A 113,752-nucleotide genomic window follows, 5' to 3' on the forward strand; every position below is an offset into this window, starting at 1 on the left:
GGGGGGGGCCCGCGCGGCCCCCCCCCCGCGGCCGCCGGCCCGCCGCGAGGTCGCGGGCCCCGTCAGCGCGCCGGGCGGAAGGCGGCCAGCGACGGCAGCGCGCGGCCGTCGTGGTCGAACATCGTGAGGTTGTCGTTGGGGTTGCCGGCGCCCGGCTCCCAGCCGACCCCGGGCAACCACGCCGGCTCCCACGCGAAGAACCCCAGGCAGCGGCGGTCCGGCACCGCCAGGAGCACCTCGCGCAGCGCCTCGAAGTAGGCGGCCTGCCCCTGCGGGGTGGGCGGGAAGCGGTCGGCGTCGGGCAGTTGCCCGATCCGGGCGATGAGGTTCTCCAGGTCGTCGCCGTTCTCCAGCGTCCACGGGTAGGCGGTCTCCACGAGCACGAGGTCCTTGCCGTAGCGCGTGGCGAGGTCGTCGAGGTTCGCCTGCAGGTCGTCCAGGGAACCGTGCCAGAACGGGTAGTACGACAGGCCGATGACGTCGAGGTCGACGCCCTCGGCGAGGACGTGGTCGTAGAACCAGCGCGAGCCGCCGTCGTCGCCGCCGCGGTCCACGTGGACCATGACGGGCACGTCCTCACGGCGCCGGTGCACGTCGCGCACCCCGGCGATCCCGGCCTTCAGCAGGGTGGTGAACCCGGCCCAGTCGTCCGGCTGCCCGGGGCGGTACACCTGCCCCAGCGGCCACAGCATCCCGGCGGTCACCTCGTTGCCCACCTGCACCATGTCGACGCGGCCGCCGCCGGCCGCGATCGCCCGCAGGGTCTCGCAGGTGTGCGCCCGCACCGTGCGCGCCAGGGTCGCCAGGTCCTGCCCGGCCCACGCGGCGGGTGTCCTCTGGTGCGCGGGATCGGCCCAGAAGTCCGAGTAGTGGAAGTCGATCAGGACCCGCATGCCCGCGCGCTTCGCGCGCCGCGCCAGCTCCACGGTCGAGGCGACGTCGCTGTACCCGGCGGGCGGGTCCACCCACACGCGCAGCCGCACCCAGTTCGCGCCGTGCGCGCGCAGCAGGTGCTCGACGGGCCGGGGCCGACCACCGCGGTCGCGGTAGCGGGCGCCGGCCGCCTCGCTCTGCAGCAGGAACGACAGGTCGGCTCCGCGCACGGCGAGGCCGGGGCCGCCGCCCGACGCGGCGGCGGACGGGGCGGTGGCCAGGGCCGCGCCGGCGGCCGGGCCCACCGCCAGCGCGGCCAGCAGGCTGCGCCGGCGCAGGGAGGACGAGGTGGTGGTCATGGCGCTCCTTCGCGTCACGAGGGGAAGGTGCGGGCGGGCGGCGCCCGCCCGCTCGTCAGCCCGCGGGGGCGGGCTCGGTCCAGGTGGCGGCGTCCTCGACGCGCACCGCGTCGAGGGCCCACAACTGCTTCTCCGCCCCGGCCAGGCGAGCGGCGGCGTCGGCGGGCAGGTGCACGGGAGCGCCCACGGCCAGCGGCAGGAGGTGCAGGGTGACCTCGCTGGTCGCCCGCACGCCCGCGTCGCGCAGCGACACGCTCCAGCGCGAGCCGTCCCAGAACCGGTCGGTGACGGTGCGCCCGTCCACCCGCAGCTCGGCGACGTCCCCGGCCCAGTCCACGTGCAGCAGGGGGTCGCGCCCGTGCTCGGCCACCCAGGCGGGCAGCGCGAGCCGCAGCACCGCGGCGTGCTCCTCGAAGTCCTCGGGGGAGGGAGCGGACGCGCGGCCGGCGAACTCGCCGTGCAGCACCGGCACGCCCGGCGAGGGCTCGCGCACGGCGGCCGCCGGCACCTCCTGGGAGCGGGCCGGCGGGCCGGCGCGCTCCAGCGGCACCGGGCGGAACGCGCGGGCGGCGGCGTCGTACGAGCGCACGTCGGGGGCGTCACCGGTCTCCCGGCAGGTGACGGCGCCGTCGGCGCCCCACGCCAGGGGGGCCGCGGACAGCAGCAGCCGGCGCTGCGCGCCCGCGGTGCCGGGTTCCACGACCCAGGCGTCGCGCGCGGTGGCCGCGGGCAGCACGAGCAGGTCCAGCGCGCCGCCGGGTGCCCGCAGCCGCAGCGGTTCCCCGCCGGGCGTCACGTCGTGCAGGAGCAGGCCCTCGTGCCCCCGGGCGGGCAGCGCGGTGCCGTCGGCCCGTTCCAGCACGCTCCCGGCGCTCACCGCCACCTCGCAGGGGACGCCCTCCTCGGCGGTCAGCACCAGCACCGGGTGCGGCGCCCCCGGCAGGACGGTCAGGGCCGAGGCGGTGGCCCACTCCACGCGGGCGCCGCCCAGCTCCAGGCGGAACGGCCAGCGCGCCAGCGTGCCCGCGGGCACCTCGACCCCCCGGGAGGGCAGCACCAGGTCGGGCCCGCCGCCCACCCGCACGCGGAACCGGGCGCCCGGGTGGGCGGCCAGCGGAACGTGCGGCTGGTGCCAGGAGACGAACAGGAACCCCTCGCCCCGGTCGGCGTCGGCGCGCACCGCCCAGCGCAGCGTCGCGGTGTCCTGCACCCCGGCGGGGCGCACCTGCGGAAGCGAGGACGGCATCGCCGCCAGGCGCTCGCCGAACGCGGCGAGGAACGCGTGCTGGCGGCGCAGCTCGCCGTGGCTGGGGGCCAGGGTCCCGGACTCGCCGACGGGGGCGTGGAAGTCGTACCCCAGGCGCGGCACGTCGTTGGGGTAGCCGGTGGCGTGGGACTCCTGGGTGCCCCCGCCGTCGACGCAGGCCACGCCGCCCGGGGTCGTGCCGACGGGGTTCGTGCCGCCGGCGTACATGTAGTAGCCCTGCCAGGCGGAACCGTTGCCGATCTTGCAGTGGGCGACGGCGGCCACGTCCAGGGCCGCCGGGCGCGGGCGGCGGTGGTACGCGGTGGCCATCCCGCCGCCCAGCTCGCACGTGGCCGGCGGGAACAGCACCGACGGGCTGCGCGGAACCGCCGCGCTCGCCCCGCCCGTGCCGGTGCGCTCGCGCACGTCGGCGCCGATGCCGGGGTCGTCCCACACGTGGGAGAAGAAGAAGTGCTCGCGGAACGTGGGGTCCCACGGTGCGCCGGCGTCCACCCAGAACCCGTCGCCGTACCCGCCGTACAGCGGCAGCACCTCGCCCTCGGGCAGTCGCGCGCCGCCCCAGGCCGTCGCGGTCCACAGCGGGGCGCTCACCCCGGCCCGGCGGGCCAGCCGCTTCAGCGTCACCAGGTGCTGCGGCTGGTCGTACAGCTCGTTCTCCAGCTGGACCGCCAGCACCGGGCCGCCCTCGGCGCGCGCGCGCCCGCCCAGCGCCCGCCCGATCCGGCCGAACCACTCGCGCACCAGTTCCAGGTAGCCGGGGTCGTCGGTGCGGTGCGCCACGTCGGCGGACTGCACCCAGTCGGGGAACCCTCCGTTGCGGGTCTCGCCGTGCACCCACGGGCCGATGCGCAGCACCACGTCCAGGCCGGTGCGCTCGCACTCGTCCACGAACGCCGCCAGGTCGAGGTTCCCCGCGAACGAGGCGCGGCCGCGCTCGGGTTCGTGGTGCAGCCAGACCACGTAGGTCGACACGACGGTGACGCCGCCGGCGCGCACCGCGCGCAGGCGCTCGCCCCAGCGCTCGCGGGGCAGGCGGCTGTAGTGCACCTCCCCGGAGACGGGCACGAAGGGCCGCCCGTCGCGCTCCAGCCAGCGGTTCGTCAGCGCCAGGCCCGGGCGCCGGTCCTCCTCGTTCGCCATCCGCGGTCGTCGCAGGGGGGTGGCCCAGGGGGAGTGGTCCAGGACGAGCGGGGCGGGCTCGCCGGTGGGGGGTGCAGGCGTGGGCACGGGGGTCCTTCCGGGGCGTCGTCGCCGGCCGTGGCGGGTGCACCGCCTGGCAGTGGGCTGTGATCGGTCACAGGCTCCGCTTCGCACGGTAGGCGCAGTAAGTCACGGATGTCGAGGGACTTGACAGAACTGCTCGCGGTGCCGACTGTAACCGGTCACAGGCCGGTGCTCGTCGTCCGGCCCCAGCTCGCCGCGAAGACGCGGCGAGGTCGATCGAGGAGGATCCGTGCGTTCGAAGCCGATGTCCCGCGCCAGCCGCCAGTCCGCCCCCGTCGCCCCGGCCGGCGCCCGCCGAGGACCCGGCCGGCGCCGCACCCTGACCGCCGTGGCCGCGGCGGCGCTGCTCGTGACCGCCGGCTGCAGCGGCGGCAGCGGCACGGGGTCCGGCGGCGGTCCTGTGGAGCTCACGTTCTGGACGTGGGCCCCGAACATGGAGCAGGTCGTCCAGACCTGGAACGACACCCACCCCGACGTCCAGGTGACCGTCAACAAGCAGGACGGCGGCGACGCGGCCGTCGTCAAGCTGCTCACCGCGATCAAGGCGGGCGACGGTGCCCCGGACCTCATGCAGGCCGAGTACCAGAAGATCCCCACCCTGGTCTCCTCCGACGCCCTGGCCGACATCTCCGGCGAGCTGGGCGACGACGTCGCCGGGACCTTCCCCGACTCGGTGTGGAACAGCGTGACCCTCGGCTCGGACGCCGTGTACGCCGTTCCGCAGGACTCCGGGCCGATGCTGTTCTTCTACCGCGCCGACCTCTTCGAGCAGCACGGCATCGCGGTCCCCACCACCTGGGCCGAGTACGCCGACGCCGCCCGGAAGATCCACGCCGCCGACCCCTCGGTGTTCCTCGGCACCTTCTCCGCCAACGACCCCGGCTGGTTCGCCGGGCTGTCCCAGCAGGCCGGCGCCTCCTGGTGGGGCGTCGAGGGCGACGCGTGGGACGTGGACATCGACTCCGAGCCCACCCGGCAGGTCGCCTCCTACTGGGGCGGCCTCGTGCAGGAGGGCGTCATCGCCAACACCCCCATGTACACCCCCGAGTGGAACGCCGCCCTCAACGAGGGCACCCAGGCCGGCTGGGTCGGGGCCGTCTGGTCCCCGGCCGTGCTGGAGGGCAACGCCGCCGACACCGCCGGGAAGTGGGCCGCCGCACCGCTGCCGCAGTGGGACCCCACGGACCCCGCCGGCGGCAACTGGGGCGGCTCGGCCACCGCCGTCACCACCCAGTCGGAGCACCCGGCCGAGGCGGCCGAGTTCGCGCAGTGGCTGAACACCGACCCCGAGGCCGTCCAGGCCCTGGCCGACGTGGCGGGCGTCTACCCCGCTGCGACGGAGGCCGCCTCCCAGGCGCTGACCGACCCGCCGGCGTTCCTGGCGAACCAGCCCGACTACTACGACGTCGTCGCCGAGGTCGCCGAGACGAGCAACGACTTCACCTACGGGCCCAACGTCAACGTCGCCTACAGCGCCTACACCGACGCCTTCGGCCCTGCCGCCGAGCAGCGCTCCGCCGAAGCCTTCACCGCCGCCCTGCAGGCCATGCAGACCACCACGGTGGAGGACCTGGAGAACACCGGGTTCACCGTCGCGGACTGACCGACCGCGGTGCGGCGCGGTGTTCCCCCCGCGTCGCACCGCCCGTCCCCGAGAACCCGATCCAGGAGTCCCGACATGGCCGTCCAGACCGCCCCCGCTCCCGTGCGCCGGCCCCGCCGGTCGCTGGCGCCGTACGGTTTCCTCGCCCCCGCCGTGCTGTTCTTCACCGCGTTCCTCGCCGCGCCCATCGTCTACGCGTCCTACCTGAGCTTCCGCAAGGCCCAGGTGAAGGGCCTCGGGCTGGGTTCCGCCGGCCGCACCGAGGAGTGGGCCGGGCTGAGCAACTACGCCCGGGCGCTGAGCGACCCGGAGTTCCTCGCCAGCGTCGGCCGCGTCGCCCTCTACGGGCTGGTGCTCGTGCCCGTCATGATGGCGCTGGCCCTGACCCTGGCGCTGCTGCTGGACTCCGGCCGCACCCGCGTCGGCGGTTTCGCGCGCACCTCGATCTTCCTGCCGTACGCGGTGCCCGCGGTGGTGGCCTCCCTGCTGTGGGGGTTCCTGTACCTGCCGCGCGTCAGCCCCCTGGTCGACGTGCTGGAGCTGGTCGGCCTGCCTGCGCCGGACCTGCTGTCCTCGCGGCTGGTCATCGTCGCCGTGGCGAACATCGCCCTGTGGGGCGGCGTCGGCTTCAACATGATCGTCCTGTACACGGCGCTGCGCTCGGTGCCGCAGGAGATCTACGAGGCCGCCCGCATCGACGGCGCGAGCGACCTGCAGATCGCGCTGCGCATCAAGGTGCCGATCGTGGTCCCCTCCCTGGTGATGACCGTGATCTTCTCGATGATCGCCACGCTGCAGGTGTTCGCCGAGCCGACCACGCTGAGCCCGCTGAGCAACTCCATCTCCTCGACGTGGACGCCGCTGATGAAGGTGTACCGCGACGCGTTCGTCCGCAACGACGTCTACTCCGCCGCGGCCACCTCCGTGGTCATCGCCCTCGTGATGCTCGTGCTGTCCTTCGGGTTCCTCAAGCTCGTCGGGAACCGCGCCTTCGACCAGGAGAAGTGACCCCGCCATGCCCCCCACCTCCGCCTCCCTCACCCCGCCGGCCCCGGTGCGCGCGGCGGGTCCCCGGAGCGCTGCCTCCCGACGGGGCGGCCGCGGCCGCACGGCGGTCACCCGGCCCAGCGCCGCCGTGAGCGTGCCGCTGCTCCTGGGGGCCGCGTACTGCCTGCTGCCGGTGCTGTGGGTGCTGATCGCCTCCTCCAAGAGCGCCGCGGAGCTCTTCTCCACGTTCACCCTGGCGCCCAGCACGCACCTGCTGGACAACGTGGCCGACCTCGCCGCCTACCGCGACGGGCTGTTCTGGCGGTGGATGCTCAACACCGCCCTGTACGCGGGGGTGGGCGCGGCGGCGTCCACGCTGGTCTCGGCGATGGCGGGCTTCGCGCTGGCGAAGTACTCCTTCCCCGGCAAGCGGACCGTCTTCAACGTGCTGTTGGCCGGCGTGCTGGTGCCCGGTGTCGTGCTCGCCGTGCCGCAGTACCTGCTGCTGGCGAAGGTCGACCTGACGAACACCTACTGGTCGGTGCTGCTGCCCAGCGTCATCAGCCCCTACGGCATCTACCTGGCGCGCATCTTCGCCGCCGCAGCCGTGCCCGACGACGTCGTCGAGGCCGCCCGGGTCGACGGCGCGGGCGACGCGCGCCTCTTCGCCACCATCGCCCTGCCCATGATGCGCACCGGGCTCGTCACCGTCTTCCTGTTCCAGTTCGTGGCCATCTGGAACAACTTCATGCTTCCCTACATCATGCTCGGCAACGACAGGCTCTTCCCCGTCACCGTGGGACTCAACGGACTGCTGAACCAGGGGGCCTCCCAGCCCGCGATGTACACCTCCGTGGTGACCGGTTCCCTGCTCTCCATCGTGCCGCTGGTGGCGCTCTTCCTGTGCCTGCAGCGCTACTGGCAGGTCGACCTGTCCAGCGGTGCGGTCAAGGGGTGAGCGTGCCCGAGCCCACCACCGGTGCGCGTGCCGCGCGCACCCCCGCCGCCCGCAAGCGGCCCACGATCCGCGACGTCGCCCGCGAGGCGGGGGTGTCCTACGCCACCGTCTCCAGGGTGCTCAACGGCCACGAGTGGGTCAGCCCCGAGTCGGCGCGCGCCGTGCGCGAGGCCGTGGCCCGCACCGGCTACACGGCCAACCCGCACGCGCGCTCCCTCGTGACCGGCCGCTCCGGCTCCATCGCCTTCCTGCTCACCGAGCCGCAGCACCTGCTGTTCGAGGACCCCGTCTTCTCCGTCCTGCTGCGCGGGGTGGCGCAGGCGCTGTCCGAGCGGAGCCTGACGCCCGTGCTGCTCATCGCCGGCACCGCCGACGAGCGCAGCCGCGTGCTCGCCTACCTGCAGGGCGGGCACGTCGACGGCGTACTGCTCGTCTCCTCGCACGCGGGGGACCCGCTGCCCGGTCAGCTCGCGGCCACGGAGGTCCCCGTCGTGGCCTGCGGGCGGGTGCTGGGCATGGAGGGGCGCATCAGCTCCGTCTCCGCCGACGACCGCGGCGGGGCGCGCGCGGCCGTGGAGCACCTGCTCGCCACCGGCCGGCGCCGGGTGGCCACCATCACCGGGCCGCTCGACACCCCCGGCGGCATCGACCGCCTCGAGGGCTACCGCGACGTGCTGCGGGCCGCCGGCGAGGAGCCGGCGCCGTCCCTGGTGCGGCACGGCGACTGGAGCCGGGAGAGCGGCGCCGCCGCGATGCGCTCGCTGCTGGACGTGGAACCGGAGCTGGACGCCGTCTTCGTCGCCTCCGACCTGATGGCCTCCGGGGCGCTGGCGGCGCTGCGCGCGGCGGGGCGCACCGTCCCCGGCGACGTGGCCGTCGTCGGCTTCGACGACACGGGCCTGGCGGCGACCCTCGAGCCGCCGCTGACCAGCGTGCGCCAGCCGCTGGACCGCATCGGGCGGGAGGTGGTGCGCCTGGTGGTGGACGGCATCGAGGGGGGCGAACCGCTGGCCGCCACCGTGCCCACCTCCCTGGTGCTGCGCGAGAGCGCGCCCTGAGGCGGCCGCCCACCCGGGTGCGGGAGCGGTGCCCCCCGGGGCCCCGTGTTCAGCCGCCGGGCAGCCCGACGGTGAACCACACCGTCTTGCCGTCCCCGTGCTGCTCGACGCCCCAGGCGCCGGAGAGCAGGTCCACCAGGGCCACACCCCGTCCGCCGGTGGCCTCCGGGCCGACCCTGCGCCGCACCGGCGGGGTGCTGTCGGCGTCGGTGACGGCCACCCGCACCTCGCCGGGCGTGCGCTGCAGGTCCAGCCGCACGGGCGCGCGGCCGTGCAGGACGGCGTTGGCCGTCAGCTCCGCCGTCAGCAGCTCCACGACCGTCAGCACCGCGATCGGCACCCGCACGGACGTGCACCGCTGCACGACCCAGTGCCGTGCCAGCGGCACCGAGGACAGGTGGTGCTCCAGGTCCAGGTGCCAGCGCTCACCGGCGTCCGCGCGCTCCTCGGCGCCGGGGGGCTCGCCGAGGGGCCCGGTGCTCTCGCGGGGTCGTCGCTGGGTGCTCTCGTGCGTGCCGTCGTCCATGGTCCCGCGCGTCGTCTCCCCGCTCCCCGTCGCGGTCTCCGTCGTGCCCGGACCCGCCCGTGCTGGGCACAGCTTCGCACCCGCCGCCGCGGCACGCCCAGCGGCCCCGGGGCGCGGGGTCCACCGCGCGCCCCGGGGCCACCGGGGGTCCGGGGCCGCTCAGAGCTCGAAGACCACGCGTGCGGGCACGCGGCCGGCGAGGACGTCGGCGATGGACTCGTTGACGCTCTCCAGCGGGCGGGGCACGGCCACCACCCGCGTGCGCCCGGCGGCGTGCAGGGCGAACACGTCCGCCAGGTCGTTGCGGGTGCCCACGATGGAGCCGATGACGGACTTGCCCCGCAGGACCGTGTCGAAGATCGGCAGGGTGATGGTGCCGTCGGCGGGCAGCGCCACGCACACCAGCCGGCCACCGGGGCGCAGCGCCCGGTACGCCTGGTCGAAGGAGGCCGGGGAGGCCGCCAGGGCGATGCTCACGTCGGCACCGCCCAGGGCCTGGACCGCCTCGGCGGCGTCCACCTCGCGGGCGTTGACGAGGTGGTCGGCGCCCAGCTCCTTCGCCAGCTGCAGCTTGTCCTCCTGCACGTCGACCGCCACGGTGAAGCCGCCGGCGATGCGCGCGTACTGCAGCGCCAGGTGCCCCAGCCCGCCGATGCCGAACACGGCGACGGTCTCGGCCGGCGCCACGCGGGCGACCTTCACGGCCTTGTAGGTGGTGACGCCCGCGCACGTCAGCGGTGCGGCCTCCAGCGGGGTGATGCCCTCCGGGACCGGGGTGGCGAACGCCGCCGGCAGGACCGCGTGCTCGGCGAACGCGCCGTCGACGGAGTACCCGGAGTTGCGCTGCTGCGCGCACAGCGTCTCCCAGCCGCTCACGCAGTGCCGGCAGCTGCCGCACGCCGAGCCCAGCCACGCGATCGCGACCCGCTCGCCCACGCGGCGGGAGGTCACCCCCTCCCCGAGCGCCTCGACGATGCCGATGCCCTCGTGCCCGGGCACGAACGGCGGGTTCGGCTTCACCGGCCAGTCGCCGTGCGCGGCGTGGATGTCGGTGTGGCACAGGCCGCTGGCCTCGATGCGCACCAGGACGTCACCCGGCCCCGGGGTGGGGACGGGGACCTCGCGCACCTGCAGCGGGGCGTTGAAGTCGGTGACGACGGCAGCTCTCACGGTGTCCTCCCGGACGTGGAACCGGGACGACCGACCGCCCCGGGAACACCTCCAGCGTCGTGCGGGACGCGCGGCACCGGCAGGGCCGCAGGTCCCGCCCGGCCGGGACCTCGACCGGGACCTCGACCGGGACCTTCGGCCTTGCCCGCCGGCTCCGCGAGGCGCACCGTCGAGACATGAGCCACCTCACCGCACTGCCCGCGGTCGAGTGCCGGGCGCTCCTGGGGGAGCGGGGCACCGGCCGGGCCGCCTACGCCGAGCACGGCGTGCCCGCCGTGGCGACGCTGAACTACGCCGTCGTCGGCGAGCACCTGTACTTCCGCACCCGTGCCGGCACCGTGCTGGCGCGGGCCGTGGACGACGCGGTCGTCGCCTTCAACGTCGACCACGTCGACGCCGACCGCCGCGGCGGGTGGAGCGTGACCGCCACCGGCCGCTGCCGGCGCGTCGGGCACCCCGAGCCGGCGAGCCTGGCGGGGCGGCTGGACACCTGGGCGCCGGGGCTGCGCGAGGAGCTGTTCCGCCTGGACCTCGCCCGCCTCACCGGTCGCCGCCTGGGCCCGCCGCCGGAGCGGGACCGCGTCGTGGACCTCACGCAGGACGTCACGGGGGGCCGTGCGCAGGACCGCGCGCACGACGCCGCGCGGGGGGTGGCCCGGTGAGCGCCGGAGCGCCGGCGCCCGGCGTGGAGGTCCTCGACGAGCGCACCTGCTGGGAACTGCTGCGCGGGGCCCCCTGCGGCCGCTTCGTCGTGGTGGACGCGGACGGGCGCCCGGACGTGTTCCCCGTCAACCACGCCGTCGACCACGGCAGCGTCCTGTTCCGCACGGCCGACGGCGGCAAGCTGGCCGCGGTCGCGTCCGGCTCGCCCGTCGCCTTCGAGGTCGACGGCGTCAGCGGCGACCTGGCGTGGAGCGTCGTGCTGCGCGGGGTGGCGCACCAGGTCACCCGCATGGCCGAGCTGCTGGACACCGCCTCGGTGCACCTGACCCCGTGGCAGGCCGGCGGCAAGGGCCGCTTCGTGCGGGTGCGCGGCGACCTGAGCGGGCGCCGCTTCCCCGTCACCGGGGCGGGGTGGTGGGCGGTGGGTGCCGGGGCACCCGCCGCTCGCGCCTGACGACGGGTCCCGCGGCGGCCACGCTGGGTAGGGTGCGGGGGACCGCCCCCGACGCCGAGGTGCCGCCGTGCCGAAGAAGAAGAAGTCCGCCCGCCGCACCACCGGGACCCGGCCCGCCCCCGGCCCCGCACCCCTGCGGGCCGGGGGCCGCGCCCTGGGCGACCTGCAGGTGGCGTACCGCACCTTCCTGGAGACCGAGGAGGACGAGGCGGTCCTGGCGCCCGGTGACCTCGAGGCGCGCCTCATGGAGTCGCTGGGCTGGCTGCTGCTCGACTCCGGCGAGCCGATCGCCCAGTCCTCCGCCACGTGGTTCTCGCCCGCGCAGCTGCGGGAGCTGTTCACCGAGGTCGTCCCCGCCGTCGCCGAGCACAACGGCCTGGACCCGCAGGAGCTCGTCGACGAGGTCCGCGTGGCGTGGACGACGTACCTGATGTTCCTGGGCGAGTCCGGCGCCTGGCGCGGGGACCCCGAGGAGCTCGCGGACTGCCTGGACGTCGCCTCCGGCGGCATCGCGGGCGCCGCCTCGGACCAGCACAGCGTGCTGGACGCCCTGGAGGCGGCGGCCCTGGCCGTGCCGGCCGAGGAGGAGCTGCGCGACCTGGAGGCCGTGCCCGTGGTCGCCGGTGCCCTGCGCGCCCTGGACGCCCTGCGCGCCGGGGTCCCGGTGGGGGAGGAGCCCGTCGTGGACGGCCCCGTCATCGACGCGCTGCGCGCGCAGGTCGGCGAGGTGCTGGACCCGGTGGCGCTGTGGCTGGACTGGAGCGCCGCCGGCGTCGTGGAGGTCGTCGACGGGCGCACCCACGTGCCCGGGCCCGTGGACGCGCTGCACGACGTGGAGGCCCGCCGCGACGTCGCCGCCGGCGCCCTGGCCTCCGCCGTCACCACCGTGCTCGCCTCCTCCTCCACCCCCGCCGCCGTCGTGGGCGGGCTCAGCGTCGTCACCTCCTCCGTGCTCGGGCCCATGACGACGCAGCAGCTGCAGGCCGTGCTGGACTCCACCGGCGACGGCGAGGAGCTGTCCGCGGCGCTGCAGACGGTGCGCGCCCTGGTCGACCTCGGCGTGCTGTCCGCGGTGGAGCCGTGGACGGCGCGGCCCGGGGTGGCCGGCGCGGTCTCCGAGGTGGTCTCCACGTTCTTCGCGCAGGACCGGGACGAGGAGGACGGGGTGGGCGTGCCGGTGCACGCCTGAACCCGCTCGTGCCCACCGGGCGGGGCCGCGCTCAAGCCGGGCGGCCGTCGTGCCGAACACCGGCGAGTGATGCAGGAGGCGAGCGTGGGTGTCCGCGACGTGCTGCTCGGCGCCGGGGTGCGCAGCGTGTTCCAGCCGATCGTCGACCTGGACACCGGTGACGTCGTCGCCTACGAGGCGCTGGCCCGCGGCCCCGTCGGCCCGCTGGAGCGCCCCGACCACCTGTTCGCCGCCGCGCGCGCCGAGGGCCTGCTCGCCGAGCTCGACGAGGCGTGCCGCGCCGCGGCCTTCCGCGGCGCCGTCGACTCCGGCCTGCTGGCCCCGCTGACGCTGTTCGTCAACGTCGAGCCGGAGGTGCTCGACAGCGCGCCCCTGGACGACCTGCTCGCGCTGGCCGAGCGCGCCCCCGGTGAGCTGCGCGTCGTCGTGGAGATCACCGAGCGCGCCCTGGCGGCCCGCCCGGCGGAGCTGCTGCGCACCGTCGCACGGGTGCGCGAGCTCGGCTGGGGCGTCGCCCTGGACGACGTCGGCGCGGACGCGATGTCGCTGGCGTTCATGCCGCTGCTGCAGCCGGACGTGGTCAAGCTCGACCTGCGCCTGGTGCAGGAGCGCCCCGGGGCCGCCGTCGCCGAGATCATGCACGCGGTCAACGCGTACGCCCAGAGCAGCGGCGCGACCGTGCTGGCCGAGGGCATCGAGGACGAGCGGCACCTGGTGATGGCGCGCGCGCTGGGCGCCCACCTGGGCCAGGGCTGGCTGTTCGGGCGCCCCGGCCCCGCTCCCGTGCCCGCGCTGCCCACCGCTGAGCTGCGGCTGCCCGCCCCGCCGGCCGTCGGGCGGTTCGCCGAGTCGTCGCCGTTCGCGCTGCTGCCGCCCGGCACACCGCTGCGGCGCTCGCCGAAGTCGCTGCTCATCGAGCTGTCCAAGCAGCTCGAGCGCGAGGCGCTGCGCATCGGCTCCACGTGCGTGGTCGCCGCCACGTTCCAGGAGGCGCGGCACTTCACCCCCGCCACCACGGGCCGCTACCGCGACCTGGTCGAGCGCACCGGTTTCGTGTGCGCGCTGGGGGAGGGGCTGAGCTCCGAACCGCTGCCGGGGCTGCGCGGCGCGAGCCTGGCCCCGCACGACCCGGTGCGCGGGGAGTGGGACGTCGTGGTGCTCGGCCCGCACTTCGGCGTGGCGCTGCTGGCGCGCGACCTGGGCGACGGCGGCCCGGACGCCGGGCGCACCTTCGAGTACGCCCTGACCTACGACCGGGCGACGGTCGTGGCCGCCGCCCACTCGCTGCTGTCCCGGGTCGCGCCACGGATCGCGACCGCCGTGCCCGCCGTGCCCGTCGCCGCGGCGGCGACCACCGTCGCGGCCGCCGGGACGACCACGGCCACCGGCCCGGGCGTGGCCGCCGCCGCCGGGGCGGCCGCCCTCGCCGCGGGCGTCGCCGGGCCCGGCGCGGACGCGTCCGTCGCCGAGCGCGTCCTGCAGCGCGTGCTGGGCACCACCTCCCACGGCGTGACGATCGCCGACGTCAGCCGCCCCGACGAGCCGCTGGTGTACGTCAACGCCGCCTTCGAGGCGTTGTCCGGGCTGCGGGCCGAGCAGGTGCTGGGCCGCAACTGCCGCCTGCTGCAGGGGCCGGACACCGACCCGGTGGCGCTGGCGGCCCTGCGGGCCGCGGTCGCCGCGGGCGAGGAGTGGCGCGGGGTGCTGCTGAACCACCGCGGTCCCGAGCGCACCCCGTGGTGGAACGAGATCCAGCTGGCACCGGTGCGCGACGCCGACGGGCGCGTGGTGCGCTACGTGGGCCTGCAGAACGACGTCACGGAACGCGTGGAGGCCCGCCGCGCGCTGGAGGCCGAGCAGGACCGCACCCGGGCCCAGCTGCGGCGCATCGAGGACCTGGCCCGCACCGACGCCCTGACGGGCCTGCCGAACCGCCGCCACCTGGCCGGCCGGGTCGCCGCGGCGCTGGGGGCCGGGGACGCGGTGGCGCTGCTGTTCTGCGACCTCGACGGCTTCAAGGCCGTCAACGACCGCTTCGGCCACGGTGCGGGCGACGAGCTGCTGGTCCAGGTGGCCGGCCGGTTGCGCCACGGGCTGCCGCCGGGGGGCCTGGCGGCGCGCCTGGGGGGCGACGAGTTCATCGTCGCGCTGACCGCACCGCGCGGGCGGGAGCTGCTCCCCGACGCCCTGGGGGTCGCCGACCGGCTCTCGCACGCGGTGGCCGACCCGGTCGCCCTGGCGGGGGTCGAGGTCTCGATCTCCCTCAGCGTCGGTGTGGCCGTCGCGGCCGAGGGGGACGGGGTCGAGGACCTGCTGCGCCGCGCCGACGAGGCGATGTACGAGCGCAAGAGGGCCCACCGCGCACACGCTCACCCCGTCCCGCTGACCTGACGCCCCGCCACACGACTCCGCGTCCACGGTCGATCACGCCAGGTCACCACGCGGCCGGTTCGGAGCAGCGATCCGCTGAGGTGGTCGTCCTGCGCGGCGGCGATGGGGGACACTCCTGCGGGGGTCCCGGGCGCCCGAGCGCCGCGGGAGCACAGCACCGGCAGGGGGAGGAACACGCATGGGCAGCCACGTCGTCGTCGCGGGTGGGGGGATCGTCGGCCTGTCGACGGCCTGGGCGCTGAGCTCGCGCGGGCACCGCGTCACGGTCCTGGAGAAGGAGGACCGCCTCGCCGAGCACCAGACGGGCAACAACTCCGGCGTCATCCACTCGGGCCTGTACTACGCGCCCGGCAGCCTGAAGGCCACGCTCGGCACCGCCGGCGCGCGGTCGATGCGCGAGTTCGCCGAGGAGCACGGCGTCGCCGTCGACATCTGCGGCAAGCTCGTCGTGGCCACCACCCCCAAGCAGGTCCCGGCGCTGCGCCGCCTGCTGGAGCGCGGCCTCGCCAACGGGGTCCCCGTGCGGTTGATCTCCCCGGAGGAGGCCCGCGAGTTCGAGCCGCACGTCACCTGCGTGGCGGCGCTGCGCGTGGAGAGCACCGGCATCGTCGACTACCGCGGCGTGTGCGACACCCTGGCGCAGCTGGTGGAGAAGGACGGCGGCGAGATCCGCACCGGCTCCGAGATCGTCGGGGTCTCCTCCACGTTCCGCTCGGTCACCGTGCAGACCACCACCGGCGAGGTCACCGGCGACGTGTTCGTCAACTGCGGCGGCCTGCAGTCCGACCGCATCGCCCGCCTGGCCGGTCTGGAGCCGGAGGTGCGCATCGTGCCGTTCCGCGGGGAGTACTTCGAGCTCACCCCGCAGCAGTCGCACCTGGTCAAGGGCCTGATCTACCCGGTGCCGGACGCCACGCTGCCGTTCCTCGGCGTGCACCTGACCAAGATGATCGGTGGCGGCGTGCACGCCGGCCCCAACGCGGTGCTCGCCCTCAAGCGCGAGGGCTACACCTGGCGCGACGTCTCCGCCGGCGACCTGCTCGACACGTTCCGCTGGCCCGGCACCTGGAAGCTGGGGCAGAAGTACTGGCGGACGGGCATCGACGAGGTGCTGCGCTCCGCCTCGCGCAAGCGCTTCCTGGCCAGCCTGCGCGAGCTCGTGCCCGCGCTGGCCGACGACGCCCTCGTGCCCACCCACGCCGGGGTGCGCGCGCAGGCGCTGCACCGCAGCGGCGCGCTGGTGGACGACTTCTACTTCGAGCGCGGCATCCGCCAGGTGCACGTCCTCAACGCGCCCTCGCCGGCGGCGACCGCCTCGCTGGAGATCGGCCGGCGCATCGCTGACGAGATCGACTCCGAGGTCTGACGGGCACCTCCCGCAGCACCCGCTCGCCCGGTTCCGCACCCGCGGGGCCGGGCGCAGGTGGCGATGAACGCCGTCCTGACCGCTGAGGCCAGCGCCGCCGACCACCCGGACCACGAGTACATCGCTCGCCGCCACCGCAAGCTGCGCTCCGGCATCGAGCGCGCCCTGCAGGACCTGGCCGAGCGCGGGCTGCTGCGCGCCCCCTCGGTCGCCGTCGGCGTGCAGGCCAGCCGCCTGCTCGCCTTCGAGCACGACGGGAACGATCTCGAGGGTGCGTCCGAGCACGTGCCCGGCCGGGAGTGAGCGCACCGCCCCGGAACCCGGCCGCGCCCCCTCGTGCGGGGCGGGGCCTCAGAGAGCGGCGGCCACCGGCAGCGGCGAGCCCTGGACGGGCAGGGGCTCGGCGAGGTAGCGGTTGATGGAGTTCCTCGTCTGCTCGACGAGGTCGATCTCGTCGAACCCCTGCAACCACAGCAGTTGCAGGCCCTCGGCGAAGGCGGTCGATTCGAGCGCTGCCTGGTGCGGGTCCGTGCCCGGCCGCAGGAGGCCCTTGGCGCGAGCCTGCTCGAAGGCGCGCGAGGTGCCGTCGACGATCATGCGGAAGCGGCGCTCGAAGTACTCGTGCGCCGGGTGGGAGCGGTTGGTCGCCTCGGCGGCGAGGATGGCGTAGAGCTGCACGACACCGCGTTCGCGCTGGTTCCTCCTGGCGATCTCGACGAGCGCGCTGAGGAAGTCGATGTCCGTGCGCGCCCCGATCGTCTCGAGCGCGAACAGGTCGCGGCGCTCGAGGACGGCCTGCAGGAGTGCGAGCTTGCCGTCGAAGTGGTGCAGCAGCCCGGGCTGCGTCATGCCGACCTCGCGGGCGATCTCGCTGACCGAGGTGGCGACGTAACCGCGCTGGGAGAAGACCTTGAACGCGGCGTCCAGGATCGCCTCCCGCCGCTGCGCGGACTTCCTGTACTCGCCCCGCTGCGCTGCCATGGCGGCGAGGTTACCAGGCGTGATCCGGATACCTTATGCGCCTGAGGATTCCGTGTTGGTGTCCCCCGCACGTCACAGCTGACGCGTACCCAGGAGGACGGCGACGATGCTCCGGACCACCAAGCTCGCCGTTCTGGCGGCCGCTGCCGCGCTTTCGCTCACCGCGTGCTCGTCCTCTCCGGAGGACGCGGGCGGCTCGGGCGGCGGCGCCTCCGACGAGCTGCGCTACGGCGCGGTCGTCGACGTCGCCACCTGGAGCGCCGCCGACGCCTTCTGCGGCAACACGGCGCTCTACTGCTCCGCCGTCTACGACACCCTGCTGCGCACCGCGGCGGACGGCACCGTCGAACCCGGTCTCGCCGAGGCGTGGGAGCACGACGAGCCCCGGACCCACCTCACGCTCGACCTGCGCGACGGTGTGACCTTCACCGACGGCACCGAGCTCACGGCGGAGGTGGCGGCCCAGAACCTCGAGCGCTTCCGCAACGGCGCCTCGGAGAAGCGCGCGCCGCTCGGCCGCCGACCGTAGTCTCGCGGGGGTGACGAGCCGGAAACCCGCCGGCCGCTCCTTCGAGAGCTGGGTCGAGCGGCAGGTGCGCGAGGCCGCCGAGCGCGGTGAGTTCGACGGCCTGCGCGGTTCCGGTCAGCCGCTGCGGAACCTCGACCGCCCGTTCTCCGCGGAGGAGTGGGCCGCCGACAAGGCGCGCCGCGAGGGCTTCGACGTCTCGGCGATGCTGCCGCCGGCGCTCGCGCTGCGCCGCGAGCGGGAGGTCCTGCTGCGGGACCTGGGCGAGCTGCGCTCGGCCGCGGAGGTCGACGCCGTCGTCGCCGACTTCAACGACCGGGTGCGCGAGCTCTACCGGCGCCCCGCCGACGGCCCGCTGGTGGTCGTCGCGCTGCTGGACGCCGCCGAGGTGCGCGAGCGGTGGGGACGCGCACGGCCCGCTCCCGCCCCGGTGCAGGAGGCACCGGGACCGGTGGTGCGCCGCCGGTGGTGGCGCCGTGCGCGGTGACCACCACGGCGCACCGCCCAGGCGCTGAAAACCGCTGCGGTTCGCCCCGGGGGTGCCGCTACGGTCCCCGGCGTGCACACGGACTTCGACCCCGGCGTCCCGGCGACCGGTCGCATGCGCCTGCGCGACGGGCGGGTCCTCGCCCACGCCGTGCACGGCGACCCGGGCGGTCGTCCCGTCCTGCTGGTGCCCGGTGCCGCGTCCGGCCGCCTCGTCACCCCGGGCGACGCGCCGCTGCGCCGTCTCGGCGTCCGGCTGGTCACCGTGGATCGTCCCGGCCTCGGGGCGTCCGACCCGTGCCCGTCGGCGACGTTCGCGAGCGTCGCCGAGGACCTGCGCGAACTCGTCGCCCGCCTCGGTCCCGGGCCCGTGCCCTGCCTGGCGCACTCCCAGGGCGCCCCCTTCGGGCTGGCCGCCGCTGCGGCGGGGGTGGTCGACCGCCTGGTCCTCGTCTCCCCGGCCGACGAGGTCGCCCGCCCGGCGTTCCGAGCGGCGCTGCCGCCGGGCTTCGCCGCCCTGGTCGAGCTGGCCGGCCGCGACCTCGCGCGGGCGCGCGACACCTTCGCCGGGTTCACCGCGGCCTCGATGTTCGAGCTGGTCCTCGGCGGCGTCGCCCCCGCCGACGCCGCCACCTACGGCCGGGAGAGCTTCCGCGCCTGGTTCCGGCGCGTCCTCGACGACGGCTTCCGGCAGGGGGCGGACGCGTACGCGCGCGACACCCTGCTGGCCGTGCGCCGGTGGGACCTGCCCCTCGAGGCGATCGACGTCCCCGTGGAGGTGTGGCACGGCGATCTGGACGCCACCCACTCGCCCGACCTGGGCGCCACCCTGGCCGCACGGGTCCCCGGCGCCCGTCACCGCGTCGTCGCCGGTGCCGGCGGGTCCCTGCTCTGGTCGCACGCCGAGGACGTGCTGCGGGCCGCGCTGGGTGGACCGGTCGCCCCAGCCGATGCCGCCGAGGACACTGGGGCCACGCCCGAGCCCGTGGAGGCACCGTGACCCCGGCCCTGTCCGCCGTCGTCCTCAACGACCACGCGCCCGCGGAGTTCACCGCCGCCGTGCGGGAGGTGGAGGCCGCCGGGCTGCGCACCGCCTGGACCTACGACCACCTGTCCTGGCGGGACATGCGCGAGGGGCCCTGGTTCAACGCCGTGCCGCTGCTGGCCGCCGCGGGCGCCGCCACGAGCACCGTGCGGCTGGGCACCCTCGTGGCGTCCCCGAACTTCCGCCACCCGGTCACGTTCGCCTCCGAGGTGATGACGCTGGACCACGTGTGCGGCGGGCGCTTCGAGCTGGGCGTGGGGGCCGGCACGTCCGCCCACGACGCCGCCGTGCTCGGTGCCCCGCCGCTGACGCCGGGGCAGCGGCAGCGGCGGTTCGAGGAGTGGGCGACGCTGCTGACCCGGTTGCTGGCGCAGCGGGTCACCGACGCGAGCGGCGAGCACTACACCGCGCACGACGCCCGCACGGTCCCCGGGCCCGCGCAGCCGGGCGGGGTGCCGCTCACCGTCGCCGCCGCCGGGCCGCGCGGGATGGCGTTCGCCGCCCGCACCGCGAGCGCGTGGGTCACCTACGGGAACCCGTCCGCCGCCGGGCCCGACGCCGTCACCGCCGGGTACGTCGAGGCCGCCGAGCGGTTCGAGCGGACCCGCCGCGCCATCGCCCCCGAGCGCGCGCTGCGCCGCCTGGCCCTGGTGGGCCGGGACGAGACGGGCGTGCTCGAGCGGTACGGCGAGTTCACCGAGCGCCTGGCCGCGGCCGGTTTCGACGAGGTCGTCGTGCACTGGCCGCGCCCGGACGGCCGCGGGGTCCCGGCTGACGCACTGCCGGGGGTGCTGCGCGCCCACGGCCTGAACGGGTGAGGGGCCGGGCGCGCGGGGGACGCCCGCGCGGGTGAGGATGCCGGGCGGGGACGCCCGGTCGGGACCCGTGCCGCAGACGAGGAGGAGCGCGTGCCGCGCGAAGGAGAGCCGCTGGAGCGGATGGGGTTCCTCACCATCGGCTCGTTCGACCCCGCCGACCCCGGTCCGGGCCACCACGGCACCCTGGAGGTGATCGAGCTGGGGGAGCGGCTGGGCTTCGACAGCGCGTGGGTGCGCCACCGCCACCTGCAGCACGGCATCTCCTCCCCGGTGGCGGTGCTGGCCGCCGCGTCCCAGCGCACCCGGCGCATCCGGCTGGGAACCGCGGTGACGCCGCTGGGGTGGGAGAACCCGCTGCGCCTGGCGGAGGACCTGGCGACCGTGGACGTCCTGTCCGGTGGCCGGCTGGAGCCCGGCGTCAGCGTGGGACCGCCGATCCACCTGGAGCACGTGCGCGACGCGCTGTACCCGGGCACCGCGGACGCCGAGGACTTCGGCCACGAGCGGGCGCTGCGGCTGCAGCGCCTGCTGCGCGGCGAGGGCGCCAGCTCCTTCCACGGCACCGAGGGCACCGAGACGTACTCCGAGCGGGTGCAGCCGCACTCGCCGGGGCTGGCGCAGCGCCTCTGGTACGGGGCCTCGAGCCTGGCCTCGGCGCGCTGGGCGGGTCGGAACGGGCTGAACCTGCTGACCTCCAGCGTCGTGAAGGCCGAGGGGGACGGGCCGTGGGACTTCGGGGAGCTGCAGCGCACCCAGCTGCGGGAGTTCCGCGCCGCGCACCCGGCCGGCGCGGCGGCCCGCGCCTCGCAGGGCCTGGTGGTGATCCCCACCGACGGTGCGAGCCGCGCGCAGCGGGAGCGCTACGCCGCCTACGTGGCCGCGCGCACCCCGCGCACCCGGGAACCGCAGGGGCCGGCCCGGTTGCTGTTCGCCCCGGACCTGCTGGGCGGCAGCGAGGAGATCGCCGCCGCGCTGCGCGCGCACCCGGGGTACCGGGAGGTGCGCGAAGTGGTGTTCGCCCTGCCGTTCGGCTTCGCCCACGAGGACTACGTGCAGATCCTCACCGACACCGCGACCCGGCTCGGGCCGGCGCTGGGGTGGCGCCGGAACACCCCCGGCTGAGCAGCGGGAGACCCCCGGCCGGGCGGCCGGGGGTCTCCTGGTGGGTGCCTCGTGAGCGGTACCCGTTCAGCCCTTCAGGCCGGTCCCGGCGACGCCCTCGACGATGCGGCGCTGGAAGAGCAGGAACAGGATCACCAGCGGCAGGGCGCCCAGGATGGACGACGCCTGGATGTCGGAGTACCGCTGGCCGAACGAGCCCTGCACCGTCGCCAGGCCGACCGGGATGGTCATCAGCTCCGGGTTGGAGACCACGAACAGCGGCAGCAGCAGGTTGTTCCAGACGTTGACGAACGCCAGGATCGCCATTGCGGAGATGACCGGCTTGGACAGCGGCATGATGATGGAGCGGTAGATGCGCCAGAAGCCCGCGCCGTCGATGCGAGCGGACTCCTCCAGCTCCTTGGGCAGGCCGTCGAAGAACTGCTTGAAGACGAACACCGCGATGACGTACGGGATCTGCGGGAGGATGACCGCCCAGTAGGTGTTGAGCAGCGAGGCCGCGTCGAGCATCTGGAAGATCGGCACCACCAGCACCTGGTTCGGGATCATGATGCCGGCCAGCATGAGGACGAAGACCAGTCCCCGCCCGCGGAACTGCAGCCTGGACAGGGCGTACCCGCTCATCGACGCGAACACGACGGTCAGCGCGGTGGTGACCGCGGCGGTGAAGAAGCTGGCCAGGTACCAGTCCCAGATGGCGCCGCCGCGCAGGATGTTGGCGTAGGGCTCGAGGGTCAGGCCGCCGTGGCGGAGGATCTCCTCGGCGCCGACCGCGGACACGCTGTTCGGGGTCAGCGACGTCTTGATCGCCCACAGGCTGGGGATCAGCCACAGGACCGCGAAGACGCCCAGGACGACGCCGCAGACGATGTTGAAGGCGCGGCTGCTGTTCTTCGACGAGTCCGTCACCCGCCGCGGCGGCGGAGCCGCGGCCGAGATCCCGGGGGTGCGGCGCGGCGTGCTGCTCGTTCCGGTGGTCGCCATGTCAGGCCCTCCTCTCCTGCGCGCGGTCGATGAGCTGCCGCAGCACTGCGATGATCACGATGACGATGAACAGCAGCACCGAGGCGGCCGAGGCGGCCCCCACCCGGAAGTCGGTGAACGCCGACGTGGTGATCAGGCCCAGGGCGACCTCCGTGGCGATTCCGGGGCCGCCGCCGGTCATGAGGTAGACCTGGTCGAAGATCTTCAGGCTGGCGATGATCTGCAGCAGGACGACCAGGGTCGTCGTGCGGCTGAGCATGGGGATGGTGATCCACCGGATCTGCTGCCACGGCGTGGCGCCGTCCAGGGCGGCCGCCTCGTACAGCTCCCGCGGGATGTCCTGCAGGCCGGCGAGGTAGAGGATGAAGTTGAACCCGATCGTCCACCACACGGTGGTGACGGCGATGCCGACCATGGCGATGCTCGGCGTGCCCAGCACGGGCGAGGGGGCGTCCACGCCGAACCACCCCTGGACCACCGCCAGCAGGCCGCTGGCCGGGGTGTAGATGAAGTTCCAGATCAGCGCGATGGCGGCGGACGGCAGGATGAACGGGACGAAGAAGGCCAGGCGGAAGAGCGCCTGCCCCCTGCGCACCCGGTTGGCGAGGATGGCGAACAGGAAGGCGAGGATGACCAGCGGCGGCGTCGTGTAGATCGTGAACTGCAGGGTGTGCCACATCGCCGACCAGAACTCCGGCCGGGTCAGCATCTCCTGGTAGTTCCCGAAGCCGGCGAAGGAGCCGAACCCCTCCTGGACGATGCTGGTGTTGAAGAAGCTGGCGACGACCATGTAGACGGTCGGCCAGATGAGGAACAGCACGTAGAACAGGGCGAAGGGGGCGATGAACAGCCAGGCGGGCTTGGTGTCGCCCGCGCGCATCCGGTCCTTCCTCAGCGACTGCGAGGCGGCCACTCCGGGTTGCGTGATGGTCGGTGCACTCACGAGCGGCTCTCCTGTCGGCGCGAGCGGGTCTGCGGTGCGGGGCTCATGACAGCGGGTCCGCCGTCCTGGCGTAGGTGCCCAGCTGCGAGCGCATGCTGGCGATGGCCTGCTCGGGGCTGGCGATGCCCTGCATGACCAGGCCGATCTGGGCCCCGACGATGTTCTCGAAGTTCGACCCTGAGCCGGAGTACCACGCCGGGGCGTCGTAGACGGCGTAGTCGGCGGCTTCCGCGTAGTCGGACTGCGGCTCCATCGCGGCGTACTCGGGGCTGCGCAGCGCGGGCAGGTAGGCCGGGACGTGCCCGCCCTCCGCCCAGGCCAGGCTCTGGTCGAGCATGGACTTCACGAAGCCCATCGCCCGCTCGAGCTGGTCCGGGGTGCGCTCCATCGTGGGCAGGACGAATGCGTGGGAGTCGGCCTGGCAGGCCGGCTGGTCGAACAGGGTGGGGACGGGGACCATCCCGAACTCCAGCCCTTCGACGCTCTGCGCGGTGGTGATCTCCCACTCGCCCTGCAGGTAGAACGCCGACTGCCCGGTGAACATGAGCGTCTGCGAGCCGGCGTAGTCCGTCGCCTGCGGCATCAGGCCGCTGCCGGTCAGGCCCTGCAGGTACGCCAGCGTGTCCGCGACGAGCGCCTCGTCGAACGTGAGTTCCGTCCCGCCGTCGGAGAGGAAGGGGGTGCTGCCGTTGCGCTGGGAGTACAGCGTCTGGAAGAAGCGCCAGGGCGTCGCCGTCTCGCTGACCGTCGCGACGCTCGCGCCGTAGGCCCCGGTGACCTCCTTCGCCGCCGTCAGGGCGGCCTCCCACTGCTCGGTGCCCTGGATGGGCACCAGTTGGTCGTCCGCGTCGAGCAGGCCCGCGTCGCGGCAGACCGTCTTGTTGTAGAAGAGGACGAACGGGTGGGTGTCCAGCGGGATCGCGTAGGCCTTGCCGTCCAGGACGGTGGACTCCCACACCTTGGGCGTGAAGTCGGTCGACGAGAGCCCCACCGAGGCCAGCATCTCATCGGTGATCTCGGTGAGCAGCCCGGCGCGCGCGAGGTTCGTCGCCCGCGTCGCGTGGGACACGGCCACGTCCGGGGGCTTGTCGCCGAGCGTGGCCAGGGAGACCTTCGTGTAGTACGGGTTGCCCCAGGCGAACGTCGCCGCCTGCAGCGCGTCCGAGCCGCCGTGCTGCTGCGCGTACTGCTCCAGCATGAGCTGCAGCCGGGCGCCGTCGCCGCCGCCGAAGAGGTTCCAGAAGGTCACGGTGCCGGGTGCGAGCTGGGTGCCTGCGACACCTGCCGCGAAGGGCGTCCCGCACCCGGAGGCCGTCGCGGCCAGCCCGAGGCCGCCGGCGGCGAGACCGCCGTGCAGGAGGGAGCGCCGGGTCATCGCCCGGCGCCGTGGTGCAGGTGGAGAACTGGTCACGCCGTCCGTCCCTCGACCGGGCGGGGACTCCGATGTCCCCGCTGGTGCTGCCGGACGCTAGCACCGACCTGCAACGATGTCAGGGCTCCGGGGGGTGTTGCCCGAACCGTGACGGCGGCGGCATGCTGCCCGTGATCCAGCCCTCGACGAGGAGGCACCCGTGCCCCAGGCACCCGGCCCGACCGACCACCCCCGGGACGTCCCCCGGCCCGAGCACCCGCGGCCCTCCGTGCGCCGCCCGGACTGGCTCTGCCTGAACGGCCGCTGGGAGTTCGAGGTGGACGCCGGCGACTCCGGTCTGGAGCGCGGCCTGCTGGAGCGGCCGCTCACCGGCACGATCACCGTGCCGTTCGCCCCGGAGTCGGAACTGTCGGGGGTGCGGGTCACGGACTTCCTGCCGGCCGTCTGGTACCGCCGCGAGGTCGAGCTGCCGGCGCAGTGGGCGGGGCGGCGCACGCTGCTGCACTTCGGTGCCGTCGACCACGACGCGACCGTGTGGGTGGACGGCGAGGAACTGGCCCGCCACCGCGGCGGGTTCACCCCCTTCACGGTCGACCTCGGGCACCGCAGCGGCCGGGTGAGCGTCGTGGTCCGCGCCCGCGACAGCCGGTGGGGCCCGCAGGCGCGCGGCAAGCAGTCCACCCGCTACGACGCCTACGAGTGCTTCTACACCCGCACCACCGGCATCTGGCAGACGGTGTGGCTCGAACCGGTGCCCGACGTCTCCCTCGCGCGGCCGCGGATCACCCCGGACGTCGCCGGCTGCGCGCTCCACCTGGAGCAGCCGCTGCGCCGATCCGGCACCGGCAGCGCCGGGGACCGCGCCGGCTGGACGCTGCGCGCCACCGTCTCCGATGCGGACGGCGAGGTGCTCACCGCCACCGTGCGCGCCGACCTGGACCTGTCCCCGCGCCTGGTGCTGGCCCTGCCCGAGGACCGGGTCCGGCTGTGGGAACCGCGGGACCCGCACCTGTACGACGTGCGCATCGCGCTGCTGGACGCGGGCGGCGCCGAGGTCGACGCGGTGGACACCTACGCGGGCCTGCGCTCGGTGTCCATCGACGGCGAGGCGGTGCTGCTCAACGGCCGTCCGGTGTTCCAGCGCCTGGTGCTGGACCAGGGCTACTGGCCCGACGGGCTGATGACCGCACCCAGCGACGAGGCGCTGGTGCGCGACATCGAGCTGTCGCTGGCCGCCGGCTTCAACGGCGCCCGGCTGCACCAGAAGGTCTTCGAGGAGCGGTTCCTCTTCCACGCCGACCGCCTCGGGTACCTGTGCTGGGGGGAGTTCGGCGACTGGGGTGCCGCCGAGCGCGGCACCGAGCTGGACCGCGAGTTCCAGCGGCCCACCGCGTCCTTCGTCACGCAGTGGCTCGAGGCCCTCGAGCGCGACCACTCGCACCCCTCGCTCATCGGCTGGTGCGGGCTGAACGAGACCTACCAGCGCCTCACCGACAGGATCACCGTGCTGGACGACGTCACCCGGGCGATGTTCCTCGCGGCGAAGGCGATGGACACCTCCCGCCCCGTCCTGGACGCCTCCGGGTACTCGCACCGGGTCGCCGAGTCCGACGTGTGGGACAGCCACGACTACACCCAGGACCCCGCGGAGTTCGCCCGGGAGGTCGGCGGCCTGGCGCAGGGCGCCCCGCACACCAACCGCGGCCCCGACGGCCAGGAGTGGTCGCTGCCCTACGGCGGTCAGCCGTGGTTCTGCAGCGAGTTCGGCGGCATCTGGTGGCGCCCGGACGCCGAGGCCAGCGACTCCTCCGTGGACCGCGGTGCGGAGTCGTCCTGGGGCTACGGGCAGGCGCCGCGCAGCGAGGAGGAGTTCCACGAGCGCTTCGCCGGGCTGACCGGCGTCCTCCTGGGCGACCCGCTGATGTTCGGCTACTGCTACACGCAGCTCACCGACGTCTTCCAGGAGCAGAACGGCGTCTACTCCTTCGACCGCTCGCAGAAGCTGGACGTCGACCGGGTCCGTGCCGCGCAGCAGCGCCCCGCCGCGATCGAGGAGGCGTGGCGGGCGCGAGCGCAGCGGGAGGGGCGCGCGTAGGGTCGCGGGCATGGAGCACCGTCGACTCGGACGGTCGGGGCTGCGCGTCTCGACGATCACCATGGGCACGATGACGTTCGGTGGGCAGGGCGCCTTCGCGAACGTCGGGAACACCGACGTGGCGCAGGCCCGCCGCCAGGTGGACATCGCGCTCGAGGCGGGGGTGAACCTCTTCGACACCGCGGACATCTACTCCGACGGCGTCAGCGAGGAGATCCTCGGCGAGGTGCTGCAGGGCCGGCGCGACGACGTCCTCGTCGCCACCAAGGCCCGCATGGTCACCGGCCCGGGCCCCAACGACGGCGGCGCCTCCCGCCACCACCTGGTGCGCTCGGTGGAGCGCAGCCTGCGCCGGCTGCGCACCGAGCACGTCGACCTGTTCCAGATCCACGAGTGGGACGGTCAGACACCGCTGGAGGAGACGCTGGAGGCGCTGGACACCCTGGTGCGCAGCGGCAAGGTGCGCTACGTCGGTGCCTCCAACCACTCCGGCTGGCAGCTGATGAAGGCCCTGGCCGTCGCCGACGCCCGCGGGTACCAGCGCTACGTGTCCCAGCAGATCCACTACACGCTGCAGGCCCGCGACGCCGAGGACGAGCTCGTCCCGCTGACGCTGGACCAGGACCTCGGCATCCTCGTGTGGAGCCCGCTGGCCGGCGGGCTGCTGTCGGGCAAGTACCGCCGCGACCGCTCGGCGCCGGAGGGCTCGCGGCACCTGACCGAGTGGAGCGAGCCGCCCGTGCACGACGAGGGCAAGCTGTACGACGTCGTGGAGGTCCTCGTCGAGGTCGGCGAGGCGCACGGCGTCTCCGCCGCGCAGGTGGCGCTGGCCTGGCTGCTGGGCCGGCCCGGTGTGACCTCCCTGGTGATCGGCGCGCGCACCGAGGAGCAGTTGCGCGACGACCTGGCCGCGGCCGACCTGGTGCTCGCCGACGACGAGCGCCGCCGCCTGGACGAGGTCAGCGCGGTGCCGCTGCGCTACCCGCACTGGCACCAGGCGGCCACCGCGAAGGACCGGCTGTCCGCGGCGGACCTGTCGCTGCTGGGGCCGCACCTCGGCTGAGGGGCCGCGGACCACCGCGCCCGTCACTGTGCGCGACGTCTAGGATGCGGACAGGCGCGTGGCCCAGACCTCGCCGTGCGCCGGCCCGGCGCGGACGTGTGCCCGGGAGACGTCGTACGGAGGTCCCCATGCAGGACAGCGCGCTGCCGCGCGAGCACCGCACCGAGCCCGCGGCCCCGCCCCGGGCCGAACTCGCGCCGGAGCGCCCCGGGGAGCACGCCGAGGTCGAGCAGCTGCGCACCGAGGTCGAGCAGCTGCGCGTCGCCCTGACCCGCCGGCCCGTCATCGACATGGCCAAGGGGGCGGTCATGGCGGTGGCCCGCTGCGACGAGGACACCGCCTTCCAGCAGCTGTCACGGGTCTCGCAGGCGCACAACGTCAAGCTGTTCGACCTGGCCACCGCGCTCCTGCAGGACCTGCCCGCCAGCGCCACCGGCGTCCCGCCCCGCGAACCGCGGCCCACCCCCACCACGGTGCGGGACCCGCGCGAGCTCGTCGCCCGGCTCTGGACGCGCGTGTAGGTCCGCCCCGGGCGCGGCCGGCGCCGCGACGACCGTGGTGTTCCGGCCCGCGTGCTTGCCGCGGTACAGCGCCTCGTCGGCGCGCGCCAGCACCTCGGCCGCCGACGCGCCCGGCACCCACTGGGCCACTCCCACGGTCGCGCTCTGCCCGCGCGGCACCACCGCGCGGATCCGGTCGGCCACCTGCACCGCCTCCGCGGCGGTGCACCCGGGCAGGGCCAGCACGAACTCCTCCCCGCCCCAGCGGGCCAGCGTGTCCACCTCCCGCAGGCAGGAACCCGCCAGGTCGGCGAACTCGCGCAGCAGCGCGTCGCCCTCCAGGTGGCCGAACGTGTCGTTGTAGCGCTTGAAGTGGTCCAGGTCGATGAGCGCGAACGTCAGCGGGACCGCCGTGCGCTGGGCCCGGGCGATCTCCCGCGGCGCCGTCTCGTCCCAGCGGCGGCGGTTCGCCAGACCGGTCAGGGCGTCGCGTTCCGCGGCCCGTGCCAGCCGCGCCAGCAGGTCCGCGCGCTCCACCGCGTGGGCCGCCTCCCCGGCGAACGTGCGCAGCAGGGCGGCCAGCCCCGCCGGCAGCACCGCCACGCGCCGGTGCCACACCACGCTGAGCACGCCGATCGGCTCGTCGTCGCGCAGCAGCACCGGCTGCCACACCGCCGAGGCCGCGCGCGCCGAGCGCGCCAGCCCCTGGTCGGTGCCCGGGTCCGCGGCGACGTCGGGCGCGAAGACCTGCTCGCCGTCCAGGAAGGCCGTCGCGGTCAGGCCGGTGCGGGCGGTGACGTCCACGCGGGTGGTCGGCGCGATGGCCGCCCCCGCCGTCGCGGTGGGCACCAGGACGCCGGGCCCGTCCGGCTGCAGCAGGTACACGGCGTCCGCGCCCGCCAGGTCGCGCACCGCCTCGCACACCGCCTCGCGCGGGTCCTCGGCCGTGGCCACCGCGCGCGAGGCCCGCGCCAGGGCCTCGACCTGCTCGGCGTGCTCGGCCAGCTGCGCGTGCGCCTCGGCCAGCGCCGCCTCGCGGGCGCGGGCGGCCGTCACGTCGTGCATCGCCAGCACCGCGCCCAGCAGGTTGCCGGTCGCGGTGCTCATCGTGCGGGCCGTGCACAGCACCGTGCGGGCGGGGCGCCCGAACGGCACCACCACCACCTCGGCGTCCACGACCTCCTCCCCGCGCAGCGCGCGCTGCAGGGGGGAGTCCTCCGCGGTGAGCAGGGTGCGCCCGTCCGCCTGGTAGAGGCCGTAGTGGGCCGGCTGGTCCTCGGGGTCCAGGTCGTCCCGGACCGGCTGCCCGAGCCAGTCGATGGCCGTGTCGTTGCCCAGCTGCAGCCGGCCGTCGGGGTCGGCGACGAGGATGCCCACGTCCACCGTGGCCAGCACCGCCTCGGTCAGCTCCCGGCGCTGCTCGACCTCCGCCATGACCAGCTCCGCCAGCGTGCGCTGCTCCTCGGCGTCCAGCGCGTCGCGGGACGTCCCGGCGCCGGTCCGCCGCTCCAGCGCCGGCACCAGCAGCAGCGCCACGTCCTCCAGGCGGGCCAGGGTCGCCGTGTCCGGGTGCGCGCCGTGCAGGCACAGGGCACCCAGCGGCGCCCCCCACGTCCCCACCACCGGCACGCGCGCGCACGTGCAGGACGCACCGGGCTCCAGCGCGCACGGCTCGTCCCCGGTCAGCAGCTCGACGTCCCGGCGGGGCAGCCCCGCCACGGCGGCCACCAGGCGGACGGCCGCCACGACCTCGGGGTCCAGCGCCGGGTCCAGCGCCGGGTCCAGCGCCGGGTCCAGGCCCGGGGCGTGCTCGGGGAGGTGCCCGGAGGCAGGTGCGAGCGCGCTGTCCGTGCTGGTGCTCACGTCACCCTCCGTCTCCGCTGCCCATCGGCGTCCTGGCTCCATCGGCGCTCGCGGGCGGGGGGTTGAGCGCTCCCGCGCGATCGGGCCCCGCGGTGCTCGCGGGCCCTCAGCCCAGGTCCACCGTCAGCGCCAGGTGGTCCGACAGCGGCAGGCGCCGGGCCCCGGCGCCGCGCACGCGCAGCGGACGGGCGCCGTCACCACCCACCAGCACGTGGTCCAGCTGGCGCTGCGGGTCGTGCGCGGGGAAGGTGTCGGCCCGCACCAGCGAGCGCATCCCGGTGCTGCGCCGCACCGCCTCCGCCTCCAGGTTGAGGTCCCCCATGAGCACCACCGGGGCGGGGCAGCGGCGCAGCGTGCGCACCAGGCGCCGCAGCTGCCAGGTGTTCCAGCCGGGGATGAACGACAGGTGGGTGCCGGCCACCGTCAGGCAGCGCCCCGTCGCGGGGTCCTCCACGACGGCGACGACCGCCACCCGCGGTTCGTCGCGCACCAGCTCCGGGCGGCGCCGGCCGGGGAAGACCACCGGCACCGTGCACGGCACCGACGGCAGCCGCACCACCTCCCACGAGCGCACCGGCAGCCGCGACAGCAGGGCGATGCCGTAGGCGGCCTCGTCGGGCTGCTCCGCCCCGGTGGCCGCCATCCACGTCGCCCCGGGTGTTCCCGACAGCGCCGCGACGAACCGGTGCTCGCCGGCGCCCAGCGCCCCGGCGGCCACCGCCGTCAGGTCCGCGCGCGCCGAGCGCTCCTGCGAGCGGTCCACCTCCTGCAGGGCCACCACGTCCGCGTCGAGGGAGGCGATCGCGTCCGCGTAGCGGGCGACGTCCACCCGGTCGTCCTCGAGGGATCTGCCGTGCAGGATGTTGAAGGTCGCCACTCGCACCCCTCCAGGGTGCGCCACGAGGGCAGGGGAGGCACGGTGGAGAACGCGGGCAGCCACGGCGTCGGGGACGGGGAGGTGGACGCGGGCGTCAACGCGACCGCCACGACGATCGAGCAGCGGCGCACCGCGCTGGTGCGGGTCGCCGCGGAGCTCAAGCGCGCCGGGGTCCCGTTCGCCCTGGCCGGCGGGTACGCGGCGTGGGTGCACGGTGCTCCCGAACCCGTCCACGACGTCGACTTCGACCTGCGCGCCGGCGACGCCGAGCGCGTGCGCGAGCACTTCCGCGGCGCCGGGTTCGAGGTGCTCAGCCCGCCGGAGGACTGGCTGTTCAAGGTCCTCAGCGACGGGGTGGAGGTCGACCTGCTGCACCGCGGCGGCGGCGTGCCGGTCGACGACGACCTGTTCTCGCGCGCCGGCCGGCACGAGGTGCTGTCGGTGGAGATGCCCGTGATCGGCGCGACCGACGTCGTGGTGCACAAGCTGTGCGCGTTCGACGAGCACACCTGCGACTTCGCGCCGGGCCTGCGGGTGGTGCGCAGCATCCGCGAGGCCGTCGACTGGGACGAGGTGCGCGAGCGGGTGCGCGGGCGCCCCTTCGCACAGGCGTTCGTGCACCTGCTCGAACTGCTGGAGGTCGTGCCGGCCGGTTCCTGAGCCCTGCGCGCGGACCCCTCCCGGCTGCGGTTGCCGACCGGGGGTGTCGGTGCTCGACTGTGGCCCGCGGGTGCAGCAGATCGCCTGGCCACCGAGCACGAACAGATGCGGAGGGTTCCGTGACCGCTCTAGTTCCCGACGTCGACGTTGCCGCGGCAGCGTCGATCGAGACCACCACCTGGGCCGTCGAGGACCTGGTCGTGGAGCACCTGGACCTGGCGCGGGGGCTGGCCTCGCGCTACCGCAACCGCGGCGAGTCCTGGGACGACCTCGTGCAGGTCGCGTTCCTGGGCCTGGTCAAGGCCGCCCGGGGTTACCACCCCGGCGCCGGCGCCTCGTTCGCCGCGTACGCGACCCCGACGATCACCGGTGAGATCCGCCGGCACTTCCGCGACCACGGCTGGGACGTCCGCCCGCCGCGGCGCCTGCAGGAACTGCGGTCCCGGTTGCGCTCGGTGGAACGGGAGATGGAGCAGGAGAACGCGGCCGGGGCCGACGAGGAGGCCCTGGCCCACCGGCTGGGGACCTCCGTGCACGAGGTCCGCGAGGCCCGGTGCGCGGCGGCGGCCTACTCCGCGGTGTCCCTGGACGCACGGCTGGGCGCCGACGACGACACGACCGTCGGCGACACCCTGGTGGCCTCCGGCGACGCGGTCTCCGTGGTGGACGACCTCGCCTCCCTCGGCCCGGCGCTGGCGGAACTGCCCGACCGGGACCGCCGCATCCTGGCGCTGCGGTTCTTCGCCGACGCCACCCAGTCCCAGATCGCCGCGGAACTGGGCATCAGCCAGATGCAGGTCTCCCGGCTGCTCTCCGCGGTGCTGCGGCGGTTGCGCGAGGCGCTGACCGCCGAGCCGTCCGCCGGGCGCACCGACGAGGCCCGGGTGAGCCCCGCGCCGGTGCCGGTCCGTCCCGCGGCGGTGCGTCACGTCCCCACCCGCGAACCCGGTGCCACCGTCGAGCGGCTGCGCAGGGCCGGCGAGGCCGTTCCGGCGTGCTCGCGCATCCCGGCCAGCAGTTCGGCGAGCACGTCCGCCGCCGCGTGACGCGGCTGCCAGCCCAGTTCCGTGCGGGCGCGGTTCGTGTCCATCAGCGGCACCGACAGCGCCAGGTCGAACCAGCCGGGCTGCACGGGGTGGATCCGCGCGTGGTAGCTGGCGACCACGGCTGCGCGGGCCACCCCGTGCGGCACGGCGACGAGGTGGCGGGCCCCCAGGGCGCGGGCGATGTCGCGCCCGCCGAGCACGGGTTCGTCGGCGAGGTTGAAGGCGCCGCCGGCGCGCTGCTCCAGGATCCGCACGAGGCCGTCGGCGAGGTCGTCGGCGTGGATCAGCTGCAGGCGCAACCCCTTCGGCAGGGGCAGCACCGGTAGGGGCACCCGGCCCAGCGCGCGCGCCGGAACGAGGGCACCGGCGAAGTAGCGGGCGATCTCGCTGGCGGAGTCGCGCTGGAACACCAGGGCCGGGCGCACGCGCGTGACGGTGAGGTCCGGCGCGTCGGGTTCCACGACGTCCAGGTGGGCCTCGACGGCGACCTTCTCCCGCGAGTACTGGTGGGTCGGCACCCCGGTCACCGGCCAGCGCTCGTCGACGCGGTGGTCGTCGGCGGGGCGGGGGGAGTAGGCCCCGATGGAGGACAGGTGCACCAGGTGGGGGACGCCCTCCTCGCGCACGGCCCGCACCACGGCGCGGCTGCCGCCGAGGTCCACGCGGGACAGTTCCGCGGGCTCGCGGGCGGGCTGGATGAGCCAGGCGGCGTGCACGACGGCGTCCGCCCCGCGCACCGCCTCGCGCAGTTCCCCGTAGCGGGCCGGGTCGGCGACGTCCAGGGACGTCCAGCGCGCGATCCCGTACGGGTGGGTGCCCGCCGGGGGCAGCCGCCGCGCGATCCCGACCACGTCGTGCCCGGCCCCCTCGGCGTTGCGCTCGGCGAGGCGCCGCAGCAGGGCGGTGCCGACGCTGCCGCTGGCTCCGGTGATGACGATGCGCACGTCAGTGCTCCTCCCCGGGCGCCGCGGCGACCCGTGTTCCTGTCGCCGTGGCGACCCGTGTGACGACGAACCCGCTGGCCGGGCGCGAGGGCACCGGCCGGGCGGGCATCCGCAGGTCCTGCGGCGGGACGAGCAGTTCCAGCCCGCAGAGCACCTCGACGGCCTGCGCCAGCAGCCGCACGGTGGCGCTCTCGCCGGGGCAGCGGTGGCCGGTGCGCGCGTCACCGCCGCCCTGCGGGACGAAACCCTGCGAGGCCGGGCACAGACCGGCGCCCTCGAAGCGGGTGGGGTCGAACTCCTCGGGGGACGGCCAGGCGTGCGGGTCCCGGTGGGTGCCGACCACGTCCAGGACGATCCGGTCGCCGGCGCGCAGGCGGTGCCCGGCGACCTCGGCGTCGCGGCGCAGCCGGGTGGCCAGCGCGGGCACGAACGGGTACCGCCGGCGCACCTCGTGGGCGACGGCCACCGCGGTGTCCGAGGCGTCCGGCCCGCCGGTGCGGGCGGCGGCCACGGCGTGCCGCCAGCGCGGCTCCCCGTGCAGCGCCACCGCCGCCTGCGCCACCAGCCAGGCCACGGCGACCGTGGGGCGCAGGACGTTGAGCAGCTCCACCGCCGCGGTCCGCTCGTCCAGCGGCCGCCCGTGCGGGTCGCGGTGCGCGGCGACCAGCGCCAGCGCGCTGCCGGCCGGTGCCGGGCGGCGCCCCGCGCGCGCGTCCCGCACGGCCTGCGCGGCCCACCGCTCGCAGCGGCGCCGCGCCCGCGCGGCGCGCAGGAACCGGGGGCCGGCCGAGCCGAACCCGTCGACGATCGCGGCCAGGTCCGCGGCGCGGGCGGTGTCCGTCGCCTCGCCCGCACCCGCGCCGGACCAGCGCAGCACCGCGCGGCCCAGGACGGCGACGGCCTCGTCGAAGACGACGACGCGGTCCCGGCCCGGCCAGCGGTGCACCACCCGGTCCCACTCCTGCGCAGCGGCGGCCACGAGCCCGTCGACGCGCTCGGGGGTCAGCGCGGTGGTGAACAGGTCCTTGCGCACCCGGTGCTCGGCGTCGTCCAGGCCGTGCACGGCTCCGCGGCCGAACAGCACGTCGCTCAGCGCGCCCGGCACCGCGCCGCGCCGGGCGACCAGGGAGCTGTCGTAGAAGGTGCGCACGCCCTGCGCGCCGCGCACCACCACCGCCGGGCGGCCCAGCAGGCGCGAGCGCACCGCAGCGCCGGCGGGTGCCCCGGGGGCGGGACGCAGCGGGGGCAGCCCGTCGAAGCCCCGCAGCAGCAGCGTCAGCAGCAGGTCGGGGGTGCGAGTGCGGGTCCCGCCGCGGGCGCCGGGGACCGCGCCGGGCACCGCGGGCGTGGCGGCGCCGCCCGTGCCGCCCCGGGGTGGGGCCGTGGTGGTGCTCATGCCGCCCTGGTACCCACCCCGCTGCGGTCCATGCGCCGCTCGTGCCGGGACGAGGCCCTCACCCGGTGGCGCCCACCCCCGGCAGGCCCTGCTCGGGGGCACCCTCCACCACGTCCCGGGCCACGTCGTGCAGCCGCCGGCGCTGCGAGCGCGCCGCCGCGCGCAGCTGCGCGAACGCCTCCTCGGGGGAGACGCGGTGCCGCTCGGCCAGCACGCCCTTGGCCTGCTCCAGCACCACCCGGCTGTCCAGCGCCCGCTGCAGCTGCTCCTGCACCCGCTGGCCCGCCGCCACCCGTTCGAGCTGGGTGATGCCCACCGCGCCCAGCGACGCCATGACCCGCACCACGGCCAGCTCCCCCGGGTCCAGCGGCCCCTCGCGGCCCTGGAACAACCCCAGCGCCCCGATCGTGCGCCCCGCCACGACCAGCGGCTGCGCGTGCACCGCCACCACTCCCCGGCGCTCGGCGACCGGCGCCAGCTCCGGCCAGCGGTGCCGCAGCTGCGCGGCGTCGGGGCACTGCACGACGGCGCCGGTGCGGTGGGCGTCGACGCAGGGACCCTGACGGGCCTCGAGCTGGAACAGCTCCAGGGCTTCGGCGCCGTCGCTGGTGGAGGCCAGCAGCTGCAGGTGCCCGTGCGCGTCCTGCACGAGCAGCCCCACCTCGCCGGCGGCCAGCAGGTCGCGGCAGTGGCGCACCAGCCCGTCGGCCAGTTCCAGCGGCTCGTCGTGGGCCGCGAGCAGCCCGGCCACGTCGTCCACCGCCGCCACGACCGCTCCCGCGCGCACCGGCACCGAGGGCCTCCCGTCGTCGTGTCGTCCGTCCCGAGGTCCCGCACCGCGGGAACCGCACCAGCGCCCGAGCCTGCCACCGGGCCCGGCGGGGCGCGAGGTCCCGAGGTGCCGAGCGCCGCCGGCAGCGGTAGGCAGGGGGCATGAGCCTGATCGGCACCCTCTTCGACGCGCCGTCCCGGCTGACCGCCCTGGACCCGCTGGCCGCGCGCGCCGGCGCCGTCGCCGACCGCCTGCTGCCCTCGGGGCGGGTGCGCGGCTGGCTGCACGGGCGCCCCTTCGGCCACCCGGCGCACCCGGCGATGGCGCAGCTGCCGGTCGGCACGTCGGTGTCGGCGCTGCTGCTGGACGTGGCCGCCGCGGTGCTGCCCGGGGGGAAGGCGCTGCACGCTCCGGCGCGGGGCCTGAGCGCCGTGGCGCTGGCGTCGGCGGTGCCGACGGCCGTGGCCGGCTGGGCCGACTACACGGGCCTGCACGTGGACCAGCAGCGCACCGCGCTCGTGCACGCCACGGGCAACGCCGTGGCGGTGGCCTGCTGGGGCGCCTCGCTGGTGGCGGGCCGGCGCGCTGCGCTGCTGCGCAGCGCCGGGACCCTGGCCGCCGGTGCGGCCGGTGCCCTGGGCGGGCACCTGGCGTACCGGTGGGCCGCCGGGCCGAACCACGCCGAGCACCTGCCGCACCTGGCCGGTGACGGCTCGCCCGTGGACATCGGTGCGCTGGAGGACCTGCCGGACGGGCGGCTGACCCGGCGCTCGGTCGGGGACGCCCCGGTGTGCGTGCTGCGCCGCGGCTCGTCGGTGCGCGCCCTGACGGACACGTGCACGCACCTGGGCGCGGGTCTGCACGGCGGCGAGGTGCGCGAGGGCGCGGACGGGCCCGAGGTCGTCTGCCCCTGGCACGGCAGCGCGTTCCGCTTCGACGACGGCCGCGTGGTCGGCGGGCCGGCCACCGCCCCGCAGCCCACGGTGGACGTGCGGGTCGTCGACGGGCGCGTGCTGGCCCGGGTGGACGCCCCGCCGCGGTCCTGACGCGGTTCCGGTGCGGCGGGGCGCGGGAGGGGCTCAGCCCAGGAAGATCGCCGGGTCCGGGCCGCTGCGGCGCAACCGCACGCGACCCGGTCGCAGCGCACCCTCGAGGGAGCGCACCAGTTGCGCGTTGCGCGCCAGGTCCTCGTCGGGGGCGTGCCGGGCGAGGAGCGCCAGGCGCTGGCCGTAGGCCTCGCGCAGGGCGCCGAGGGGACCGGGGTCCCGCACGTCGACGACGCGGGGGTCGCCCGCTGCGTCGAGGGCGGGAACCCGGCGGGCGGGGTTCGTGCTGAGGGTTTCCACGGGAACTCCGATGTCCGCCGGTCGAGCGGCCGTGGTGGACCGCACCGGGCCCGGGCCGGGCCCGAACTCCGATGGCACCACGGGCGCCGCCGCGCGGCAACCGCGCGCGTGGCGCGGCCGGGGCTGCCGGGGGTGTCGCGGGCAGCGGTGACGGGCGAGGCGTGAAGGGTTACGGTCGAGGGGAAGAACGGCGAGCGCCGTTCGGGGAGAGCGGTGACGTGACGACGGACGGCGTGGCCGGTGCGGTGCGTTCCCGCGGCCGGGTGGCGGGCGGGGCGCTGGCCCGGGTTCGCAACGCCACCGCGCGCCAGCACGAGGAGCTGGACGGCGGCCTGGACGTGCTGAACCGGCCCTGGGGAGCGGACGTGCACCGGCGCTGGCTGGAACTGACCCTCGGCCTGCTCGAACCCCTGGAGCGGGGACTGGCCCGCTGGGCGGTGGCCGACCCCGGCGTGCTGGACGTCGCCGAACGGGCCCGCGCGGGCATGGTCCGCGACGACCTGCGCGTGCTGGGCGCGCTGCCGGGGGAGATCGCCGCCGTCCCGTCGTGCCCGGGCGTGCCGGTGGTCGCGAGCCGGGCCCAGGCGCTGGGCGTCTGCTACGTGCTGGACGGCTCCACCCTGGGGGGCAAGCTGATCCGGGCATCCCTGGTGGCCTCCGGCGTCCCGGAGGAGGCCTGCACCTCCCTGGTCGGGCGGCCGGGGGCAGGCCGGCGCTGGCGCGGCACCGCGGCCGCGGTCGAGGCGCTCGGGCGGCCGGGCGACCCGGAGGTGGAGGCGATGGCCGCCACCGCCGTGGACACCTTCGCGGCCTACCGGCGCTGGCTGGCGCCGCTGGCGCACCGAGCCGCGTGAACCGCCGCCCCGCCGGCCGGGCGGCCGAACCCCTCGAGCACCCCCTCGCGGAACCCCTCGCCGGTCCCGCCGCCGATCCCGAGGTGGACCCGTACGTGCCCGCCTACGGCCGGGTCGACCTGACGAACTGCGACACCGAGCCCATCCACGTGCCCGGTGCGGTGCAGCCGCACGGGTTCCTGCTGGCGGTGGACCGCGGCACGCACGAGGTCGTCGTGGCCTCGGCCAGCACCTCGGCGCTGCTGGGGCGCGAGGCCACCGGGCTGCTGGGGCTCCCCCTGCGTGACGTGCTGGGCCCCCGCCTGGCCGGCGAGGTGCTGGCGCTGAACGCCGCCGACCAGGTCAGCGAGCCCCTGCACACCACGGCGGACCTCGCCTCCGGGCCGGGCGCCGAGGTCGACGTGGTGCTGCACGTGTCGGGGGAGCGGCTGGTCGTCGAGGTCGAGCCGGTGGGGTCCTCCCCGGGTTTCTCGCCGGTGTCGTACCGCTCGACGCGGGCGGCGGTCGGGCGCCTGACCGAGGCGCCCTCGGTCGAGGAGCTCGTGCAGCAGCTGGCCCACGAGGTGCGCACCCTGACCGGCTTCGACCGCGTGATGGTGTACCGCTTCGACACGCGGTGGAACGGCGAGGTCGTCGCCGAGGACCGCCGCGACGACCTGAACCCCTTCCGGGGGCTGCACTACCCGGCGTCCGACATCCCCGTGCAGGCGCGCCGGCTGTACGAGGTGAACTGGACGCGCCTGATCGCGGACGTCGACTACGTCCCGGCGCGCCTGCACCCGGTGCTCGACCCCGGCACGGGTGCGCCGCTGGACCTGTCGCACTCGGTGCTGCGCAGCGTCTCGCCGATCCACGTCGAGTACCTGAGGAACATGGGCGTCGGCGCCTCCATGTCGGTCTCGCTCGTGCTGGACGGGCGGTTGTGGGGGCTCATCGCGTGCCACCACTACTCCGGCCCGCACCGGCCCAGCTACGACGCGCGCTCGGCGGCGGAGTTCCTGGGGCAGACCGCCTCGCAGCTCATCGCCAGCCGGGAACGCTCCGACGAGCGCGAGGACGCCCTGCACGCGCAGGACCTCCTGGCCGCCCTCGTCACCGGCACCACCGGTTCCGGCGGGGACCCGTTCGCGAACCTCCTGGCCGACCGGCGGCTGCTGGACCTGCTCGGCGCGAGCGGTGCGGCGCTGGCCGACGGGGGACGGCTGGTGACCCTGGGGACGGTCCCCGACCCGGCGGTCCTGCGGCGGATCTCCGCGCTGCTGGCCCGCGGTGACGGCGCCCCCACCTTCACCGACCACCTCGCCTCCCTGGACCCGGAGCTGTCCGCCGTCGAGCGGGTGGCCTCGGGGGCGCTGCGCGTGGGGCTGGGCGCGGACCGCTGGCTGCTGTGGGTGCGCCCGGAGCAGCAGGAGGTCGTCGACTGGGGCGGCGACCCGCGCAACAAGGAGATCGCGGCGGCGGAGGGCCCCGGTGTCCGGTTGAGCCCTCGCAAGTCGTTCGAGAAGTGGCGCGAGGTGGTGCGCGGGCGCAGCGTGGCGTGGGAGCGCTGGCAGGCGATCGCCGCGGACCGGCTGCGCAGCCAGCTCACCAGCCTGGTGCTGGGCCGGGTCCGCGACCAGATCGCGGTGGCCGAGTCCCTGCAGCGCGCGGTCGTGCTGGAGCAGCCGCCGCACCTGCCGGGCCTGGACGTGCTGGCCCGCTACCGCCCGGCCAGCGGCAGCCAGCTCGGCGGCGACTGGTGGGACGCGCTGGAGCTGCCGGGCGGGCGGGTGGCCGTGGTGGTGGGGGACCTCTCCGGCCACGGCGTGCACGCGGCCGCGGCGATGGCGCAGCTGCGCACCGCCTCGCGGGCGTACCTGCTGGAGGGGCACGGGCCCGCCGCCGCGCTGGACCGCCTCGACGCCCTGGCGGGCTCGGTGATCAGCGAGCACATGGCCACGGCCGTCATCGCGGTGCTGGACCCCGCCACCGGCACCGGCCACCTGGCCAGCGCCGGTCACCCCCCGCCGCTGCTGCTGCACCGCGGCGGCGCCTCGCTGCTGCCGGTGACGCCGCGCCCGCTGCTGGGGGTGGCCACCGGCCGGGCCGAGGACGCCGCCGTGCGCATCCCGGACGGCGGGGTGCTGGTGCTGTACAGCGACGGCCTGGTGGAGCGCCGCGGAGCTTCGCTGGACGACACCATCGAGCAGTTGCGCGGCGCCGCGGAGCGCTCGGCGGACGCGCCGCTGGCGGAGCTGGCCGACTCCCTCATGACGGTCGTGCCGGGTGCGGAGGGCGACGACACGACCCTGCTGCTGGTGCGCTGCACGCCGGCCACCAGGTAGCGGCGCGCACCGGGAGGCGGGGGTCAGGCGGTCAGCCGCCGGGCCAGGTCCTCGACGCGGGCCGCGATGTCGTCGCGGACCAGGCGCATCCGCTCAGCGCCCTCGATGCCCCGGGTGGAGGGCTCGTCGGTCTCCCACACCTCGACGGGCGTGCCGCCGAGCGGTTCGACGCGGGCCTCGCCGCCGAGGACGACGACGAGGTCGGCGTCGCGGACCATCTCGTCGGTCAGCTGCCTCGGCTGCTCGCCGGAGATGTCGACGCCGACCTCGCGCAGGCTCTCCACCGACTGCGCGTTCAGGGCGGTGCCGGCGCTGGTGCCGGCGGAGTCGACCCGGACGGCGTCGCCGGCGGTTTCACGCATCAGGCCGGCGGCCATCTGGGACTTGCCGCCGTTCTTGACGCAGACGAACAGGACTCGGGGGGTGCTCACGGTTCCGGGGCTCCTCGGGAGGGTCAGCTGACGGGCTTCGCGGAGGTGGACAGGACGGCGGCCAGGGCGTCGAGCGCCTCGGGGACCACGGCGAAGTAGGCCCACACCCCGCGCTTGTCGCGGGTGAGCAGGCCGGCTTCGACGAGGACCTTCAGGTGGTGCGAGACGGTGGGCTGGCTGAGCCCCAGCGGCTCGATCAGGTCGCACACGCACGCCTCGCCGCCCTCGTGCGCCGCCACCAGGGAGAGCAGCCGCAGGCGCGCGGGGTCGGCGATCGCCTTGAGGGTGCGGGCCAGCGCCGCGGCGGTCTCGGCGCTGAGCGGCTCGCGGGTCAGCGGCGCGCAGCACGCGGCGCTCTCCGACGCGCCGGCCGGCGGGACGAGGGGCGGGGTCGTGGTGGGCACGGCCCCAGTGTGGCACCGGACATTCATCGATGTCGATATTGACAGCCGCAGGTCCCCCTGTCAGGGTCGGTCATCGACAGACGTCGATGGAAGGACCTGCCTGATGAGCGACCTGGTCGCCGAGAACCCCCGTGGTGGCACCGAGACCCCGGTGCTGGCGCGCCTGTCGGTGCTGGACCGCTTCCTGCCCGTGTGGATCATCGCGGCCATGGCGCTCGGGCTCGCCCTGGGGCGCGTCGTGCCCGGCCTGGCCGACGCGCTGAGCGCGGTGGAGGTCGGCTCGGTGAGCCTGCCCATCGCGATCGGGCTGCTGCTGATGATGTACCCGGTGCTGGCGAAGGTCCGGTACAGCGAGACCGGGCGCATCGCCGCCGACCGCAGGCTCATGGTGGCCTCGCTGGTGCTGAACTGGCTGGTGGGCCCGGCGCTGATGTTCGCCCTGGCCTGGCTGCTGCTGCCGGACCAGCCCGAGCACCGCACCGGCCTCGTGATCGTCGGGCTGGCCCGGTGCATCGCGATGGTCCTGATCTGGAACGACCTGTCCTGCGGGGACCGCGAGGCCGCCGCCGTGCTGGTGGCGATCAACTCGGTGTTCCAGATCCTCGCCTTCGCCGCCCTCGGCTGGTTCTACCTGCAGGTGCTGCCGGGCTGGATGGGCCTGCCCACCACCAGCGCGGAGTTCTCCGTCGGCGCCATCGTCGTCTCGGTGCTCGTGTTCCTCGGCATCCCCCTGGTGGCGGGTTTCCTCACCCGCACCCTGGGGGAGCGGGCCAGGGGCCGCGCCTGGTACGAGGAGCGCTTCCTGCCGAGGATCGGGCCGATCGCCCTGTACGGGCTGCTGTTCACCATCGTCATGCTCTTCGCGCTGCAGGGCGAGGCCATCACCTCCCAGCCCGGCGACGTCGCGCGCATCGCGCTGCCGCTGCTGGCCTACTTCGTGCTGATGTTCACCGGCTCCTTCGTGCTCGGCAGGGCGATCGGGCTGAGCTACGCGAAGACCTCCACGCTGTCCTTCACCGCCACCGGCAACAACTTCGAGCTGGCCATCGCCGTGGCCATCGGCACCTTCGGCGTCACCTCCGGGCAGGCGCTGGCCGGTGTCGTCGGCCCGCTCATCGAGGTTCCGGTCCTCGTCGCCTTCGTCTACGTGGCGTTGTGGGCCGGGCGCCGCTTCTTCCCCGGCGACCCCACCGTCCCCGCCCGCTGAGGAGGCGCGTCCCGTGACGAACCCCACGACCGCTCAACCGCCCGTCGTCGTCATCGGCGCCGGCCCCGTCGGCCTGGCCGCCGCCGCGCACCTGCTCGAGCGCGGCCTCGAACCCCTGGTGCTCGAAGCCGGCGGGCAGATCGGCGCCGCGATCCGCCAGTGGCGGCACGTCCGGCTGTTCTCGCCCTGGCGCCACGACGTCGACGCCGCCGCGGCCCGGCTGCTGGAACCCACCGGCTGGCAGCACCCGAACCCGACCGGTCTGCCCACCGGTGCCGATCTCGTCGAGCAGTACCTGGAACCCCTGGCTGCCACCGGGCAGCTCGCGCCGCGCATCCGCACCGGCTCCCGCGTCCTCGCCGTCAGCCGCGCGGGGCTGGACAAGACCCGCAGCGCCGGCCGTGACGAGCGCCCGTTCCTGGTGCGGGTGCGCAGCACCGACGAGCAGGGTCGCACGAGCATCGTCGACCACCACGCCCGCGCCGTGATCGACGCCTCCGGCACGTGGGAGCAGCGCAACCCCCTGGGCGTCTCCGGGCTGCCCGCGCTCGGTGAGGACGAGGCGGCGCCGTTCCTGGCCGGTCCGCTGCCGGACGTGCTGGGCGCCGAGCGCGACCGCTTCGCCGGCCGCCGCGTGCTCGTCGTCGGCGCGGGGCACTCCGCGACCAACAGCCTGCTGCACCTCGTCGCCCTCGCCCAGGACGAACCCTCGACCCGGATCCTCTGGGCGGTGCGCGGCGCCTCGGTGCAGCGCACCTTCGGCGGCGGGGACCTGGACGGGCTGCCCGCCCGCGGGGCCCTCGGCGCCCGGCTGCGCGAGGCCGTGGAGTCCGGGCGCATCGAGCTGCACACCGAGGTCACCATCAGCGCCCTGGAACCCCGCGGTGACGAGGTCGTCGTGGTGGCGAAGACCCCGGCCGGGGAACAGCGCCTGGCCGTCGACGTCATCGCCGCGGCCACCGGCTTCCGTCCCGAGCTGGGGGTGCTGCGCGAGCTGCGCCTGGACCTGGACCCCGGTGTGGAGGCCCCGGCCCGCCTCGCGCCGATGATCGACCCGGAGTTCCACTCCTGCGGCACCGTGCCCCCGCACGGCGCCGACGTCCTGGCCCACCCCGAGACCGGGTTCTTCATCGCCGGGGTAAAGAGCTACGGGCGCGCACCGACGTTCCTGCTGGCCACCGGCTACGAGCAGGTGCGCTCCATCGCCGCGCACCTCGCGGGCGACGCCGAAGCGGCCGCGGACGTGCAGCTGGACCTGCCCGAGACGGGTGTCTGCTCGACCTCCACCCCGGCGGTCGCCGCTGACGGGAGCGTGGAGGTCGACGAGGGTTCGGGTGGCTCGTGCTGCAGCAGCACCGGTTCCCCGGTGTCCACGCCTCAGCCGGTCGGCATCGGCCCCGGCGCAGGGCTCGGCTTCTCGACCGGCTTCCTGCACGGCCGCTCCGGCGAGGCGGTCCAGTCCCCGGGTGCCTGCTGAGGCGCCCGGCCCGCCACCCGCCGAGCAGGTCGACCCCGTCGCCGTGCAGGCGACGGCCGAGGTCGGCATCGACACCACCGGCGAACAGCCGAGGATCTTCACGCCCGAGGCGGTGCAAGCCTCCGACGCCGTCATCACCACGGGGTGCGCAGACACCTGCCCGCTCCACCCGGGCAAGCGCTACGGGGACTGGGAGCCGACCGACCCCGCCGGGCAGGGCATCGAGGTCGTGCGCCAGGTGCGCGACGTGATCCGCGTCCGCGTCGAGGCGCTGCTGCACGTCGTCGATCACATCCTGCAGCCCGGTGCGACCGGCGGGTGGCCCGGCCGGTGCGGCACCGTCGCCGGGCCTGCCGTCCGGTGCGAGAGCCGCACGCGTTCGGCGAGCTCACCGACCTGCAGCCAGCCCTCCTGCCCGCTGTGCCGGGTGCCTGCTCGACGCTGCGGGGTCGTCGAAGCTGGCTCGCCGGTGCGGTCACCGGTGGAGACGTCGCCGGGATCTGCAGCGCTCACCCGCCCAGCCTAGGAGCGGGGGGTCTTGCGCCTGCCAGCGCCGGGACGGAGGCGGGCCGTCAGAGCTGTTGCGCGCGGCAGGGGGAACTGCACCCAGGCGGCGTCCTTGGCCCGCAGCGCGGGTGCCTCCACCAGCAGCCAGGAGGCGGTGGCGGCCGCGGCGGCGATCAGCAGGCCCAGCGCGGTGAAGGCGGGCACGCCGAGCACGCCGGCGCCGGCCAGGGACAGCAGCAGGTAGACGGGCCAGTGGTAGACGTAGAGCCCGTAGGAGAGGTCCCAGCGCAGGCGCGGGCGCAGCGGCAGGCGCACCACCGCCCACAGCAGCAGGTAGGCGAAGGCGGGCCCGGCCAGGGCGCGGTGATCGGGCAGCAGGTGCAGCCCGGCGGCGACCAGCACCAGGCTCGCGCCCGCCAGGGCAGTGCTGACGGGCACGCGCTCGGCGAAGAGGAACGCGGCCGAGCCGAGCAGGAAGACGAAGAGCAGGCGCAGCACCAGCGGTGAGCCGACGTCCACCCCGGCCGCGCCGGCGATCGTCGCCGCCCACAGCAGCGCGCACAGGGCGGCGAGCACCCAGCGCCGGCGGTGCAGGAGGCCGAGCACGCCCAGGGCGGCCACGGCGCCGTAGCACAGCGCCTCATAGAACAGGCTCCACAACGACCCGTCCAGGGACGGATCGCCCGCGTCGGCCGGGTTGCCCACGCCGTCGACGCCGAGCTGGTTGATGCGCAGCAGCGCGTTGGAGGTGACGTAGCTGAGCGCGGTGTCCTCCCCGGTGAGCACCGAGGTCGCCGGGCGCCCGGACAGGAGCGCGGCCAGCGGTGCCACCACGCCGGCGACGAGGAGCAGGCACACCCAGAACCCGGGCATGATCCGCAAGAAGCGGTGCCAGGCGTAGCGCCGCAGCGAGCCCAGGCGCAGGTAGCTGCGGGCCACGAGGAAGCCGCTGAGGACGAAGAAGCCGTCCACGGCCAGGTCCCCCAGGTACGCCGAGCCCCACACCGGTTGCCACCCGAAGCCGAGCAGGGTGGCGTGGGTGAGGGCCACGACGACGGCCAGGGCCAGGCGCAGAACGTCCAGGGCGTTGCCGCGCGGGTCGAAGGCCTCGGCCAGCGAGGGCCGTGGCCGCACCGCACCGCGGCGTGGACGCGGCGATCGGCCCACCTGCGCCTGCGCCCCCGCGGCAGGTGGCGCGCCGACGGCACCGCAAGCCTCGTGGGAATCCTCGTGAGCGCTGGTCACATCTCCCCCTGCGGTGCCCTGTCGAGCCTGCTCGTCCCCCGCGCAGGACAGTACCCTCACGCAACGGCAGTGTTGGTCGGCGAGGGTGCGCCGTCATCCGCCAGGCAGGGGCGGGTCGACCCCGTGGGCGCAACCTCGACGTCACGTCGGGGTTGCGCGTGCTGGTCCGGTTCGGCCGTCGAGGTGCCCGCGTGGCGCTCCGGTCCGCAGCGGACCTCCCCGAGGACGAACCAGCGCAGCGCCGCGTCCTGGTGCGGACGAGGAGGCAACACCCAGGCGGGCGCCCGGCGATGATCTCCGCGGCCACCGGTGCGGTGGCGCTGGTCATCGCCCCCCTGGTGCGCGAGCACGGGCTGGACCACCTCATCGCCGCCGTGATCCTGGCCGGCGTCTTCCAGGTGGTCCTCGGGCTGCTCGGGGTGGCGCGCCTGATGCGGTTCATCCCGCGCAGCGTCGTGGTCGGCTTCGTCAACGCCCTGGCCATCCTCATCTTCACCGCCCAGCTGCCGCACCTGCGCGACGTGCCGTGGGTCGTCTACGCGATGGTGGCCGTCGGCATCGCCGTCATGGTGTTCCTGCCGAGGCTGTTCTTCCCGAACGTGCCGATGACGTGCACGACGCTGCGGACCATCGCCCCCTGCACCTTCGCCGTGGCGCTGGTCGGGCTGATGGAATTGTGATGTCTCAGGACATCGGTGACAGTTCTGCATCAGGACATCGGTGACAGTCGCAGAGCTGAGTCGGCGTCGACCGCCCGCGACAGCGCGCACACCGCGGGATGACCGTGCGTGCGGCCCGTCCTGCGACCAGCACCTCCGACACGTCGCGAAGCGGGCGCACAGGGTGGGTGAGTGCGGACGGTCACCACCTGGCTGCCAAGCTGAGGGTGTTGATCACCCAGCGTTGAGAGGTGCGAGCGTGCCGGTAGGGGCTGTCATCTCGGCCGTGTGGGGCTTGGCGGTGCTCGCAGTGCTGCTGGTGGTCATGGCCAGGGCTGTCCACTCCGGCGGGCTGGAGCGCAACTCCCTGATGGGCGTGCGCACCAGGGCGACCACGCACTGCGACGAGTGCTGGCGGGTCGGGCACCGAGCCGCGCAGCCGGGGCTGCGCCGGGCCGGCTGGGTCGCGGCGGTGGCTGCGGTGGTGGGCGTGGTGCTGGCCGTGGTGGGCTCTGGACGCTCGTGGGGTGAGGTGGTGACCCTGACGGCCTTCGGTGCCGGCTACGCCGGGGTGGTGGCGGTGCTGCTGCACGTCACGGTCGTGGCTGGTCGAGCCGCGCGTGCGGTGCACCCGCGCCGTTGACGACTTGCTCTTCGATGAGAGCGCGATGTCTGCGGGATGACCGTGAAGTCGTGCGCCGCCATCCGTGTCATGAGCGAGCACTGCTTCAAGGTGCTCGCGGGCGCGGCGGGAAAGTCGCTGTCCGCTCGACGCGGCAGCTCCTAGGGTGGCCGCGTGGCCGTCATCCTGAGCGTCAACGTCGGCCAGCGGCGGCCCATCGCGGCGAAGTCGGGGACCAGCGGCATCGACAAGCGGCCGGTAGCCGGCTCGGTAGCGGTACGGGCGCCCGGCCCCAAGGGGGAAGGCGGTAGCGGCCTGGCAGGTGATCACATCAGCGACACCGCCAACCACGGTGGCGACCACCAGGCCGTTTACGCCTACGCTCGCGAGGACTTGGACCTGTGGGAGGACGAACTGGGCCGTCCGCTGCCCAACGGCACCTTCGGGGAGAACCTCACCACCTCGGGGCTGGCCGTCAACGACGCGGTCATCGGCGAACGTTGGTCCATCGGTGAGGTGGTCCTACAGGTCTCCTGCCCACGGATCCCGTGTGTGACGTTCGCGGTGTGGTTGGGAGAGCAGCGGTGGTTGCCGCGCTTCACCCGAGCACGTGTTCCCGGGGCCTACCTGAGGGTGCTGGCGCCGGGAACGCTCAGCGCCGGTACGCGGATCGAGGTCTTGGACGTGCCAGCGCACGGGGTGAGCGTGGCCACGGCGTTCGCCGCGTTCACCACGCAGCCGGATCTGCTGCCGCTGCTGAGCAACGTCCCGCAACTGCCGCCGGAGGATGCCGAAGCGGTCGCTCGCCGCCTCGGTCAGCGCTGAGAGGCGCCAGGTGAGCAGTCATCGAGCCAGGCGCCAGCAGGGTGTCGAGGTCGCGCCTCTACCAACCGGGCACCGCTCGGGTGACGACCACGACGCGGGATGACCGTGCGGTCGGTGAAGAGGTCGCGAAGCAGCCGGCTCTGCTCCTCGCGCGGTGAGCCGATCGGGCACGGTAGGGGGTGCACGTCATCGCCGGGCCGGAATCCGCGTCGTGGGAGTGATCAACGCCGTCGGCCCGATGGCCGTAGCCCTGGTCGTCGTAGTGCTGCCCCTGCTGGTGGCGGCCGCTCGACGGTCCTGGAACCGCTGGGCCGTGGGGCTGTACCTGCTCAGCTTGGTGCTGCTGGCGGTGTGGACGGCGAAGAGCGTGGTCATCGCTGACAGCAGCTTCGACGAGCCTCCGGCGTGGCCGGCGCTGCCGTGGATGCTGGCGACGCTTCTGACCGCAGGAGCCACGACCGCGAGTCTGCTGTCCCTCCGAGCACGCTCCAGAACACGCTTGCCAGCGGGATGACCGTGAGGTCGGAGAGCTGATGCTCAGTGGGCTACTCGCCCTCGGTCCTCGATGGCCTGTGAGGGTCGCTCTCGCTGGTGGTGGTCTGCATCGGCGGGGAGGGCATCGATCGAGAGTCGCTGGGCGTCCAGCCGTAGATCTTCGAGTTCACCGCTCCGGCCTGCATGAGGGGGTCGGCGACCTTGGTCTTGATGTCCTGGTGCTTGCTGGCCGAGCTCTTCCGCTCGAGCGCGATCTGCAGCAGCCGGATCAGGATGGCGAGGCCGAGGACTACCCAGATGCCCACGCCGGCGTATCTGGCCAGGACGTCGGCGATGCCGTCACCGCCACCAGCACGGCCCATGGCGGTGGGCGCAGCCTGTGTGAGGTGCAGGGTCACGGCTTCTCCTCCGACCGTCGTTGGCTGGTGGTGCTCCTTCACCGTGGCACGGGCGGGCCGCTGGTGGCGAGAGGGGGCCTGCCGTGCGTGCCGGGCTGCGGTGGGGGCTCGCAGCGGCGCGTACTCGGCTGGGGTGCCTCGCTGGGGTGCATCTGCCGGCTCGTTGTCGGGTGCTCCGTGCGGGGTGCCGCAGTCACGGCCCACCAGGTCTTGGAAGTGCCGTGGGCGGGTGCCCGGACCACCTGCGCGACCGCTCGCAGATCGTCAGGACCGCGTGCTGTCTGCGGGATGACCGCGCGCATCGCCCAGCCGCTTGCATCGCCGAGCAACTCGGCCTCAGTGCGGTTGCCTCACTCCGCTCAACGGGGCAGCCGCGCTCGGATCGCCGGGCTGACGTCCACGTCGTGCGGCAGCGCAGCCAGCCCGCCCGCCTCGATGTGCACCCCGTGCGACTGGGCGATGTCCGCCAGGTAGGCCCAGTGCAGTGCCGCTTCTTCCTCGGGGGTGCGGCCCTCGGGTGGTTCGTCGGGGCCGACCACCACGCGCGCGGTCTCCACCATGCCCTGCATGGACTCGTACGCCCAGATGTCGCCGGGACCGCTGGAAGACCAGCCGCGGTCGTCGAGCAGAGTCAGCCGCTGTCCATCGGCGAGCTCGAGTTCGTGCAGCGCTGAGATGGACGTGCGGTGATCGCTGTTGAACTCCGCTCCTGCGGCCTCGTTGATGTCGATGGAGGTGACCAGTCGCTTGGCGGCGTGCATCCCTCCAGCTTTGCTCACGCCCCCCGCGCAGGCCGCATCCGCTCTTGAACAGGACCGCGCCAGGTCTGCGGGATGACCGCGACGTCGCGCGCAGCGCGGGATGAGAGTGAAGTCGCCCGCCCTCTGCGGGGGCGCTGTTCGCTGACCTGGAGCTCGACTGCTCAGGCGTTGCCGCCTGACGTGGAGGTGACCACGGCGGAGGCGTACGTCGGGTCGGGTTCGATGGGGGTGATGACGTCCACCAGGACGCCGTCGGGGGCGGCGAGGATGAAGTGCCGCTGCCCGAACGGCTCGGAGCGCAGGTCCAGCACCGCGGTCAAGGACCCCTCCAGGACGAGTCGGCGGTACTGCTCGTCGACGTCGTCGACTTCGAGGTTGACCAGCAAGGCGCCAGTGGGTCGGCGGTGGGTGGCCGGGACGGTTGCGTGGTTGGCGGCGACGACGCCCAGTTCCCACTGCTGCTTGCGCAGGCTGACGTACCAGTCGACCTCAAAGGTGGTCTCGAAGCCGAAGTGGGTGCGCCAGAAGTGCGCGGTGGCGGCGACGTCGGAGCTGAGCAGGACGGGGTAGGCGCTGGTGATGTGCACGGTGTGCTCCTGACTCGATCGGGGGAGGGAGTGCACTGCTACGCTTACATACAGACAGTTCGTATGTAAATGGTCGTCGATCGGGAGCCGCGGCGGACCGGGGAGGAGCAGGGGTGCGCACCACCAAGGCGCAGAGCGAGGCCACGGCTGCTGCGGTGCTGGACGCTGCGCAGCGCCTGTACGGCGAACGCGGCTACGCCGACGTCGCCCTGGAGGAGATCGCCCGCACCGCCGGGGTCACCCGCGGCGCGCTCTACCACCACTTCGGCAGCCGGGAGGGGTTGTTCACCGCGGTCGTCGAGCGGGTGCAGCAGCAGGTTGCCGAGCGGGTGCAGCAGGCGGCGCAGGCCGCCGGTGAGGACGCCTGGGAACAGCTCGTGGCCGGGTGCCGGGCGTTCCTGCTGGCCAGCACCGCGCAGCAGGTGCGCCGGGTGCTGCTGGTGGAGGCGCCGGCGGTGCTGGGCTGGGCCCGCTGGCGCGAACTGGATGCGCGCCATTCCCGGCGCCTGCTGCACGAGGGGGTGCAGGAGCTGCAGAACGCCGGGCGGTTGCACGACGCCCAGGCGGGGGCGGTGACCGCGGTGCTGTCCGGCGCCATGGATGAAGCGGCTTCCTGGGCCGCGAACGGCCCCGACCCGGCCGCGGCCGTGGACCAGGCGTGGCAGGCGCTGCAGGTGGTACTGGAGGCACTGCGCACCACCCACTGACCGGTCCGCGACACCGACGGGCCGGTCGGCCATGAGCACGCGGACGACGACGTCTTCGCTCGTGGACGGGTGGGCGACCGCTCGCAGATCGGCAGATCCGAGCGGTCGACGACGTCCTGGCCAGCGGGATGACCATGAGGTCGGCGGCAAGAGCGCGCAGTGCCGGGTACCTCTAGGTGTGCGGCACCGGTGGTGTGCGGTGGGGCGACGTCGTCAGCCCGACGGCGGTTCGCCCGCAGATCAGCGCGTGCGGGCCTGCTCCGGTACGCGGAAGTGGGCGCGTTGCGGAGTGTGGTGGTGCTTGGTGGACCACCTGAGCCAGTAGCCGGCCACGATCGCGGCTCCGGTCAGCGTGGCCAGCACGATGCCGGTGCGTGCTTGCGGGTACGCGAACAGCAGCAGGGACAGGCAGATCGCACCGCCCAGTACCAGCAGGGCGGCGGTGGTCTTCTGCAGCACGGGCTCGTTCCCTTCCTCAGGTGGCACTGCGGTCGTCCTTGACGCAGCTGGGACGGTGCCCGCCGGCTTGTTGCCGCGGTCGTAGGTGCGGCGTCGGCACTGCGTGCGTGCGCACCCTGACCGTGATCCACGGGCGCGCCACCTCATCCACCGTAGGCGCCTGGGTTGCAGTCGTCACGGTGGAGCGGAGGTGGGGCGCTGCTTGCGCAGGTCTACGGGGTGTGACGTCCAAAACCGTGAGGTCGCGGCCAGCCATGATCGCGCATGGCCAGCTGCGTGGTCGCTCACCGCGGCTTGCTCGGTAGCGATCGCGTACTTTCCGACCGCTCGACCATCGACATGATCGCGATGTCGCCGACAGCTCAGGGCCGCGCACAACGCGGGATGACCGGGCGCTCGGAACCGCGGCGGGCAGCGGTGCTGCAGGCGGGGGTGAACACGCCGGGGTGGGCCGTCACCGCTCGGGCGTGCCGGCGACGGTGTGCGGCGAGCCCGTCCAGCACCCCCGTGGTGATCTTGCACGGTTGAGCCCTCAAGCGTGCAAGATCACCACGGGAGGGGGCGTCACGACATCGGCATGACCGTGAAGTCCCGTCAGTCGTCGGAGGCGAACAAGCAGATCGCGTCCCACCCGGCCCGGGGACCCCGGCGTCCGGATCCACTCGGGGAGCCGTTCACGTTGCCGGGCCCGTTCCGCCCGCTCGGCGTCGGTGCTGCTGGTGCTCGCGGTTCGCACCGCCTCGATCGCGGGGTCGCGACCCCGGCTGGACCACACCACCAGCGTGCCGCTCGTGGAGGCTCGACGTGGTGACCTCCCGGTCCCGGCCACCGCTCACTGGTAGGACACGAACACCGGTGACGGTTCCACGGCGACGGTCTCGGCCGGGGTGAACGTCGGGTCGTCCTCGTCGAGGAAGTTCTTCCACCCCCACACCAGCCCGGGCGGGCCCTGGGAGGTCAGCACCCCGTAGGTGGCCTCCTTCATCCCCGGTGTGCCGTGGCCGTCGGCGTGCACGACGGTGACGAGCTCGTCCCGGCCGGTGTCCACGGACTCGCGGTCGCGCACCATCGAGGTGCGGAACTGGTGCAGCAGGAACACCTTGCGCGGCAACGCGTTCTCCCGGACCAGCTGCGCCAGCCAGTCGCCGACGGCGTTCACCTCGTCCGCGCCCACCGACCCGATCTGGCGCAGGTGCACCTGCCCGGGCGCCAGCCGCCACTCCGGGTCCAGGGCGAGCCCGACGTGCGGGCGCAGCAGCAGCGACTCGTAGCGCTTCGCCTGGGTGAGGAAGTCGGTGCGGCCCGGCTGCAGGTCCAGGACGACGGCGACACCGGCTGCCCCGGCGGCGTCCACCCACTCCTCCAGCTCGGCCGGGTCGACCTCGTTGGAGTAGTCGCCGTCCGGGCCCGGCGAGCCCGACGCCACCGTCGTGATGATCTCCAGCGTGGGGACCGCCGGCCGCTCGTCCAGGCCGTCGTAGCGGCCCGCCAGCTCCCGGGCGCGCTCCAGGGTGGCCTGCAGCGGCTGCTCGCCCAGCAGCCCCAGGCTCGGTGCCCCCGGGTGCCCGTACAGGGCGATCAGGCGCCGGCCCGCCAGCGGCAGCTGCCCGCCGCCGGGCACCTGCACCCCGGTGACGGCCGTCTCGACGCGGGCGGCGAAGACGTCCTGCGCGGCGAACGCCGGGCCCAGCCCCACCACGTGCTGCGGGGCGGCGGCGTGCAGCGCCTCGACGACGGCGCCGTCGGCGCGGGGATCGCCCGACGGGACGGTCAGCACCTGCGCCCCCACGGCCCGCGCCGTGGCCGCGGCGGCGGCCTCCCACGCGGCCCCGGTCAGCAGCACGACGGTGCTGGTGCCGCCCTGCGAGGTGGCGGGGCGGGGTGCCCCGGCCTCCTGCACGTCCGGGTCGCCGCGCTCGGTCAGCGCCTGCTCGGCCCACGTCGCGGCCACCCCGCCGACGGTGAGCACCTCCTCGGCGCCCAGCCGGCGCACCTCCCCGGCCGTCGCGGCGCCCGGCAGCAGCAGGGGGACGCCCAGCCCGGCCGCCACCGCCGCACCCCGCTCCAGCGCCGCGGGCTCGTCCGCGGCCACCACCACCGACGGGCTGGTCTCCAGCAGGTGGGCGCTGAGCGCCACCGCCGCCTCCGGGCCGGAGGCCGCGGCCAGCAGCGCGCTGCGCCCCGCGGGCCGCGCCAGGACCGCGCCGGACGACGTGGTGGCGGAGGCGGCGGAGCGCTGCCCCGCGCCCGCGTCGTCGCCCTCGCCGGCCGCCGAGGAGGTGCAGGAGGTCAGGGCGAGCGCCAGGACGAGCAGGCCGCTGGCTGTGCGTGCGTGGATGGCGTGCTCCCGGGGGTCGCGGAACGGACCGTTCGCGCACAGCCTGCCAGGTGCCGGCGCTCGCCCACCGCCACCGCGTCGGCTGGCGCGCCGGGCCCCGCGGACGAGACTGGAGCGCGCCCGGCGGCCCCGGCCCCACCGCGACGAGAGGACCCCCACGTGCCCACCTGGTTCATCACCGGCTGCTCCACCGGCCTCGGCCGCTCCCTCGCCGAAGCCGTCCTGGCCTCCGGCGAGAACGCCGTCGTCACCGCCCGCGACGTGGAGCGGGTGCGCGACCTGGAGCAGCAGCACCCCGGCACGGCCCTGGCGCTCGCGCTGGACGTCACCGACCCCGCGCAGGTGGCCGACGCGATGCGCCGGGCCGAGGAGCGGTTCGGCGGCGTCGACGTCCTGGTCAACAACGCCGGGTACGGCTACCGCGCCGCCGTCGAGGAGGGCGACGACGCCGACGTGCGGAGGCTCTTCGACACCCACGTGTTCGGGGCGGTCGCCACGGCCAAGGCGGTGCTGCCCGGCATGCGCGCGCGCCGCTCCGGCGCGATCGTCAACCTCTCCTCCATCGGCGCGCACGTCTGCCCGCCCGGCTCCGGTTACTACGCCGCCGTCAAGGCCGCCCTGGAGGCGCTGTCCACCTCGATGCGCCAGGAGCTGGCGCCGCTGGGGATCAGCGTGACGATCGTCGCCCCCGGCGGTTTCCGCACCGACTTCGCCGGCCGTTCGCTGACGCAGTCCGCCGAGGCCATCGCCGACTACGCCGAGACCGCCGGCAAGCGCCGCAAGGAGAACGACACCGTCCACGGCACCCAGCCCGGCGACCCGGCCAAGGCCGCGCAGGCGATCATCACCGCGGTGCGCTCGCCCGAGCCGCCCGGCCGGCTCTTCCTCGGCGGCGACGCGGTGGAGGCGTTCGGCGGCGTCCTCGACGCCCAGCGCGCGGAGCTGGACGCGTGGCGCGAGCTCAGCACGAGCACCGGCTTCGACGACTGACCCGCCGGGGGGGGGGGCGGGGCGGCGGGGCCCCGGGGGATGAGGCCCCCCCCCCCCCCCGCGCCCCCCCCCCCCCCCCCCCCCCCCCCCCCCCCCCCCCCCCCCCCCCCGCGGTTCTCACCCCTCCCGCGCGCCGCGCAGCCGCTCCATCTCGCGCCGGTCCCGCTTCGTGGGGCGCCCGGCACCGCGGTCGCGGTTGCCGAACGCCCCGAAGAACTCGTCCTTCGGCGGCGGGGGAGGGGAGTTGTCGACGTACGCCTGCGCGGCCACCGGCGCACCGACCCGCTTGGTCAGCGGCTGCACCACCTCGAAGACCTTCTCGTAGCCCTCGGCGCGCACCCGCACCTCGTCGCCGGGCACCACCTTCGTGGCGGGTTTCGCGCGCTCGCCGTTCACGCGCACGTGCCCCGCCTTGACGGCTGCCGCGGCCACCGAGCGGGTCTTGTACAGTCGCACCGCCCAGACCCACTGGTCGACCCTCGTCACGCCCCCACCGCCCGCGTCACGATCCCGCGAGGACCCCGTCGACCAGTTCCTGCGCCTCGGACTGCACCCGGCGCAGGTGGTCGCCGCCCTTGAAGGACTCCGCGTAGATCTTGTACACGTCCTCGGTGCCGGAGGGGCGCGCGGCGAACCAGGCGTTCTCGGTGACGACCTTCAGCCCGCCGACCTTCGCGCCGTTGCCGGGCGCCTCGGTGAGCTTGGCGACGATCCGCTCGCCGGCGAACTCCTCGGCGGTGACCTGCTCGGCGGACAGCTTCGACAGGGTCGCCTTCTGCTCGCGGGTGGCGGCGGCGTCGCTGCGCACGTACTGCGGCGCGCCGTGCTTGGCGGTCAGGTCGCCGTAGTGCTCGCTGGGGGTGCGGCCGGTGGTGGCGATGATCTCCGAGGCCAGCAGCGCCAGCAGGATGCCGTCCTTGTCGGTGCTCCACACCGACCCGTCGCGGCGCAGGAACGACGCACCGGCGCTCTCCTCGCCGCCGAAGCCGACGGAGGAGTCCAGCAGGCCCGGCACGAACCACTTGAACCCGACCGGGACCTCCAGCAGCGTGCGGCCCAGGTCCTGCGCGACGCGGTCGATCATCGAGCTGGACACCAGCGTCTTGCCGATCGCCGCGTCCTCCGGCCAGCCGTCGCGCGTGGAGAACAGGTACTGGATCGCCACCGCGAGGTAGTGGTTGGGGTTCATCAGCCCCGCGTCGGGGGTGACGATGCCGTGCCGGTCGGAGTCGGCGTCGTTGCCGGTGGCGACCTGGAACTCCGAGCGGCGGTCGATGAGGGAGTGCATCGCGGACGGGGAGGAGCAGTCCATGCGGATCTTGCCGTCCCAGTCCAGGGTCATGAACCGCCAGGTCGGGTCCACCAGCGGGTTCACGACCGTCAGGTCCAGGCGGTGCCGCTCGGCGATCGCCGCCCAGAACTCCACGCTCGCCCCGCCCAGGGGGTCGGCGCCGATGCGAACCCCGGCGGAGCGGATCGCGTCGATGTCCAGCACGTTCGGAAGGTCGTCGACGTAGGTGCCGAGGAAGTCGTAGCCCTGCGCGGCGGCGCGCGCCCTCGCGAACGGGATGCGCCGCACGCCGTCCAGGCCGGCCTCGAGGTAGGCGTTGGCCTTCTTCGCGATCCACCCGGTGGCGTCGGTGTCGGCGGGCCCGCCGTTCGGCGGGTTGTACTTGAAGCCGCCGTCGCGCGGCGGGTTGTGCGAGGGGGTCACCACGATGCCGTCGGCCAGGCCGGGGCCGGTGGTGCGGATCGAGGAGCCGTCGCGGTTGGCGCGCAGGATCGCGTGCGAGACCGCCGGTGTGGGGGTCCAGCTGTCGCGGTCGTCGACCAGGACGGTGACGTCGTTGGCGGCCAGGACCTCCAGCGCCGAGCTCCACGCCGGCTCGGACAGGGCGTGGGTGTCGCGGCCGAGGAACAGCGGACCGTCGAAGCCCTGCTCGCGGCGGTAGTCCACGATCGCCTGGGTGGTGGCGAGGATGTGCTGCTCGTTGAACGCCCCGTCCAGGCTGGAGCCGCGGTGCCCGGAGGTGCCGAAGGTGACGCGCTGGCCGACGTCGGAGGGGTCCGGGGTCAGCGCGTAGTAGGCCGTCACGACGTGCGCGACGTCGATGAGGTCGGAGGCGTCGGCGTGCTGGCCCGCGCGCGGGTTCGTCATGGTCCCTCTTCCGTGCCGGTGGCGTCCTGGCGTGCGGGTCGATCGTGCACCCGCACCCCTCACCCTGCCAGCCCTCCCCCTCCCACCACCCCGCGGTGATCGAGGAAGTCGCGACTTCCTCGATCACCGCGGGGTGGGGGGAGGGTGGCTGGGGGCGACCTCCAGCAGACAGGTTGCATGAGGCAAGCAGTAGGCGTACCTTGTTGAGAGCCTCAACCATTGAGCGTCTCAACCGTCTCCTCGTGAAGGTCCGCCGCGACCAGCCCCGAGGAGGCCCCCAGTCGCACGCACGATGCAGGAGAACGCATGAGCGCCAGTCCAGCGGCGGTGCCGCCGCACCGCACCACCCACCAGGCGGTGCCGAACGGGCACGGCCCGGGCGAGCCCATGTCGCACCGGCAGATCATGGAGGCCCTCTCGGGCCTGCTGCTGGGCATGTTCGTGGCGATCCTGTCCTCGACGGTCGTCTCCAACGCGCTGCCCACGATCGTCAGCGACCTGGACGGCACCGAGTCCGGGTACACGTGGGTCGTCACCGCGACGCTGCTGGCCACGACGATCTCCACGCCCATCTGGGGCAAGCTGTCGGACCTGTTCTCCAAGAAGGTCCTGATCCAGGTCGCGCTGGTGATCTTCGTGATCGCCTCGGCCGTGGCGGGCCTGAGCCAGAGCATGGGCATGCTCATCGCGATGCGCGCGGTGCAGGGCCTGGGCGCCGGCGGCCTGACCGCGCTGGCGCAGGTGATCATGGCCACGATGATCAGCCCGCGCGAGCGCGGCCGGTACTCCGGCTACCTCGGCGCCGTCTTCGCCCTCGGCACCGTCACCGGCCCGCTCATCGGCGGGGTGCTGACCCAGCACCTGTCGTGGCACTGGTGCTTCTACGTCGGCGTGCCGTTCGCCATCGCCGCGATCATCGTCCTGCAGAAGACCCTGCACCTGCCGGTGGTCAAGCGCGAAGGCGTGCGCATCGACTACCTGGGCGCCGTGCTGCTGGCCGCGGGCGTCTCCTCCCTGCTCGTCTGGGTGTCCCTCGCCGGGCAGCAGTTCGACTGGGGTTCCTGGCAGACCGCCGCGATGGTCGGCGGCGGCCTGGTGCTGCTGGCCCTGACCGTGCTCGTCGAGTCCCGCGCCGCCGAGCCGATCATCCCGCTGCGCTTCTTCCGCAACCCCACCGTCGTGCTCTCCGCGCTGGCCAGCCTCTTCGTCGGCGTGGCGATGTTCGGCGGGACGGTGTTCCTCAGCCAGTACTTCCAGCTCGCCCGCGGCGAGACCCCCACGATGTCCGGCCTGCTGACGCTGCCGATGATCATCGGACTGTTCCTGTCGTCGACGATCGCGGGCCAGTTCATCACCCGCACCGGCCGCTGGAAGGGCTGGATCGTCGCCGGTGGCGTCCTGCTGACCGCCGGCCTGGGCCTGATGGGCACCGTCGAGTTCGACACGAACTACTGGATCGTCGCGGTCTGGATGCTCTTCGTCGGCGTGGGCGTCGGCGCGATGATGCAGAACCTCGTGCTCGCCGTGCAGAACATCGTCGCCCCGCAGGACCTCGGGTCGGCCAGCTCCTTCATCGCCTTCTCCCGCACCCTCGGCGGCGCCATCGGCGTCTCCGCGCTGGGCGCCGTCCTCGCCCACCGCGTGACCGACCACCTGACCGACGGCCTGCGCGCCGCGGGCATCGACCCGGCCGCGGCGAGCGGCAGCGGCGACGGCGTACCGGACCTCTCGGCGATCCCCGAACCGGTGCGCGGCATCGTCCAGGCCGCCTACGGCTCCTCCGTCGCGGACGTGTTCCTGGTCGCCGCCCCCTTCGCGCTGATCGCGCTGGTCGTCAGCTTCTTCTTCAAGGAGGTCGCCCTGCGCGGGCAGGGCTCCACCCCCGAGCCCGTGCCGGCCGCCGCGGGTGCGAGCGGCCCGGCCGCCGCCGCGCAGCAGGACCAGCGGTGGTCCGTGCCCGCCGCCCAGCGCGACGGTGCGGCCGACGGCACGCTCGACGGTGCGGTCGACGGCGCGCCCGTCGCGGCGTCCGCCACCGTGCTGCCGCAGGCGGAGCTGAGCGGGCCTGCCGTGACCGGCACGGTCCGCAGGCACGGCGGGCAGCCGCTGGCCGACGCGGTGATCACCCTGGCCGACCAGACCGGTCAGCAGGTCGCCCGCACCCGCACCGACGAGCAGGGCCGCTACGAGCTGCGCCCGGCGACCGGGGGCACCTACCTGCTCATCGTGGCCGCCGCCCACCTCTCGCCCTCGGCGACGCTGGTCCCCGTCGCGGACCGGCCCGTGACCCGCGACGTGGTCCTGGCCGGGCGCGCGGTGATCACCGGGCGCGTGCTGGTCCACGACCCCGCCTCGGGGGAGGACCGCGGCGCGGGTGCCGCGCTGGTGACGCTGACCGACGTCACCGGGCAGGTCGTCGGCTCCGCCCGCAGCGGTGCCGACGGCGGCTACGCCTTCGAGTCCCTCACGGGCGGCGCCTACGTCCTCACCGCCCAGGCCGAGGCGCGCCGGCCCGTGGCCCGCGCCGTCGACGTGCCCGACGCGGGGGCGCTGGCCTGCGACCTGCTGCTGTCCGGCGGCGGGCGCCTGACCGGCACCGTCGTGGCGGCCGGTGACGGCCGGCGGCTGCGCGACGCGACCGTCACCCTGGTCGACGCCGACGGCGGCGTGGTGGCCGTGGCGAGCACCGACGGCAACGGCGAGTACGGCTTCGAGGACCTCGCGGCCGGGCACTACACGCTCACCGCCGCCGGCTACGCCCCCGTGGCCACCGGTGTCGACGTCGCCGAGGACGCGGTCTGCGCGGTGCGGGTCGTCCTCGGCGGCGAGCAGGACGGCGGCGCCGTGAGCGCCGCGGCCGGCGCACCGGGGGAGCAGCGCTGATGTTCGGACGACGACGACGCGCCCACCCGGGTGCCCACCGCACGCAGGAACCGCGCCCCGCGGCCCCTCCCGCCGCACCGGTCACCGCGCTCGATCCGGTCTCCGCGCCCGCTCCGGCCGCGGAGACCGTCGCGGGGCGCGTGACGGGCACCGGGCGGGTGCTGACCCGGGAGGGCTGGCCCGTGCCCGGGGCCGCGATCACCCTGCTCAGCGCCGACGGCACCCAGAGCGCGCGCACCGTCACCGGCGCCGACGGCACCTTCACCCTGCCCCCCGCACCCGCCGGGGCGGCGACCCTCCTGGTGGCCGCCCCGGCCCACGAACCCCGTGCCAGCGCCGTCGTGGTGCCGGCCGAGGGCGCCTGGCGCACCGGCGAGGTGCGCCTGCGCCGCACCGGCGGCAGCCAGGACGTGCCCCCGCCGGGGGTGTGGGTCGTCGACACCGCCCACTCCTCCATCACCGCCACCGCCCACCACCTGGGCATCTCCGCGGTGCACGGGCGCTTCACCCGCTTCACCGGCACCATCACCGTGCCCGCCGGCGACGTCGGCGCCTCCAGCGTGGACGTGAGCATCGAGGCGGGTTCCATCGACACCGGCAACGCCCAGCGCGACGAGCACCTGCGCGCCCCCGACTTCCTGGACGTCGCCCGCTTCCCGCAGGTGCGCTTCCACGCCACCGGCGTGCAGCGCACCTGCGGAGGGCGCTGGGTGCTCCCCGGGCAGCTGACGCTGCTGGAGACCACCCGCCCGGTGCAGCTGGAGCTGACCTACACCGGGTCCGGACCGGACCCCTGGGGCGGCACCCGCGCGGCCTTCTCCGCCACCACCGAGCTGCACCGCGACGACTTCGCGATGAACTGGAACCGGGCCGTGGGCATCGGCGTGGCCGTCTTCGGCACCACCTTGAAGATCGCCATCGACGTCCAAGCCGTCCTGCAGCAGGGCTGAACGGCGGTGCAGCAGCCGACGGCGCCCACCACCGGGTGGCGGGGCGCGCCACCGGGGGAGCACGTGCCCGACGACGGGGGCGAGGACGAGGGTGCGGCCGGGGCGGGGGGCATCCCCCGGGAGGTGCTCGCCGCCCTGGAGGAGGAGATGGCCGTCCGCTCGCAGCTGCGCCGGGCCCGCGCCCGCGAGCTCGCGCACCTGCTGCACCCCCGGCTCGACCCCACGGCCGTGCCGCTGATCGGCGTGCTCGGCGCCTCCGGTGCGCTGCGCCCCTCGGACCTGGTGCGCGCCCTGCACCTGGACGCCTCCACGGTCAGCCGCCAGATCACCGCCGTCGAGCGGCTGGGGCTGGTCACCCGCGTCCCCGACCCCACGGACGCCCGCGCCCGGCTGGTCGACCTGACCGCCCAGGCGCGCGAGCAGTTCACCGCGTACCGCGACGAGCAGCTCGACCACTGGGAGCACTCGTTCCGCGGGTGGTCCGCCGACGACGTCCAGCAGCTCACCCGGTTGCTGCGCCGCCTGCGCGAAGGGCGCTGACGGGGGTCCCGGACCCGAGCCGCACCAGTGCGACCCGCGGGTCGTGCACCGCCCACCCGGCCTGCGCGCAGGTCACGAGAGAATCAGGTCAACCGCGTGCCCGTCCTGGCCCAGCTCCCCGCCCTCGCCGCAGCCGCACCCGCCGCCACCGCCACCGTGCTGCCGCAGTGGCTCGAACCCGCGTCGCTGCTGGCCACCCTCGGCGGGTGGGCGTTGTGGGGCGCCGCCGCCGTCGTGTTCGCCGAGTGCGGGCTCCTCGTCGGTTTCCTCCTGCCCGGCGACTCGCTGCTGTTCACCCTCGGGTTGTTCCAGCACCAGGGCGTGGTCCCGCAGCCCTTGTGGCTGGTGTGCGCGGTGCTGTCCGCGGCGGCCTGGGCCGGCAACGCGTGCGGGTACGAGATCGGGCGCAGGGCCGGGCCGGCGATCTTCGAGCGGCCGGGTTCGCGGGTCCTCAAACCGCAGCACGTCGAGCGGACCCGGCGCTTCTTCACCGACCACGGGCCGCGGGCCGTCGTCCTGGCCCGTTTCGTGCCGGTCGTGCGGACCTTCATCACCGTGGCCGCCGGCGCGGGTCGCATGCCGCGCCGCACCTTCTTCGTCTACTCGGGCATCGGGGCCGTGGGGTGGGCCGCCGGGATCACGCTGCTCGGCCACGCCCTGGGCGGCGTCCCGGTCATCCGGGACAACGTCGAGCTCGGCCTCGGGCTGCTCGTCCTGCTGGTGCTCGTCCCCGTCGGTGTCGCCCGCCTGCGCCGGCGGAGCGCCGTCAGCCGGCGCCGGTGACGGGAACCATCGCCGAGCGGTTCCTGTCCCAGACGCGCGGGCGGCGCTCGGCGTACCGGGTCGCGAGCGTCTCGCGGACCTGCTCGAACGTCAGGCCGGGTTCCGCCAGCCGGTGCTCGCCGCTCTCCTCGAAGCGGTCCTCCTCGAAGCAGTAGGCGACCTGGTCCAGGGCGTTCATCTGCCGGACGGTGATCAGCTCGTCCACCAGGACGTCGGCGGGGCGGTCCGCGTCCGGGTGGAGCCGCCGGGCGGCGGCCAGGAACTCCTCACCGCGCGCGGTGTCCGTGAAGGTGAAGTCGGCGCTGCCGCCGCGCCCGTCGTCGCTGACCAGCCCGAAGCTCTGCCCGTGGCGCAGCAGGTCGCAGGACCAGGCGAACCCGTCGCCCGAGGGGCGTTCCTGGTAACCGCTGACGCTGTAGCGCTGGTGGGGGTGGCTGGCGGGCAGGGGCACGGGGCGGCCTCCTCGGACGGCGGAGCTGACGCAGGCATCGTCGGCCAGGTCCCCCCGCCCCGCCAGCCGCGCGGGTTCCGCGCGGCCCGCTCGCCGTACCGGCCGACCGCCCCCGGCGTGCACGAGCGCCCGGACCGTCGACGGGGTCTTCGGGCAGATGGGTGTCCTCCTCCTCGAGGAGGAGGGCCGACGCGTCCTGATCTCGTCCTCGAGCAGGTCCTCGCGCTGCGCGAACGCTCCTAGCGTCGCTGTCGACGGGCCGATGAGCGTCGGCGCGGTCGAGGACGAGGAGGACGCATGATCACGGCTGAGGCGCTGACGAAGCGCTACGGGACGACGACGGCCGTGGACGAGTTGTCGTTCACGGCGCAGCCGGGGATGGTGACCGGGTTCCTGGGCCCGAACGGTGCGGGGAAGTCCACCACCATGCGGATGGTCCTCGGCCTGGAACGTCCGACGGCCGGGACGGTCACGGTCGACGGGCACCGGTACGCCGACCTGCCCGCGCCGCTGCACGCGATCGGCGCGATGCTCGACGCCCGATCGGTGCACCCCGGCCGCACGGCCTTCCGCCACCTGCTGGCCCTGGCCCGCACCCACGGGATCCCGCGGTCCCGGGTGGACGAGGTCATCGGGTTGACCGGGCTGGAGCCGGTCGCCGGAAAGCGGGTCAAGAGCTTCTCCCTCGGCATGGGGCAGCGGCTCGGGATCGCGGGCGCGCTCCTGGGAGATCCTGGAACGCTGGTGCTCGACGAGCCGGTCAACGGCCTCGACCCCGACGGGGTGCTGTGGGTGCGCACGTTGGTGCGGGACCTGGCCGACGAGGGCCGCACGGTGTTCCTGTCCTCCCACCTCATGCACGAACTGGCGCTGTGCGCGGACCGGGTCGTGATCATCGGCCGTGGCCGACTGCTGGCCGACGCCTCGATCCAGGAGGTCCTGCAGCGTTCCCAAGGGGCCGGTCTGGTGCGCGTGCGCACCACCGAACCCGAGGCCCTGGCGCGGGCGCTGGTGCAGCTCGCGGCCGACGTGGCCCCGCAGCAGGACGGTGTCCTGCACGTGCGGGGTGTCTCGGTCGAGGAGGTCGGGGTCGCGGCCGGCCGGGCCGGTGCGGCCGTCCTCGAACTCGCGGCCGAGGTCGGTTCGCTGGAGGCGGCTTACCTGGAACTCACGAGCGGTTCCGTGCAGTACCACGCAGGAGGTTCCCGGTGAACGCCTCCTTGAGCTCTCCCGCACGGCGCGCGGCCACGACGCGCTCCGGTCCGTCCTTCGCGCGGGTCGTCGTCGCGGAGTGGACGAAGCTCCTGAGCGTGCGGTCCTCGACCGTGATCGCCGTGGTCACGGTGGCTGTGACGGGGCTCCTGACGCACTTGTTCGCCAGCTCCTCGTCCGGTGACCCGGGTTTCGTCCCGACGCGGCACCTGACGGAGGCGCTGCCGTTGGCCTTCCTCGGCCCGCTGGTCCTGGGCGTGCTCGTCGGAACCGGCGAGTTCAGCACGGGGACCTTCCGCTCGACGTTCGCCGCGGTGCCGCGACGAGTGCCGGTGCTGGCCGCGCAGGCACTCGTCACGGTCGGGTTCGTCCTCCCGGTCGCTGTGCTGACCGTCGGTGCGGCGGTGCTCGGCATCCTGCCCGCGGCGGCGTCGCGGGACACGGTCCCCGATCTGCACGGCGCCGGGATCCCGCAGATCCTCCTCGGATCGGTGTGCTACCTCGTCGGCACGGCCCTGCTCGGCCTGGCGATCGGGGCGCTGCTGCGCCGTCCGGTGCCCGCTCTGGTCACCGCGTTCGGCCTGCTGGTGATCGCGCCCATCGTGCTGTCCCTCGCGGTGGACTTCGCCACCGACCCGCTGGAGTCTTCGACGCCGGGGACCACGCCCCTCGGGACGGCGGCGGTGAACACGGTGGACACCTTCACGCCCGCGGGCGCCTCGGGGGTGCTGACGAACCCGGACGGCGGTGGGCTCGACGGGGCTCCCGACATCGGGGTGCGAGGGGCCGCGCTGGTGCTGGCCGCCTGGGTGGCGGTTCCACTGGCCGCGGCCGCGTACCGGTTGCGTCGTCGTGACCTCGCTTGAGGCCGGTGTGGAGGTCGGTGTGGTGCAGCACGGTGCGGTGACCCCGCCCCGGGTGCTGCACGCGGAGTGGACGAGGCTCGCGAGCCTGACCTCGACGTCGTGGGTCGTCATCGGCACGGTCGTCGCCGCGAGCTCACTGGCGTTCGGTCTGGGTCTGTTCGTCGGGCCGGGGGATGCGGTGACCGGAACGTCCCTGGCCGCTTCCGGGAGCCTGCTCGCCCAGCTCGGAGTGCTGGTCCTCGGTGTACTGGTGGGGACCGGGGACTTCGCCACCGGTACGTCCCTGGCGACGTACGCCGCGGTGCCCCGCCGCCTGCCGGTGCTCGTCGCGCAGATCGTCGTCGTCGCTGCGGTGGCGCTGGTCACCGCGGTGGTGGCCCTCGCAGCATCGGTGCTCGTGACCACCCCCGCGCGCACTGGTTCCGGCGTCTCCTGGGAACTGGCGGACCCGGCGACCCTGCGCGCAGCAGCGGGGTACGTGCTGTTCCTGATGGGCGCCGCGGTGTGCGGGGTCGGTCTCGGGGCGCTGCTGCGCCGGCCGCCGGCCGCGCTGACGACGGGGGTGCTGCTGTTCGTCGTGGTCGATCAGGTGCTGGCCGCCAATCCCGGGCGGGTCACCGACACGGTCCGGGCGCTGCTGCCGGGCAGCGGCACCCGCCTGTTCGCCGACGACGCCCAGCTCGCCGCCTCGGCCGCAGGGGGTGGTCCCGACCTCGGGGCGTGGGGTGGTGGGCTGATCCTCAGCGTCTGGTGCGTCGTCCTGGTACTCCTCGCCGGGTACCGGCTCGCCCGCCATGACATCACGTGACCGATCGACCGACCCGCCGCCTCGGACGGGAGCCGGTGGCGACCGGTGGGAGGGTGTGGAGGTGACCACCTCGCGCGCCGACGACGCGGAGCGGACCAGCGGCCCGCCGGCCTTCACGGCGTCGCAGGTGCAGCAGCAGACGACCTCCGACCGGCTGCTGGCCGCCCACCCGTGGCTCGCCCACGCGGCTCTGGTCGCGGTGGTGCTGCTGCTCGGGGCGTCCACCGCGGTCCTGGCCGAGGAGACGGTCCGGGGGGCCACGGCCCTCGGGCTGTTCCTGCCCGGTGCCCCCGTGGAGCACCTGGTCGCGAGGGCGTGGCCGGCCGGGGCGGTGCTGGGGGCGCTCGTGCTGGTCGCCCGGCGGTGGCGGCCGCTGGCGGTCACGGCGGTGCTGACGGTGCTGGCGGTCCTGTCGCTGCGGGTGGCGGGGGTCCTCGGGGTGCTGGGGTTCTGCCTGGCGTGGGGGCTGCGCGCCGTGGCCGCCCGGCACAGCGCCCGCACCGCCTGGATCACCGGCGCGTCGGTGCTGGTGGTCGTGACGATCGCCGCGTGGTGGTGGCAGGTCATCGGGCTCGTCGAGATCGTGTCCTGGAACGGGGCTCACACCCTCGTCCCGGTGGACAGCCCACCGGTCCGGCAGTTGACCGAGCCCGAGTTCTCGGCGGGGAGCCGCTCGTTGACGGTGCTGCTGCTGCTCACGCTGCTGGTGCTGGGCGGCGTGACGGGTGCCGGCGTGCAGGCCCGCCGCGTGCACGCGCACGACCTCGCGCTGCGCTACGCGGCGATGGCCCGCGAGCGCGACACCAGCGCGGCCCTGGCGCGCTCGGCCGAGCGCGCCAGGATCGCGCGTGAGGTGCACGACATCGTCGCTCACAGCGTCTCGGTGATGGTGGCCCTCTCCGACGGTGCGGCCTCCGCCCTCGACCGTGCTCCGGAGGCTTCGCGCCAGGCCCTCGCCGAACTGTCGAAGACGGGCCGGGAGGCCCTCGACGACATGCGCAGCGTCCTGGGTTCACTGCGACCGGCCGATGCCGATGCCGTCGTCGAGCGCGGCGGAGCGGCGTTGCCGACGGCGCCGACGGAGACGGACCTGCACGCGGTCGTCGATCGCTTCCGCGCCGCTGGTCTGCCCTTGACGACCAGCGGTCTCGAGACGCCGTTGCCGTCCGACACCGCGCTGCGCCTGGCCGTCGTGCGCATCGTCACCGAGGGACTGACCAACGTGCTGCGGCACGCGCCGGGGACCCCGTCCGCTGCTGTCGCGCTGCGGTGCACCGGCACGGTCGTCGAGGTCGAGATCGTCGACGCCGGCGGCACCCGCGCGGGGAGCGACCGCGGAACCCACCGCGGCCTCATCGGCATGCGTGAACGCGCCGCGCTCCTCGGCGGCCACGTCCAGGCCGGCCCCGGGGACGCGGGTGGCTGGCGGGTCCGGGTCGTGCTGCCGACCGGCGGATCGAACGAGGAGGACCGCCCGTGACGACCGTGCTGCTCGTCGACGACCAAGCCCTGCTGCGCATGGGCTTCCGGCTGGTCATCGAGTCCGAACCCGACCTCGAGGTGGTCGGTGAGGCGTCCGACGGTGCCGTCGCGCTGGAGCAGGTCCGCGCGCTGGCCCCGGACGTCGTCCTGATGGACGTCCGGATGCCCGGGGTGGACGGCATCGAAGCCACCCGGCGCATCGCCGCGGAGCACCCCTCCTCGCGGGTCCTGGTGCTGACCACGTTCGACGTCGACGAGTACGCCTTCGCCGCGCTGCGGTCCGGGGCCAGCGGTTTCCTCGTCAAGAGCGCGGAACCCGCTGAACTCGTCGAGGCGATCCGGATCACCGCCTCGGGCAGTTCCGTCGTGGCACCACGCGTCGTGCGGCGCATGCTCGACCTGTTCGCCCCGCAGCTGCCGACCACGACGGGGGAAGCGTGCGAGGACGGCCCGGACCCCCGGTTGCGGTCCCTGACGCCGCGCGAGCTCGACGTCCTGCGGTGCATCGCCGAAGGGTTCTCCAACGCCGAGATCGCCGAGCGCCTCGTCCTGTCCTTGACCACCGTCAAGACCCACGTGGGGAACGTCCTGGCCAAGCTGGGGCTGCGTGACCGGGTGCAGGCGGTCATCGCGGCGTACGAGTTCGGGCTCGTCGGGTCGGGCGGCCGGAGGGACGGGTCGTCCTGACGCCGCGTCGAGGCGGAGCCCGGTGGCCCGGTGCCCTCGGGCACGTCCCGACGTCGTGCACCCGTCGCCGACGGGTCGCTGGGCGCGGGTCGGGGTGAGCTCGCCGCGCGCGGACGGGAGAACCCGTTGATGAGCCCGAACTGCCGGGCATGGCCTCGCCGCGTGGAGGCGACCGGACCTCGTCCCCCGCCGACAGGAGCGGTGGCCGCGCTCGCCCTCGCCGGCTGCGCCGCCCTCGCGCTCGGCGCCGCTGAGGTGGTCGGGTTCACGAGCGAGAGCGCCGAGCAGCTCTTCACCGCCCTGTGGGTCCTCGGCTGGGTGCTCCTGGCCTGGGCGGTGGTCATCGGCGGGACCTGCGTGGTCCAGCTCGTCCGCCGGCTCGTCCGTCGACGTGGAACGGCGTGGCCGGAGGCCCTGCTCCTCGTCGCGGGAGCCGCTGTCGTCGTCGCCGTGGTCCGCGCCCACCCCCTGTGGGGGAGCGGCTCGGGCGCGGGGTAGCGGTCACGTCGCACAGGCGCTGGTCACGTCGCGCAGGCGCTGGTCACCGAGCGGCCGAGGTGGCTCCGAGGGCGTGCACAGCACCGTGCCCGCCGGGATCTCGGAGTCGACGCGCTCGTCCCGGAGCGCGTCGAGCTGGTCGAGCCGCGCGAGGGCTCGCACCGCTCGTCGCCGATCGGTCAGGGGGTGGGGGAAGCGACGGGGGTCCCGCGCGGTTGGGGAGGACGTGCGTGACGTCCGGGTGAGCCCAGCGGTGACGGTGCCGGCCACCGAGCTCACCGAGCGGTTCTCCCGCGCCGGCGGGCCCGGCGGGCAGGGCGTCAACACCACCGACTCGCGCGTGGAGCTGGTCTTCGACCTGGCCGGTTCCGAGGCGTTCCCCGAGAACCTGCGCCGGCGCGCGCTGGACCGGCTGTCCTCGCGCTTGAGCGGTGGCGTCCTCACGGTCGTGGCCAGCGAGCACCGCTCGCAGCTGCGCAACCGCGAGGCCGCCCTGGAGCGCCTGCGCGAGCTGCTGCGGGACGCGACCGCCCCCGCGCCGCCGCAGCGGCGCGCCACCCGCCCCACCCGCGGCTCGCAGCGCCGCCGCCTGGACGGCAAGCGCCGCCGCGGCGACGTCAAGCGGCTGCGCCGCAGCACCGACGACTGACCCCGCCGCGCACCGGTGAGTCCCGGTGCCGCGCGTGGTCCACCCCCCGAGGGGGCGCCCGGCGACGGGGTGCCCGACGGCGGAGGAGGACGCGGTGCACGAGCTCGTGGTGGTGGAGAACGTCTCGCTGGACGGGGTCGCCCAGGGGCCGGGCAGGCCCGACGAGGACACCCGCGGAGGTTTCGACCTCGGCGGGTGGGCGACCCGCCTGCTGGCCGAGGACCCCGAGGCGGTGCGGGCGGCGATGGGCGGCCGGGGTGCGACGGCGGCGATGCTGTTCGGCCGGCGCACGTACCGCGACCTCGTCGGGCACTGGCTGAGCACGGACGAGCCGAACCCGTTCACCGACGTGCTGCGCCGCACGCCGAAGTTCGTGGCCTCCCGCTCCGCCGACCCCGAGGGCGGTGTGCCGTGGCCGGCGTCCACCCTGCTGACCGGGGAGGCCGTGCGGACCGTCGCGGAGCTGAAGGGGCGCGGGAACGGTCAACTCGTCGTCCTCGGCAGTCTCGCCCTCGTGCGCGACCTCACCGCCGCCGGGCTCGTCGACCGGTTCGTGCTCACCACGCTGCCCGTGGTGCTCGGCCGCGGCACCAGGTTGTTCGAGGGCACCGCGCTCGACCTGGACGTCGAGTCCAGCACGACCACGGCCGCCGGGACCGTCGTGGCGACCCACCGGGTGCGGCGCACCCGCTGAGCGCTGCCCCTGCGGGTTCAGGTGTACTCGGTGCCCCCGGCGATCCCGAAGAACTCCTCCAGGGTCGCCGCCCGCCGCTGCGCGACCTGCTCCACCAGGTCCCGGCCCACCCACCGGTAGTGCCACGGCTCGTACGCGTACCCCGTGACCTCGGTGAGCCCGGCGGGGTAGCGCAGCAGGAACCCGAAGGCGCCCGCGCGCTGCGCGAGCCAGCGCCCCTCCGTGGTGTCCTGGAAGCAGCCCCGCAGCCCGCACCCCGGTTCGGTGCCGCTGCCGAAGTCGACGGCGAGGCCGGTCTGGTGCTCGCTGTGGCCCGGGCGCGCGGAGACGCTCTCCGCGGCGGCGAGCCCGTCGCGCCGCACGGCCCGCTCGTGCACCGCGCGCTGGTGCTCGCGCGATCGGTACCCGCTGGTGATCCTCAGGTCCACGCCGTCGGCGCGCGCGGCGCCCAGCAGCGCGGTGAGGTCGGGGCTGACGACGGCTGCGACCTCCTCGCCCCCGACCGTCGCCAGTTCCGCGGGGGCGTAGTCCGCAGGGTCGATCGGGTGCTTCTTGTTGACCACCACCCACGGGCTGGCCGCGTCGGTCGTCGACGGTGCCGCCGCCCCCGCGGCAGCGGGTTCCGCGGGGGCGGCGGGGGGCGAGGCCGGGGAAGAGGCAGGGGAACCCGCCGGGTCCGTCCCCGCGGCGGCCCGGTCGCCGCCCCACCGCGACCACCCGACCCCTGCGCCGGTGCCGGTCAGCACGACACCCGCCAGCAGGGTGCGGCGGGCCACCACGGCGCGGTGGCCGTAGCGGCGCCGCCCGTCGGGCAGGCGGTCGGCGGCGAAGGGCGAGGGCACGTCAGCGCGCCGCGCCGACGTAGGCGGCGAGGTGCTCACCGGTGAGCGTGGAGCGGGCGGCCACGAGGTCGGCGGGGGTGCCCTCGAAGACGACGCGGCCGCCGTCGTGACCGGCGCCGGGGCCGAGGTCGATGACCCAGTCGGCGTGCGCCACCACCGCCTGGTGGTGCTCGACGACGACGACCGACGTGCCGGAGTCGACGAGCCGGTCCAGCAGACCCAGCAGCTGCTCGACGTCGGCGAGGTGCAGGCCCGCCGTCGGCTCGTCCAGGACGTACACGCCACCGGGCTCGGCCGTGTGCACGGCCAGCTTCAGCCGCTGCCGCTCGCCCCCGGACAGCGTGGTGAGCGGCTGGCCCAGGGTGAGGTAACCCAGCCCGACGTCGGCCAGCCGGCCGAGGACCCGGTGCGCGGCCGGCGTGCGGGCCTCACCGGCCCCGAAGAACTCCAGGGCCTCGCTCACCGGCATCGCGAGGACCTCGCTGATGTCCTTGCCGCCCAGGCGGTGCTCCAGCACCGACGCCTGGAACCGCCTGCCCTCGCACTCCTCGCAGGTGGTGGCGACCCCGGCCATCACCACCAGGTCGGTGTACACGACGCCGGCGCCGCCGCAGGTGGGGCAGGCGCCCTCGGAGTTGGAGCTGAACAACGCCGGTTTCACGCCGTTCGCCTTCGCGAACGCCTTGCGGACCGGGTCCAGCAGGCCCGTGTACGTGGCCGGGTTGCTGCGCCGGGAACCGCGGATCCCGCCCTGGTCGATGGAGACCACGCCCGCGCCCGCGGGCAGGGACCCGTGCACCAGGGAGCTCTTGCCGGAACCCGCGACGCCGGTGACGGCGACCAGAACCCCCAGCGGGACGTCGACGTCCACGTCGCGCAGGTTGTGCGTGCTCGCGCCGCGCACCTGCAGCGCGCCGGTCGGGGTGCGCACCGAGCTCTTGAGGGCGGCGCGGTCGTCGACGTGGCGGCCCGTGGTGGTGCCGCTGGCCCGCAACCCCTCCACGGTGCCCTCGAAGCAGACGGTGCCGCCCGCCGTCCCGGCGCCGGGACCGAGGTCCACGACGTGGTCGGCGATCGAGATCACCTCGGGCTTGTGCTCCACCACCAGCACCGTGTTCCCCTTGTCCCGCAACCGCAGCAGCAGGGCGTTCATCCGCTGCACGTCGTGCGGGTGCAGGCCGGTGGTGGGCTCGTCGAAGACGTACGTGACGTCGGTGAGCGCCGAACCGAGGTGGCGGATCATCTTGACGCGCTGCGCCTCACCGCCCGACAGCGTCCCCGACGGCCTCTCCAGCGAGAGGTACCCCAGCCCGATCGCCGTGAACGAGTCCAGGGTGTGCTGCAGCGAGGCCAGCAGCGGCGCCACAGAACCGTCGTCGAGGGCGCGGACCCACTCGGCCAGGTCGCTGATCTGCATCGCGCAGGCGTCCGCGATGCTGATCCCGGCGACCTTCGACGAGCGGGCGCCCTCGTTCAGCCGGGTCCCGGCGCACTCCGGGCAGGTCGTGAAGGTCACCGCTCGTTCCACGAAGGCCCGCACGTGCGGCTGCAGCGCGTCGACGTCCTTGGACAGCATCGACTTCCGGATCTTCGGGATCAGCCCTTCGTAGGTGAGGTTGATGCCGTCCACCTTGATCTTGGTGGGTTCCTTGTGGAGGAGGTCGTGCAGCTCCCGCTCGGTGTACTCGCGGATCGGCTTGGCGGGGTCCAGGAACCCGGACCCGCTGTAGATGCGCCCGTACCAGCCGTCCGCGCTGTAGCCGGGGATCGTGAACGGGCCCTCGTCCAGCGACTTGGTGTCGTCGTAGAGCTGGGTCACGTCGATGTCGGTGACGCTGCCGGTGCCCTCGCAGCGCGGGCACATGCCACCGGTGACCGTGAACTCGCGCCGCTCCTTCACGGTCTCGCCGCCGCGCTCGAACGTCACCGCACCCGCCCCGCTGATGGAGGCGACGTTGAAGGAGAACGCCTTGGCCGAGCCGATGCGCGGCTGCCCCAGCCGGCTGAACAGGATGCGCAGCAGGGCGTTCGCGTCCGTGGCGGTGCCGACCGTGGAACGGGGGTCGGCGCCCAGGCGCCGCTGGTCCACGACGATCGCCGTCGTCAGCCCTTCCAGCACGTCCACGTCGGGCCGCGCCAGCGCCGGCATGAAGCCCTGCACGAACGTGCTGTACGTCTCGTTGATCAGGCGCTGCGACTCCGCCGCGATCGTGGCGAACACCAGCGAGCTCTTGCCCGACCCGGAGACGCCGGTGAACACCGTCAGCCGGCGCTTGGGGATCTCGACGCTGACGTCGCGCAGGTTGTTCTCCCGCGCGCCGAGCACGCGGATCCAGTCGTGGGTGTCCGCGGGGTGTGCCGGTGCGCTCGCGCTCCCGGCCGTGCTCTCGGCCGTGCTCCCGGCCGTGCTCTCGACCGTGCTCATGGCGTCTCCGATCCGCCGGCCGGTCGAGGCCGGCCGGCTCCTGGGGCGGCAGCGGGGCTGTCCGCACCACCCTGCCGCGCACGGGGGCGCGGGGGAAGGGCCTGCGCAGCGGAACGCGCCCGCTCCCGCCCCTGGAGCGTGTGCCATCGTGGCGGCCGTGTCAGCAGCGATCCGCTCCCGCGCAGCGCGCGGGGGCCCCGTCCGGCGTGGTGGTCTCGGCGCGGGGGTGCGCGGGCCCGGGCGGGCGGTGGTCGTGGGCTTCGCGGTCGCGGCGCTGGTGGGCACCGGCTTGCTGTCCCTGCCCTGGGCGACGGCGGCGGGGCAGCGGGCGCCGTGGAGCGACGCCCTGTTCACCGCGGTCTCGGCGGTGTGCGTCACCGGCCTGGCCACCGTGGACACCGGCACCTACTGGTCCGCCTTCGGGCAGGTCGTCATCCTGCTGCTCGTCCAGACCGGCGGCCTGGGCTTCATGACGCTGGCCAGCCTGCTGGCGCTGCTGCTCTCGCACCGCCTCGGGCTGCGGGCGCGCCTGCTGGCGCAGACGGAGACGAAGACCCTGTCGGCCGGCGACGTGCGGCGCGTCATCGCCCGCATCGTCGCCTTCAGCCTCGTCACGGAAGCCGTCCTGGCCGTCGTGCTGACCGTCCGCTTCGCCACCGCCCACGGTTTCCCGCCGCTGCGGGCCGCCTGGTACGGCGTCTTCCACGCCGTCTCCGCGTTCAACAACGCCGGTTTCGGCCTGCACGCCGACAGCCTGGTGCGCTACGCCTCCGACGCCCTGGTCTGCCTGCCGATCGCGGCCGCCGTGATCCTCGGCGGGCTCGGCTTCCCCGTGGTCTTCGAACTGGCCCGCTCCTGGCGGCGCCCGCGCAGCTGGTCGGTGCTGACCCGCATCACCGTGCTGCTCACCGTCGTCCTGCTCGTGCTGGGCACCCTCGCGCACGTCCTGCTGGAGCGCACCAACCCCGCCACGCTGGGCGGCCGGGGCCCCGGCGCCACCGTGCTGGCCGCGTTCTTCGCCTCGGCGATGGCGCGCACCGCCGGCTTCAACAGCCTCGACATCGCCGCCCTGCGCCCCGAGACGCTGTTCGCCACCGACGTCCTGATGTTCATCGGCGGCGGCAGCGCCGGAACCGCCGGCGGCATCAAGGTCACCACCTTCGGGGTCCTGGCGTACGTGCTGTGGGCCGAGGTGCGTGGCGACACCGACGTCGAGGTCGGCCGACGCCGCGTGCCGGCCACCAACCAGCGCCAGGCGCTGGCCGTCGCGCTGCTCGGGGTGGGCCTGGTGACCGCCTCGACCCTGGCCCTGCTGGTCCTGTCCGAGGAGGAGTTCTACCGGGTGCTCTTCGAGGCGGTCTCGGCGTTCGCGACCGTCGGGCTGTCCACGGGCATCACCGCGGGGCTGGACGAGCCGGCCCGCCTCGTGCTCGTGCTGCTGATGTTCCTGGGCCGGGTGGGCCCGCTGTCGCTGGCGTCAGCGCTCGCGCTGCGTGAACGCGGCCGCCGGCACCGGCTCCCCGAGGAGAGGACGATCGTTGGCTAGGAACGAACCCGTCGCCGTCATCGGGCTGGGCCGCTTCGGCCGGGCGTTGGCGCTGGAACTGGCCCGCGGCGGCACCGAGGTGCTCGGCGTGGACGTCGACCCGCGCGTGGTCCAGGGCCTGGCCGGGCAGCTGGAGCAGGTCGTCGTCGCCGACGCCTCCGACGTCGAGGCCCTGCGCGAGATCGGCATCGCCGGGTTCACCCGGGCCGTCGTCGCCATCGGCACGAACCTGCAGGCCAGCATCATCACCACCTCGCTCCTGTCGGACCTGGAGGTGGACGACATCTGGGCCAAGGCGCTCGACGACCAGCAGGCCCGCATCCTGCGCCGGGTGGGAGCGCACCACGTGGTGCTGCCCGAGCACGACATGGGCGAGCGGGTGGCGCACCTGGTCTCCGGCCGGGCGCTGGACTACCTCGAGGTCGACGAGGGCTGGGTCCTCGCCAAGACCCGGCCACCGCACCACCTCGTCGGCGTGCCGCTGGGCCGGTCCGGCCTGCGCGCCAAGCGCCGCGTCACCGTGGTGTCGGTCAAACCCGCGCAGGAGCAGCGCTACCGCCACACCGACACCACCACCGTGCTGGCGTACGGCGACGAGATCCTCGTCGCGGGTGCCCCGGCCGACGTGGACCGCTTCATCGACGAGATGTGACGCGAGCCACCGGGGGAGCGGGCTCCCCCGGTCTGGTTGACTCGCGGGGTGCCGGTCGCCGAGTCCCTGCTGCTGCTCGCCGCCGGGGTCGGTGCGGGGCTGGTGGGTTCCACCGCGGGGCTGGCCTCGCTGGTGTCGTACCCGGCGCTGCTGCTGACGGGCCTGCCGCCGATCACCGCGAACGTCACGAACACCGTGGCGCTGTTCGGCACCACCGTCGGTTCCACCGTCGGTGCCCGCCCGGAGCTGCGCGGGCAGGGGCGGCGGATCGCGCGGCTGCTGCCGGTCAGCGCCGCCGGCGGCGTCACCGGTTGCCTGCTGCTGCTCGGCCTGCCGGCGGGTTCCTTCGAGCGGGTCGTGCCGTTCCTCGTCGCGATGGCCTCGACGCTGCTGCTGCTGCAGCCGCGCGTGCAGCGGCTGCGGCCCGGGCGCTTCTCCGCCCGCAACCCGCTGGCGGTGCTGGCGCTGTTCGCCGTCGGCGTCTACGGCGGCTACTTCGGCGCGGCGGCCGGGGTGATGCTGCTGGCGCTCGTGGAGGTGCTGTACGCGCAGAGCCTCGCGCGCAACAACGCCTTGAAGAACGTGCTGGTGGGCGGGGCGAACGTGATCGCCGCGATCGGTTTCGCGCTGTTCGCCGACGTCGCGTGGGGGGCGGCGCTGGCGCTGGGGGTCGGCTGCCTGGTGGGTGGCCGGATCGGCCCGGTGGTGGTGCGCCACCTGGACCCGCGGGTGCTGCGCCTGGCCATCGCCCTGGCGGGTTTCGCGCTCGCCGTGCGGTTGTGGCTCGGCGCCTGACCCGGCCGGGGACGCGCCCCCGGCCGGGCCGTGCGCGTCAGGCGGTGGTGCGCCCGTCCAGGAACGGGTAGTCGGTGTACCCCGTCGCACCGGGCGCGTAGAACGTCGCCGGGTTCGGCTCGTTCTCCGGGTGGCCGCCGGCCCAGCGCTCCACCAGGTCCGGGTTCGCGATGACCATGCGTCCCACCGCGACCGAGTCGGCGACGCCGTCGGCGATCAGGTCCACGGCGTCCTGGCGGGTGGTGACCACGCCGAAACCGCTGTTCGCCATCAAGTGGCCCTCGAACCGCTTGCGCAGGCCCTGCACCAGGTCCCCGGCGGGGTCGGGGTGCAGGACGCTGAGGTACGCCAGGCCCAGCGGGCGCAGACCCTCCACGAGCGCCTGGTACGTGTCCTCCACGTCGGCGGGGTCCTGCTCCCAGGCGTCCTGGATGTTGTGGGCGGGCGAGGTGCGGATGCCCACCCGGCCCGCGCCGATCGCCTCGGCGACCGCGGTGGCGACCTCGATGCTCAGGCGGGCACGGTTCTCCGGCGAGCCGCCGTACTCGTCGTCGCGCCGGTTCGAGCCCGGGGCGAGGAACTCGTGCAGCAGGTAGCCGTTGGCGCTGTGGACCTCCACGCCGTCCAGGCCCGCCGCCACTGCGCGCCGCGCCGCCGCGACGAACTCGTCGACCACGGAGCGGACCTCCGCGGTGCTCAGCGCGTGCGGCACCGGGTACGGCGCCTTGGAGCCGTCCGGCAGGTGCGCCTCGCCCTGGATCGCGATCGCGCTGGGCGCCACGATCCGGTCGGTCCCGGTGATGGCGGTGTGCGAGACGCGCCCGCCGTGCATGACCTGCATGAACAGGCGCCCGCCGCGCGCGTGCACCGCCTCGGCCACGCGCCGCCACCCGTCGACGTGCGCGTCGGTGACGATGCCGGGCTGACCCGCGTACGCGCGCGACTCCGCGCTCGGGTAGGTGCCCTCCGTGACGATCAGTCCGGTGCTCGCGCGCTGCGCGTAGTGCTGCGCGATCAGCTCGTTCGGCGTGCCGTCGGCCTCCGCGCGCATCCGCGTCAGCGGCGCCATGACGACGCGGTTGGGCAGCTGCAGGTCGCCCAGGGTCACGGGCGAGAACAGGTCCACGGGATCGGTGTCCTTCCGTCGAGGGGCGGCGGGGGTGCCCGCCGCACGCCGGTGCCAACCCGGTTGCCGGGAGCATCCTTCCCGGCCTCACCCGGGCGGCGGCTCCCGGCCGGCGGGCTCGTAGAGTCGACGACCGTGTCCTCGACCCTCGTCGCCGTCGTCTGCGGCCTGGCCGCGGTGATGGGCGGCTGGGCGGCCCTGACCGCCGCCCGCGACCGCCGCGTCGGCCGGGCCCACCTGGCCGGGCTGGCCGTGGTGGAGCTGGCCGTCCTCGTCCTCGTCGCCGCCGGGGTCGCCGACCTCGTGCGCGGCCCGCGCCCCGTCGAGCTGGCCACCTCCGTCGCCTACCTCGTCGTCGCGCCCCTCGTGCTGCCCGCCGGCGCGTTCTGGTCGCTCGCCGACCGCTCCCGCGCCAGCGTCCTGGTCCTGCTCGTGGCGTGCCTGGCCGTCGTCGTCATCGCCTACCGCGCGTTCCTGCTGTTCCAGGTGACGCGGTGAGCGCCCCCGGACCCGGCGCGCGCGGCACCGCCACCGGGCTGGGCCGCGTCCTCGTCGCCCTGTACGCCGTCTTCGCCGTCGCCGCCGTCTCGCGCGCCGGCGTGCAGATCGCCACCCGCTTCGGCGAGGCGCCGCTGGCGTACGCGCTGTCCGCGCTCGCCGGGCTCGTGTACGTCGCCGCCACCCTGGGCCTGGCCCGCACCGGCCCGCGCTGGCGGCGCACCGCCTGGGTCGCGTGCACCGTGGAGCTGCTCGGCGTCCTCGCCGTCGGCACCCTCAGCCTCGCCGACGCGGCCGCGTTCCCCGACGACACCGTCTGGTCCGCCTACGGGCGCGGCTACCTGTTCATCCCCCTGGTGCTGCCCGTGCTCGGGCTGGTCTACCTGCGCTCGGAGTCGCAGCACGGGTCGCAGCACGGGTCGCGGCGCACCGCCCGGCCGTGAGCACCCCCACCGCCGTGCCGTCCCGGCGCGCCGTCGCCGTGCTGCTCGTCGCGCTCCTGCTCACGGCGGCGTCCATGCGCTCGCCCCTGACGGGCGTGGGCCCGGTGCTGGCCGCCGTGTCCGCCGACACCGGCCTGGGCGCCGCCGCCGCCGGCCTGCTGACGTCCCTGCCGCTGATCGCGTTCGCCGTGGCCTCCGGGGTCGTGCCCCGCGTGGCGGGTCGCCTGGGCGTGCAGCCCACCGTCGTGGCCGCCCTGGTGGCGCTCGTGGCCGGGGCGGCGCTGCGCTGGGTGCCCGGCACCGCGCCGCTGTTCGCCGGCACGGCCCTGATCGGCGTCGCCATCGCCGTCACCAACGTCCTGCTGCCCGTGGTGGTGCGCACCGCCTTCGCCGCCCGCCTCGCCCTGGTCACCAGCGGCTACCTCGTCGTGATGCAGCTGGCCGGCGGCGTGGCGTCCGGCACGGCGGTGCCGCTGAGCGCGCACCTGCCCGGCGGGTGGCGCACCGCCCTGGCGGTGTGGGCGCTGCCGGCGCTGGCCGCGGCCGTGCTGTGGGTGCCGCTGCTGCGCGCCGGGCGGGGCGGGCCGGCCGGCGCGCGCCGGGCGCCGGTGCCGTGGCGCTCCCCGCTGGCGTGGGCGGTGACGGCCCACATGGGTGCGCAGTCGCTCGTCTTCTACTGCCTGCTGACGTGGCTGCCCACCCTGCTGCGCGAGCGCGCGGGGCTGGACCCGGTGGCGGCCGGCTGGCAGCTCACGCTGCTGCAGGCCGCCGGGGTCACCGCCAGCTTCGTCGTCCCGGCGCTGACCCGCGGTCCGGCGGCCACCCGCCGCACGATGGTGGGCGCCGCGCTGGTGGAGCTCACCGGCATCGCCCTGCTGCTGACCGCCACGGGCCCGGCCGCGGCCGTCCTCGCCACCGCGGGGGTCGCCCTGGTCGGTGCGGGCGGGGGAGCGGCGCTGGTGCTGGCGCTCGCGGCGACCGCCTCGCGCGCCGCCGACGCGGCCGGGGCGGTCGCCCTGTCCGGCATGGCGCAGTCGGCGGGGTACCTGCTGGCCGCGGCGGGGCCGGTGCTGGCGGGCGCCCTGCACTCGGCCACCGGCTCGTGGGTGCCGCCGCTGGTGCTCGTGGCCGTGGCCGCGACCGCCCAGGCGGTGGCGGCGCGGCGGGCCGGTGCCGACGAGGTGGTCCGCACCGCGGGCTGAGCCTCACGCGGTGGCGAGCTCGAACCACACCTTCTTGCCCAGGGGGCCCTCGTCCAGCTCGGTGCCCCAGCGGCTGGAGAGCAGCTCCACCATCGCCATGCCGCGCCCGCTCTCGGCGTCGGCGCGCTGGGCGCCGATGAGGGGCATGCCGCCGCCCTCGTCGGAGACCTCCAGGCGCAGCGAGGCGCCGGCGCGGGCCAGCGCCACGCGCACCATGCCCGAGCCGTGCACGACGGCGTTGGTGACGACCTCGCTGGACAGCAGCAGCAGCGCGTCCACGGTGTCCTCGGTGACCTCCGAGGCCTTCACCCACGGCGCGCACCACTCCGTGATGAGCCAGCGGGCCACGCCCACGGAGCGCGGGGACGGCGGGAGGACAACGAGGAACACCGCCCCTCGACCTCCCGCTGCCCTCGGGCGCCGCGGCGGGTCCGCGACGCGTGGTCCGTCACGCGCGTGACGTGTGAGCACAGTCATCGCGGCGTGACTGACAGTCAATCACCCGATCGGCCGGTTGTCCCCGTGCACCCGGCCCTCGGCCCGTCGAGCCGCACCGGCGGGTCGGACCAGCGGGTCGCACCGGCGGGTCAGACCGGCAGGTCCACGCCCGCGACCTCCAGGACCGTCAGGACGGCCAGCACCGCGCAGACCACGCCGCCCAGCCGGCTCACCGTCGCCACGCTCAGCCGGCGCATCAGGGTCGCACCGGCCGCCGCGGCCAGGGCGGAGACCACCAGCAGCGCCGCCCACGCCCCCGCGAACACCGAGGCCGGGTCCTCGTACCGGGCCGCCAGGCCCGCGGTGAACAGCTGCGACAGGTCCCCCCACTCGGCCAGGAACACCACCCCGAAGCACGTCAGGACGGCCCGCAGGCCCCGCGCGCCGCCACGCACCCTGCGCTCGTACTCGTGCAGCGCCTCCTCCTCGGCGGCCCGCGCCTTCGCCGCGCCGCGGAACAGGGTGACCGCACCCACCGCGAACAGCAGCGCCGCCACGGCCGCCACCGGGCGGTCCGGCAGCTGCGCCAGCAGCCGGCCCGCGAGCACGGCGATGCCGGTCTGCACCGCGAACGCCAGCGCCACGCCCACCCACGCGGTCAGCGGGCGGAAGCGGGTGGCCAGCACGAGGGTCGCCACGAACGTCTTGTCGGGCAGTTCCAGCAACAGCACGGGCAGGAAGCTGGCCAGGACGACGGCGGCATCCACGGTGGGCGGTTCCTCTCCGGCGCCGCGCGCCGCGGCGGGAGCCCGGCACGCACGCGCCACGGGCACCCCGGCGCGCGCCGGCGGTGCGTGGGCGTGAACGGTGCCGAAGGTCTCGCCCACCCGCGCTGCGGGCCCACCGGCCGGGCCCGGGGGCCAGCGTGTCGACCGGTGACGTGCGGGCTACTCCCCCTCGTCGCGACCATTCCAGCACACCCGCCGCGGCCGGGGGAAATCCTCCGCGGGTGATCGTCCCGGTGTCCGCGGTGCTGGGGGAGTCATTGCGCTGCAACGGATCAGGGCACCCGGTTCTTCGGGGCGCTGCCCGTGCGGCCCGCGGCCCACCGGCCGGCGGTGGACCGGCGCGCCCGGCTCGCGGGTTCGGCGCGGCGAAACGCCCGCACCCGGCGGCCCTGCCACGCTGTGCCGGTGCTGCGACCCCCCACCCCGCGCGCGGACGGCCGCCCGTGAGCGCCGAGACCCTCGCCGCGCTCGGCCCGGCCACCCTGGCCCTGCTCGTCCTGGCCGCCTTCGCCGCCGGCTGGATCGACGCCGTCGTCGGCGGCGGCGGCCTGGTGCAGCTGCCCGCGCTGCTGCTGGTGCCGGGCATGGACCCCGTGCAGGCCCTGGCCACCAACAAGCTCGCCGGGGCGATGGGCACCGGCACCAGCGCCGCCACCTACTACCGCCGCGTGCACCCGCCGCTGCGCACCGCGGTGCCCACCGCGCTCGTGGCGGCCCTCGGCGCCGCCGGCGGGGCGCTGTGCGCGGCGGCCGTGCCCGACGGCGTCCTCACCCCCGTCATCCTCGTCGCCCTCGTCCTGGTGGCGGTGTACACGCTGCTCAAGCCCGACCTGGGCGGCGTCACCGCGCTGCGCTTCAGCGGGCACCGGCACACCGTGGTGGCCGCCCTCACCGGCGCCGTCATCGGCTTCTACGACGGCATCGCCGGCCCCGGCACCGGCGCCTTCCTCGTCTTCGCCCTCGTCGGCCTGCTCGGCTACGCGTTCCTGCAGGCCAGTGCCACCGCCAAGATCGTCAACCTCGCCACCAACGTGGGCGCGCTGGTCGTCTTCGCCGCCCACGGCGCCGTGCTGTGGCGGCTCGGGCTGCTCATGGGCGCCGCCAACCTCCTGGGCGGCTACCTGGGGGCCCGCACCGCCGTCGCCGCGGGCAGCCGGTTCGTGCGCGTGGTCTTCCTCGTCGTCGTCGCCGTCCTCGTCGTCCGCCTCGGCGGGCAGGTCCTGGCCGGCTGAGCCGCGGTCCCCGGGCGTTCCCCGCGCCCGCACGGCTCACCTACCCTGGACGTCGGCCGGGACCGACCCGCCCGGGCGGGCGAGCGGGGGACGTGGTGGGCGCTGTGCCGCCGGGCGACGGCGACGAGCTGCAGCTCACCGTCGAGCACGAGTCCGAGCGGCTGCGCTGGCAGCTGGCGATCTCCGCCGGCGGTGTCGGCGGCTTCGACTGGGACCTCCTCAGCGGGCGCCTGGCCTGGGACGACCGCCTCGTGGAGCTGTTCGGCTACGACCGCGCCGCCTTCCGCGGGTCCATCGAGGCGTTCGAGGAGCGCCTGCACCCCGACGACCTGCCGCGCGTGCGCCAGGCGCTCGCGGAGTGCGCCGAGACGTGCGGGGAGTTCGAGGCGGAGTACCGCGTGGTGCGCCCCCACGGCGGCACGCGCTGGGTGCAGGCCCGCGGGCGCGCGCTGAGCGACGAGTCCGGCCGTGCGGTGCGCATCCTCGGCGCCGCCTACGACACCACCGACGCCCACGACGCCGGCGCCCGCACCGCCCGCGTGCTGGAGACCATGTCGGCGGCCTTCTTCTCCCTGGACGCCGACTGGCGCTTCAGCTACGTCAACGCCGAGGCCGAGCGGCTGCTGGGGCGCTCCCGCGAGGAGCTGATCGGCGGGGTGGTGTGGGAGCTGTTCCCCGACGCGGTCGGCGCCCTGTTCGAGGAGGAGTACCGCCGCGCAGCGGCCACCGGTGAGCCGGGGGCGTTCGAGGCGTACTACCCGCCCCCGCTGGACGCCTGGTACGAGGTCCGCGCCTGGCCCTCGCCCGACGGGCTGTCGGTGTACTTCCTGGACATCACCGCCCGCCGCCGCGCGCAGCAGGAGGTGGAGGCGGCGCGCCGGGAGGCCGAGGCGGCGCGCCGGCACGCCGAGGAGGCCGCCGACCGCCTGCGCCTGCTCGTGCGGGTGGGCGAGGACCTGTCCGCCACCCTGGACACCGAGGAGGCCGTCGGCCGCCTCGCCCAGCACCTCGTGCCGGCCCTGGCCGACTGGTGCCTGGTCACCCTCGTCGACGAGCACGGCACCCTGCGCGACATCGGGTCCTGGCACGCGCGCGAGGAGCTGCGGCCCGTGGTCGAGGAGTACCGCCGCGCCCGGCTGCGCGCGCTGAGCTCCGGCGCCCCCCTGTACCGCGCGCTGCGCACCGGCCGACCCGTCACGGTCGAACGCTCCGGCACCGCCGTCCTGCTGGGCGTGCTGGCGCCCGGTGAGGCGCAGGAGCTGATCCGCCGCCTGGCTCCGGAGTCGTTCGCGATGCTGCCGCTGCGGGCGCGCGGTCGCACCGTCGGGCTGGTCAGCGCGTTCCGCGGGGCCGGGCGCGTGCCGATCCCGCCGCAGGACCTGGTGACCGCCGCCCAGGTCGCCGACCGGGCCGCCCTCGCGCTGGACAACGCCCGCCTGTACACGCAGCAGCACCGCATGGCCGAGGGCCTGCAGCGCAGCCTGCTGGCGGCGCCGGTGGAGCCCGACCACCTGCAGATCGCCGTGCGGTACCAGCCCGCGGCGGCCGCCGCCCAGGTCGGCGGCGACTGGTACGACGCGTTCCTGACCCCCGACGGGGCGACCGTCCTGGTCATCGGGGACGTCATGGGTCACGACATCGAGGCCGCCGCGGCGATGAGCCAGGTGCGCAGCATGCTGCGCGGCATCGCGTACTCCAGCGGCACCGGCCCGGCCACGGTCCTGACCAGCCTGGACGCCACGATGCGGGGCCTGGCCGTGGACACCACCGCCACCGCCCTGGTGGCCCGCCTGGAGCAGGTCCTCGACGAGCGCGAGCGGGACGTGACCCGGTTGCGCTGGTCCAGCGCCGGGCACCTGCCGCCGGTGCTGCTGGCTCCCGACGGCACCGTCAGCGCCCTGGCGGCGCACCCCCCGCAGCTGCTGCTGGGCGTGGACCCCACCACCCGGCGCTCCGACGCGGCGATCGCCGTGGACCGCGGCTCGACCCTGCTGCTGTACACCGACGGGCTCGTGGAGCGACGCGGCACCTCCCTGGAGGACGGGCTCACCCACCTGCAGGACGCGGTCGCGGAACTGGCGCACCTGGAGCTGGAGGCGCTGTGCGACGAGCTGCTGGCCCGGCTGGTGCCCGCCGGGCACGACGACGACGTGGCGCTCGTCGCGGTGCGCCTGCACCCGCTGGACCGCCCGAGGCCCGCCGAGGCCGGGCCGAACCGCATCCCGCCGCACCCGCCCACCCCTCTCACGCGGAGCTGACCCGGGGGTTTCGGCACCCCACCGTGGTGGGTCCGGCACGTTGCGTGCAGCACGGCGGCCGTGCGCGCCGCCGCGGTGGCACGGCCGAGACCGGTGGGCTACACATGACGTTCCCCCGGGCCACCAGCGCCCCCCGGGGGCGCCACGACGCGGCGACACGGACGGCGCCGCGGGAGGACGGGGAGGCGGGCCGTGCCACGACGACCGGAACCCGTGCCCGACCCTCCCGGCCGGGCCCTGCGCCGGGCGATCCTGCTCAGCGAGCGCCTCGCCGCGGCCAACCGCCGCAAGGCCAGGGGCGTGGCGATCCGCCGCCTGCCGCTGGACGGCACCGTGGTCCCCCGCCGGGCACCGCGTCCGGAGCAGGAACCCGCCGCCGAGGACTGACGGCTCCCCGCCCGCTGCGGGCCCGGGCGTCTCCCGACGGCGCGAGCGCCACCCGGTCCAGGGACGTCAGACGTCGGCGCTGCGCCGCCGCCGCACCTGGCCCACCAGGGCCAGCGCCACGGCCAGCGCGAGCAGCACGTAGATGACGACCGTCACGGGGCTGGAGACCAGCGCCGTCGGGTCGCCCTGGCTGATGGCCAGGGTGTTGCGCAGGTTGGTCTCCGCGAGCGGGCCGAGGATCACCGCGATCAGCACGGGTGCCAGCGGGACGTCGTGGCGCCGCATGAGGAAGCCGAGCAGGCCGAGCAGCAGCAGCAGCACGAGGTCGACGACCGAGCCGGCGGAGGCGTAGATCCCCAGGCCGGCGAACACGGCGATGCCCGCGTAGAGGTACTGGCGGGGGATCAGCAGCAGCCGCGCCCACAGCGGCGCGAACGGCAGGTTCAGCAGCAGCAGCACGAACAACCCGATGAACAGGCTCGCGATGAGCGCCCACACGAGGTCGCCGGCGCGCTGGAACAGCAGCGGCCCGGTCTGGATGCCGAACTGCTGGAAGGCGCCCAGCAGGATCGCCGCGGTCGCCGACGTCGGCAGGCCCAGCGCCAGCAGCGCGCCCATGGCGGTGCCGGCCGTCGCGTTGCCGGCGGCTTCCGGGCCGGCGACGCCGCGGATGGCTCCCCGGCCGAACTTCGGTTCGCGGCGGCGGGCGTCGAGGCGCCGCTCCGTCCCGTAGGCGAGGAAGGTCGGCACCTCGGAGCCGCCGACGGGGATCACGCCGAAGGGCACGCCGAAGGCCGTGCCGCGCAGCCACGCGGGCAGCGCCTCGCGGAACTCCGCGCGCGAGAGGAAGGGGCGTCCCTGCACGCCGACCAGCCGGTCCCCGCTGTGCCACCGCGACCGGGAGGCGACGTGCAGCACCTCGCCGAGGGCCAGGAGCCCGACCGTGATGACGACGATGCCGACGCCGTCGAACAGCTGCGGGACCCCGAGCGTGTACCGGACGGTGCCGGTCTGCGTGTCGATGCCGATGATGCCGACGGTGAAGCCGATGACGAGCGCCGCCAGGCCCTTCAGGGCGGAGTCGGCGACGACGAAGGCCGTCGCGACGAAGGCGAACGCCGTGAGGGCGAAGAACTCGGCCGGTCCGAACGCCGAGGCGAGGCTCGCGAACACGGGCGCGCCGAGGGCGACGACGGTCGTCGCGATGAGGCCGCCGGTGAAGGCGCCGATCGCCGACGTCGCGAGCGCCTGCGCCGCGCGCCCGTCCAGGGCCATCCGGTGCCCCTCGAAGGTCGCCGCGATCGCCGAGGAGTTGCCGGGGGTGTTGAGCAGGATGCCGGTGATCGAGTCCCCGAAGAGCCCGCCGTAGTAGACGCCGGCGAACATGATCAGCGCACCGGTCGGGTCGAGCGCGAACGTCACGGGCAGCAGCAGGGCCACCGCCATCGAGGAGCCGAGGCCCGGCAGGACGCCGACGGCGGTGCCGAGCAGGGCCCCGAGGAAGACCCAGAGGAGGTTCATCGGGGAAAGGGCGGTCGAGAAACCGCCGGCGAGGTCCGCCAGGGCGTCCACGGGGGAGTCCTTCCTAGAGGGCCAGCAGACCGGCGGGCAGGTTCAGGCCGAGACCCGCACCGAAGGCCAGCTGCACGACGGACGCGACGGCGAGGGCGACGCCGAGGTCGAACAGGCGGCGCCGGCTGCCCAGCGCCTGCGCCGTGCCCCAGAACAGCCAGGTCCCGGCGATCAACCAGCCCAGCGGCACCAGCACGGCGGTGAAGACGGCGAAGGTCCCGGCGACCAGCGCCACGGAGCGCCAGTCGGTGGGGGCGGTGGGCCGGTCGCCGGCTCCCGCCGCGCCACCCACCGGGGCGGTGTCCCGGGTGCGCGCGCGGCGGCGCTCGCGCACCGCGTCGAGGGCGAGCCCGACCGCGACCACCCAGGCGAGCACCAGCACGAGCACGGGGAAGAACCGCGGGCCGGGACCGCCGTCGCCGCCCTCGTTGGCGTCCATGACGACGAGCCCGTGCGTCAGGTAGAGCGCGAAGCCCGTGACGACGGCCGCCATCGCGAACGACCCGCGCGCGGGTTCCGGGGCCGCCGGCGCCAGGGCCGTCGAACCGCCCTCCGGCGAGCCCGACGCCCCGGCCGGCGCCTCGAGCGGGGAGGGGCTCACAGGCCGGCCTCCTCGAGGATCGCCTGGATGCGGGCGACCTCCTCGTCGATGAAGGTGGTCAGCTCCTCGCCGACGAGCTCGCTGTCGACCCACCGGTTGCGCTCGAGGGTCTCCTCCCACTCCGGGGTGGCGAGGGTCTCGGTGACGATGTCGGTCAGCTCCCGGCGCTCCTCGTCGGTCAGGCCGGGCGGCGCCAGCAGGCCGCGCCAGTTGCCCTGGTGGACGTCGTAGCCGAGCTCGTACAGCGTGGGCACGCCGAGCTCGGGCTGCGGCTCGGGCGCCGAGACGGCCAGGGCGCGCAGCTCCCCGGCCTCGATCTGGTCGGCGAACTCGTTGTAGCCGCTGATGCCGACGTCGCTGGCGCCGGACAGCAGCGCCTGGATCGCCTCACCGCCACCGGAGTAGGCGATGTAGTTGACCTCCGTCGCCGGCACGCCCACGGCCAGGGCGAGCTGCGCGGCGAGCAGCTGGTCGGTGCCGCCGAGGGAGCCGCCGCCGACGGCGACGGCGCCCGGGTCCTGGCGCCAGGCGGCCACGAGGTCGTCCACCGACCGCAGCGGGGAGTCGGCGGGCACCACGATCACCTCGTAGTCGTCGGTCGTGCGGGCGATCGGCGTGACGTCGTCGATGCCGACGGGGCTGTCGTTGATCTCGACGCCGCCGACCATGACGGTGCCGGTGACCATGAGCACGTCGCCCTGGCCCTCCATCTCCTGCAGCTGCGCCAGCCCGATGGTGCCCGCGGCGCCGGGGACGTTGACCACCTGCGGGTTGGTGACGACGTCGGCCTCGCGCATGGCCGCCTGCAGCTGACGGGCCAGGGTGTCCCAGCCGCCGCCCGGTGAGGCCGGGGCGATGATCGTCAGCCCGGTGCGTGCCCCGGACAGCGTTCCCGTGCTGCGGGCGTCCCAGGCCGCCGCCCCCACGAGCGGGACCAGCAGCGCCACTCCCAGGACGCCCTTGACGCGCTTGTGCACGAGACCCTCCTCGTCGAGCGGCTCACGCCCCGCCGGGACGTGGTGGCGCGGACGCGGTCACGACGTGTAGCCGTCGGGCGCCCGAGCGCGCACGATACCCGCGGGGGCGCCGCACGGCGCCCGCCCGCGGTGCTCGTCGTGCAGGCCGAGCGGTCCGGTCGCGGGTCAGGTGGTGGAGAGGGAGTGGTGGCGGTGACGGTCCTCGTGGGCTGGTCGGGCACGGTCGAGGGCGCCGCGGCGCTGGAGCGCGGTGCCGCCGAAGCGCGGCTGCGCGACCTGCCGCTGGCGGTGCTCGACCTCACCGCCCACGACGACCACGGCGAGGCGGCCCGGCGCGCGGTGGCCGGGCTCGACCCGGCGCCGGCGTCGGCCGAGGTGCTGCGGCGCCCCGAGCACCAGGAACCGGTGGACGCCCTGCTCGACGCCGTGCCGGGCTCCGGGGCCGAGCTCGTCGTCGTCGGGACCCGGCGGCGCTCGCCCGTGGGGAAGTTCCTCCTGGGCAGCACGGCGCAGCGGATCATCCTCGGCTCGGACGTGCCCGTCCTCGTCGTCAAGGCCGGCCGGCAGCCCTGAGCGCGGGCGCTGCTGCCGCGCTCAGGTGCCCGCGCCGGGGGACTGCCGCAGCACCCGGAACGCGAACTGCGTGACCGGCCCCAGGGCCAGCGCCAGCACCACGGTGCCCACCCCGACGGGCCCGCCGAGCAGCCAGCCCACCACCAGCACCCCCACCTCGATGAGGGCGCGGGAGCGGCCCACCGGCCAGCCGCGCAGGTGGCACGCCACCATGAGGCTGTCGCGCGGGCCGCTGCCCAGCCCGGCGCCGATGTAGAGGGCGCCGCCGAACCCCAGGCAGAGCACCGAGGCCACCAGCACCGCCACGCGCACCGCCGTGGGCGCGGAACCCAGCCCGTCCAGCCACGACGAGGCCAGCAGGGCGTCCAGGGTGGCTGCGATCGCCACCACGTTGACCAGGGTGCCCAGCCGCGGGCGCACGCCCAGCAGCAGGGACACCAGGACCACCAGCACCCCCACCCCCGCCACGACGGTGCCGTAGGACAGGCCGGTGCGGTCGGCGACGCCGGCGTGCAGCACGTCCCAGGACGCCACGCCGAGGTGCACCTGCAGCGAGCCCCACACGCCGGCCGCGCACATCGCCAGGCCGGTGAGGAACTGGGCGATCCGCCGCGGCGGCGGGCGGCGCCGTCCGGGGGAGCCGGGGGGAGTGGTGCGGGTGCTCACGGCTTCCTCGTCCTGGGGTCGGCGCGGGTGCGCGCCGCTGCTTCGACGTCCGTGCCCCCAGCCTCTCAGGTGCGCGGCGGGTGCGCCCGCGGGCCGGGTGCCCGGCGGGCGGTCCTCACCGGGCCCGCGCGGGGCGGTGAGGAAGAGTTTTCGCCCCCGTCACGCCGGTGGGCGCCCGGGGGTGATGGGGCGCGCGCCGGCCGTGGAAGACTCCCGCGGGTGACCGAGACCACGCAGCAGGCGGCCGAGCAGGTGAAGGCCCAGATCGGTGTGACGGGCCTGGCGACGATGGGGCGCAACCTCGCCCGCAACATCGCCCGGCACGGGTACGTGACCGCGGTGCACAACCGCACCGACGCCAGGACGAGGGCCCTGGTGGAGGAGTTCGGGCACGAGGGCACGTTCGTGCCCGGGTACTCGGCGCAGGAGTTCGTCGACTCCCTGGAGTCCCCCCGCACCGTGATCGTCATGGTGAAGGCCGGCGGTCCCACCGACGCCGTCATCGACGAGCTGGCGCCGCTGCTGAGCGAGGGCGACATCATCGTCGACGCCGGCAACGCCCACTTCGCCGACACCCGCCGCCGCGAGGCCGCGCTGCGCGAGAAGGGCATCCACTTCGCCGGCGTGGGCGTCTCCGGCGGTGAGGAGGGCGCGCTGCTGGGCCCCTCGATCATGCCGGGCGGCTCCGAGCACTCCTACGCCAAGCTCGGCCCGATCCTCGCCGACATCGCCGTCTCCGTGGACGGCACCCCCTGCTCCACCCACGTCGGCCCGGACGGCGCCGGCCACTTCGTGAAGATGGTCCACAACGGCATCGAGTACGCCGACATGCAGCTGATCGCCGAGGCGTACGACCTGCTGCGCCACGGCCTGGGCCGCACCCCCGCCCAGCTCGCCGGGGTCTTCACGTCCTGGAACTCCGGCGACCTGGAGTCCTTCCTCATCGAGATCACCGCCCAGGTGCTCGCCAAGGACGACCCCACGCAGGACGGCGTCGCGCTGGTCGACGTGATCCTGGACGAGGCCGAGCAGAAGGGCACCGGCCGCTGGACGGTGCAGACCGCCCTGGACCTGGGCACCCCCGTCTCCGGCATCGCCGAGGCCGTCTTCGCCCGCGCCCTGTCCGGGCACGCCGAGCAGCGCCAGGCCGCGCAGGGCGTGCTGCCCGGCCCCGCCGAGCAGGACCCCTTCGTCGCTGCCGGCGACGCGGACGCGTTCGTCGACGACGTGCGCGCGGCGCTGTACGCGTCGAAGGTCGTCGCCTACGCGCAGGGCTTCGACATGATCAGGGCCGGGTCCGAGGAGTACGGCTGGGGCATCGACCCGGGCGCCATGGCGACGATCTGGCGCGGCGGCTGCATCATCCGCGCCAAGTTCCTCGACCGCATCAAGGACGCCTACGAGGCCCGCCCCGACCTGCCCTCCCTGCTGCTGGACCCGTACTTCGCCGAGGCCGTCGCGAACGGGCAGGAGGCGTGGCGGCGCGTCGTGCAGCACTCGGTGGCGCACGGCATCCCCGCGCCCGGGTTCTCCTCGGCGCTGGCCTACTACGACGGGCTGCGCCGGCCGCGCTCGTCGGCGGCGCTGGTGCAGGGTCTGCGCGACCTGTTCGGCGCGCACACCTACAAGCGCACCGACCGCCCCGGCTCCTTCCACGTGGAGTGGGCCGGCGACGGCGCCGAGCACCCCGCCTGACCCCCACGACGAGCCGAACGCACCGGAGAACACCGGAGAACGAGGACACGATGAGCGACGCGCCCGGCGAGAAGACCTCCCCCCCGACGGTCTTCGTCCTGTACGGCGCCACCGGCGACCTGGCCAAGCGCCTGGTCATGCCGGGGTTCGCGGCACTGGCGAAGGCCGGCCTGCTGCCGCAGCGGTGGGCCCTGATCGGCAGCGGCCGCCGCCCGGTCAGCGACGAGGACTACCGCGACCACGTCGTCGAGGGGCTGCGCGAGTTCGGCAAGGACCTCGACGACGACGTGCTGGAGCAGGTCGCGGCGGGGCTGCGCTTCGCCGGCGGCGGGTTCAGCGAGTCCGACCCCGGTGAGCTGCTCGACGTGCTGCAGCGGGTGCGCGGCGAGCTCGGCGAGGACGCGCAGCTGGTGCACTACCTGGCGCTGCCGCCGTCGACGTTCGAGGACTACACGCGCGCCATCGCCGCCCACGGCCTGGCCGAGGGCTCGCGCGTGGTCTACGAGAAGCCGTACGGCACCTCCCCGGAGTCGTTCGAGCAGCTCGACGAGCTGGTGCAGTCGGTCTTCGACGAGGAGCAGGTCTTCCGCATCGACCACTTCCTCGGCAAGGAGGCGACCCAGCAGCTGCACGTGCTGCGGTTCGCCAACCGGCTGTTCGAGCAGGTGTGGAGCGCCGAGCACGTCGCGCAGGTCCAGATCGACGTGCCCGAGACCCTGGGGGTGGACGAGCGCGCCCAGTTCTACGACGCCACCGGCGCCACCCTGGACATGCTCGTCACCCACCTGCTGCAGGTGGCCGCCGAGGTGGCCGCCGAGCCGCCGTCGGGGCCGGGCCCGGACGCGCTGCAGGAGGCGCGCGAGGCGGTGCTGGGGTCCTTCCGGCCGATCGACCCGGCCGAGGTGGTCCTGGGGCAGTCCAGCGGTTACCGCCACCTGGAGGACGTCGACGACGAGTCCGGCACCGACACGTTCGTGGCGGCGCGGGTGTGGGTGGACAACGAGCGCTGGCGCGGGGTGCCGTTCGTGCTGCGCACCGGCAAGAAGCTGGCCGAGTCCCACCAGCACGTCACCCTCGTGCTGCGCCCGCCGACCTCCCTGCAGCACGGCGCGGGGGAGCGCACGGACGAGCCGGAGACGATCACGTTCACGCTCAGCGGCAACGGCACCGTGTGGGCGGGGGTCACCGCCCGCCGCCCCGGCGTCTCCGACGACCTCGTGCCGGGCCGGCTGCACCTGGACCTGGCCGAGCTGCCCGACGCGGAGCCGCTGCCGCCGTACGCGTCGCTGCTGCGCGACGTCCTCATCGGCGACCGGGCGCTGTTCACCACCTCCACGGGCCTGCGCGACGCGTGGAAGGTCGTGACGCCGCTGCTGCAGCAGCGCGGGGAGCTGCACCCCTACGAGCCGGGCACGTGGGGCCCGGAGGCGGCCGACGAGCTGGCCGCCCCCTACGGCTGGCTCACCCAGCACTGATCCCACCCTCCGGCGGACCTTCCCTCCACGCGGTGATCATGCACGGTTGAACCCTCAACCTTGCATGATCACCGCGGGGGTGGGGTGAGGTGGGGCGACGGGTCAGGCGGAGCGGCGCAAGGCCTCGACGACGGCGTCCCGGGCGCGCTCGGCGTCCAGGTCGACGCCGGTGGCGGCCAGGGCGCGTGCGGCCGAGCCGTCCTGGCGCAGCAGTCCGAGCAGCAGGTGCTCGGTGCCGATGTAGTTGTGCCGCAAGCTCAGCGCGGCCTTCAGGGACTCCTCCAGGGCCTTCTTCGCCGGCCGGGTGAAGGGGACGTGGCCGCTCGACGGGCCGCTGCCGGTCAGCCGGCCCAGCAGGCCGCGGCGCCGGCGGGTGGGCCGGTCGAGGGCGCCGGGTCCGAAGGTCTCCTCCGCCCGGGAGCGCACGGCGTCCAGGTCGATGCCGAGGGAGCGCAGCGCGGCGGCGTCCTCATCCGGCCCGCGGTGGTGGGCGACGTGCTCGCGCAGCCGGGCGGGGTCGGCGCCGGCGTCGCGCAGCACGCGGGCCGCGACGCCCTCGCCCTCCAGCAGCGCCAGCAGCAGGTGGTCGTCGCCGATCTCGCGGTGCCCCAGGTCGCGGGCGACCTGCTGGGCGCCCACGACGGCGTCGCGGGCTCTGGGGGTGAAGCGTTCGAACACGGGGTCCTCCTGCGCGTCTCGGGTGTCACGTCTCGGGGTGTCAGTCGCGGGTGGAGTGCTTGCGGTGCGCGGCCTGCTTGGACACGCCCAGCGCGCCGGCGATGTCGGCCCACGACCAGCCGAGGTCCCGGGCCCGCTGGACCTGCAGGTGCTCGAGCTGCTCCACGAGGCGGCGCAGCGCCGCGACGGCGCGCAGCCCCACGGCGGGGTCGGGGTCGCTCCCCGCGCTGACGAGGGTGTCCGGTTCGGCCATGCGTCATCATGTGTTGACGCCTCCCCTCCCGTCAATCCCTGTTGACGACTTCGTCATCACCCCGCCGTGATCTTGCACGGTTGAGCGTTCAATCGTGCAAGATCACGGCGGGAGGGGGTGGAGCGGTCAGGGGAGGGGTCCACCCGGGGGATGAGCAGGGGATTCACACCCCGGGCCGATGCTCCTCACCGCCCGCGCGGCGCACCCTGGAGGAACCGGGGCGGGTGGTCCGCACCGGGGAACCGGGGGAGGGGTCGCCGTGGACGTGCTGACGGGGGTGCTGGTGGTCCTGGGGGCGCTGGTGGGGGCCGGGGTCCTGGTGGCCGCCGCGCTGGCCGGCCGGGCCGCCGAGGAGGGGCGCCGGGACGGGCGGCTGCTGGTCGCCCCGCGCGGCGCCGGGTACGGCGAGGCGAGCCGGCTGGCGGTCGAGGCCGAGCGCGCCGAGCGCGCCGCGCACGCCGAGGTCGTGCACCTGGACGAGCACCGCGCCCGCCGCCGGCGCAGTCACCGCGCCGCCTGAGCGGCCGCCCGCTCAGGCCGGGGGTGCCGGGTCCGCCGCGAGGTGGGCCGCCAGCTCCAGCAGCGTGGTGATGCGCGCGCCCTCCCCGGCGGGGCCGGTCCCGGAGCGGTCCAGGTGCACCGCGCGCAGGCCCGCGGCCCGCGCACCGAGCACGTCCACGGCGTGCTCGTCGCCCACGTGCAGGGTCCGCCCCGGCGCGACGCCCAGGCGCTCGCACGCCGCGAGGAACGCTTCCGGGCGGGGCTTCGCCACCCCCAGCTCCTCCGCGGTCAGCACCGGTCCGAGCCGGCCGGTCAGGCCGATCGCCTCGATCTTCGCGTTCTGCTGCTCGCGCGGGCCGTTGGTGAGGACCGCGGTGCGCAGCCCGGCCGCCCGCACCGCCTCCAGCGCCTCGCCGACGTCGTCGTAGGCGGCCCAGGCGCGCTCGTACGCGCGCAGGAACCCGCCGGTGAACATCGCGTCGAGCGCGGCGTCGTCGCCGACGGGCACGCCCAGCAGCGGCAGCACGTCGCGCAACCGGCGGCGGCGCTGCTCGGCGAAACCGATCTCCCCCTCGCGCCAGGCGCGGAAGTGCCGCTCCTCGGCCGCCGCCCACGCCGCCTCCACCTCGGCGGTGCACTCCAGGCCCAGGGAGCCCACCCACCCGCGCAGCCCGGCCAGCGTCGCCGCCGGGTGGTCGAGGAGCGTGCCGTCCAGGTCGAACACCACGGCCGCCGGCGTCATGCGGCGAGCCCACGGCACCTCCCCGGCCCCGGCTCCGGCCTCGGCCGGCGGGGTCGCGCGGGCCAGGGCCGCGAGCGCCTGCGCCAGCGAGGGGGTGCCGGTGGAGCGGAACACCTCGGTCCCGTCGTCCGTGCGCACGAGCACCGTGGGCGTGCTGGTGATCCCCGCCGCCCGCCCGCGCGCGGGCTCCTCGGCGACGTCGACTTCCGTCAGCCGGGCCCGCGGCACCAGCCGGACGGCTTCGGTGAGCACGGCGCGTGCGCTGCGGCAGGGACCGCAGAACGCGGAGCTGAACAGTTCGACGACCACGCCGGGGGAACGCCGCCGCACCCCCGCGCCCTTCCGGAGCGCCGGGTCGGGACGGGCGGCGGGTCAGGACGGCGCGTCGAGGGAGGTCGGCCCGGCCGGCTGCGCGCCGGGGCTCAGCAGCGACGCGAGCGCGTTCCAGCGCGCGACCTCGCAGCCGTCGGTGCGGTCGAACTGCGCGGAGACCTCCTGGCCGTCCCACGTGCCGGTCACCGTGGCGCGCTGCGGGCCGCCGTAGACCTGCGTGCAGGCGGTGTCCGGCGGCACGGGGGCGAACGGCGCCTCCGCGGCGGCGAGCGCCGCGCACGCGGCCGCCGGGTCCGGGTGGGTGCCGCCCGTGGTGCCGTCCGACGAGCAGGTCAGGGTCCAGGTGCTCGTGCCCCCCGCGCCGTCGTCGACCGTCACCGTCAGGGACGACGGCCCGGTCGGCGCGGGGGCCGCCGCACCGCTGGACGTGCTGGACGTGCTGTTCACCGCTGGTCCTCCCGCCTGCTGCTGACCGCACCCCGCGCCGCTCGCGAGCACCAGGGCGGTCAGGGCCACCGCACCCCGCGCGCGTCGCCGCACCGTGCCGCCCATCGTCGCCTCCCGCCCCGGCGACCGCCTCCCGGTCACCGCTCGTGGTGGGACGCGGGACCCCGGGCCGCGGTTCCCGCCGGGGGCCGGGACCCCGCCGGTTTCACCGCGGTTTCCGAGCAGCGCCACCCGTTCGCCACCGCAGCCGCGGCTGCCGTTCACCCGTCGCGGGCACTGAGGGGGTGCAACGCGTCCGGAAAGCCCCGAGGTGCGCGGTCACGCGCGCCGAGAGCCCGACGGTGGTGGTTCGCCCGTGAACGAGAGCAGCTCGGCCAGGACGACGATCGTGGCGGTCCTGTGCGCGACGATCTTCTTCCTGGCCCTGACGATCCTCGAGGCCGTGCCGGAGATCCCGGTCGACATCGACGCCAAACCCTTCTTCATCCCCGTGGCCCTCGCGGCGCTGGTGCCGCTGGGCCGCCCCGTGCTCGCGGTGGCGGTCGGCGCCATGGGCGGGGAGTTCATGCGCGACATGCTCGAGGGCTACGAGATCGACGACGCCCTCGGCGCCGTGGGGTACCTGGCGGCGTTCACCCTCGCCGGGTACGTCGTCGGCGACCGGCCCCTCAGCAGGGTGCGGCTGGTCGTGGCGACGCTGCTGGCGGCCGCCGTGCACGCCGTCGTCGAGGCGGCGTCGCTGCTGGTGTTCGACTCCGAGCTCATCGGCATCGCGGTGTGGTCCGCGGTGGGCAACACGATCGGCGACGGCCTGCTGCTGGGGGTGCTGCCCGTCCTCGGCCTGGTGCCGGTGCTCTACGGGCGCATCGAGCGGTACCTGGGTTTCGAGCCCCGCGGTGCCGACCGGTACGGCGACCGCATCGCGCCGGTGCCGCGCACCCGGCCCACCGTCGAGGGGGGCGCGCCGCGGCCTCGCGCGCGTGCCGCCCGCGGGGAGGGGGGCGGGCCGTGGGCGGTCACCGCGACCGGGCTGACCTTCCACTACCCGACCAGCGACGTGCCCGCCCTCGACGCGGTGGACCTGCGCCTGGCCCCGGGGGAGGTCGTCGGCCTGGCGGGCCCGCCCGGAGCCGGCAAGACGACGCTGGCGATGGCGCTGGCGGGCCTGCTGCCCGACGTGACCGGCGGGCGCGTCAGCGGTGAGGTGCACGCCGAGGGCGGCGTGGGCATCGTCTTCGACGACCCCGGCGGGCAGCTGACCCAGCTGCGGGCGCTCTCCGAGGTCGCCGAGCCGCTGCGCACCCGCGGCGCCGGCCCGCAGGAGGCCGAGCGCGAGGCCCGCCGCCTGCTGGAGGTCGTCGGCCTGGGGGCGGAGGACCTGACCCGCCGGTGGGTGTGGGAGCTGGCCGAGGGCCAGCAGGTGCTGCTGGCCCTGGCCGCGACCCTCGCCACCCGCCCGCGGATCCTCGTCCTGGACGCGGTGATGGGCCACCTCGACGGCGAGCACCGCGAGCGCCTGATGCGGGTGCTGCGCGAGGAGGCCGCCGGCGCCGCCGTCGTGCTCGTCGAGCAGGACGTCGCCCTGCTCGCGGAGGCCGCGCAGCGCCTCGTCGTGCTCTCGGCCGGTCGGGTCGTCGCCGACGGCACGCTGAGCGAGCTGCTCGTCGACGACCGGGTGCGCGAGCTGGCGGACCTGGCCGCGCCCGTGGAGCTGACGGCCGCGCGCGAGCTGGGCCTGGCGGGGTCCCCGCTGACGACGCGGGACTTCGCCGACCTCGTCCGCGGGCACCGACCGGCGCGCGCCGGCGACGGGAACGGGAACGGCCACGCGGACGGCCACCGCGAGCCCCCGTGGGCGCACGACGCCCCCCGGGTGCGGGTGCGCGGCCTGGACTTCTCCTACCTCGACCGCTCCCCGGCCCTGCGCGGCGTCGACCTGGAGGTGCGCCCGGGGGAGGTGCACGCCGTGGTCGGGCGCACGGGAGCCGGCAAGAGCACCCTCGTGCGGATCCTCGGCGGTCTGCTGGAGCCGGTGGCCGGGTCGGTGGCCGTCGACGACCAGGACGTCACGGCCGTGCACCCGGCGGACCTGGCCCTGCGGGTGGCCACCGTGCCGCAGGGCGCCGACCAGGCCCTGTCGCGCCGCCGCGTGCGCGACGAGATCGCGTTCTCGCTGCGCGAGCGCGGGCGCACCGAGGCCGTGGGGGAGCGGGTGGAGGCCGCCCGCCGGCTCGTGGGGCTGCCCGAGGACGTGCTCGACGCCGACCCCGTCCTGCTGCCGCGGGCGCACCGGCGGCTGGTCGCGCTGGCCGCCGCGCTCGTGGTCGAACCGTCCGTCGTGGTGCTGGACGCGCCCTTCACCGGGCTCGGGCCGGGGACCGCGGCCCGGGTGCGCGCGGCGGTCGCCGAGCTGCGCGCGCGCGGCGCGGCCGTCCTGATCACGGAGCACGACGTGGAGGCGCTCGCCGAGGTCGTGGACACGGTGACGCTGCTGCACCACGGCGCCGTCGTCGTGCAGGGGCCGCTGCGCGAGGTGCTGCGCGGCGAGCGCCGCGAGCTGCTGACCGCGCGGCGGCTGGAGCTGCCGCGCGCCGGGGTGCTCGGCGAGGCCGTCGGGGTGCAGGCCTGCACCGTGGCCGACCTCGTCGAGGCCCTGTCCGCCCCCGCCGTGCCGGCTCCGACCGCCGTGCCGGCTCCGACCGCACCCGCCCGGGAGGCCTGATGTCCGCTCGCGTGCCCGTCCTCTACACCGGCCGCGACACGGTCGTGAACCGCCGCGACCCGCGCGTGAAGCTGCTGGTGCTGGCGCTGCTGTTCGTCTTCGTCTTCGTGGCCCCCAGCACGCAGTGGATGCTGGTGCCCGTCGTCGCCGGGCTGGTGACCGCGGTGCTGGCGCGCACCCCGTGGCGCTGGCTGGCGGTGCTGTGGGGCATCCACGTGCCCACGTTCATCGCCCTCATCGTCATCGGCGGGTGGGGCTCGCTGACCGCCGGCGACCTCGGCGGGCTGGTGACCGCGGCCGGTGCGGAGGCGCGGCTGGTGCTGGCGTGGACGGGCACGATCCTGCTCAGCGTCAGCGTGTTCTCCGCGCTCGACCCCGACGACACCGCCCGGGGCCTGCGCGGTCTGGGCCTGCCGGCGGTCGTCTCGTTCGCGGTGGGCCTGTGCTACCGGCTGCTGTACACGACGCTGACGGAGGCCGTGCAGCTCACCGAGCACATGCGCCTGCGCGGGGTCCGGCTGCAGGCGCGCCGGCCGCTGCGGTTCGTGCGCGACGCGCTGCAGGTGTCCCTGCCGCTGCTGTTCGGCGTGGTGCGGCGCGGGCCGCTGCTGATGGCGACGATGCGGTTGCGCGGTTTCGCGAGCGACCCGCAGCTGGGGCGGCCGGGTGTCGCGGACGTCGCCGTGGTGGTGGTGGCCCTCGCCCTGGTGGCCGGTGCGGCGCTGGCGCGCTGGGGCGCGCTGCCGGCGAACCCCGTCGCGCTGGGGGGCTGACGCTGGCGCTCCCGCGCGGGTACCGTGGGGCGTTTGGCCGGTTCTGGCTCCTCGGCTCGTCCCCTGAGAATCCTCCCGCGAACCGCTCCGTGATCGCAAGGTTGTTGTCCTGCAACGATTCTGGCAGGATCGGCGGGCTCCCCGGAACCCTGGAGGAACCGTGCCCGCCCCCGCCCGGGGAACCCCCGGAACCCCCGACGTGCTCGCCGCCGAGCAGCGCCACCTCGACCGCGCCCGCGCCGAACTGGTCCGCATGCGCGAGCACACGCTCTCCCTGACCGCCGACGGCGGCGACCCGATCGCCGACGCCGCCCTCGCCCGCGTCCTGGACCGCCGCGCCGCGAGCCTCGTGGACGACCCCGCCACCGCCCTGTTCTTCGGCCGCACCGACCACGACTCCGGCGAGGTCCTGCACATCGGCCGCCGCCACGTCACCGACTCCGCCGGCGACCCCGTCGTCGTGGACTGGCGCGCCGACGTCTCCCGCGGCTTCTACCGGGCCAGCCGCGCCGAGCGCGGCGACGTGCGGCTGCGCCGCCGCTTCGGCGTCGAGCACGGCCGCCTCACCGCCCACGAGGACGAGCACCTCACCGACCCCGTGCCCGGCGAGGACGAGCGCGCCTCGGCGATCCTCGCCCGCGAGGTCGAGCGCCCCCGTTCCGGCCCCATGCGCGACATCGTCGCCACCATCCAGCCCGAGCAGGACGCCCTCGTGCGCGCCGACGCGGCCACCACCGTGTGCGTGCAGGGCGCCCCCGGCACCGGCAAGACCGCCGTGGGCCTGCACCGCGCCGCGTGGCTGCTGTACGCGCACCGCGAGCGCCTCACCCGCCAGGGCGTCCTCGTCGTGGGCCCCAGCACCGCGTTCCTGCAGCACATCGGTGCCGTGCTGCCCGCGCTGGGGGAGGTGCGGGTGGAGCAGGCCACCGTCACCGGCCTCGTCACCCGCCCCGGCGGTGGCCGGAAGGACGTCGCCGTGCGCGCCGCCGAACCCGCCGCGGTGGCCGCCCTCAAGGGCGACGCGCGCCTGGCCGAGGTCGTCCGCCGCGCCGTGTGGGCGGCGGTGGGCGACCCCGCGCAGGTCCTCGACGGCGGCGCGTTCGTGCTGCCGCGCGGCTCGCGGCGCTGGCGGGTCCCCGGGTACCGGGTGCGCGAGCTGCTCGACGAGCTCGCCTCGCGGGGCATCCGCTACGAGGCCGCCCGCGCCCTGCTGCCCCAGCGCCTCGCCCACGCCGTCCTGCAGCTGTTCGAGGCCGCCGGCGACTCCCCCGACGACGCCGTCCAGGACGCCGTCGCCCGCAGCGCCGACGTCAAGCGCGCCGTGAACCGCCTGCTGCCCGCCCAGGACGCCGCGAAGGTCCTGCACCGGCTGCTGTCCGACGCGGACTTCCTCGCCGCCTGCTCCGGCGGCGTCCTCGACGACGCCGAGCGCGCCCTCCTGCTGTGGGAGAGGCCCCCGCGCAGCGCCGGCACCGCCCGCTGGAGCCAGGCCGACGCCGTCCTGATCGACGAGATCGCCGACCAGCTCACCCGCACCGCCTCGCGCGCCCACGTCGTCCTCGACGAGGCGCAGGACCTGTCCCCGATGCAGCTGCGCGCCGTGGGCCGGCGCTGCTCCACCGGCGCCGCCACCGTCCTGGGCGACATCGCCCAGGGCACCACCCCGTGGTCGGCGCGCTCCTGGCCCGACGTGCTCGAGCACCTCGGCAAGCCCGGCGGCCACGTGGAGGTCCTCGACCGCGGCTTCCGCGTGCCCTCCGCCGTCCTCGACTACGCCGCCCGCCTGCTGCCGGCCATCGCCCCGGAGCTGACCGTGCCGCGCTCGGTGCGCCCCGACCCGGGCCGCCTCGACGTGCTGACCGTCGACGCGGACGCGAGGGAGGACGCGCTGGCGCGGGCCGTCGCCGTCGTCGCGGACCTGCTGCGCGAGGAGGGCTCCGTCGGCGTCGTCGTCGCCGACGCCGCCACCGACGCCGCAGCCGGCGCCCTCGCCGCCGCCGGTGTGCCCACCACCCGCCTCGACGCGGTGCGCGAGGACGACGGGCTCCCCGAGCGGGTGTCCCTCGTGCCCGCCACCCTCGTCAAGGGCCTGGAGTTCGACCGCGTCGTCGTGCTCGAACCCGCCGACGTCGTGGCCGGCGAACCCGACGAGCGCACCGGCCTGCGCCGCCTCTACGTGGCGCTGACCCGCGCCGTGTCCGCCCTCACCGTCGTGCACGCCCGGCCCCTGCCCGAGCGGCTGCGCTGAGCCGTAGGCTCCCCGCCATGCCCGAGGTCCCCTCCGTCCCCGCCGCCGACGTCCCCGCCGACGCCACCCTCCTCGACGTCCGCGAGGACGACGAGTGGGTCGCCGGCCACGCCGACGGCGCCCTGCACGTCCCCATGAGCGAAGTGCCGCAGCGCCTGGCCGAGCTGCCCGAGGGGGAGCTGCACGTCGTGTGCCGCGCCGGCGGGCGCTCCCTGCGGGTGGCGCAGTGGCTGTCCCAGAACGGCTACGACGTGGTCAACGTCGACGGCGGCATGGGGGCGTGGGCGGAGGCCGGGCGTCCCATGGTGTCCGAGACGGGGGACGAGCCCTTCGTGCGCTGACGTGTCGCGTTCCCGGGCGTGGTTCGCGTCCGGGCGGTGGGGCGTGACGGGTCCAGCGCCCGGGGTTCGCGCCCCGACGCCGCCCGCGGGACGCCGACGACCCACCCCGGCCACGGCCACTCACCCACCCGGCCACGCACGGTCCTCGGCGGGTCGCTGCTGGGCCGGACGGGTGGTCGGGAGCACTCTGGAGGGGCGGTCCGGTCGGGTCAGGTTTGGCCGGGGCGCGGCTCGGGTACCTACGCAGCCGTCAGCAGGGCGGCGGGTCAGGAGGACGGATGGCGACGGGACACTGCCCCGTGCCGGCGACGCACTGGTCGTCGTTCGAGCACGACGCCGCGTCCGTCCCCAGGGCCCGGCGCGTGGTCCGCTCCGTGCTGGACGGTGCGGGGCTGGACGCCGAGGCGACGGCGGAGATCGAGATCGTCGTCTCGGAGATCGTGGGCAACTCGGTGCGTCACGCCCGGCCGCTGGGCGGCGGGGAGATCCACGTGCAGTGCCTGGTGGTCCGCGACGGCGGTGCGCACGTCGAGATCGCCGTGACCGACGGCGGTGCGCCGGGGCGGGTGGTCTGCCCGCGCGCGGTGGACGACGGGGCGACCTCCGGGCGCGGGCTGCGCATCGTGGAGGGCCTGGCGGACGAGTGGGGCGTCGTGGAGAACCTCGACGACCTCAGCCGCACGGTGTGGGCGTCGTTCGGGGGCCCGACCCGCCTGCACCCGCGCTGACCCGCCCCCTTTCGGGTACTTCCTGCTACGCAGGGGCGTTTGTCGTCGCTCAGCGCGATAACGTGGGAGGTGACGCTGGAGAGCGCCGGCGTCACGACCCTCGGGAGGGCCCGTGGACCGCTCCCTCGTCGAGACCCCCGCGACCTCAGCGCCCGCGGCCCACCTCCCCGCCCACCTGCCCGGTCAGGGGCGACGCAGCGCCCTGGACGTGTCGGACCTGCGGGTGCTGGAACGCACGACCGTGCACCTGGCCGCCGCCCTCAGCGTGCGCGACGCCGTGGCCGTCGTGCTCGGCGCCGTCCAGGACGTCCTCGGCTCCACCAGCTGCGACGTCTTCCTCCTGGACGACACCGGCACCGCCCTGGTGCCCACCGGCGACGGCGTCGCCCGCACCCCGGCCGCCGGGCGCGCGCCCCGCCTGCCGCTGGACGCCTCCACCCCCAGCGCCCTGGCCGCGCGCACCCGCGAGCCGGTGCAGCTGCGCTCGCCGGCCGAGCTCGCCGCCCGCTTCGACGACCCCCTCAACGAGCGCCTCGTCGCCGCCGGGGAACGCTCCTGGGCGGCGCTGCCCATGCTCACCGACCGGGGGCTGACGGGGGTGCTGCGCCTGGGCCTGCCCCGCGAGGGGGGCCTGGACGAGGTGCAGCTGCTGCTGGCCGCCACCCTCGCCGGGCAGTGCGCCTGCGCGGTCGACCGCGCCCGCCTGTTCGACACCGCCCGCCGGGCCGAGCAGCGCTACCGCACCCTCGCCACGGCCGGCCGCCTCGACGTGTTCACCGCCGCCCCCGGTCGCGGGCTGACGAGCGAGCTGCCCGGCTGGCAGGCCCTCACCGGCCGCGCCGGCGCCGTCTCCGGGGCCGGCTGGACCGCCGACGTGCACCCCGCCGACCTGCCCGGCGTGCTGGCCGAGGCCACCGCCGCGGCCCGCGAGCGCCGCGCCGGCACCGCCCGGCTGCGGTTGCGCACCCCCACCGGCTGGCGGTGGATCGCCGCCACCGCCCAGCCGGTGCGCGAGGACCCCGACGACCCCGGTTCCCCCGTCCTGGAGTGGGTCGGCGCCCTCGACGACGTCGACGAGCGGGTCCGGGCGCGCCGCCGCACCCGCGCCCTGCAGGCCCTGACGGCGGCGCTGTCCACCGCCGGCACCCGCGCCGGGGTCGTCGACGCGGTGCTGCGCACCTGCCTGGACCTGCCCGGCACCGCCCGCGCGAGCCTGACCCTCGCCGACGACGAGCGCGGTCCGGGCGGTCCCCTCGCCGTGCACCGGCTGCGGCGCGACGGCCGGCGCGAGCACCTGGTGCGCGAGGACCGCCGCGCCGCCCAGCTGCTGCGCGACGTCGAGGCGTGCGCCGCCGCCGGCGGCTGGTACGCCGTCGGGCCGGAGGGCGCCCGTGTGCTGCCGCAGTGGGTGCGCGCGGCCTACCTGCAGGCCCTTGCCGACGGTGACACCGCCTGGGCGGTGCTGCCGCTGACCACCCCGCAGCGGCGCCTGGGCGGTCTGGTCGTGGGCTTCGCCGACGACGAGGCCGCCGACGAGGACGAGCGTGCGTTCCTGCTGGCCCTGGCCGGTCAGGTCGCCGCCGCCCTGGAGCGCGTGGACCTGCTGGAGCGCGAGCGCAGCACCGCGCGCGTGCTGCAGGAGGCGCTCAAGCCCGGGTCCCTGGCGTCCGTGCCGTGGCTGCACGCGCACCGCGCGACCGCCACCGGCGCCGGGGCCGCCGTGGGCGGGGACTGGGCCGAGCTGCTGGCCGTCGGCGGCGGGCGCGTGGCCGTCGTGCTCGGCGACGTCATGGGCCGCGGGGCGCGGGCCGCCACCGTGATGGGGGAGGTGCGCGCCCAGGTGCGCGCCCTCGCCCTGGTGGACCCGCACCCGGCCGCCGTGCTCCGGGGCCTGGACGCGTGCGCGGCGGCCACCGGCGGGGAGGACCTGGTCACCCTGGCGTACGTGCTGCTGGACCGCGACGGCGGGGCGCTGGTGGCCTCGGCGGGCCACCCGCCGCCGCTGGTGCGCACCGGTGGCGCCGCCCGCTACCTCGACGTGCCGGCGGGCCCGCCCCTGGGCGCCCTCCTGGACGGCGCGGGCGGCGCTCGCGACGCCGTCCTGGCGACGCGCCTGGAGCCGGGGCAGGACCTCGTGCTGTTCTCCGACGGCCTGGTGGAGACCCGCACCCGCTCCCTCGACGAGGGGCTGGCCACGGCCGCGCGGCTCGTGGCCGCCGCGGGCGACGCCTCCGTGCGCGGGGTCGTCGACGAGCTCGTGGGCGGCATGACGCGCGGCGAGCCCGTCGACGACGACGTCACCGTCCTCGCGGTCCGCCGCGCCGGTGGGGACGTGCTCTAGCCTCGCGAGCGTGCCGCCGCAGCCGTCCCCGACGCCGTCCCCGCAGCCGGCTCCCGCCCCGTCCCCGACCGTGGCCGTCGTCGTGCCGGCCAAGGACGAGGCCGAGCGCATCGCCGCCACCGTGACGGCCCTGCGCTCCCTGCCGGTCGCCGACCTCGTCGTCGTCGTGGACGACGGCTCCTCCGACGGCACCGCGGCCCTGGCGCGCGAGGCCGGCGCCCTGGTGGTGGCCCACCCGCGCAACCGCGGCAAGGCCGCGGCCATGCGCACCGGCGCCCGCGCGGTGGCGGCCCACGAGGCGGCGTCCCCGCGCCCGGGCACCGGGCCGCGGCCGCTGCTGTTCGTGGACGCCGACCTCGCCGGCAGCGCGTCGGCGACGGTCCCGCTGACCGGCCCGGTGCTGGCCGGCGAGGCGGACATGACGATCGCGGTGCTGCCGCAGCAGGCCACCGCCGGCGGCGGGCGCGGCCTGGTCGTGGGCCTGGCCCGCCGCGGCACGCTGGCGCTGGCCGGCTGGTCGCCGCAGCAGCCGCTGTCGGGGATGCGCTGCCTGAGCCGCGCGGCGTTCGAGGCCGCGCAGCCGCTGGCGCGCGGGTGGGGCGTGGAGACGGCCCTGACGATCGACCTGCTGCGGGCGGGGTACCGGGTGGTGGAGGTGCCGTGCGAGCTGCACCACCGCGTCACCGGTGCGGACCTGCGCGCCCAGCTGCACCGCGCGGCGCAGTACCGCGACGTGGCGCTTGCCCTGGTGCGCCGCGGTGCCGCCGGGGCGCTGCTCCCGGCCCGCCGCGCCGGTGGCTGAGGCGCCCCGGGCGGCGGTGCCGGTGGCCGAGGCGCCCCGGCGCCCGCCCGCCGCCGCGCCGGCCCCCGTCGCCGCCGCGGCGCTCGCGCTGCTGGCCTGGCTGGCCGTGGCCGTGGCCGGGCCCTCGGCGGCGGTGCCGCCCCTGGGGGACGGTGCGCTGCCGGTGGACCTGGGCCTGCGGCCGTCGTCCGCGCTGGTCAGCGCCCTGCTGGCGGTCTCGGTGCTCTCCGGGGGCGTCGCGGTGCTCACCGGCCTGGCCGCGGCGGCGCGGGGGTGGCGCCCCCGGGGGCTGCTGCTGCTCGCGGCCGCCGGCGCCGCCGCCACGGCCCTGGTGCCGCCCGCGGGTTCCGCCGACCACCTCAGCTACGCCGCCTACGGCCGCATCGCGGCGCTGGGCGCCGACCCCTACGTCGAGGCGCCCGACGCCTTCGCGGGCGGTGCGGACCCGGTGGCCTCGGCGGTGCGCGACCCCTGGCGCTCCACGACGTCGGTGTACGGGCCGGTGGTCACGGCCCTGCACGCGCTGGCCTCGCTGGCCGGCGGGGACTCGGTGCGCGCCACCGTGTGGTGCTGGCAGCTGCTGCTGCTGGCGGCGTGGGCGGCCGCGGCGGCCGGGCTGCACGCGGCGCTGCGCGAGGACGAGGCGCTGCGCGCTCGCGCCCACGTGCTGTGGACGGCGAACCCGCTGCTGCTGACGGTGGGCCTGGGCGGTGCGCACGCCGACGTCCTGGCGGGTGCGGCGGCGGTGGGGGTGCTGCTGCTGGCCCCGCGCCGGCCGTTCGCGGCCGGTCTGGTGCTGGCGGTGGCGGTGGGCACGAAGCTGCCGTACGGGGCGGTGGGGGGCGGGTTGCTGGTGGCGTGGTGGGCCGCGCGGCGCGCGGGCGGGCCGGGGGCCCCGGGCACCGGCTGGCTGCTGCGGGGGCTGGCGGGGGCGCTGCTGCTGCTGGTGCCCGCGCACCTGTGGGCCGGTGCGCACGCCTACGACCAGACCCGCACCGCCAGCCGGTACGTGTCGCTGGCCACGGTGTGGCGGCCCCTCGTCGACGCCGGCGTGCCCCGCGGGGCGCTGCTGCCCGGGACGCTGCTGCTCATGGTGCTGCTCGCGGTGCTGTGGTGGCCGCTGCTGGTGCACCGGCCCGCGGGCCCGTGGGGGCCCGCGCAGCTGCGCCGCTGCGCCGCCGGGGCCGGCGCGCTGCTGGCCCTGGGCTACCTGCTGGCCGCCCCGTACGAGCTGCCCTGGTACGACCTGCTGCTGTGGGGCCCGCTGGCGCTGGCGGCCACCGTCCCCGCCGGGGTGGCCGGCGGGTGGCTGGAGCGCCTGGTGGCGCTGCGGCTGACGCTGCTGGCGCTGGCGTACGTGCCGGGCCTGGTGGACGGCATGTCCCCGGCCGTGCAGGCGGTGACGCTGGGGTACCGGCGCGAGGTGGGCCCGTGGGTGGCGTGGGCGGCGCTGCTGGCCGCGGTGGCCGTGGGCGTGCTGGCGCGCAGGTGGGAGCATGGGCAGCGCCATGGCCACCACCCCCGCCCCCTCCGCGCCCGCCGGTGAGTCCGACGAGCTGCTGCGGACCTCCGCCCGCGCCTCGCTGACCAGCGTGCTGCCCGCCCCCGGCAGCGCCGCCGCCGACGACCCCGACGCCGTGTACGAGGCGTTCGCCGGGTGGGTCTCGGCCGGCGGCATCGAGCTGTACCCGGCGCAGCAGGAGGCCCTCATCGAGGTGGTCTCCGGCTCCAACGTCGTCCTGGCCACCCCCACCGGCTCCGGCAAGTCCCTGGTCGCCGCCGGCGCGCACGCCGCCGCCCTGACCGCGGGGATCCGCTCCTTCTACACCGCGCCGCTGAAGGCGCTGGTCAGCGAGAAGTTCTTCGCGCTGGTGGAGACGTTCGGCGCGGAGAACGTCGGCATGATGACCGGCGACGCGTCGGTGAACCCCGGCGCGCCCATCGTGTGCTGCACCGCCGAGGTGCTGGCGAACGTGGCGCTGCGCTCGGGCGCGTTCGCCGACGTGGGCCAGGTCGTGATGGACGAGTTCCACTTCTACGCCGAGCCCGACCGCGGGTGGGCGTGGCAGGTGCCGCTCATCGAGCTGCCGCAGGCGCAGTTCCTGCTGATGTCCGCCACCCTCGGCGACGTCGACTGGCTGCGCGAGGACCTCACCCGCCGCACCGGCCGGCCCACCGCCGTCGTCACCTCCGTGGAGCGGCCCGTGCCGCTGCACTACTCCTGGGCCACCACCCCGCTGCAGGAGACCGTGGAGGAGCTGCTGGTCACCGACCGCGCCCCCGTCTACGTCGTGCACGCCACCCAGGCCGCCGCCGTGGAGCAGGCGCAGGCCCTGACCAGCGCGAAGGTCGCCACCCGCGAGCAGCGCGACGCCATCGCCGAGGCGATCGGCGGCTTCCGCTTCGCCCCCGGCTTCGGCAAGGTCCTGAACCGGCTGCTGCGCATGGGCGTGGGCGTGCACCACGCCGGGATGCTGCCCAAGTACCGCCGCCTGGTGGAGACCCTGGCCCAGGCGGGCCTGCTGCGGGTCGTCTGCGGCACCGACACCCTCGGCGTCGGCATCAACGTGCCCATCCGCACCGTGCTGTTCGCGGGGCTCACGAAGTTCGACGGCCGCCGCACCCGCCACTACCGGGCCCGGGAGTTCCACCAGATCGCCGGTCGGGCCGGTCGCGCCGGCTTCGACACCGCCGGCACCGTCGTGGTGCAGGCCCCCGAGCACGAGGTGGAGAACGCCCGCCGCGTCGCCAAGGCCGGCGACGACCCGAAGAAGCTGAAGAAGGTGCAGCGCGTCAAGGCGCCCGACGGGTTCGTGTCCTGGTCGCAGGCCACCATGGACAAGCTGGTGACCGCCCAGCCCGAGCAGCTGACCAGCCACTTCCGCGTCACCACCTCGATGCTGCTCAACCTCCTGCAGCGCCCCGGCAACCCGGTGGAGGCGGCGCGCCACCTCCTGCTGGACAACCACGAACCGCGCAAGCGGCAGCTGCAGCACGTGCGCCGCGCCGTGGAGCTGTTCCGCGCCCTGCTGGACGCCGGCGTCGTCGAGACGCTGCCCGAACCGCTGGCCGACGGCCGGCAGGTGCGGCTGGTGAGCGACCTGCAGCTGGACTTCGCCCTGAACCAGCCGCTGTCGCCGTTCGCGCTCGCCGTGGTCGACGACCTGCTGGACCGCGAGTCGCCCACGTACGCGCTCGACGTCGTCTCCACCATCGAGTCCACGCTGGACGACCCGATGAAGGTGCTGCTGGCGCAGCAGTCCAAGGCCAAGGGCGAGGCCGTGGCCCGCATGAAGGCCGACGGGCTGGAGTACGAGGAGCGCATGGCCCAGCTGGAGGACGTCACCTGGCCCAAGCCGCTGGAGGAGCAGCTGCGCGCGGCGTACGAGACGTACCGGGCCGGCAACCCGTGGGTGGCCGACCACGAGGTGCGCCCCAAGTCGGTGGTCCGCGACATGTTCGAGCGGGCCATGACGTTCGGCGACTTCGTCGCGTTCTACCAGCTCGCCCGCTCCGAGGGCCTGGTGCTGCGCTACCTCAGCGACGCCTACAAGGCGCTGCGCCAGACGGTGCCGGAGGACGCCCGCACCGAGGAGGTCACCGACGTCGTGGAGTGGCTGGGCGAGGTCGTGCGCCAGACCGACTCCAGCCTCCTGGCGGAGTGGGAGAAGCTGCGCGCCGGCGACGACGTGGACGTCGTGGCCGCCACGGCGCCGGTGGAGGACGAGGCTCCGCCGGTGACCGCGAACGCGCGCGCGTTCCGGGTCCTGGTGCGCAACGCGGTGTTCCGGTTCGTGGAGCTGGCCGCCCTGGACCGCCCGCAGGCGCTCGCGGCGCTGGACGGCTCACCCGACGAGGACACCTGGGCCGACCAGCTCGACGCCTACTACGACGAGCACGACTCCATCGGCACCGGCCCGCAGGCGCGCGGCCCGCACCTGCTGCAGGTCGACGACGGTTCCGGCCCGCACGCCAAGGGCTCGCCCCGGCGCTGGTACGTGCGCCAGGTGCTGGACGACCCCGCCGGGGACCGCGACTGGGCGGTCGTGGCGGAGGTCGACCTGGACGCCTCCGACGAGGCGGGCGCGGCGGTGCTGCAGGTGGCGGGGCTGCTGCGGTTGTGAGGGCCGGCGGGACGTGGCCGGCCGCGGCCGTCAGGCCGCCCGGTCCCGCTCGCCGTCCTCCGGCTCGCCGTCCTCCTGGCCCCGGTCGTGCTGCTCGCCCAGCACCCGCGCCCGTCCCGAGCGCTGCAGCACCTCGGCCAGGCGCCACGCCTCGGCCCTGCTCAGGTGCAGGGCCATCTCCCGGTGGGTGCCCAGGCCGGAGTAGATCGCCACGCCCGACAGGTCCGGCTCGAACCCGTCGTCGTCGATCACGCTGAGGCAGAGCCAGGGCTTCACGCCCGGGCGGAAGTGCGCCAGCCGCATCGGCGGCACGGTGCGCTCCCCGGTGAGGTAGGGCACGAGCATCTGCACGTAGGTGAGGTCGTAGACCTCGGTGCGCCCCTCGGCGCGCAGGATGACGTCGTTGCCCTCGATGGTCACGGACTCGGCGGCGGTGGCCCCTAGCTGCACCTGCCTCATTCCACTGCACGCGCCCCGGCGGCGCACGCCGAGCGGGGTGCGTCCGGTCGGGTCACGACGGGAGCACACCTGCCGAGCACCCCTTGACAGCGCTGTCACGCGAGCCCAAGCTCGGGGGCCACGAGGTGACAGCGCGGTCATCGGGGGTGAGGACGTGGGCGGCCGGAGCACTGGCCCCGCGGGGCGGCAGGCCCACCGGGCCGTCGTGATGGCGGACGTGGCCAGGGTCGCGGGCGTGAGCCCCAAGACCGTCTCCCGCGTCCTGAACGACTCACCGCAGGTGCGGCCCGAGGTGCGCGACCGTGTCCGCGCGACCGTCGCGCGGCTGGGGTACCGCCGCAACGGCGCCGCCCGCGCCCTGGCCGCCGGCCGCACCGACGTCATCGGCATCGTGGCGCCGGAGACGGACCTGCACGGCGTGGCCCGGCACGTGCTGGACGTGGAGCGCGCCGCGCGCGAGCGGGGGCTGGGCACGGTCGTCGTCACGACCGGCGACGGTGCCGGTGACGACGCCGTCCGCCGCGCCGTCGAGCGGGCGGTGTCCCTGGGTGCCGAGGGCGTCGTGATCGCCGAGCCGCTGGTGCGGGACCCGGCGCTCCTGGACGCCCTCGCCGACGTCCCCCTCGTCGTCCCGGCGGAGTTGCCCCACCCCCACCCGCGGCACCGCTCTGCCGCCGCCGCCGAGGAGGAGGGCGGCCGCCTGGCGACCGAGCACCTGCTGGGTCTGGGGCACGAGACGGTCGTCCACGTCGGCGGCCCCGCCACGTGGCGGCCGGCGGTGCTGCGCGAGCGGGGCTGGCGCACCGCGCTGCGGGCGGCGGGTGCGCGGGTCGTTGAGCCGGTCCGCGGCGAGTGGTCGGCGCGGTCGGGGTACGAGGCCACGCGGGAGCTGCTCACCCGCGCGCCGTTCACCGCCCTGTTCGCCGCCAACGACTCCACGGCCATCGGTGCCGGGCGCGCCCTGCACGAGGCGGGGCTGCACGTGCCCGGGGACGTCTCGCTCGTCGGCTTCGACGACCTGCCGGAGGTGGAGTTCCTCCAGACGCCGCTGTCGAGCGTCCGGCAGGACATCGCCGGCGTCGCCCACCTGGCCGTCGAGCTCCTCGTCGGCGCGATGGCCGGGGAGCCCGCACCCGACGGCGCTGCGCCGGTGCACGCCGAGCTCGTGGTGCGGGCCAGTTCCGGCCCGCCCCCCGGAGGGGGTGGTGCTGCTCGCTGAGAGCGGGCGCGCGCCCTCCATGGGCTCGAGCGCACACCGAACACCGCACATCGAAACACCACGGACGAAGGAGTACCTGTGTTCCGCACGCGACGCACCACCGCCCTGGCCGCGGCCCTGGCCTCGACCGTCCTGCTCGTCGGCTGCAGCGGCGGTGACGGCGGTTCCGGCGACGACGGCGGCTCCGCCGAGCCGGTCAGCCAGGACCAGTTCACGGAGGCGATGAGCACTCCCACGGAGCTGACCTTCTGGACCTGGGTGCCCGACATCCAGAACCAGGTGGACATGTTCGAGCAGGAGTACCCCGAGATCGACGTCGAGGTCGTCAACGCCGGTCAGGGCCTGGACCAGTACACGGCGCTGCGCACCGCGCTGCGCGCCGGTCAGGGCGCCCCCGACGTCGTGCAGATCGAGTACCAGTACCTCTCGTCGTTCCTGCTGGACGACAACCTGCTGGACCTCTCGCCCTACCAGGGCGTCACCGACCTGCAGGAGCAGTACCCCGACTGGGTGTGGGAGCAGGTCAACCGCGACGGAGCGGTGTACGGGATCCCGCAGGACACCGGGCCGATGGGCATGCTCTACCGCGACGACCTGTTCGCGCAGGCCGGCATCACGCCCCCGGCGACCTGGGACGAGTTCGCCCAGGCGGCGCGCACCTACCGCGAGGCCAACCCCGACCGTTACATCACCGACTTCCCGCCCAACCAGGCGGGCCAGATGATCGGCTTCCTGTGGGCCAACGGTGCCCAGCCGTTCGGCTACGACGGTGAGGAGACCGTGACGATCGACCTCGGCACCGAGGAGGTCACCGAGGTCGTGCAGTACTGGCAGGACCTGGTGCAGCAGGACCTCGTCGGGGTGGACCCCGACTTCACCGACCAGTGGTACCAGGCGCTGTCCAACGGCACCTACGCCAGCTGGCTCACCGCCGCCTGGGGTCCGGTGTTCCTGCAGGGGACTGCGGAGAACACCTCCGGCCTGTGGCGTGCCGCCCAGCTGCCGCAGTGGCAGGCGGGTGGGCAGGCCACCGGCAACTGGGGCGGCTCGACCGACGCGGTCGTGGCGAGCACCGACAACCCGATCGCGGCGGCGGAGCTGGCGCGGTGGATCAACGTCGAGCCGGAGCCGGCGATGACGCTCGCCACCGAGCAGTTCCTCTTCCCGCCGTCCCAGCAGATCCTGGAGGACCCCGCCTTCCTGGACGCCGCGCCGGAGTTCTACGGCGGCCAGCAGGTCAACCGCGTCTTCGCCGAGGCCTCCGAGCAGGTGAACACCGAGTTCGGCTGGCTGCCCTTCATGGACTACGTGTACTCCACCTACGAGGACACCGTGGGCCCGGCGATCTCGGAGCGCGGCGACATGGTGGCCGCCTTCGCCCAGTGGGAGTCGCAGCTCGAGTCCTACGCCGAGGAGCAGGGCTTCACCGTCGAGTGAGGCCCGGAGGAACCATGAGGACTCAGAGACGGACCCCCGCCCCCGCCGGCGCGGCCGCTGGAGCGCCGCGCCGGCGGGGGGCCTCCCCCGCGCGGCGGCGCCAGCACCGCGCCGCCTACCTGCTCGTGGCGCCGTTCATGCTCGTCTTCGCGGCCATGCTCGTGGTGCCCCTGGGGTACGCCGCGTACCTGTCGCTGTTCCGGGAGCAGCTGATCGGTGGCACGAGCTTCGTCGGCCTGGACAACTACGTGCGCGCCCTCACCGACTCCGCCTTCCTCGAGGGCGTGGGCCGGGTGGCGCTGTTCCTCGTGATCCAGGTGCCGATCATGCTGGGTGCCGCGCTGCTGTTCGCGCTCCTGCTCGACTCCGGGTTGCTGTACCTGGAGCGCTTCGTGCGGCTGGCGATCTTCCTGCCGTACGCCGTGCCCAGCGTCGTGGCGACCCTCATGTGGGGGTACCTGTACGGCCCGGACTTCGGCCCGTTCGCGCAGATCGCCGAGGCGCTCTCGCTGCCCGCGCCGCGGTTCCTGTCGTCCGGCTGGATGCTCGGCTCGATCATGAACGTGCTGACGTGGGAGTTCGTCGGCTACAACATGATCATCATGTTCGCGGCGCTGCGCGCGGTGCCGGCGGACCTGTACGAGGCGGCGCGGGTCGACGGGGCCGGAGAGGCGCGCATCGCGTGGTCGGTCAAGATCCCGGCGATCCGGGGCGCGCTGCTGCTGACGGCGATCTTCTCGGTCATCGGCAGCTTCCAGCTGTTCAACGAGCCGCAGCTGCTGAGCATCCTCGCGCCCAGCGTCATCGACTCCGCGTACACGCCCAACCTGTACGCCTACAACCTGGCGTTCACGAACCAGAACATCAACTACTCGGCGGCCGTCGCCTTCCTGCTCGCCCTCGTGATCGCCGTCGTCTCCTACGTCGTCCAGCTGTCGTCCCAGCGCCGGGAGCGGAGCTCATGACCACCACCACACCCACGGCCGCCGAACGCCGGCCGGTGGAACCGAAGGGGCGCCGGAGCCTCACCCGGCGCAAGAGCCCGCTGCTGACGGTGCTGGCGATCCTGACGCTGCCGTACTTCCTGCTCCCGCTGTACTGGCTCGCCGTCGCCTCCACCAAGACCAACAGGCAGCTCTTCTCCACGTTCGGTCTCTGGTTCGACGACATCAACCTGTGGTCCAACCTGACCGACGTGTTCAGCGCCCAGGGCGGCATCTTCTGGACCTGGATCGGCAACACCGTGCTGTACGCCGGCGTCAGCGCGCTCGGCGCCGCGTTCCTGGCGACCGCGGCCGGGTACGCGTTCGCGAAGTACGACTTCCCCGGCGGGACCCTGATGTTCTCGATCGTGCTGGGCGCCATCATGGTGCCGACCACGGCGCTGGCGATCCCGACGTACCTGCTCTTCGCCGGCGCGGACCTCACCGACACCCGGTGGGCGGTGATCCTGCCGAGCCTCGTCAGCCCGTTCGGGGTCTACCTCATGCGCGTCTACGCCGCCGACGCCGTTCCCACGGAGCTCATCGAGGCCGCCCGGGTGGACGGCGCCGGTGAGCTGAGGATCTTCTTCACCGTGGCGCTGCGGCTGGTCGCTCCCGGCTTCGTCACGGTCCTGCTGTTCGCGCTCGTGGCGACGTGGAACAACTACTTCCTGCCCCTGATCATGCTCAGCTCCCCGGACCTCTACCCGCTGACCGTCGGCCTGGCGCAGTGGCAGTCCGCGGCGGCGGCGGGGTCGGGCGGACAAGTGCTGTTCTCCAGCGTGATCACCGGATCGCTCGTCTCGATCGTGCCCTTGATCGTCGCGTTCCTCTACCTGCAGAAGTACTGGCAGTCCGGACTGGCCACGGGAGGCGTCAAGGGATGAACGCTCAGGATCGGCTGCCGCGGAAGGTCCTCTTCGGGGCCGCCTGGTACCCGGAGTACACCCCCGTCCCGCGGGTGGAGGAGGACCTCGACCTCATGGCCGCCGCGTCGGTGAGCGTGGTGCGCGTGGGGGAGTCGGTGTGGTCCACGTGGGAACCGGAGGACGGCCGCTTCGACCTCGACTGGCTGGCTCCCGCCCTCGACGGAGCGCACGAGCGCGGGATCTCCGTGGTCCTCGGCACCCCCACCTACGCGGTGCCGATGTGGCTCGCCCGCAAGCACCCGGAGATCGCCGCCGAGGCGCCCGACGGCCACCGGCTGCGCTGGGGCAGCCGGCAGGAGGTGGACTTCACGCACCCGGCGTTCCGCTTCCACGCCGAGCGGGTGGTCCGTGCCGTCGTGGGCCGCTACGCCACCCACCCCGCCGTCATCGGGTACCAGGTCGACAACGAACCCGGCCTGCACCTGCTGCACAACCCCGCCGTCGTCGAGGCGTTCGTCGACGACCTGCGGCACGCGTACGGCGACGTCGAAGCGCTCAACGACGCCTGGGGCCTGACGTACTGGTCGCACCGGCTGTCCCGCTGGGCGGACCTGTGGAGTCCGCACGGCAACGCCCAGCCCCAGTACGACCAGGCGTGGCGCGCCTTCCAGTGCCGGCTGACG

The 113,752-nt window shown here is 75.3% G+C and carries 107 protein-coding genes and 3 pseudogenes (1 of these 110 cut by a window edge); 71 read left to right on the top strand and 39 right to left on the bottom strand.

Going from position 1 to position 113,752, the window contains the following annotated elements:
- Positions 1-62: 62 nt before the first annotated feature.
- The gene (locus ACRYR9_RS02770; RefSeq protein WP_432492120.1) at positions 63-1,232 is read right to left on the bottom strand and encodes a glycoside hydrolase family 53 protein; all 1,170 of its coding nucleotides are present in this window, start codon (positions 1,230-1,232) and stop codon (positions 63-65) included.
- Positions 1,233-1,287: 55 nt separating this feature from the next.
- The gene (locus ACRYR9_RS02775; protein WP_432492118.1) at positions 1,288-3,726 is read right to left on the bottom strand and encodes a beta-galactosidase; all 2,439 of its coding nucleotides are present in this window, start codon (positions 3,724-3,726) and stop codon (positions 1,288-1,290) included.
- A gap of 226 nt (positions 3,727-3,952) precedes the next feature.
- On the opposite strand from ACRYR9_RS02775, the gene ACRYR9_RS02780 reads away from it, so the two are divergent.
- The 4 genes from ACRYR9_RS02780 (at position 3,953) to ACRYR9_RS02795 (ending at position 8,329) form a co-directional block, all read left to right on the top strand.
- On the top strand, positions 3,953-5,326 hold the full coding sequence (locus ACRYR9_RS02780) for an ABC transporter substrate-binding protein (protein ID WP_432492116.1): 1,374 nt from the start codon (positions 3,953-3,955) through the stop codon (positions 5,324-5,326).
- 75 nt (positions 5,327-5,401) lie between these two features.
- On the top strand, positions 5,402-6,334 hold the full coding sequence (locus tag ACRYR9_RS02785; protein ID WP_432492114.1) for a carbohydrate ABC transporter permease: 933 nt from the start codon (positions 5,402-5,404) through the stop codon (positions 6,332-6,334).
- Positions 6,335-6,341: 7 nt separating this feature from the next.
- Entirely contained in the window at positions 6,342-7,271 is a 930-nt protein-coding gene (locus ACRYR9_RS02790) for a carbohydrate ABC transporter permease (RefSeq protein ID WP_432492112.1), read from the top strand.
- 2 nt (positions 7,272-7,273) lie between these two features.
- Positions 7,274-8,329 (top strand): LacI family DNA-binding transcriptional regulator, encoded by a 1,056-nt coding sequence (locus ACRYR9_RS02795; RefSeq protein ID WP_432492110.1) that lies wholly within the window; start codon positions 7,274-7,276, stop codon positions 8,327-8,329.
- A 49-nt stretch (positions 8,330-8,378) separates the two neighbouring features.
- On the opposite strand, the gene ACRYR9_RS02800 is transcribed toward ACRYR9_RS02795, so the two are convergent.
- Both ACRYR9_RS02800 and ACRYR9_RS02805 read right to left on the bottom strand, forming a co-directional pair.
- Positions 8,379-8,855 (bottom strand): ATP-binding protein, encoded by a 477-nt coding sequence (locus tag ACRYR9_RS02800; RefSeq protein ID WP_432492108.1) that lies wholly within the window; start codon positions 8,853-8,855, stop codon positions 8,379-8,381.
- A 159-nt stretch (positions 8,856-9,014) separates the two neighbouring features.
- Complete coding sequence (locus ACRYR9_RS02805; protein WP_432492106.1) at positions 9,015-10,025, bottom strand: zinc-dependent alcohol dehydrogenase; 1,011 nt, start codon at positions 10,023-10,025, stop codon at positions 9,015-9,017.
- A gap of 176 nt (positions 10,026-10,201) precedes the next feature.
- On the opposite strand from ACRYR9_RS02805, the gene ACRYR9_RS02810 reads away from it, so the two are divergent.
- The 6 genes from ACRYR9_RS02810 (at position 10,202) to ACRYR9_RS02835 (ending at position 16,391) form a co-directional block, all read left to right on the top strand.
- Positions 10,202-10,687, top strand: coding sequence for a pyridoxamine 5'-phosphate oxidase family protein (locus ACRYR9_RS02810; RefSeq protein ID WP_432492104.1), 486 nt, complete (start codon positions 10,202-10,204; stop codon positions 10,685-10,687).
- Complete coding sequence (locus ACRYR9_RS02815) at positions 10,684-11,142, top strand: pyridoxamine 5'-phosphate oxidase family protein (protein ID WP_432492102.1); 459 nt, start codon at positions 10,684-10,686, stop codon at positions 11,140-11,142. Before ACRYR9_RS02810 ends, ACRYR9_RS02815 begins: the two co-directional genes overlap by 4 nt.
- A gap of 67 nt (positions 11,143-11,209) precedes the next feature.
- Positions 11,210-12,331, top strand: a complete 1,122-nt coding sequence (locus ACRYR9_RS02820) for a hypothetical protein (protein WP_432492100.1) — start codon at positions 11,210-11,212, stop codon at positions 12,329-12,331.
- 84 nt (positions 12,332-12,415) lie between these two features.
- Positions 12,416-14,722: an EAL domain-containing protein gene (locus ACRYR9_RS02825; RefSeq protein ID WP_432492098.1), complete on the top strand. Its 2,307-nt coding sequence runs from the start codon at positions 12,416-12,418 to the stop codon at positions 14,720-14,722.
- Between the two features lie 178 nt (positions 14,723-14,900).
- Positions 14,901-16,088, top strand: coding sequence for an L-2-hydroxyglutarate oxidase (lhgO, locus tag ACRYR9_RS02830; RefSeq protein WP_432492096.1), 1,188 nt, complete (start codon positions 14,901-14,903; stop codon positions 16,086-16,088).
- A 63-nt stretch (positions 16,089-16,151) separates the two neighbouring features.
- Positions 16,152-16,391, top strand: a complete 240-nt coding sequence (locus ACRYR9_RS02835) for a hypothetical protein (RefSeq protein ID WP_432492094.1) — start codon at positions 16,152-16,154, stop codon at positions 16,389-16,391.
- Between the two features lie 48 nt (positions 16,392-16,439).
- Here ACRYR9_RS02835 and ACRYR9_RS02840 read toward each other — a convergent pair whose 3' ends face one another.
- Positions 16,440-17,069, bottom strand: a complete 630-nt coding sequence (locus ACRYR9_RS02840; RefSeq protein WP_432492093.1) for a TetR family transcriptional regulator — start codon at positions 17,067-17,069, stop codon at positions 16,440-16,442.
- A 106-nt stretch (positions 17,070-17,175) separates the two neighbouring features.
- Here ACRYR9_RS02840 and ACRYR9_RS02845 point away from each other — a divergent pair, with 106 nt between their 5' ends.
- From ACRYR9_RS02845 to ACRYR9_RS02865, 5 genes are all read left to right on the top strand, one after another.
- Positions 17,176-17,598: an ABC transporter substrate-binding protein gene (locus ACRYR9_RS02845; protein WP_432492091.1), complete on the top strand. Its 423-nt coding sequence runs from the start codon at positions 17,176-17,178 to the stop codon at positions 17,596-17,598.
- Positions 17,599-17,608: 10 nt separating this feature from the next.
- Entirely contained in the window at positions 17,609-18,082 is a 474-nt protein-coding gene (locus ACRYR9_RS02850; protein ID WP_432492089.1) for a DnaJ family domain-containing protein, read from the top strand.
- 72 nt (positions 18,083-18,154) lie between these two features.
- Positions 18,155-19,081 carry an alpha/beta fold hydrolase gene (locus ACRYR9_RS02855; RefSeq protein WP_432492087.1) on the top strand — a complete coding sequence of 309 codons (927 nt, stop codon included), beginning with the start codon at positions 18,155-18,157 and terminating at the stop codon, positions 19,079-19,081.
- Positions 19,078-19,944: an LLM class flavin-dependent oxidoreductase gene (locus ACRYR9_RS02860; protein ID WP_432492085.1), complete on the top strand. Its 867-nt coding sequence runs from the start codon at positions 19,078-19,080 to the stop codon at positions 19,942-19,944. Before ACRYR9_RS02855 ends, ACRYR9_RS02860 begins: the two co-directional genes overlap by 4 nt.
- Positions 19,945-20,064: 120 nt before the next feature.
- Positions 20,065-21,066 carry an LLM class flavin-dependent oxidoreductase gene (locus ACRYR9_RS02865; protein ID WP_432492169.1) on the top strand — a complete coding sequence of 334 codons (1,002 nt, stop codon included), beginning with the start codon at positions 20,065-20,067 and terminating at the stop codon, positions 21,064-21,066.
- Positions 21,067-21,132: 66 nt separating this feature from the next.
- On the opposite strand, the gene ACRYR9_RS02870 is transcribed toward ACRYR9_RS02865, so the two are convergent.
- From ACRYR9_RS02870 to ACRYR9_RS02880, 3 genes are read right to left on the bottom strand one after another with little or no spacing between them, the layout of a single operon-like run.
- On the bottom strand, positions 21,133-22,050 hold the full coding sequence (locus tag ACRYR9_RS02870; protein WP_432492083.1) for a carbohydrate ABC transporter permease: 918 nt from the start codon (positions 22,048-22,050) through the stop codon (positions 21,133-21,135).
- A gap of 1 nt (position 22,051) precedes the next feature.
- A complete protein-coding gene (locus ACRYR9_RS02875) occupies positions 22,052-22,993 on the bottom strand; it encodes a carbohydrate ABC transporter permease (protein WP_432492081.1) in 942 nt (313 codons plus the stop codon).
- A gap of 43 nt (positions 22,994-23,036) precedes the next feature.
- Positions 23,037-24,368, bottom strand: a complete 1,332-nt coding sequence (locus ACRYR9_RS02880) for an extracellular solute-binding protein (RefSeq protein WP_432492079.1) — start codon at positions 24,366-24,368, stop codon at positions 23,037-23,039.
- 196 nt (positions 24,369-24,564) lie between these two features.
- On the opposite strand from ACRYR9_RS02880, the gene ACRYR9_RS02885 reads away from it, so the two are divergent.
- From ACRYR9_RS02885 to ACRYR9_RS02895, 3 genes are all read left to right on the top strand, one after another.
- Positions 24,565-26,460 (top strand): glycoside hydrolase family 2 protein, encoded by a 1,896-nt coding sequence (locus tag ACRYR9_RS02885; RefSeq protein WP_432492077.1) that lies wholly within the window; start codon positions 24,565-24,567, stop codon positions 26,458-26,460.
- Between the two features lie 10 nt (positions 26,461-26,470).
- Positions 26,471-27,523 (top strand): aldo/keto reductase, encoded by a 1,053-nt coding sequence (locus ACRYR9_RS02890; RefSeq protein WP_432492075.1) that lies wholly within the window; start codon positions 26,471-26,473, stop codon positions 27,521-27,523.
- 128 nt (positions 27,524-27,651) lie between these two features.
- Positions 27,652-28,044 carry an ANTAR domain-containing protein gene (locus ACRYR9_RS02895; protein WP_432492073.1) on the top strand — a complete coding sequence of 131 codons (393 nt, stop codon included), beginning with the start codon at positions 27,652-27,654 and terminating at the stop codon, positions 28,042-28,044.
- A 36-nt stretch (positions 28,045-28,080) separates the two neighbouring features.
- On the opposite strand, the pseudogene ACRYR9_RS02900 reads toward ACRYR9_RS02895, so the two are convergent.
- Together ACRYR9_RS02900 and ACRYR9_RS02905 are read right to left on the bottom strand one after the other, a co-directional pair.
- A pseudogene (locus ACRYR9_RS02900) lies at positions 28,081-29,928 on the bottom strand (GGDEF domain-containing protein); the annotation flags it as partial.
- A gap of 64 nt (positions 29,929-29,992) precedes the next feature.
- Positions 29,993-30,769 carry an endonuclease/exonuclease/phosphatase family protein gene (locus tag ACRYR9_RS02905; RefSeq protein ID WP_432492071.1) on the bottom strand — a complete coding sequence of 259 codons (777 nt, stop codon included), beginning with the start codon at positions 30,767-30,769 and terminating at the stop codon, positions 29,993-29,995.
- Positions 30,770-30,805: 36 nt separating this feature from the next.
- On the opposite strand from ACRYR9_RS02905, the gene ACRYR9_RS02910 reads away from it, so the two are divergent.
- Both ACRYR9_RS02910 and ACRYR9_RS02915 read left to right on the top strand, forming a co-directional pair.
- Positions 30,806-31,423: a nucleotidyltransferase gene (locus ACRYR9_RS02910; protein WP_432492069.1), complete on the top strand. Its 618-nt coding sequence runs from the start codon at positions 30,806-30,808 to the stop codon at positions 31,421-31,423.
- Between the two features lie 119 nt (positions 31,424-31,542).
- A pseudogene (locus ACRYR9_RS02915) lies at positions 31,543-32,256 on the top strand (sigma-70 family RNA polymerase sigma factor); the annotation flags it as partial.
- Between the two features lie 92 nt (positions 32,257-32,348).
- Here the strand turns inward: ACRYR9_RS02915 and ACRYR9_RS02920 are convergent.
- From ACRYR9_RS02920 to ACRYR9_RS02930, 3 genes are read right to left on the bottom strand one after another with little or no spacing between them, the layout of a single operon-like run.
- Positions 32,349-33,413, bottom strand: coding sequence for an NAD-dependent epimerase/dehydratase family protein (locus ACRYR9_RS02920; RefSeq protein WP_432492067.1), 1,065 nt, complete (start codon positions 33,411-33,413; stop codon positions 32,349-32,351).
- A 1-nt stretch (position 33,414) separates the two neighbouring features.
- Positions 33,415-34,809 (bottom strand): cytochrome P450, encoded by a 1,395-nt coding sequence (locus ACRYR9_RS02925; protein ID WP_432492065.1) that lies wholly within the window; start codon positions 34,807-34,809, stop codon positions 33,415-33,417.
- Positions 34,810-34,867: 58 nt separating this feature from the next.
- Entirely contained in the window at positions 34,868-35,602 is a 735-nt protein-coding gene (locus ACRYR9_RS02930) for a GAF and ANTAR domain-containing protein (RefSeq protein ID WP_432492063.1), read from the bottom strand.
- 140 nt (positions 35,603-35,742) lie between these two features.
- Here ACRYR9_RS02930 and ACRYR9_RS02935 point away from each other — a divergent pair, with 140 nt between their 5' ends.
- On the top strand, positions 35,743-36,627 hold the full coding sequence (locus ACRYR9_RS02935; RefSeq protein WP_432492061.1) for a Rieske (2Fe-2S) protein: 885 nt from the start codon (positions 35,743-35,745) through the stop codon (positions 36,625-36,627).
- 33 nt (positions 36,628-36,660) lie between these two features.
- On the opposite strand, the gene ACRYR9_RS02940 is transcribed toward ACRYR9_RS02935, so the two are convergent.
- The gene (locus ACRYR9_RS02940) at positions 36,661-36,927 is read right to left on the bottom strand and encodes a hypothetical protein (protein WP_432492059.1); all 267 of its coding nucleotides are present in this window, start codon (positions 36,925-36,927) and stop codon (positions 36,661-36,663) included.
- Positions 36,928-37,145: 218 nt separating this feature from the next.
- Here ACRYR9_RS02940 and ACRYR9_RS02945 point away from each other — a divergent pair, with 218 nt between their 5' ends.
- A complete protein-coding gene (locus ACRYR9_RS02945; RefSeq protein WP_432492057.1) occupies positions 37,146-37,781 on the top strand; it encodes a biliverdin-producing heme oxygenase in 636 nt (211 codons plus the stop codon).
- Positions 37,778-40,105 carry a SpoIIE family protein phosphatase gene (locus tag ACRYR9_RS02950; RefSeq protein WP_432492055.1) on the top strand — a complete coding sequence of 776 codons (2,328 nt, stop codon included), beginning with the start codon at positions 37,778-37,780 and terminating at the stop codon, positions 40,103-40,105. The genes ACRYR9_RS02945 and ACRYR9_RS02950 overlap by 4 nt, the downstream gene beginning before the upstream one ends.
- A gap of 23 nt (positions 40,106-40,128) precedes the next feature.
- Here the strand turns inward: ACRYR9_RS02950 and ACRYR9_RS02955 are convergent, their stop codons facing one another.
- Positions 40,129-40,536 (bottom strand): arsenate-mycothiol transferase ArsC, encoded by a 408-nt coding sequence (locus tag ACRYR9_RS02955; protein ID WP_432492053.1) that lies wholly within the window; start codon positions 40,534-40,536, stop codon positions 40,129-40,131.
- Positions 40,537-40,559: 23 nt separating this feature from the next.
- Positions 40,560-40,967 carry a metalloregulator ArsR/SmtB family transcription factor gene (locus ACRYR9_RS02960; RefSeq protein ID WP_432492051.1) on the bottom strand — a complete coding sequence of 136 codons (408 nt, stop codon included), beginning with the start codon at positions 40,965-40,967 and terminating at the stop codon, positions 40,560-40,562.
- A gap of 76 nt (positions 40,968-41,043) precedes the next feature.
- On the opposite strand from ACRYR9_RS02960, the gene arsB reads away from it, so the two are divergent.
- The 3 genes from arsB to ACRYR9_RS02975 are packed head-to-tail and all read left to right on the top strand — an operon-like array spanning position 41,044 to position 44,150.
- Positions 41,044-42,147: an ACR3 family arsenite efflux transporter gene (arsB, locus tag ACRYR9_RS02965; protein WP_432492049.1), complete on the top strand. Its 1,104-nt coding sequence runs from the start codon at positions 41,044-41,046 to the stop codon at positions 42,145-42,147.
- A gap of 13 nt (positions 42,148-42,160) precedes the next feature.
- Positions 42,161-43,624 carry an FAD-dependent oxidoreductase gene (locus ACRYR9_RS02970; RefSeq protein WP_432492047.1) on the top strand — a complete coding sequence of 488 codons (1,464 nt, stop codon included), beginning with the start codon at positions 42,161-42,163 and terminating at the stop codon, positions 43,622-43,624.
- Positions 43,614-44,150, top strand: coding sequence for an arsenate-mycothiol transferase ArsC (locus tag ACRYR9_RS02975; RefSeq protein WP_432492045.1), 537 nt, complete (start codon positions 43,614-43,616; stop codon positions 44,148-44,150). The genes ACRYR9_RS02970 and ACRYR9_RS02975 overlap by 11 nt, the downstream gene beginning before the upstream one ends.
- Here the strand turns inward: ACRYR9_RS02975 and ACRYR9_RS02980 are convergent.
- Positions 44,147-45,265 carry an acyltransferase family protein gene (locus ACRYR9_RS02980; protein ID WP_432492043.1) on the bottom strand — a complete coding sequence of 373 codons (1,119 nt, stop codon included), beginning with the start codon at positions 45,263-45,265 and terminating at the stop codon, positions 44,147-44,149. The two genes, ACRYR9_RS02975 and ACRYR9_RS02980, sit on opposite strands and share 4 nt — an antisense overlap.
- A 386-nt stretch (positions 45,266-45,651) precedes the next feature.
- Between ACRYR9_RS02980 and ACRYR9_RS02985 the strand changes: the two are divergent.
- From ACRYR9_RS02985 to ACRYR9_RS03000, 4 genes and pseudogenes are all read left to right on the top strand, one after another.
- A pseudogene (locus ACRYR9_RS02985) lies at positions 45,652-46,050 on the top strand (SulP family inorganic anion transporter); the annotation flags it as partial.
- Between the two features lie 244 nt (positions 46,051-46,294).
- On the top strand, positions 46,295-46,678 hold the full coding sequence (locus ACRYR9_RS02990) for an SdpI family protein (RefSeq protein ID WP_432492041.1): 384 nt from the start codon (positions 46,295-46,297) through the stop codon (positions 46,676-46,678).
- Positions 46,679-46,831: 153 nt separating this feature from the next.
- Entirely contained in the window at positions 46,832-47,482 is a 651-nt protein-coding gene (locus tag ACRYR9_RS02995) for an MOSC domain-containing protein (protein ID WP_432492039.1), read from the top strand.
- A 211-nt stretch (positions 47,483-47,693) separates the two neighbouring features.
- Positions 47,694-47,996, top strand: a complete 303-nt coding sequence (locus ACRYR9_RS03000; protein WP_432492037.1) for a hypothetical protein — start codon at positions 47,694-47,696, stop codon at positions 47,994-47,996.
- Positions 47,997-48,027: 31 nt separating this feature from the next.
- Here the strand turns inward: ACRYR9_RS03000 and ACRYR9_RS03005 are convergent, their stop codons facing one another.
- From ACRYR9_RS03005 to ACRYR9_RS03015, 3 genes are all read right to left on the bottom strand, one after another.
- Positions 48,028-48,375: a hypothetical protein gene (locus tag ACRYR9_RS03005; RefSeq protein ID WP_432492035.1), complete on the bottom strand. Its 348-nt coding sequence runs from the start codon at positions 48,373-48,375 to the stop codon at positions 48,028-48,030.
- Between the two features lie 359 nt (positions 48,376-48,734).
- The gene (locus ACRYR9_RS03010) at positions 48,735-49,154 is read right to left on the bottom strand and encodes a hypothetical protein (protein ID WP_432492033.1); all 420 of its coding nucleotides are present in this window, start codon (positions 49,152-49,154) and stop codon (positions 48,735-48,737) included.
- 143 nt (positions 49,155-49,297) lie between these two features.
- Positions 49,298-49,723 (bottom strand): VOC family protein, encoded by a 426-nt coding sequence (locus ACRYR9_RS03015; RefSeq protein ID WP_432492031.1) that lies wholly within the window; start codon positions 49,721-49,723, stop codon positions 49,298-49,300.
- A gap of 113 nt (positions 49,724-49,836) precedes the next feature.
- On the opposite strand from ACRYR9_RS03015, the gene ACRYR9_RS03020 reads away from it, so the two are divergent.
- Complete coding sequence (locus tag ACRYR9_RS03020) at positions 49,837-50,430, top strand: TetR/AcrR family transcriptional regulator (RefSeq protein ID WP_432492029.1); 594 nt, start codon at positions 49,837-49,839, stop codon at positions 50,428-50,430.
- Between the two features lie 240 nt (positions 50,431-50,670).
- Here ACRYR9_RS03020 and ACRYR9_RS03025 read toward each other — a convergent pair whose 3' ends face one another.
- The gene (locus tag ACRYR9_RS03025; RefSeq protein WP_432492027.1) at positions 50,671-50,889 is read right to left on the bottom strand and encodes a hypothetical protein; all 219 of its coding nucleotides are present in this window, start codon (positions 50,887-50,889) and stop codon (positions 50,671-50,673) included.
- An 832-nt stretch (positions 50,890-51,721) separates the two neighbouring features.
- The gene (locus tag ACRYR9_RS03030) at positions 51,722-53,386 is read right to left on the bottom strand and encodes a hypothetical protein (RefSeq protein ID WP_432499124.1); all 1,665 of its coding nucleotides are present in this window, start codon (positions 53,384-53,386) and stop codon (positions 51,722-51,724) included.
- On the opposite strand from ACRYR9_RS03030, the gene ACRYR9_RS03035 reads away from it, so the two are divergent.
- Positions 53,387-54,217, top strand: a complete 831-nt coding sequence (locus ACRYR9_RS03035) for an oxidoreductase (protein ID WP_432499127.1) — start codon at positions 53,387-53,389, stop codon at positions 54,215-54,217.
- 117 nt (positions 54,218-54,334) lie between these two features.
- Here the strand turns inward: ACRYR9_RS03035 and ACRYR9_RS03040 are convergent, their stop codons facing one another.
- Complete coding sequence (locus tag ACRYR9_RS03040) at positions 54,335-54,703, bottom strand: RNA-binding S4 domain-containing protein (protein ID WP_432499145.1); 369 nt, start codon at positions 54,701-54,703, stop codon at positions 54,335-54,337.
- A gap of 16 nt (positions 54,704-54,719) precedes the next feature.
- On the bottom strand, positions 54,720-56,375 hold the full coding sequence (gene pgm, locus ACRYR9_RS03045) for a phosphoglucomutase (alpha-D-glucose-1,6-bisphosphate-dependent) (protein WP_432499148.1): 1,656 nt from the start codon (positions 56,373-56,375) through the stop codon (positions 54,720-54,722).
- Positions 56,376-56,762: 387 nt separating this feature from the next.
- Here pgm and ACRYR9_RS03050 point away from each other — a divergent pair, with 387 nt between their 5' ends.
- From ACRYR9_RS03050 to ACRYR9_RS03065, 4 genes are all read left to right on the top strand, one after another.
- Positions 56,763-59,258 carry an MFS transporter gene (locus ACRYR9_RS03050; protein ID WP_432529750.1) on the top strand — a complete coding sequence of 832 codons (2,496 nt, stop codon included), beginning with the start codon at positions 56,763-56,765 and terminating at the stop codon, positions 59,256-59,258.
- Between the two features lie 140 nt (positions 59,259-59,398).
- Positions 59,399-60,208: a YceI family protein gene (locus tag ACRYR9_RS03055; protein ID WP_432492175.1), complete on the top strand. Its 810-nt coding sequence runs from the start codon at positions 59,399-59,401 to the stop codon at positions 60,206-60,208.
- Positions 60,209-60,271: 63 nt separating this feature from the next.
- Complete coding sequence (locus ACRYR9_RS03060) at positions 60,272-60,748, top strand: MarR family winged helix-turn-helix transcriptional regulator (protein WP_432492177.1); 477 nt, start codon at positions 60,272-60,274, stop codon at positions 60,746-60,748.
- A gap of 96 nt (positions 60,749-60,844) precedes the next feature.
- On the top strand, positions 60,845-61,531 hold the full coding sequence (locus ACRYR9_RS03065; RefSeq protein ID WP_432492179.1) for a DedA family protein: 687 nt from the start codon (positions 60,845-60,847) through the stop codon (positions 61,529-61,531).
- Here ACRYR9_RS03065 and ACRYR9_RS03070 read toward each other — a convergent pair.
- Positions 61,515-61,982, bottom strand: a complete 468-nt coding sequence (locus ACRYR9_RS03070; protein ID WP_432492181.1) for a hypothetical protein — start codon at positions 61,980-61,982, stop codon at positions 61,515-61,517. The two genes, ACRYR9_RS03065 and ACRYR9_RS03070, sit on opposite strands and share 17 nt — an antisense overlap.
- 297 nt (positions 61,983-62,279) lie before the next feature.
- On the opposite strand from ACRYR9_RS03070, the gene ACRYR9_RS03075 reads away from it, so the two are divergent.
- The 8 genes from ACRYR9_RS03075 to ACRYR9_RS03110 all read left to right on the top strand — a co-directional run bounded on the left by ACRYR9_RS03075 (position 62,280) and on the right by ACRYR9_RS03110 (position 68,878).
- Entirely contained in the window at positions 62,280-63,194 is a 915-nt protein-coding gene (locus ACRYR9_RS03075) for an ABC transporter ATP-binding protein (protein ID WP_432492183.1), read from the top strand.
- Entirely contained in the window at positions 63,191-64,060 is an 870-nt protein-coding gene (locus ACRYR9_RS03080) for a hypothetical protein (RefSeq protein ID WP_432492185.1), read from the top strand. The genes ACRYR9_RS03075 and ACRYR9_RS03080 overlap by 4 nt, the downstream gene beginning before the upstream one ends.
- A gap of 19 nt (positions 64,061-64,079) precedes the next feature.
- Positions 64,080-64,868, top strand: coding sequence for a hypothetical protein (locus ACRYR9_RS03085; RefSeq protein ID WP_432492187.1), 789 nt, complete (start codon positions 64,080-64,082; stop codon positions 64,866-64,868).
- Positions 64,869-64,929: 61 nt separating this feature from the next.
- Positions 64,930-66,348, top strand: a complete 1,419-nt coding sequence (locus ACRYR9_RS03090) for a sensor histidine kinase (RefSeq protein ID WP_432492189.1) — start codon at positions 64,930-64,932, stop codon at positions 66,346-66,348.
- Entirely contained in the window at positions 66,345-67,037 is a 693-nt protein-coding gene (locus ACRYR9_RS03095) for a response regulator (protein ID WP_432492191.1), read from the top strand. Before ACRYR9_RS03090 ends, ACRYR9_RS03095 begins: the two co-directional genes overlap by 4 nt.
- 201 nt (positions 67,038-67,238) lie before the next feature.
- Positions 67,239-67,535 (top strand): hypothetical protein, encoded by a 297-nt coding sequence (locus ACRYR9_RS03100; protein ID WP_432492193.1) that lies wholly within the window; start codon positions 67,239-67,241, stop codon positions 67,533-67,535.
- Positions 67,536-67,776: 241 nt separating this feature from the next.
- Complete coding sequence (gene arfB, locus ACRYR9_RS03105) at positions 67,777-68,184, top strand: alternative ribosome rescue aminoacyl-tRNA hydrolase ArfB (RefSeq protein ID WP_432492195.1); 408 nt, start codon at positions 67,777-67,779, stop codon at positions 68,182-68,184.
- 94 nt (positions 68,185-68,278) lie between these two features.
- The gene (locus ACRYR9_RS03110; protein WP_432492197.1) at positions 68,279-68,878 is read left to right on the top strand and encodes a dihydrofolate reductase family protein; all 600 of its coding nucleotides are present in this window, start codon (positions 68,279-68,281) and stop codon (positions 68,876-68,878) included.
- A gap of 17 nt (positions 68,879-68,895) precedes the next feature.
- On the opposite strand, the gene ACRYR9_RS03115 is transcribed toward ACRYR9_RS03110, so the two are convergent.
- Positions 68,896-69,720 (bottom strand): M15 family metallopeptidase, encoded by an 825-nt coding sequence (locus ACRYR9_RS03115; RefSeq protein WP_432509643.1) that lies wholly within the window; start codon positions 69,718-69,720, stop codon positions 68,896-68,898.
- 1 nt (position 69,721) lies between these two features.
- A complete protein-coding gene (locus ACRYR9_RS03120; protein ID WP_432492201.1) occupies positions 69,722-72,145 on the bottom strand; it encodes an ATP-binding cassette domain-containing protein in 2,424 nt (807 codons plus the stop codon).
- Positions 72,146-72,302: 157 nt separating this feature from the next.
- Between ACRYR9_RS03120 and ACRYR9_RS03125 the strand changes: the two genes are divergently transcribed.
- From ACRYR9_RS03125 to ACRYR9_RS03135, 3 genes are read left to right on the top strand one after another with little or no spacing between them, the layout of a single operon-like run.
- Positions 72,303-73,691: a TrkH family potassium uptake protein gene (locus tag ACRYR9_RS03125; protein WP_432492203.1), complete on the top strand. Its 1,389-nt coding sequence runs from the start codon at positions 72,303-72,305 to the stop codon at positions 73,689-73,691.
- Positions 73,684-74,343: a potassium channel family protein gene (locus ACRYR9_RS03130; RefSeq protein WP_432492205.1), complete on the top strand. Its 660-nt coding sequence runs from the start codon at positions 73,684-73,686 to the stop codon at positions 74,341-74,343. Before ACRYR9_RS03125 ends, ACRYR9_RS03130 begins: the two co-directional genes overlap by 8 nt.
- A 48-nt stretch (positions 74,344-74,391) precedes the next feature.
- The gene (locus tag ACRYR9_RS03135) at positions 74,392-75,138 is read left to right on the top strand and encodes a sulfite exporter TauE/SafE family protein (RefSeq protein WP_432492207.1); all 747 of its coding nucleotides are present in this window, start codon (positions 74,392-74,394) and stop codon (positions 75,136-75,138) included.
- A 37-nt stretch (positions 75,139-75,175) separates the two neighbouring features.
- Here ACRYR9_RS03135 and ACRYR9_RS03140 read toward each other — a convergent pair whose 3' ends face one another.
- Positions 75,176-76,264 (bottom strand): alkene reductase, encoded by a 1,089-nt coding sequence (locus tag ACRYR9_RS03140; protein ID WP_432492209.1) that lies wholly within the window; start codon positions 76,262-76,264, stop codon positions 75,176-75,178.
- A 135-nt stretch (positions 76,265-76,399) separates the two neighbouring features.
- Between ACRYR9_RS03140 and ACRYR9_RS03145 the strand changes: the two genes are divergently transcribed.
- From ACRYR9_RS03145 to ACRYR9_RS03155, 3 genes are read left to right on the top strand one after another with little or no spacing between them, the layout of a single operon-like run.
- On the top strand, positions 76,400-76,762 hold the full coding sequence (locus ACRYR9_RS03145; protein ID WP_432492211.1) for a hypothetical protein: 363 nt from the start codon (positions 76,400-76,402) through the stop codon (positions 76,760-76,762).
- Positions 76,759-77,205 (top strand): hypothetical protein, encoded by a 447-nt coding sequence (locus tag ACRYR9_RS03150; RefSeq protein WP_432492215.1) that lies wholly within the window; start codon positions 76,759-76,761, stop codon positions 77,203-77,205. Before ACRYR9_RS03145 ends, ACRYR9_RS03150 begins: the two co-directional genes overlap by 4 nt.
- A complete protein-coding gene (locus tag ACRYR9_RS03155; protein ID WP_432492217.1) occupies positions 77,202-78,407 on the top strand; it encodes an MFS transporter in 1,206 nt (401 codons plus the stop codon). Before ACRYR9_RS03150 ends, ACRYR9_RS03155 begins: the two co-directional genes overlap by 4 nt.
- A 3-nt stretch (positions 78,408-78,410) precedes the next feature.
- Here the strand turns inward: ACRYR9_RS03155 and ACRYR9_RS03160 are convergent, their stop codons facing one another.
- Positions 78,411-78,797: an ATP-binding protein gene (locus ACRYR9_RS03160; RefSeq protein ID WP_432492219.1), complete on the bottom strand. Its 387-nt coding sequence runs from the start codon at positions 78,795-78,797 to the stop codon at positions 78,411-78,413.
- 197 nt (positions 78,798-78,994) lie between these two features.
- Positions 78,995-79,612 (bottom strand): TMEM165/GDT1 family protein, encoded by a 618-nt coding sequence (locus ACRYR9_RS03165; RefSeq protein WP_432492221.1) that lies wholly within the window; start codon positions 79,610-79,612, stop codon positions 78,995-78,997.
- 464 nt (positions 79,613-80,076) lie between these two features.
- Here ACRYR9_RS03165 and ACRYR9_RS03170 point away from each other — a divergent pair, with 464 nt between their 5' ends.
- From ACRYR9_RS03170 to ACRYR9_RS03180, 3 genes are all read left to right on the top strand, one after another.
- Positions 80,077-80,865 (top strand): sulfite exporter TauE/SafE family protein, encoded by a 789-nt coding sequence (locus tag ACRYR9_RS03170; RefSeq protein WP_432492223.1) that lies wholly within the window; start codon positions 80,077-80,079, stop codon positions 80,863-80,865.
- 92 nt (positions 80,866-80,957) lie between these two features.
- Positions 80,958-83,123, top strand: a complete 2,166-nt coding sequence (locus ACRYR9_RS03175; protein WP_432492225.1) for a SpoIIE family protein phosphatase — start codon at positions 80,958-80,960, stop codon at positions 83,121-83,123.
- A gap of 213 nt (positions 83,124-83,336) precedes the next feature.
- On the top strand, positions 83,337-83,510 hold the full coding sequence (locus ACRYR9_RS03180; RefSeq protein WP_432492227.1) for a hypothetical protein: 174 nt from the start codon (positions 83,337-83,339) through the stop codon (positions 83,508-83,510).
- Positions 83,511-83,576: 66 nt separating this feature from the next.
- On the opposite strand, the gene ACRYR9_RS03185 is transcribed toward ACRYR9_RS03180, so the two are convergent.
- Genes ACRYR9_RS03185 through ACRYR9_RS03195 form a run of 3 tightly spaced genes read right to left on the bottom strand, consistent with a single transcriptional unit; the run spans position 83,577 to position 86,660 of the window.
- Positions 83,577-85,082, bottom strand: coding sequence for a tripartite tricarboxylate transporter permease (locus tag ACRYR9_RS03185; protein ID WP_432492229.1), 1,506 nt, complete (start codon positions 85,080-85,082; stop codon positions 83,577-83,579).
- A 13-nt stretch (positions 85,083-85,095) separates the two neighbouring features.
- Positions 85,096-85,683, bottom strand: a complete 588-nt coding sequence (locus tag ACRYR9_RS03190; RefSeq protein ID WP_432492231.1) for a tripartite tricarboxylate transporter TctB family protein — start codon at positions 85,681-85,683, stop codon at positions 85,096-85,098.
- Complete coding sequence (locus tag ACRYR9_RS03195; RefSeq protein WP_432492233.1) at positions 85,680-86,660, bottom strand: Bug family tripartite tricarboxylate transporter substrate binding protein; 981 nt, start codon at positions 86,658-86,660, stop codon at positions 85,680-85,682. Before ACRYR9_RS03195 ends, ACRYR9_RS03190 begins: the two co-directional genes overlap by 4 nt.
- A gap of 192 nt (positions 86,661-86,852) precedes the next feature.
- On the opposite strand from ACRYR9_RS03195, the gene ACRYR9_RS03200 reads away from it, so the two are divergent.
- On the top strand, positions 86,853-87,233 hold the full coding sequence (locus ACRYR9_RS03200; protein ID WP_432529725.1) for a universal stress protein: 381 nt from the start codon (positions 86,853-86,855) through the stop codon (positions 87,231-87,233).
- Positions 87,234-87,254: 21 nt separating this feature from the next.
- Here ACRYR9_RS03200 and ACRYR9_RS03205 read toward each other — a convergent pair whose 3' ends face one another.
- Entirely contained in the window at positions 87,255-87,899 is a 645-nt protein-coding gene (locus ACRYR9_RS03205) for a YczE/YyaS/YitT family protein (RefSeq protein WP_432492237.1), read from the bottom strand.
- 219 nt (positions 87,900-88,118) lie between these two features.
- Between ACRYR9_RS03205 and gndA the strand changes: the two genes are divergently transcribed.
- Together gndA and ACRYR9_RS03215 are read left to right on the top strand one after the other, a co-directional pair.
- Positions 88,119-89,594 (top strand): NADP-dependent phosphogluconate dehydrogenase, encoded by a 1,476-nt coding sequence (gene gndA / locus ACRYR9_RS03210; RefSeq protein ID WP_432492239.1) that lies wholly within the window; start codon positions 88,119-88,121, stop codon positions 89,592-89,594.
- 50 nt (positions 89,595-89,644) lie between these two features.
- Positions 89,645-91,069 carry a glucose-6-phosphate dehydrogenase gene (locus ACRYR9_RS03215; RefSeq protein ID WP_432492241.1) on the top strand — a complete coding sequence of 475 codons (1,425 nt, stop codon included), beginning with the start codon at positions 89,645-89,647 and terminating at the stop codon, positions 91,067-91,069.
- Positions 91,070-91,171: 102 nt separating this feature from the next.
- Here the strand turns inward: ACRYR9_RS03215 and ACRYR9_RS03220 are convergent, their stop codons facing one another.
- Positions 91,172-91,747 carry a Clp protease N-terminal domain-containing protein gene (locus ACRYR9_RS03220; RefSeq protein ID WP_432492243.1) on the bottom strand — a complete coding sequence of 192 codons (576 nt, stop codon included), beginning with the start codon at positions 91,745-91,747 and terminating at the stop codon, positions 91,172-91,174.
- 40 nt (positions 91,748-91,787) lie between these two features.
- On the bottom strand, positions 91,788-92,000 hold the full coding sequence (locus ACRYR9_RS03225; RefSeq protein ID WP_432492245.1) for a helix-turn-helix domain-containing protein: 213 nt from the start codon (positions 91,998-92,000) through the stop codon (positions 91,788-91,790).
- A 259-nt stretch (positions 92,001-92,259) separates the two neighbouring features.
- Between ACRYR9_RS03225 and ACRYR9_RS03230 the strand changes: the two genes are divergently transcribed.
- Positions 92,260-92,520: a hypothetical protein gene (locus tag ACRYR9_RS03230; protein ID WP_432492247.1), complete on the top strand. Its 261-nt coding sequence runs from the start codon at positions 92,260-92,262 to the stop codon at positions 92,518-92,520.
- Between the two features lie 12 nt (positions 92,521-92,532).
- Here the strand turns inward: ACRYR9_RS03230 and ACRYR9_RS03235 are convergent, their stop codons facing one another.
- Entirely contained in the window at positions 92,533-93,573 is a 1,041-nt protein-coding gene (locus ACRYR9_RS03235) for an HAD-IA family hydrolase (protein WP_432492249.1), read from the bottom strand.
- A 42-nt stretch (positions 93,574-93,615) separates the two neighbouring features.
- Positions 93,616-94,023 (bottom strand): SSI family serine proteinase inhibitor, encoded by a 408-nt coding sequence (locus tag ACRYR9_RS03240; RefSeq protein ID WP_432492251.1) that lies wholly within the window; start codon positions 94,021-94,023, stop codon positions 93,616-93,618.
- 355 nt (positions 94,024-94,378) lie between these two features.
- On the opposite strand from ACRYR9_RS03240, the gene ACRYR9_RS03245 reads away from it, so the two are divergent.
- From ACRYR9_RS03245 to ACRYR9_RS03285, 9 genes are all read left to right on the top strand, one after another.
- A complete protein-coding gene (locus ACRYR9_RS03245) occupies positions 94,379-96,745 on the top strand; it encodes an ABC transporter ATP-binding protein (protein WP_432492253.1) in 2,367 nt (788 codons plus the stop codon).
- The gene (locus ACRYR9_RS03250) at positions 96,745-97,518 is read left to right on the top strand and encodes an energy-coupling factor transporter transmembrane component T family protein (RefSeq protein WP_432492255.1); all 774 of its coding nucleotides are present in this window, start codon (positions 96,745-96,747) and stop codon (positions 97,516-97,518) included. Before ACRYR9_RS03245 ends, ACRYR9_RS03250 begins: the two co-directional genes overlap by 1 nt.
- A 160-nt stretch (positions 97,519-97,678) precedes the next feature.
- Positions 97,679-99,766, top strand: coding sequence for a HelD family protein (locus ACRYR9_RS03255; RefSeq protein WP_432492257.1), 2,088 nt, complete (start codon positions 97,679-97,681; stop codon positions 99,764-99,766).
- A gap of 17 nt (positions 99,767-99,783) precedes the next feature.
- Positions 99,784-100,107 (top strand): rhodanese-like domain-containing protein, encoded by a 324-nt coding sequence (locus ACRYR9_RS03260; RefSeq protein WP_432492259.1) that lies wholly within the window; start codon positions 99,784-99,786, stop codon positions 100,105-100,107.
- A 278-nt stretch (positions 100,108-100,385) separates the two neighbouring features.
- On the top strand, positions 100,386-100,835 hold the full coding sequence (locus ACRYR9_RS03265) for an ATP-binding protein (RefSeq protein WP_432492261.1): 450 nt from the start codon (positions 100,386-100,388) through the stop codon (positions 100,833-100,835).
- A 112-nt stretch (positions 100,836-100,947) separates the two neighbouring features.
- Complete coding sequence (locus tag ACRYR9_RS03270) at positions 100,948-103,176, top strand: SpoIIE family protein phosphatase (protein WP_432492263.1); 2,229 nt, start codon at positions 100,948-100,950, stop codon at positions 103,174-103,176.
- A 10-nt stretch (positions 103,177-103,186) separates the two neighbouring features.
- Positions 103,187-103,978, top strand: a complete 792-nt coding sequence (locus ACRYR9_RS03275) for a glycosyltransferase (protein ID WP_432492265.1) — start codon at positions 103,187-103,189, stop codon at positions 103,976-103,978.
- Positions 103,971-105,524, top strand: coding sequence for a hypothetical protein (locus tag ACRYR9_RS03280; protein WP_432492267.1), 1,554 nt, complete (start codon positions 103,971-103,973; stop codon positions 105,522-105,524). Before ACRYR9_RS03275 ends, ACRYR9_RS03280 begins: the two co-directional genes overlap by 8 nt.
- A complete protein-coding gene (locus ACRYR9_RS03285) occupies positions 105,487-108,102 on the top strand; it encodes a DEAD/DEAH box helicase (protein ID WP_432540178.1) in 2,616 nt (871 codons plus the stop codon). The genes ACRYR9_RS03280 and ACRYR9_RS03285 overlap by 38 nt, the downstream gene beginning before the upstream one ends.
- A gap of 30 nt (positions 108,103-108,132) precedes the next feature.
- Here the strand turns inward: ACRYR9_RS03285 and ACRYR9_RS03290 are convergent, their stop codons facing one another.
- Positions 108,133-108,552: a hypothetical protein gene (locus tag ACRYR9_RS03290; protein WP_432492271.1), complete on the bottom strand. Its 420-nt coding sequence runs from the start codon at positions 108,550-108,552 to the stop codon at positions 108,133-108,135.
- Positions 108,553-108,769: 217 nt separating this feature from the next.
- On the opposite strand from ACRYR9_RS03290, the gene ACRYR9_RS03295 reads away from it, so the two are divergent.
- From ACRYR9_RS03295 to ACRYR9_RS03315, 5 genes are all read left to right on the top strand, one after another.
- Positions 108,770-109,780: a LacI family DNA-binding transcriptional regulator gene (locus ACRYR9_RS03295; RefSeq protein WP_432492356.1), complete on the top strand. Its 1,011-nt coding sequence runs from the start codon at positions 108,770-108,772 to the stop codon at positions 109,778-109,780.
- A 78-nt stretch (positions 109,781-109,858) separates the two neighbouring features.
- Positions 109,859-111,217 carry an ABC transporter substrate-binding protein gene (locus ACRYR9_RS03300; protein WP_432492273.1) on the top strand — a complete coding sequence of 453 codons (1,359 nt, stop codon included), beginning with the start codon at positions 109,859-109,861 and terminating at the stop codon, positions 111,215-111,217.
- A 14-nt stretch (positions 111,218-111,231) separates the two neighbouring features.
- Positions 111,232-112,182 (top strand): carbohydrate ABC transporter permease, encoded by a 951-nt coding sequence (locus ACRYR9_RS03305; protein ID WP_432492275.1) that lies wholly within the window; start codon positions 111,232-111,234, stop codon positions 112,180-112,182.
- Positions 112,179-113,087, top strand: coding sequence for a carbohydrate ABC transporter permease (locus tag ACRYR9_RS03310; protein WP_432492277.1), 909 nt, complete (start codon positions 112,179-112,181; stop codon positions 113,085-113,087). Before ACRYR9_RS03305 ends, ACRYR9_RS03310 begins: the two co-directional genes overlap by 4 nt.
- On the top strand, positions 113,084-113,752 hold the 5' portion of the coding sequence (locus ACRYR9_RS03315; RefSeq protein WP_432492279.1) for a beta-galactosidase. The gene runs 1,518 nt beyond the window's last position; the window shows 669 of its 2,187 coding nt (coding positions 1-669); the start codon lies at positions 113,084-113,086; its stop codon lies off the right edge, out of view. The genes ACRYR9_RS03310 and ACRYR9_RS03315 overlap by 4 nt, the downstream gene beginning before the upstream one ends.

It is taken from the genome of Kineococcus auxinigenes (assembly GCF_050871525.1).
Taxonomy (GTDB): Bacteria; Actinomycetota; Actinomycetes; order Actinomycetales; family Kineococcaceae; genus Kineococcus.

Excerpts from the sequence above, each read along its gene's own strand:
- ACRYR9_RS03120 (WP_432492201.1), bottom strand. The coding sequence starts at position 72,145 with ATGAGCACGGTCGAGAGCACGGCCGGGAGCACGGCCGAGAGCACGGCC.
- ACRYR9_RS03225 (WP_432492245.1), bottom strand. The coding sequence starts at position 92,000 with ATGGCCGAACCGGACACCCTCGTCAGCGCGGGGAGCGACCCCGACCCC.
- ACRYR9_RS02865 (WP_432492169.1), top strand. The coding sequence starts at position 20,065 with ATGGGGTTCCTCACCATCGGCTCGTTCGACCCCGCCGACCCCGGTCCG.
- ACRYR9_RS03310 (WP_432492277.1), top strand. The coding sequence starts at position 112,179 with ATGACCACCACCACACCCACGGCCGCCGAACGCCGGCCGGTGGAACCG.
- ACRYR9_RS03305 (WP_432492275.1), top strand. The coding sequence starts at position 111,232 with ATGAGGACTCAGAGACGGACCCCCGCCCCCGCCGGCGCGGCCGCTGGA.
- ACRYR9_RS02925 (WP_432492065.1), bottom strand. The coding sequence starts at position 34,809 with ATGAGCACCACCACGGCCCCACCCCGGGGCGGCACGGGCGGCGCCGCC.
- ACRYR9_RS02960 (WP_432492051.1), bottom strand. The coding sequence starts at position 40,967 with ATGAATGTCCGGTGCCACACTGGGGCCGTGCCCACCACGACCCCGCCC.
- arsB (WP_432492049.1), top strand. The coding sequence starts at position 41,044 with ATGAGCGACCTGGTCGCCGAGAACCCCCGTGGTGGCACCGAGACCCCG.
- ACRYR9_RS02895 (WP_432492073.1), top strand. The coding sequence starts at position 27,652 with ATGCAGGACAGCGCGCTGCCGCGCGAGCACCGCACCGAGCCCGCGGCC.
- ACRYR9_RS02935 (WP_432492061.1), top strand. The coding sequence starts at position 35,743 with ATGAGCCTGATCGGCACCCTCTTCGACGCGCCGTCCCGGCTGACCGCC.
- ACRYR9_RS03215 (WP_432492241.1), top strand. The coding sequence starts at position 89,645 with ATGAGCGACGCGCCCGGCGAGAAGACCTCCCCCCCGACGGTCTTCGTC.
- ACRYR9_RS03285 (WP_432540178.1), top strand. The coding sequence starts at position 105,487 with ATGGCCACCACCCCCGCCCCCTCCGCGCCCGCCGGTGAGTCCGACGAG.
- ACRYR9_RS02770 (WP_432492120.1), bottom strand. The coding sequence starts at position 1,232 with ATGACCACCACCTCGTCCTCCCTGCGCCGGCGCAGCCTGCTGGCCGCG.
- ACRYR9_RS03260 (WP_432492259.1), top strand. The coding sequence starts at position 99,784 with ATGCCCGAGGTCCCCTCCGTCCCCGCCGCCGACGTCCCCGCCGACGCC.
- ACRYR9_RS02835 (WP_432492094.1), top strand. The coding sequence starts at position 16,152 with ATGAACGCCGTCCTGACCGCTGAGGCCAGCGCCGCCGACCACCCGGAC.
- ACRYR9_RS03265 (WP_432492261.1), top strand. The coding sequence starts at position 100,386 with ATGGCGACGGGACACTGCCCCGTGCCGGCGACGCACTGGTCGTCGTTC.
- ACRYR9_RS03250 (WP_432492255.1), top strand. The coding sequence starts at position 96,745 with ATGTCCGCTCGCGTGCCCGTCCTCTACACCGGCCGCGACACGGTCGTG.
- ACRYR9_RS02790 (WP_432492112.1), top strand. The coding sequence starts at position 6,342 with ATGCCCCCCACCTCCGCCTCCCTCACCCCGCCGGCCCCGGTGCGCGCG.
- ACRYR9_RS02785 (WP_432492114.1), top strand. The coding sequence starts at position 5,402 with ATGGCCGTCCAGACCGCCCCCGCTCCCGTGCGCCGGCCCCGCCGGTCG.
- ACRYR9_RS02840 (WP_432492093.1), bottom strand. The coding sequence starts at position 17,069 with ATGGCAGCGCAGCGGGGCGAGTACAGGAAGTCCGCGCAGCGGCGGGAG.
- ACRYR9_RS02810 (WP_432492104.1), top strand. The coding sequence starts at position 10,202 with ATGAGCCACCTCACCGCACTGCCCGCGGTCGAGTGCCGGGCGCTCCTG.
- ACRYR9_RS02800 (WP_432492108.1), bottom strand. The coding sequence starts at position 8,855 with ATGGACGACGGCACGCACGAGAGCACCCAGCGACGACCCCGCGAGAGC.
- ACRYR9_RS03075 (WP_432492183.1), top strand. The coding sequence starts at position 62,280 with ATGATCACGGCTGAGGCGCTGACGAAGCGCTACGGGACGACGACGGCC.
- pgm (WP_432499148.1), bottom strand. The coding sequence starts at position 56,375 with ATGACGAACCCGCGCGCGGGCCAGCACGCCGACGCCTCCGACCTCATC.
- ACRYR9_RS03295 (WP_432492356.1), top strand. The coding sequence starts at position 108,770 with ATGGCGGACGTGGCCAGGGTCGCGGGCGTGAGCCCCAAGACCGTCTCC.
- lhgO (WP_432492096.1), top strand. The coding sequence starts at position 14,901 with ATGGGCAGCCACGTCGTCGTCGCGGGTGGGGGGATCGTCGGCCTGTCG.
- ACRYR9_RS02890 (WP_432492075.1), top strand. The coding sequence starts at position 26,471 with ATGGAGCACCGTCGACTCGGACGGTCGGGGCTGCGCGTCTCGACGATC.
- ACRYR9_RS02880 (WP_432492079.1), bottom strand. The coding sequence starts at position 24,368 with ATGACCCGGCGCTCCCTCCTGCACGGCGGTCTCGCCGCCGGCGGCCTC.
- ACRYR9_RS02845 (WP_432492091.1), top strand. The coding sequence starts at position 17,176 with ATGCTCCGGACCACCAAGCTCGCCGTTCTGGCGGCCGCTGCCGCGCTT.
- ACRYR9_RS02870 (WP_432492083.1), bottom strand. The coding sequence starts at position 22,050 with ATGGCGACCACCGGAACGAGCAGCACGCCGCGCCGCACCCCCGGGATC.
- ACRYR9_RS03050 (WP_432529750.1), top strand. The coding sequence starts at position 56,763 with ATGTCGCACCGGCAGATCATGGAGGCCCTCTCGGGCCTGCTGCTGGGC.